Here is a 115,343-nt window from a genome sequence, read left to right as displayed (position 1 = left end):
AAACGATACGACTTCAGCCTTAAACTGCATCCGTTATCAAATTAATGATGAAGGGACTTTATCTGAAGAAAGTGTATATGATCCGGGAGAACTGCGAGTAATACAGACTACGGATGAAGACGGAAAGTCATTATACACATTCATAGACAAAGAAGACAGGACTATTCTGAATCGGGAAATGGATGGATCAAAACAGTATGATACGTATTATGTGTATGACATTAAAGGGAATCTATGTTATGTATTGCCTCCCATGTATCAGGAATCTCATGATTTGAGTTTGTATGCCTATCAATATAGTTATGACAACCGCAATCACTGTATCATGAAGAAAAAACCCGGAGACACCAACCGCTATGCTTATGACAAAGCTGACCGATTAATATTTCTCCAAAATCGACTTCAACAACGGCAATTTGAATGGATATTCTCCGTCCCCGACCAAAAGGGACGCGAGGTGATAAAGGGAATTGGCATTAGTTCGTCACTCAACGCCCCGGCAATCTCAAATGTATTAGTATATGCCGAACGACACCAAGGAGGAGGTGCCATGGACACCGGCTATATTATTCATGATCTGTTAGGAATGGTTTCTACTAACCCTAAAGAGGTGAACTATTATGATGATTATAGTTTTCTTGCAGACTTCGAAAGTCAGCCTACACGGTTATCCCTAGAATATAGCTTTAAGGATTTCCCATCATGGTTGAAGAATAAAGAAAAAGAGTTTTCTGTTCCTACTTTAAATCCTGTCGGATTACAGTCAGGGAAACGTTCCTATCTAGATAACAATAACTATCTATTAACAGCCCTCTATTATGATAAAAAAGGACGTATAATCCAGCAACGAGGAACAAACCATCTGGGAGGATATGATATCGATTTTTATTCTTATACTTTCTCGGGATCAACAAAAGGACACGTTCATCTACATCTCGATTCTGACAAAAACACTGTAATAACAGAGTATTACGACTATGTATATGACAATGGAGAACGGTTGAAACAAGTGATATATCGTCTGAATGGCGAACAAGACACCATATTATCAGAAAATGAATATGACAATCTGTGCCGGCTTAAAAGCGTGAAGCTGAATAATGGAACAACAGCTTTAACCTACGATTACAACATTCGTAATTGGATGATAAGTATTGACAGTCCGTTCTTCAAACAAAAGTTGCACTATACAGACGGGGCAGGAACCCCCTGTTATAATGGAAATGTCAGTAGTATGACTTGGCAGACTGCTTCGTCAGGAATATCCGGGTATAAATTTAGTTATGATGGTTTAAACCGAATGAAAGATGCAATATACGGAGAAGGGAATAATCTCAGCATGAATTTAAACCGTTTCAACGAACAAATAACCGGTTATGATAAAAATAGAAATATTCTGGGCTTGAAACGTTTCGGTCAAACATCACAGAATGATTATGGTTTAATAGATGATCTCTCACTGAGTTATAATGGCAACCGTTTGCTCTCTGTTAAAGACAATGCTGCAAATTCGGCATACGCAGGTAGCTTCGAATTTTCAAACGGTGCTGACAAATCTGTAGAATATTCCTATGACATCAGTGGCAATCTAAAAAGAGATTTAAACAAAAAAATTACTGATATCCAATATAATTACTTAAATTTGCCAAGCCTCATAAAGTTTGAGAACGGAAGTAACATTTCTTATCTCTATAGTCCGGAAGGAGCCAAACTTCGTACTACACATGTGACAGATAAGGATACACTTATTACAGACTATTGCGGCAACGTGATCTATGAAAATGGAATTCCTGTCAAACTGCTGACAGAGGTAGGATATGTAACCCTTGCGGATGCTGTTCATCACTATTTCTTGCAAGACCATCAAGGAAATAATCGGGTGGTTATAGACGAGAATAATAATGTAGATGAGGTTAATCATTATTATCCGTTCGGAGGAGTATTCGCTTCGACTTCATCTGTCCAACCTTTTAAGTATAATAGCAAAGAATTGGACAGAAAGAATGGATTGGATTGGTATGATTATGGGGCAAGAATGTATGATGCAGCGTTGGGAAGATGGCATGTAGCAGATCCGTCAAGTGAAAAGAATTATTCAAATACTCCTTATGGGTATTGCTTTAATAATCCAGTTACACATATAGATCCGGACGGCAAACAAGGAGTAGCGATCCCGACACCCTATGGTCCTCTCCCGTTCTATTACCCTTTGACGAGAACTCAAAGCTATAACTTGCCTTCAGATCAACAAATAATGAGGCATACATCAGACAAGTTCGCGGAGTTAGGGCAAATGATTACAGATGCGCCTAAGATGTCTTATACCTTTGGCTCTCTCTTGTATTATCAGGTAAAGAGCGCTGTCAGTCCTGAATACAATCATCAGAGGAAAAGAGACAGAAAAGCTAAAGAAAATTTAGACAAGAATCAGGCAAACGTAGCAAACAGTATAGATACCAACGTGTCAGGAATGATGCCTAATGGCGATCCGGCTCCTAAAAGGGATCCTAATGATAAAAGTAAAATAGGAAAAGCAGGAAAAAAAGTTTTAATAGGTTCAGGTATAGCCAGAACAGCTTTAGAATTAACAACTCCCGATCCTACTCAAGATGCATATGATGCTCATACTAATCAAGTTGTCGGAAAGGAAGAATATTCTACAAACTATATAAGAGATATTTTTGAATGGATAATAGAACAACTTAAAGATTAACACATTAAACAATATATGGGAAATATTTTTATAGAAATATTCAAGAAGATAACCATACTCAACAGCATTTTAATGATTATCTATTGTTTTTTTCATCCTGACTTAGGAGAATTTGAGTTTATGTTTATTATCATGATATTATTATTAATTTCATGGATAATATGGTTGATAGGTAAGATATTAAATTACTTTGAGAGGAATAAACATCCAAAGGGAAAGGAAGTAGAAACTAATGATATTATTCAAACAGCTTGTTTCAAGTTTCATCAAAACATTGATATGTTATATTATTACTGTGCAGCAGCATATATTATTTTCTTCGCTCGAAAATCCATATATATTGATTATTTAATGCTACTTTTACTAGGATTATTTCTTGGAAATCGAATAGCAATAAAAGCCAACTTATATATTTTAAATCGAGTTAGTAAAAAGAAAATAAATAAATAACTCTTATGCACTAGGATTTACCAGTCTCCTACCTTGATATGGGCAATTAGAACATAATTAACCCATATCAAGGTATATAAAATCACAAAAGAATGATGGAAATAATTTGTTTTAACGATTAATTTATAGTTATATGAGACATCTTTTTATAGCAATATATGAGAAACTTACTTCATGGTTTTGCGTCATAATAATTCCTTGCTTCATGTTTTCCTCTTTTTTTTATAAATATTACTACCTAAAGCATACTATTGTAATAGTAGTCATGCTTTGGGGAGCAATTATTGCAATAGGTGGAATGATGAGTTATCTGTTTCCATATATAAAGACACCTAAACAGCCTCTGAAAGAAAAAGGAATGATCCGGACATTATATTTGAACTCCGAAATAATAATACCGCAAATTTATTGCTGGTATTTTGTAATATATATAACCTTCAGTTTAGAGTTTAAGTCTATATTATACAATTATCTGATGTTACTTTTAACAGGATTATTCCTTGGATATAAAACAACAATGAAAGTAAACAAATATACATTAGAAGAAGCCTATCGGAAAAAGCAGGAACATAAAAAACAGAAAAGGAATAAATAGAAGATAAACAAAGAAGAGCAGACTCAACAAACGCAAGGGACTCACAATACATACGCATTTGCCGGTCTACTCTTCCTGTTACCTCCCGGACGTTCTCAATGAAACATCCGGAAGACTAGAACTCCCTTTTCAGATTCCGGAGCAGTTCTTCCTTCTTCGCTTTATATTTCTTGGAAAGAGGATTGTACGAATAAAGGTTAGTATGTTTCAAACGTATCTCGTCTGTCTGCTCCTTCCGGCGTTCTTCCCGCTCTTCCACATCATCCGGATCTTCGGACTTACGTCTTGCACCTCTCCTGCTAAACAACTGAAACTTGGATGTACCCCGAAGCTGACGAATCAGCATCTTGATAATCCGGACAATAATCTCTTGTTCCTGTTCGGAATAAGGCCTATTTACTGTCTCAGTATAAGAGAGATAATAAACTTTCAGTTCTTCTTCCAACTCTTGCAAAAAATGCATCCGCTCAACTCTGGAAAACTTCTTTCCACCAGTATGCAAATCTTTTAAAATCTTCATTTCGTCTATCTTTTTTAAGTCCGATAAAAGCGTGAGTCCTCTAATAAGTACAATTATGAGCCATGTGATACTTATACGAGAGTCCGATTATTTCAATATAGCAGAGAAGAAAAACTAATATCTTTAGCAAGAATCATTCCTTAAAAGTTATCCAAAACGGAAAACTTTCTGTATCAGCAAGAAAGAAAAGTTTCCCAAAAATTTAATGTTAAAAGCTACCCAAGCTATTGGATAATCTTCTATCTTTGTATCCGGTTTCGGAACTAAAAAGAGGTTTAGTCAATGAGGGAACGCTGTGCAAATCGGCGACAGTACCCGCTGCTGTAATTCTCGATGAATCCGCACACGATGCCACTGCATCAGCTAATGTGGGAAGGCGCTGCGAGGGAGAGATAAGTCAGAAGACCTGCCGGAATCAAATAAACATATTATTAATCACTTTCGGGAGTTAAAGTTATGAACTACGCGGAAATTTGTATCATCAAACGTGATGGTAAAAGAGAAGATTTCTCTATCAGTAAGATCAAGAATGCAATCAGCAAAGCATTCAGTGCAACAGGTATTCAGGACGAACAGCAATTGATTGCTGACGTCACGATGAGTGTGATCAGTCAGTTCAGCAACCCCACAATCACCGTGGAGGAAATTCAGGACTTAGTAGAAAAGGCATTGATGAAGGTTCGCCCCGAAGTGGCGAAGAAATACATCATCTACCGCGAATGGAGAAACACGGAAAGAGACAAGAAAACCCAGATGAAGCATGTGATGGACGGCATCGTCGCTATCGACAAGAACGATGTGAACCTGAGCAACGCCAATATGAGCAGCCACACGCCCGCCGGACAAATGATGACATTCGCCTCGGAAGTTACCAAAGATTATACCTATAAGTATCTGTTGCCGAAGCGTTTTGCCGAAGCACACCAGTTAGGCGACATCCATATCCATGACCTTGATTATTATCCAACAAAGACGACGACCTGCATCCAGTACGACATGGACGACCTCTTTGAACGCGGCTTCCGCACCAAAAACGGCAGTATCCGCACACCGCAGAGCATCCAAAGCTACGCTACGCTTGCAACAATCATCTTCCAGACCAACCAGAACGAGCAGCACGGCGGACAGGCAATCCCCGCCTTCGACTTCTTCATGGCAAAAGGAGTAGCTAAATCATTCCGCAAACATCTGGCTTCGTTCATCAACTTCTATGTGGCAATGGAGAACGGAACTCAGGCGGACGAAAAAGCGATCCGTACCTTGATAAAAGAACATCTGTCGTCTATCAAGTCAACAGAAGCAGAACGCGAAGCACTGCGCATCGCCTTGATAGCCCTGCAAATCATTATAGATAAGGAACACCTGACACGCATCGCAGAAAAGGCTTATCAGCAAACAAGAAAAGATACGCATCAGGCCATGGAAGGCTTTATCCACAACCTGAACACCATGCACTCACGCGGCGGCAACCAGGTAGTGTTCAGCTCCATCAACTACGGAACGGATACTTCTGCCGAAGGACGCCTCGTGATCGAAGAGCTGCTGAAAGCTACCATCGAAGGACTCGGAACACGTGGCGAAGTGCCCGTATTCCCCATTCAGATATTCAAGGTGAAGGATGGAGTTTCCTACTCGGAAAAGGACTTCGAGAAAGCGATGAAAATGGAAAAGATCGAAGACGCCATGAAGTCCACTTACGAGGCTCCGAACTTCGACCTGCTGCTACAGGCCTGCCAGACAACGGCAAAAGCTCTTTTCCCGAATTTCATGTTCCTCGACACTCCTTTCAACAAAAACGAGAAATGGAAAGCCAATGACCCGAAACGTTACATCTACGAACTGGCAACCATGGGATGCCGTACCCGCGTATTTGAAAATGTGGCAGGAGAAAAGTCTTCTTTGGGCCGCGGAAACCTTTCATTCACTACGCTGAATATGCCGCGTCTTGCCATCGAAGCCCGCATCAAAGCGGAAAATCTGATAGAGGACGAACGCAACAAGGATGCTATCGAGCAGAAAGCGAAAGAGATCTTCATGGAATCTGTGCACAATATGGCCACTCTTGTAGCCGACCAGCTTTACGAACGGTATCAGTATCAGCGTACTGCTCTGGCCCGCCAGTTCCCGTTCATGATGGGCAATGACGTATGGAAAGGCGGAGCCGCACTGAATCCGAACGAACAGGTAGGCGACGTACTGCGCAGCGGTACGCTGGGAATCGGTTTTATCGGTGGACACAATGCGATGGTCGCCCTCTACGGCGAAGGTCACGGACACAGCCAGAAGGCTTGGGACACGCTGTACGAAGCTGTAACGGAAATGAACAAAGTAGTGGCCGAATATAAAGCGAAATACAACCTGAATTATTCTGTGCTAGCCACCCCTGCTGAAGGACTTTCCGGACGTTTCACCAAAATGGACCGCAGAAAATACGGTAAAATTCCGGGAGTTACGGACCGTGATTACTACGTTAACTCATTCCACGTTGACGTGAAGGAACCAATTAGCATCGTGGAGAAAATCAGACGTGAAGCCCCGTTCCACGCTATCACCGGCGGCGGCCACATCACTTATGTGGAACTGGACGGAGAAGCCCAGAAGAATGTACGCGCCATCGCCAAAATTGTAAAGGTGATGCACGATGAGAACATAGGCTACGGCTCCATCAACCACCCGGTAGATACCTGCCACAACTGCGGATACAAAGGGGTTATCTTCGACAAGTGTCCGGTATGCCAAAGCGAAAATATTTTGCGTATGCGCCGCATCACCGGTTATCTGACAGGAGACCTCAGCTCCTGGAACTCTGCCAAACGGGCGGAAGAGAAGGACCGCGTAAAACACGGAGGAAACTAATGAGGAGAATTAAATAAGGAACAAAAAAACGGAGAAATGAAGAATGAAGAATTACTTTGCAGGGTAATGGTATTAAACTGTTTATCAAGGGGTATTCTTCATTCTTAATTTCTTAATTAATTTGTTCTCTTCATTCTTCGTTCCTAATTCTTCATTTCTTTGTGCGCTTCATTCTTAATTTTTCATTTTTAATTCTTCATTTTTTGAGGCTATGAATTTATTAGGGACTTATCCCGAAACAATCGTTGACGGTGAAGGCATTCGGTATTCTATTTACCTTGCCGGATGTTCCCATCACTGTTCCGGCTGCCACAACCCGGAAAGTTGGAATCCGGAGGCCGGGAAACCGCTGACGGAGGAACGGATTCAATCGATCATCCGGGAAATCAAAGCTAACCCGCTGCTGGACGGGGTGACTTTCTCCGGGGGAGATCCTTTTTATCATCCGGAAGCGTTCCTGCTTTTCGTCAAACGGGTGAAGGAGGAAACGGGAATGAATATCTGGTGCTATACGGGATATACCTATGAAGAGATCCAAGCCAATCCACGTTTGAATGCCAGTCTGCCATATATAGATGTACTGGTGGACGGGCGTTTCGAACAGGCGCTCTTCTCCCCTTATCTGGAGTTTCGGGGAAGCAGCAATCAGCGGATACTGAAACTGAACAAAGCCAGATAATTGAACAGCTACAACCGGACCTTCCGCGCTAAAAAAACTTATATTTCAAAGAAACTTGAAACACGTAGTTCGTTGTTTTGTTTACATTTACAGACAAAATCAAGTTCTACAAGAATAAGTTTTTTATGATACAAACAAATAATACCACTCCTATAGATGAAACCGATGGACTGCCAATGCCGAGACGTATCTGGGCAGTGGTCTCCATCGGCTTCGCTCTTTGTATGTCGGTGCTCGATGTCAATATTATTAATATTGTACTCCCCACGCTTTCGCACGATTTCGGGACCTCACCTGCCGTAACTACTTGGATTATCAATGGTTATCAGTTGGCCATCGTTGTTTCTTTGCTGTCTTTTTCTTCTTTGGGAGAGATTATCGGTTATCGGAAAGTGTTTCTGTCAGGCATCGGTCTGTTTTGTATCACTTCACTGATTTGTGCCTTGTCCGATTCATTCTGGACGCTGACAATCGCACGTATCTTCCAGGGATTCAGCGCATCGGCTATCACAAGTGTGAATACGGCGCAGCTACGTTACGTCTACCCCAAAAGCCAGATCGGACGGGGAATGGGAATCAATGCGATGGTAGTGGCGATCTCAGCGGCAGCAGGTCCGTCGGTGGCAAGCGGTATTCTTTCGATAGCCAGCTGGCACTGGCTGTTCGCCATTAACGTACCGCTGGGAATTACAGCATTACTGCTGGGCATCAAGCATTTGCCGAGACAGGAAGAGCGCACGAAGCGGAAGTTTGACTTCGTAAGTGCCATAGCCAATGCCATCACTTTCGGATTACTGATTTATACACTGGACGGATTCGCGCATCACGAAGAGATGGATTTTCTTGTCTTGCAGCTGATTATATTGGCCATCGTCGGAACGTTTTACGTACGGCGGCAGCTCACTCAAACCACTCCGTTACTGCCGCTGGACCTGTTGCGGATACCGATTTTCCGGTTGTCCATTCTGACATCCATCTGTTCGTTTATCGCTCAGATGGCAGCGATGGTGTCTCTTCCGTTCTTCCTTCAGAATACGCTGGGACATAGCGAAGTCATGACGGGATTGCTGCTGACTCCGTGGCCGCTGGCAACTCTTGTGACGGCTCCGCTGGCAGGTTATCTGGTAGAGCGCATCCATCCGGGGATATTGGGAAGCATCGGCATGGTATTATTTGCCGTCGGACTCTTCTCGCTCTCGGGGCTTACCGCCGAGTCGTCCGATATCAGTATTATTCTTCGTCTGATGCTTTGCGGAGCGGGCTTCGGACTGTTTCAGACTCCCAATAACAGCACGATCATCTCTTCCGCTCCGACACAGCGCTCGGGCGGTGCCAGCGGAATGCTGGGGATGGCACGATTGCTGGGGCAAACGTTCGGTACTACATTGGTAGCATTGCTTTTCAGTTTTGTCGTGCACGACCGGAGTACGGCTGTCTGCCTGATGGTTGGAAGCGGGTTTGCCGCTGTGGCGGCTGTTGTCAGTAGCCTGCGGCTGTCGCAACCATCTACGCTGAAGAGGGAAACGAATCGGCCATGACAAAAAAGATGTCATCCGTAGCGCAGCAAAGAATCTCCTCTCCCATACACACAGAGAGCAGACTCTTCACTACGTACTGAATGACAACTAATCTCTTATCGGATACGGATTAATATTCCGTATCACGAATCACTTCTACCAAGCGGCGGAAATCCTCCGGATGTACGTCGCCGATATTACCGATACGGAACGTATCTGCCTTCGATATCTTTCCCGGATAGATGACAAAGCCCTTGCTCTTCAATGCCAGATAGAATGCCTTGAAGTCAAAACCGTCGTGCGGATAGAGGAAAGAGGTAATAATGGGCGATTGCAGGCTGTCGTCAAGCAGCGTGACAAAGCCGAGAGAGCACATGCCTTCCACCAGAATACGGTGATTCTCGCAGTAACGCCGGTAACGGGCCTCTACCCCACCCTCTTCGATCAGCTCCGTCAGAGCCTGCTTGAAAGCACGAACGACGTGGGTCGGCGAGGTAAAGCGCCATTTGCCGTGTCCTTTCTCCATCGCCTCCCATTGGTCGTAGATATCCAGAGAAAGCGAGCGGGCAACACCTTTACAACGCATCAGTTCCGAACGACGGGCGATGATGAATCCGAAACCCGGCACACCCTGAATGCATTTATTGGAGCTGCTGATCAGAAAATCAATACCTAATTCGTTTACATCCAACGGGATACCGCCAAAGCTGCTCATACAGTCGACTATGAGTTTCTTGCCGTGCATCTTGACGATGTGTGACAGTTCTTTGATCGGATTCAGAATGCCGGTAGTCGTTTCACAATGTACGAAGGCAACGTGAGTCACATCTGAATTATTGCTCAGGTAATCGTCGACATACTCCACAGATACCTGCTCCGTCTCTTCAAAAGCCAACATGTCGTAGTCGAGATGATAGTACTCCGCAATGTTTCCCATGCGGTCGCCGTAAGCTCCGTTGCTGCAAATCAGCAGTTTATCTTTGGGAGTGATGGTTGCGCCCAGCACAGCTTCCACGCAGTAGGTACCGCTGCCTTGCAGAAGAACCGAGGTATAGTCTTCCGTCTTTTGAGTGGCGAGGGATACGAGTTCTTTGCGCAGTTCCTCCACAATGCCGAGATTGTAGTCTTCATCCCATGTACACCAGTCGGTCATCATAGCTTCTTTAACGGTGGTTGAGGTAGTAAGAGGTCCGGGAGTCAGTAATAAATATGGTTTCATAATGTGATGTTCTTTTTAAAATGAATAATGTTCTTTTCCTTATCTTCCGGCATTGATCTTGTCGATCAAAGCGGGCAGTTCCTCTATCGTGCGAATGACGTAAGAAGCACCTGCGGCAAGCATGCGCTCTTTCACTTCCGCTATGCGGGCCTCCAGTTCGCCGGCAGGCATCGACCGGGTTTCTTCTTCGGTAAGTGCCATCTCGTTACTGCCGAGAATCACGCCTACGCTCCACACTTTCGCGTTCACCCCTTCTTTGATATCGGCAATCGTATCTCCTACTTTCACTACGGCATCCAGACTGGGGACAGCCAGCTTCGTCAGATTCTCAAAAATCATGTAAGGAGCCGGACGACCGGAAGGAAGGAGGTTCGGAGTAGCGCAATAATCCACGCGATACCCTTTTGCCTGTGCAGCCGGAAGAACGACATCCATCATTTCACGGGTGTATCCGGTAGTGGAGCCGATTTTAAGACCTTCGGCACGCAGCTTTTCCAATGTCGGAATAACGCCCGGGATAGGGTCGGTATAGTTTTCGAGCGAGGCAAACAGGTGCTTTTCGAAAAGACGGTTCAGTTCCACCACGTCTTCTTCGGTCCATGCACGCTGATAGCGGGCCACAAATTGTCCGTTCACTTCGGGCATTGAAAGCAGCTCGCGGATATGCTGAATTTTCGGCAATCCCATAGGCTTACGGGTCTGTACGACGTCAATCACCAGCCCTTTTTCCGCAAAGGCTTCCATAAAGGCGGCAACAGGAGCAAAACATCCGTAATCGACAGCCGTACCCGCCCAATCCATAATAATACATTCAATTTTTTTCATTCTTGCTTTATATAATTTATTGATTCAATTTTCTTTCTGTTCTACTCGTCTCCTTCTTCGGGCCGGTAAATGCAGGTCCGGCAAGAGACTTTTCACTGTGCCCTGAGCGGCTGTATGGCAGGTTCGGCAACGGGAATCAAGCCCGGAGCCAGTTCTTTATCCATCACCTCTCCACGTTTTTCTTTCCGATAGCGTTGTATCAGATACAGCAGAGAAAGCGTAAATGCCGTACAGCAGACAACGCCGACCGTGCCCGCCATCGTATTATAAAACTCCAGCCAGTTTAAATCCGGGTTAAAGCATTCTTTGAAAAGTAATACCAACACCGTGCCTGTATATCCGATAGAATCGATCATGGCTATAAAGAAGCCTACATTTCCCCTGATACGGAAACAGGCAATAAACCGGTCGAAGAAGATCGTCTGAAAACTCAGATACGAGAAATAAAGGCAGAGACTCTGAATAAACAGCCACACCAGCGGAGAAAGCTGCAATGCATCATAATTGAACGCGACGAAGCTAAGAGTAAACGCCCCGGCAATGACCAGCGCCAACAGGATGGACAATACTTTCATATGACTCTTTATCAGTGCCAGCGAAGCAAAGACCGCCAGAATAATCAGCGTGACCACTCCGTCCACCTTGGCAAATATCCATGAGGAGAAACCTGCGGCATTCACATCGACAATCTTCACCAGAAAATCTTCCTTTACATCCTGAAGCACTGTCAGGAAAAGATTGGCAAAGAAAAGCATCGTCAGCACGGGGGCAAAGCTGCGAAAGAGGTTCCAGCGCTGTTGTTTGTCGAGCGTCACACGTTCCACGCGCAAAGCCTTGTCTTCGGCTGTCGGTCGGGGGAGCCGGTCGAGGAGATAGCCCAACGCGGCCAGCAGGGGCAATGCGACCGCACCAATCAACGCAGGCATCCAGAACTCACTCACGTTCAGCGTATTTACTACAAAGAGTCCGATTGACTTCGCCGTTCCGCTGCTCACTGCAATGCTCAGTCCGAAAAGGGAGGCGAGCAAGTCGGTCACCCGTCTTCCTTCGAGGAAACTGAAGATGACTCCCCACATGCATCCCAAAGACAGACCGTTGAAGAACAATGCCAGTACATTGAACGGACGGGGCAGGCATCCGAAAAGAACCAAAGAGAGCTCGGCAACCAAAATGGAGACAAGAATGAATTTCAGGCGGCCTTCTCTCTTCAGTTCTGAAATAAGTTTGATCCCGATAAACTTGGACACCATATATCCGAATATCTGGATGATGCTGGTCGCTATCTTATAGTCCATACCAAACAGTTCCATGCCGTCGAATGTGGCGGCAGTGAACGGCTTGCGGAGCGCATAGACCAATGAATAAGACAGCAGTGCCGCTCCTCCCGCATAGAGAATGAAAAGTAGATCGGAAAGTTTCTTTTGAGTCGAAGGCGACAGTTTTTCTTTGAAATTCATGATTCGTTATTTTTTGTTTCCGGTGCAAAAGTAGGACGTCCCGACGAGTGAAAAAATGAATTTCAATGAATCATATCGTATATATTCGCTTTCCGGCAGGGTGTAATATTAATGTAATATTCATGCAACATATTCATAATACATTAGTCATTCCTTTGCAACGAAATCAATTTTACAATCCACAAATCATGAACGAACTGACAGAAATATACAAGCGAATCGAATACTTGCGCAACAACGGAGTGAAGATGAAAGAAATAGCGGACCGGGTGGACATGGCGCCCAGCGTATTGTCTGCTTTGTACTCCAGCGTACTTCCCGCCTACATCGACCTGCTGAAAACCCGCACACCGGACGACGCACTGGACGAAGCGCTGGCACTGGTCAACAATGTCTCCAAAAAACGCTTATTAAATAATGTAGGCGCGATGAAACTGCTGCTGCTCGAAATGGAACCCGAACAGCAAAGCGAAGCGGAAAGCGGTAACCCGCTGGTAAAACTGCTGGGAAAGGAAATGAAGGACTCGGTACAGGATGTTTTCAACTACAGCGGACTGTATCTCAGTTACAGCCTCTCTTCTTCTACCGACAGCCTGAAAATAGAACCATATCTGATCAGCGCTTCCGAAAACAGCGAATATGTAAAGGTAGGAATGATAAATGCCTATAAATCGGTGCATTGGGGAGGCGGAATCATCAGCAACCATCAGAACTCTTATCTGATGTTCAACGAAAGGGATTTGCCGCAATTCGCCCTCGTCACCATTTACCTGCAACTTCCACATTATGAATATCCCGCGATGCTGAAAGGGCTGTATCTCTGTCTGGATTACAATCACAACCCGATAGCCCGGCGAATTGTGTTGGTGAAGCAGTCGGACAGTACGGATGTCAATGAGTTCCTGACGATGGAAGGCAGGCTGGTGCCGAAAGCGGAGTTGACACCGGAACTGGAAGTGTACTACAACTACACCTGTCAGGAAGGAGATTATATTAAAACCTGCACAGTGCCCTCCCCAAAACTGGATGCTACGGACTTGGAACGGGAAAAGAAAATGTTAATGATTTAACCTTTCTCTCCGCGCATACAGGATGTCAATTGGAGAAACGGCGCTTTCTCACCAGCAGGCTAAGGCACTTATCGCATATAGAAACGGCGCTTTAACGTTGTGTTAAAGCGCCGTTTCTATATAGGATAAATAGCACACTCTATTTTACTGTTTTTCAACAATATACATCACTTCACCGTTACTACTTCCCTGCTATCGGCAAGCGGTCCGGTTTGGGTGGAGTTGCTGTTTCGGCAACTTCGAAAAGCCGGGTTTTCGGACTGATCCCTTCTAAAGCCCGCCGGCATCTCCGCCAACGTCAGCCTCATCCTGCCGGTTGTCCCGGACGACACAGATCTCCTCCGCTTGCCTTCCCGCTTTAGAAGAAGAACCTCAATATGTCATTGAAGTTTGCCCAGATCAGCAAGCCGAACAAAAGAACCATACCGGTCATTTGAGCGTACTCCATAAACTTGTCGCTCGGTTTACGACGGGCAATCATCTCATAGAAGAGGAAGAGCACGTGTCCGCCATCCAATGCAGGGATCGGAAGGATGTTCATGAAAGCAAGGATAATGGAGAGGAAGGCAGTCATGTACCAGAATTGATGCCAGTCCCACGTTGCGGGGAAGATGCTTCCGATAGTACCGAAACCGCCCAACTGCTTCGCTCCTTCTTTCGAGAAGAGGTATTTCATGTTGCCGACGTATCCTTTCAATGTCTTCACACCCAGAGAAACACCTGCGGGGAAGGATTCAAAAAATGCGTACTCCTTCTTCACCATAGGCAGCAGGCGATCTGTTGTCACACAAGCAGTGACACCCATCAGGTAAGCAGAGTCCACACGCAGGGAGGTCGTATCCGTCACGCCGCCACGTACATACGTCAGGGTGATCAGACGGGGGTCGATGCTGTCTTTCAGCAGGGTTTCCGCGTTTTTCTTGCGTTCCGCCATCGTCTGCTTGAAATCAGAGAAAGAAATGGGGGCTCCGTTCAATGCGATGATACTGTCACCCGGCTGAATGCCCGCCTGTGCAGCAGGAGAATTAACCATCACGCTGTCAATCACATACGGGAAACGGAAAGAAGCAAAACGAACGCTGTCCGCCATCAGTCGCTGCATCATATCTTCGGGAATGTAGACAGAAGCCTTTTTACCTTCACGAAGCACACTTACTTCACGGGCATCGGCAATCTGGCTCAACATATCGCCGTCATAGCGCACAAAAGGCACATTATCGGCAGACAAAAGGATGTCGCCATCCTGAAAACCGACTGCTTTCGCCGTCTCATTGAAGTCCATACCGAGAGGAGCTTCCTGTACCTTTATATATTGGTCGCCCCAAGCAAAAAGAATCATTGAGTAGATGAAAAGCGCCAGCAGGAAGTTGAACAGCACACCGCCCACCATGATCAAAAGGCGCTGCCAAGCCGGTTTGGAACGAAACTCCCACGGCTGTTCGGGCTGTTTCATCTGTTCGGTATCCATCGACTCGTCTATCATGCCGGCAATCTTGACGTAACCGCCCAGCGGCAGCCATCCTACGGCATATTCCGTATCACTTCTCTTGGGTTTGAACTTGAACAATGTAAACCAGGGGTCAAAGAACAAGCAGAATTTTTCTACACGCACCTTGAACAACCGGGCAAAAAGGAAATGCCCGCCTTCATGAATGATGACAAGCAGCGAAAGGCTCATGATCAGTTGCAGGGCACGAATCAAAAATGTTTCCATACAGTTTATTTACAATTTAAAGCCTCATCCAAACCCTCTGCTCATCAGAGGAAACCGAGGCACTTTCTAATTTATATTACTTATTTATATTCATGAAATCAACTCCGCAGCTATTCTCCGCGCTTCGGCATCAGTAGCTACATAGTCGTCGTAAGCAGGAGCCGCCACAAACGCGACACGTTCCATCGTCTTCTCAATCACATCGCTCATGCCTAGGAAGCTGATGCCGTCTTTGAGGAAAGAGGCTACCACCACTTCGTTGGCGGCATTGACGATGCAAGGCATATTTCCGCCCCGGTACATCGCTTCGTAAGCCAAGGCAAGGTTGCGGAAACGTTTCGTGTCGGGTTGCTCGAATGTCAGGTTCGTACATTTCGTGAAGTCGAGCCTGTCGAACGAAGAGCAGATGCGGTCGGGATACGAGAAAGCATACTGGATGGGCAAGCGCATATCCGGCATGCCCAGTTGTGCTTTGACGGCACCGTCCTCAAACTGCACCATCGAGTGAATGACCGACTGCGGATGTACCACCACCTCGATCTGGCTCGGCTGCACACCAAACAGCCATTTGGCTTCGATCACCTCGAAGCCTTTATTCATCATGGATGCGGAATCAATGGTTATCTTGGCTCCCATCTCCCAGTTGGGATGTTTCAAAGCCTGTGCCTTGGTCACAGTTTTCAGTTGCTCCAGCGTGCAGGTACGAAACGGGCCGCCCGAAGCTGTCAGTATCACCTTCTCTATCGGATTGCCAACTTCTCCCGCTAAACACTGGAAGACTGCCGAGTGTTCGGAATCCACCGGCAAAATAGGGGTGCGGTATTGCTGTGCCAGCTGGTTGATCAGTTCTCCCGCCACCACGAGCGTCTCCTTATTGGCAAGCGCAATGGCTTTCTTCGCACGGATGGCATTGATGGTCGGCTTCAGTCCGGCATAACCTACCATTGCCGTAAGAACCATGTCCACCGGTCCGGCTTCCACGATCTGACAGACCGCATCGATTCCGGCATATACTTTGATCGGAAGGTCGCTCAGTGCTTCTTTCAGTTCGGCATACTTTTCTTCATTGGCTATCACTACCACTTCCGGCTGGAACTTGCGTGCCTGTGCAATCAGCAGTTCGACCCGGTTGTTGGCTGTCAGGGCATAAGCCTCGTACAGGTCGGGATGTTCTTCGATGACCTGCAGCGCCTGCGTCCCGATAGAGCCCGTAGAGCCTAAAATAGCTATTTGTTTTTTCTTCTTATTTTCTGAATCCATTATTTATCTAATTCCTCTGTCACTTATAATCGTATATCCCACTTCACATGATTACTTTTTTTAGAACACGATGTACTTCTCCGGATTGACTGGATGCCCTTTGTACCACAGTTCGAAGTGGAGGTGCGGTCCTGTACTGAGCGTTCCGCTGTTGCCAACCAAGGCGATGGCCTCGCCTCCCTTCACGCGGTCGCCTTCTTTCTTGAGCAGCGAGCCACAGTGCTTGTAGATCGAAACGAAATCCTGATTGTGCTGCACGCCTATCAAATAACCGGTTTCGGCTGTGTATGTGCTCAGAAAGACGGTGCCGTCCATCGTAGCCAGCACGCTTTCATTGGGATTGGCTGCAATATCTGTTCCAAAGTGTTTTTTATCGGCATTGAAATGGTCGGAGACCATTCCACGAGTCGGACGATACAAAATCAATCCGTTGACATCTGGCTGCGAGACAATCGTAGTCAGATTATATTTTTCATTTTCTTCGTATTGACGGCGAAACTCTTCTTCCCGTCTGGTACGCTCCATCAAGGTGTCTTCGCGAGCGACAGTCAGCGAGTCCAGTGTCTGCACGCTGTCTATCGGCACTTTTCCGCTGAAGATGTCCTGTATGTTCATGATGTAAAGGTTCTGCCGGTCGAGCAGTTCCTGCAGGGAATCCACACGGAGGGCGTTGTCCACAATCTGACTGCGGACTTCACTGTTCATATAGCCGGGAAGGTAGTTGCGCAAAGGGGTGAAGGCAATGATACAGGCAGCAATCAGAAAAAGCACCGCCAGCACGGACAACAGTACCGAAAGACCGTTCAGCTTGGATACACGAAGCCCTACGATTTCTTCAAGTGTATTCTCATTGATGATAGTGAGTTTATACTTGAACTTGAAATTGTTCCAGAAAGCTTTACTCCGTTTTCTTGCCATTATTCTGTTTATTAATTACTAAGTTACTATATCCAATTAAGTATCTTTTAGGCACGGATTACACGGATTTCACGGTTTTAAGAAATTGCGCAGCTAAAACCGTGAAATCCGTGTAATCCGTGCCTAAAGTATATTTTATCAATAAATTGTGATCCCATAAACGCTTACCAATCTGTTCATTCTTCCTCCAAATCTTCCAAATTCAACAATCCTTCGGGAAGCTCGACTGTGATGAGCTTCTTTTCCTGATTTATTTCCACGATAAATTCTTCCTGTGCAGGGACGAGCAGTTCTTCTCCGTCCGCCTGTTCGACAACAAAAAGCGTATTCACCGTAGCAGTATCCACTTCCACGACTTCTCCCAGATCACCGTGGCGGATATCCTTCATCCGGAAACCGACAAAGAAGTTCCACGACAACTCGCCGTCTTCCGCTTCCTCGGCATGTTTCACCGGAAAGTAGACTTCGACATTGGTGAACATACGTGCACGTTCCGCCGTATCAATTCCTTCGAGCTTCACCAAAGCGGTGGAGTCGGAACGGAAACGGTACTCTTCGATGAAAAACGGTACAAAAATGCCGTCGAGCAGGCATATCAGGTAATCGCAGTCCACACGGTCGAAAATATCGTCCGTAAAAGTAAACTGCAACTCGCCGTGAATGCCGTGCGGCTTATTGAATAGTCCGATCTTATATACTTCTTCTTTTTTTATCATATACGAGTGATTCTGGCGCCGATGGCGTTAAGTCGTCCTTCTATATTCTGGTAACCACGATCTATCTGTTCGATGTTGCTGATGGTGCTGGTTCCTTCAGCGCTCATGGCAGCAATCAGAAGGGCGATACCGGCACGGATATCCGGCGAAGTCAGTCGGGCACCGCGCAGCTTGAAGCCGTGATTGTGTCCGATTACTACGGCACGGTGAGGGTCGCAAAGGATGATCTGCGCACCCATGTCGATCAGTTTGTCCACAAAGAACAGGCGGCTCTCAAACATCTTCTGATGGATCAGTACGCTTCCTTTGGCTTGGGTGGCTACCACGAGCATCACACTCAGCAAGTCGGGTGTCAGTCCCGGCCAGGGAGCGTCGGCAATGGTCATGATGGAGCCGTCGATAAATGATTCTATTTCGTATGTTTCCTGTGCGGGAACGTAGATGTCGTCTCCCCTCTGTTCGAGTTTGATGCCCAGACGGCGGAAACTTTCGGGAATGATGCCGAGGTTCTCGTAAGAAACATTTTTGATGGTTATTTCGCTTTTGGTCATGGCAGCCATACCGATGAAGCTTCCGACTTCAATCATGTCGGGCAATACGGTGTGTTGCGTACCGTGCAGTTCCTCCACCCCTTCAATGGTGAGCAGGTTGGAAGCGATGCCGCTGATTTTTGCTCCCATCCGGTTGAGCATGCGGCAGAGTTGCTGCAAGTAGGGTTCGCAAGCGGCATTGTAGATAGTGGTGGTCCCTTTTGCCAGCACGGCAGCCATCAGAATATTGGCGGTTCCTGTCACGGACGCTTCATCGAGCAGCATATAGTTACCTTGAAGCCTGCCGGCAGTAATCTCATAAATTCCCCGCGCCTCGTCGTAGCGGAAATCGGCTCCCAGGTTTTGAATCCCCACAAAGTGGGTATCAAGACGACGGCGACCGATTTTATCTCCACCCGGCTTCGAGATCAACGCTTTCCCGAAACGCGCCACCATCGGACCGATCAGCATCACCGACCCCCGAAGACTGGAACACTTTTTCAGGAACTCATCGCTCTCCAGATAGGCTAGATCGACATTCTCTGCCTTAAAACTATAAGTATCAATGCCTTCCTTTGCAACTGTTACCCCCATCTCCCGCATGAGCTGAATCAGGTTATTGACATCCAGAATGTCAGGTATATTGTTCACAGTCACTTCTTCAGCAGTCAGCAACGTGGCACAGATAATCTGCAAAACTTCGTTTTTGGCTCCCTGCGGATGAATGTCCCCGCCCAGCCGATGTCCTCCTTCAATTACAAATGAAGCCATTTTTTTTAAGTATTAAGTAATAGGTAATAGGTATTAGGTATTAAGTATTAGACCGCAAGTGCAAAACCTCATGCAGCGAACAACATCGCCGCGCTAATACTTAATACCTAATACTTCAATATCTTCTCCGCGGATTACTGTTCCGGTTATTGTTGTAGTTCACTTTCGGGCGATAATTCTGGTTCAGACGTTCTGCCATCAGGCGGATGATGTCGTCTGTCAGCTGGAGTTTGCCGTCGGAAAGTTCATAGAGGTCTTCCGCTATTTTACGGTCGTCTACCGTATCTTTGTTCCATGCCATGTAGTCCTTCTTCATGTGGTTGCAGATCATGGCTACCAGATTCCTCTTTTCGTTTCCTTCGGGAAATTCGCAGGCTTTTCTGATCAACACTTCCAGCGTGTGGCCGTAGTGGCGGTAGCGCATACGGGTAGTGGAATATGGGATCGGTTCCGGCTTGGTCACCAGGTTGTCTTCACGGATGATTTCGTAGGGGTAATCAATATCCAACTCAAAACCGGACATGATTGCCAGGTGGTCCCAGAGTTTATGCTTAAAATCAGGAACATCACGCAAATGGGGAAACATATTCCCCATGATGTTGATAATCGTGTTAGCACAACGCTGACGTTCGGCACGGTCCTGAATGGTCAACGCATAATCTACCATGTTCTGTATGCTGCGACCGTATTCGGGGAGCGGCATTCTTTTCTGTTGGGTATTGTATTGCATTTTTTAAATTAAAAGTTTTGAAATTAAAAATTAAAAGTCGGAGGACGACGGTCACTCATAAGTCACAGCTTCTTGCTAAAAAGGATCACTCACAAAAAAGGATCACTCACTCAAGGGATCATCCACTCAAGGGATCATCCAAGAAGTGACTTCTTAGGCAACGAGGCTACAAATTCCTTCAGGTAGAAAGGTTCGAAGTAGGCCACGTCTTTATAATCTTCCCCGGCAACTGCTTTTTCTGCCAGCGGATACATCATCTTTGCCAGCGGATGGATATCATCGATAAAATGCGCGTTCGGATGGATGATCTTCTCACGGCATTTGGCAGCTCCATTTCCGTAGAAATAGACAGGGGCTTCATTCAGAAACTCCAGATAGGAATTTTCATCGACAATATCGGCGGCGATCGCGCGTTTCACGTTCAATGCACGGTCGTAGACGGCAGCATATACTTCCATACGGCGGGCATCGAGCATCGGACAGAGCAACGCATCTTCCGGCAAATCGTGATACAGCAATACGGGCACACTCAGCACTTCGAGCGTAGGAAGACCGATCAAGGGCACATTCCGTCCGTAACAAATGCCTTTCGCCATCGAAACACCGATCCGGAGTCCGGTGTAAGAACCCGGTCCGCAACTCACCGCAACTGCATCCAAAGGTATGGCATGACTATCAATGAACGATAACGCTTCATCTACAAACACTCCCAAAGACACAGCGTGTGAAGGGCCTTTCAAGTCTTCTTTCACAAAAATCGTCTGTCCGTCTTGACTGGCCGCTACCGAGCAAACAGTGGTAGAGGTTTCAATATTCAGTATACACGACATAAAAATCAGCTTATTAAATTGTCGCAAATTTACATGATTTGTCGGAAACTACCTAATATTTGCGTAGATATTCTCAGAAGGGGTATAAGAGCACTTCTAATCTATACAAAGTATCATATTTAGTCCAAAAGAACGGATTTTAAGAACCAAATTAAAGAACCGATTCAAAGAACAAGGTTATGACACATCAAGTCTTTATTAATGAAATTGTAAAAGCTAATTTTAACCTCCGTCAACCCAAAAGTGAGAGACCAACTAATATTTATTTGATAGTACGTATAAATCAGAAGCAGGCTAAATTGTCGACTGGAGTAAAAGTATATCCTGAACATTGGAATATCAAAAAACAAGAAGCGTATATAAGTTGTCGCCTAACAGAATCAGACAATATAAATAATACTATTACCAATAAAAAATTGTTAGAGTTAAGAAGTCAATTTGAAGAATTTAAGCGTTATCTTTGTGATAATCCAAGCGAACTAAAAAATTGCTGGGACTTATTAAGGAAATACATATACAAAAATAATATGCAAAGAACTAATAAGATAAACGCTATACATTGGCTACGAGATATTATTGCCAATGACAAAACTATCAAAACCTCAGGTGAACATAAGAGAGGATCGACAATGGAAACGTATTTAATTGTATTAAAAGATTTCCAAACCTTTCTAAAAGAAAAAGGTCAAGATACTATCAGTTTTGACGATATAAATCTGGCATTAATTAAAGAGTATGAAACATACCTATTCAATAAAAAAGTAAAAGGTGAACGAACAACTGCAACAAGTACTGTAGGCAATAAATGCGTTCAACTAATTGGTATTATTAAAAGAGCAGAACCTTATAACCTGATAGACATACACGAAGCTAAATTAGACAAATACTCCAAACCCAAAAGCAGACAAGGAGATGAAAATGAGATTTATTTAAATGAGGAAGAAATCAGTAAGATATATTCCCTTAAACTCCCTTATAAAGAGGGGGTTGCCAGAGATGTTTTTATCCTACAATGTTGGACGGGACAACGATTTAGTGATATAAAATCATTAAATGAAGGTATCGTAAAAGAAACCAGCAGCGGAAAAGTACTAGAAATTGTACAGCTTAAAAAGACCCGTAGAGTTACTATTCCATTATTCCCTATAGCTTTGGAAATACTGAAGAAATATGATTTCAATTTACCTGAAATCACAGAAAATACGATGTTGAGATATTTAAAGAAAATAGGATTAAAAGCCGGCCTTACAGAAGAACATATTGTAACAGAAGATAGAGGGGGCAAAGTTACTAATTCAATCAAACAACGTTGGGAACTAATAGGTACTCATACCGCACGGCGATCTTACATAAGCAATATGCTCAAACGTGGCTATGATAGTCACTTATTGATGAAAATCACTGGACATACTACTGAAGAGGCGTTCAAGAGATATATTAAAGTTCGTTCAGAAGATGTTGCATCATTTATACTTAAAACGGAAGCAGATCGAGCAAAAAATAAGATATCCCAAGAAACATCTCTCCAAAGTAATATTCCAATAAATAGTAATCAAGTACTCAAAGTGATAAAGAAAGGAATCGAAGAAGGCCTAAAACCATTAAATAAAGAACTATCTGATATAAAAGAAGTCATGCAGTATATAACCATTAATAAAAGAAGTATACGGCCTGTCAATGCTCGTAGACTCATTGCTATGGTGGTTTCTTTAGAAAAAGACAATACTCCCGCCCAAACGATCATCAACATGTTAGAGGCATCAGGTATCATAGGGTCAGTTAGTGTTACAATGACAGGCGGTCAATATTTCCCGATGCAAAATATGAATGAACGAGTGTTGGATGAATTAAAGACTTTAGCTGTGGAGGAAAAAGACCTCAATAACAAATAGTAATTTCTCCCTTTCTCACCCCCTCAAACTCTTATAGATGAGAATAAATTGAAGCGTAGAGATTGCACCGGTAGTAAATGGTGCACATAAGCTTCAAACAAGATTAAACAATTTCCGGGTTGACCCCAATACTTAGAAGATCATTGGGCGATTCAATTCGAAGGATAGCAGCGGTATCGGTAATTATCACAGCTACAGTCTGGGTAATGAAAGTATGATAGCCTATCAAAGAGCCAAGTCAGGACGAAGAGTCTTGATAACGGCTCTTTATTTTTTTCTTCTCCTTTTCTTTACACTTCTTCCTCCCCCTCTCTTCACCTTAAACCCTTATATATGACAAGAATAAGAAATAAGAATAAAAGACAAGAGAACAAGAACATATTATTAACCAACAACAAAAAGCAAGAGAAAAATGAAACATTTAATGAAAGGAATCAGAATCGCAGCATACATTGCTGAGATCATCGTGGCAGGTTCAACTATTGTGGAACTTGTAGAGAAGTATAGTGGTAGGAGCAAACGTAAATCCGCCGCAAGTAAAGTTGATACAGGCAATGTAGCAACTGAAAACCCATAGAAACGTCTAGTGAATGGATTATGATAATGCACAGGACGTAATTATAACTATCCTTGAGGTAACAACATCCATACTCAAGGGAATAAAGAAGCTAAGAGGAATATTTGTAAAAGCAAAGAAATAAACCTCTTGGCTTTTTCTTTTATCGGATTTTATTAACCAATTAAAAACTATAAAAATATGGAAACTACAAGAGAACTGTCTGTCGTTCCACAACAAGGAATGATGACAAAAATGGGCATAATCAACCCAACCTTTATCGAAGATGCAGTAATTGTATCGGAAAAGAAACAGGAGAAAGAACATCCCAATTTTATTGAATCAAACACTTCAGGCATTACACTTGAAGAACTGGAAACGAACTGTATTGTACCCAGCTTTGGAGACAACCAGCTTACAATCAGCCACCAGACTTTTATACACCGTATTGAGGAGGCGGCAAGCATATTTTTTGCAGGAGAAACTTTCGGTAATACGGAAATCAGAGTCTCACACAAGATTTTAGGCAGACATCCTTCCGCACTGACAAAAAGGAAGGAAGAACTCAAACCTGAAGACGAAACCATCTATTATCAGAGGATGGCATTCTGTTTTCATATCCGAACCATATGTCGGGAAATGAACGGTGAGGAAGTGCATCTTTGTATCGGCGGCGTAAGAAGCCTGAACGAAGAGAACCTGTACGGAAAAAAATCCCCTGAAAAATTTAAAATCTTTATCGGATGGAGAGTCAGGGTATGCAGCAATCTTATGCTGACATGTGACGGCTTGACAGGACGTCTGGAAGTGATGGGCGATACGGATATCTATATAGCCGCCCTAAAACTGTTCCGGGAATTCAACCCCGAACAAAATTTGAGACTTCTTGAGAATCTGGGAAGAACGATGATTTCACAGGAACAATTCTGCCAGATAATCGGACGTTTACGGCTTTACCAGGTTTTACCGGCATCACAGATGAAAGAATTGCCGAAAGTTATCTTAGGTGATTCAAACATCAATGCAGCCACCAAAGGCTATATTGACAACCCTAACTTCGGCTTACGCGGAAGAGCAAAAATTTCATGCTGGGACCTGATGCAACTTCTTAACGAGGCAGCCAAACAGTCCTATATTGACAAATTTCTCGAAAGGAATCAGAACGCCACAGACTTTGCAGTGGGCATTCAGAAAGCCTTGAGAGGAGAAGACACTGAAAATTACGGATGGTTCCTAGGATAGACAGGGACATCCCAAAATCCTATGAAGGGAGAAAGATCTAAAAATAACAAACAAGGTCTTTCTCCCTTTTTTTGTTGAATTAAAATCAGAAAGGAGAAAAACATATGAAAATAACATGCATACAGGACATATACAAATGTGACACTTGTAAATCAGCACTAGACGAGCACGGAAGGAATTGCAGGCATGGGATATTGTTCCCCCTGCTTCTTTTAATGGGAAACTTTAAAAAGTGCATGAATTATGAATTTGATGCGGAGAAGATGGAACTTCAGTTGCTAAGAAAAGAAAATGAACGGACAGGGCACACCGGTGAGTAAAACGGGAATGGTTCTGAATAAAATGGAAAGGAATAAAGTATGGCACATTACACTTTCGATATAATCAAATATACCTTAATTACCGAAGAGGGGGAAACGTACAAGGACTTCATAGAAATGATGCCCTCGCTGACGGTACAAGCAACAAATTATATTGCAGCCACTTTAAAAGCCGAAAAAGCGTATCTGTCAGATAAATATGTGCACCAGTTCATTGATACTGACGCGGAAAAATGGCCGGCCAATACAACTATATTTTAACTAAAAACAAATCAGAAAGAAATATGGAAAGATTTGAACTTGAAAACAGTAAAGAGTTCAAGGCGGCACAGGAACTGGAAGACGCCTTGAACAACATGTCATGGAACAGTGAAAAGTTTGCGGAGTCAGTGGGGTATTATCACAGGACACTCCAACAAAAGCTGTTCAGCACTATGGTAAAGGTCATAGAGATGATGGGAAAAGAGGACTATGGATATGACCTGAGAAATGAGGCTTCACACAGGATAGCCCGGAAAATAGTTGAATCAGGAGTACTTGACGAGACTATACCGATCATTTGAGAAACGGTTGAAACAGACCGGAATTATATCTGAGGAGGATATCACAATCAACGTGGTGTCCTCCTTTTTTTATTTACCTAAAATACAAAAGATTATGTTATACTATAAATTTCAAAATTACGAAGAATTCAAAAACATGTTTGGTATTATCAAGCATGGAAACGGAGTATGCAGCAGAAAGAACAAGATACTGCTGGCATATGTGAAAGACAAGAGATTATTACATGAGGCGGTAGAGAAAAACGATTATACGCTGCTTCATATCTCTTCAATGGCGGAACTGAAAAAGACCGTTACCCAAAGAATAATTATAAGCGGACACTCGGATAACTCCCTGCGTTATGTTCTGGAACTGGATGGAGACTTTTTTTACTCCAGAAACCTTGAAACGGACAGTCTGAAAGGGCTCTGTGAAGACGGGGACACTAAGGCAATCCGCTACATTAATCATGGGAACGGAGAAAAGGTGTTTAAAATGAAAGCGGGAAAACTCTATCGTTCCATCATACAGGAAACGGAATTTGGCAGAACCCTTCCTGAACAGGTAGTGACCTATCTATGTGAGGAATTTTCGGCAGACTGGCAGGTGTATACTCATAGCAGACTCCCGAAAAACACACTGCACGTTGATAAAGACTTTGAGAAGATATATTCATCAGACTGGTGCAAAGGGGATTTCTCTTCATGCATGACGGACAAGGATTATTACTATTTCTATATGGACTCCGTCAATGCAAGTGCAGCGTACCTGACCGATGAGGATGATATGGTGATTGCAAGATGTATTATCTATAATGAAGTCAAGGATCAGGATGGTAACAAATGGAGACTGGCTGAAAGACAATATGCCAGTGATGAAAATGATATCCTGAAGCGTGCCTTGATAGATGCCCTGATCAAAGGGGGATACATTGACGGTTACAAAAAAGTCGGTGCAGGCGCAGGTGATGCAAGAGAGTTCGTTGACCTTGAGGAGAATTCATTGTCAGACAGGAAATTCAGAATAGAATGTGACCTGGACTATGGCGATTCACTTAGTTATCAGGACTCATTCAAGTGGTATGATGAATACGATAGAGTAGCTGACAATTATGGACATGGAGACATTGGACTGGATGTTACTGACGGTTCTATAAATGATGAAGAAGAGGAGGAGGAATACGATGATTTTCATGGCTACCATTGTCATGAAACACGCCCCGTATATTGCCATGGATGCGAGTATTACTGTGACGTGGAGAACCTGGATGAATTCGTATGGATAGAAAAAAACGGGGAATACCATCATGAATCGGATGTTATGGAATGCCCTGAATGTACAAGGTATTTTCCGGAAAAGGATACATTCCATTCAGAAATAACAGAGGAAGACTATTGTTGTGAAGAATGCCGGAAGACAGCGGAACAGACATACAAAAAAGAAAACTGGCATTATTCCGACTATGATGAAGAATACTATGAGCATGCAGGAGACATAACCGTATACCGGGTATGGAACAATATTCTCTGTGAATATGAGGAGAAAAACATATCGGTTGAGTCCGGGAATAAACTCTTGGCGGGAGGAGAGCTTCATGAACTGGACGGTATACTCTATGACATAATAGATGAAGAAACCGGACTGCCTTATACATACGAGATGAATGAAATGACTGTTTAACCCACAAAAAATAAGAATTATGGAATTACTTAAGAAATTATATAAGATTTATAGCCCAAGCGGAAAAGAATGGACGATGACAAAGTTTATATGGGATTATGTAAAAAGAATCCCCGGTGTAAAACTTGAAATTGATAAAATCGGGAATCTGTATATAACAAAGGGAGACGCGGAATCATATCCCTGTATCGTAGCACATCTTGACCAGGTGCAGAGGTTACATTCAAAAGATTTCACGGCTATTGAGACGGAGGAAATTATATTCGGATACAGCTCCCGGAACAAGAGACAGGAAGGACTCGGAGCGGATGACAAGAATGGAATCTGGATAGCGCTCAAATGTCTGGAAAAGTACAAAATCCTGAAACTGGCCTTCTTTGTCAGTGAAGAGAAAGGATGTGTCGGTTCAGAGAACGCGGTGATTGACTTCTTTGCTAACTGCCGGTTTGTTATAGAACCGGACAGAAAAGGGTGTCAGGATATTATTACTGAAATTAACTGGACTTCCCTCTGTTCTCCTGACTTCCTGAAAGCTACCGGACATGAGAAGTTCGGATATAAGGAAACGGACGGGATGATGACTGATATTCTTGCATTGAAAGAAAAAGGGCTCGGGATTAGTTGCGTCAATCTCAGTTGCGGATATTACGAGCCACATACGGATCATGAAGTTACGGTGAAAGAAGATCTCATGGGGTGTCTGAGACTGGTGGAGCATATCATTGGGAATTGTACTGAAACTTATCCCCACCAACCTGAAATACAGGGAAGGCGAGAAGGCATCTATGATGAATTCGATGAAGCTGCAGACGAAATATTCGCCCTGCTCGATCAGGAAGATATATGGAATGTGGAAGACCTGTATTACATGTATCACTCCGTTTTTCCTGACCTGAACATGGAAGATTACCAGAGAATCTATACAGAATATTATAACCTGTACCCAATGGAGGAACATGAAGACGAGAAGATTCTGTCCTGAGTGTGGACGCATGATGAGTAAATCAAAAATAAAAGGTGACTCATTTCAATGCAGAAGTTGCGGTGAAAACTTTTACAGAATAGAGGTATTGACTAAAAAGCAACAGAATATCATTAACTTAAAAACAGAAGTATGTATGGAAAAGATAATCGAGAACTTTCTTGCACGTATAGAAAACGAGAAAGGAAAATATCATCTTACAACAGTTGAAGAGTGGGAATACATGTGTGACACCTTCCGGTATATCAAAAGCGGGGAGGCTGACATGAAAGAGAACTGGGTCGGGATCATAGGCCGGAACAGTACATACTACAACGGGCATGGCAATGGGCCCGTGATAGATACGAAATATGGCAGATTTTATATTTGTCCGGAAAAGAAACTTATGAGAGGCCTGACTTTTACTGAGTTTTATGAAGGACACAATGTGGATTAATATGGAAAGAAATAACAATTATGATCTAAAACTGGCAGGGTATATATGGAGTATCCTGAGAACCCGACCGATTGTCATGATGTCGTGGGGAATAGATACGAATACGGTCAGACCTGTAAATCTTGGCCTGGAATTTCATGTGCAGGGATTCAGGCATACAGGAATGGTACAGGTTATCCTCGATGAAGGGAAGGATTTGTTTGAGATTCATCTTATCCCCGACTCTGAAGGAGAAAGGAAAATAATAGAAGACGTTTACTTTGACATGCTTGTTTCTGTGATAGATGAGAATGTGGAGAAAACGGATGACTATGAGAAGAGGATTTCTGAAGAGTACGGGATTATAAGAGAATAACACTTCCCTGAAATAACAGAATCTGTAATAACTGGAATCCTGTGAGACAGTAGAGCATATGAAAACTCAAAAACTCACAGGATTTTTTTTATGTAATAATGTAACCGGTTCCATAGATTGGACGAACGTCTGGTCGGCGGAACCACTGTTAAAACTATTAAAAATCAGAATCAATGAACAACCAATATGTAGCTTATCTTCGGGTAAGCACACAGAAACAAGGATTTTCAGGACTGGGACTTGAAGCACAAAGGGAAATTATACAGAAATATCTTCGTGACAAAACTCCGGTTGCTGAATATGTTGAAATTGAATCAGGGCGAAAAAAAGACAGACCTAAACTCAAAGAAGCATTGAGTCTTTGCAGAAAAACGGAAGCGACACTGATCGTTGCCAAACTGGACCGGCTGGCCAGAAATGTTTCCTTCCTGTCAAATCTTCTGGAGAATGATGTGGAAATTGTATTCTGTGATTTCCCACAAGCCAATAAAATGATGCTGCACATACTGTCGGCGATATCACAATATGAAGCGGAACTGATAGCGGCAAGAACAAAATCCGCCCTGCAGGCAAAGAAGGCAATGGGATTCAGACTGGGCAATCCGGAACATTTGATGGACAAACATGAGCAGGCAATCCGAAGCAGTATCAGAACCTGCAGGGAGAAAGCAGACAACAATCCCAATAACAGGAGAGCTGTCGCCATGCTGCGTACATTGCTCAAAGAGGAACATACTCTGCAGGAGGTAGCGGATATTCTCAACAGGGAGGGATTCGTAACTTCCAGGGGATGTAGATTCTCCAAATCAACGGTTTACAAATTAATCAGAAGGTATAATCTGAAATGAGAAAGTTTATAATCTGTTATATGACAATCAATGGGATATGGAGTTTCAAGTAACAGAAAATCTTTATAAGAAGAGAGGCTAAGGAATGACCTGGCTTCTTTTTTTTTCTTTCTTCATCGGGTAAGTCAGAGACAGAGAGTATACGATAGTAGATACATAGTCGAAGGGTGGAATATTTTATTCTCCCCAAAACACTATTCTTTATACATTTTACCTCTATTTGCACACTTTTTTATTCCACTTTGCTTTTGTCTTTCAGTTATGTAATTATCATTCACTGCGTTCCTTTACTCTTTGCCTTCAGCTAACCTCAAGAAATAAGAAAGGGATTCCCTATTCTTAATCAGACAGAACCCCTTTCAACATAAATAAACTAGACTTAACTATTCTATTCACCGAGTTTAACCGAAGTTTTGATACCCGACATTCCGTCTGCTCCATTAAACAGGATGAAAGCGGTAAATTCGATTTCAAGATAGATGGGGTTTCACACGTGAACTGGTTTGGAAAGAAAATGCATGAGTTCAGAGAAGCCATCGGAATACCGAAGCAGAGACAGAATAGAGGTATAAAACTATAAATCAAAGGAACAGCCGTAATGATCTGCCTGTATTGTGTGGATTATCACGGCTTTTTTATACTTTTGTAAATGGATTGAGACAACTCTGTCCAAAGACATACGAAAAAAGAAGAAGCGTTATGCTTATCTTGTACTTGAAAACGTAGGAAATTTTCAATTAGATGCAAGGATAGCATAGTGGTTCTCACGCATATAGCGTGGGCTGCTATTGTTACATCTATGGTTTCCTACGACCTTCAAGTAAAGAATGTGGCATACAGTTCCACGCATTCTTTATAGATTAAAATCTTTTGGGGACTAGAGATTAAAATGTACAATGTATGAACACAATTAAAAAATGGTTATTAATTATTTGTACCATTCTATTAGTGAATGGATGTGCACCACTCCGAACGCCTATAATCGTAAGGAAAGCTCCTATTGAAATGTATAAATACGCATACATTTCCCCAACAAAGGAACTGACATCAAGTATAAGAGGTACATACGGAGGGCAGTACGGCATCTATGGCTCTTCAACCACCAAAAGTGTTAATCCAAGTGATGTAATAGCAGGAATACTAATAAAAGAGGGATATATTATATTACCCGAACTCAAACCCGAATTATCTAATGAAACTCTAATCGTCAATTATGGTGAGAGCGGTAGGCGTAATAGAGGTTTAGGTTATACAATAGAAGTAACTATACAGTTTAGCTCTGCAAAAACCAATGAAATGATATGTTCTTGTACAGCAGAGGGACAAGGCGAAACAGAAGCTGATGATATTCGTCAAGCCATTAGAAGAGCCTTAGCAAGTTTATTCCCTGAGAAATAACCCAATAATACGACAGATTATGAAAAAGCTTTTTGTATTACTTGCTTTTATGGTTATCGCTTCTACATCGTATGCTCAAATATATAAGATGTATAAGACTCAAAACTACCATAATCAACTTCGTTTAAACACGATGACAGGTGAAGTTCAACAAATTCAAGATGATGGTCAGTCTTGGGAAATTTGTAGTGCAAGAGAAGTTTTAGGAGATAGAGAAGGGCGATTTCGCCTTTATGAAACACAGAATATGTGGACTTTCATAATGCTTGATACATATATAGGTAAGAATTGGCAAGTTCAGTTTAGTGTCAAGGGTGAAGACTATATGTTTACTGCACCTATCAATATGTTTTCTCTTGCATATCCTGAAAAATCTTCAAATTGGGCTAATAGATTTCAGATGTTTGCTACTCAAAATATGTGGACATTTATATTGTTGGACTCATATAATGGGCGACTATGGCAAGTCCAATATAGCACACAAGATTTAGACAACCTATTTTGTATTCCTATCAATAAATACGAATTAGTAGAAAATAACGAAAGGTGTATATTCTCTATTCAGCCACTGACAAGTATGTATCAATACTATCTTATAAACGATAATACAGGTGATATGTGGAAATTTCAGTGGAGTACCAAAGGGGATGATTATAGATGGATTGAAAGATTCAGATAAATATTACTTCTTAATATGCAGCCATTGTTTATTTTGATAATTTGTATAATTGCTATTTCGGTTATTGTGATAGCAATGGTACGAACGCGCCTAAAAAACAAGTCCAAAGAACTTTCTGAAAAATTAAGCCATATATTTTCATATAAAGATAAATCAAATTATGAGCAAGCTAAAGAAAGATTGTCAGCACTCAATGATGCTGTATTTGTTGATATTCCGACTGACCTAAGCAATAAATTTCATGGCAAGATAATATCAGCAACGCAAGAAATAGACTTCACAAATCATTATAAATCATATTCTCAAGAAGCACATTCACTTGCCAAGAAACTTGAAGCATTCCATATTACCCCATCTGAAACAATTTCAAAACTAATCCGTGATTTTGGGAACATCAATAGGCTTGTCAAACTACATAATGAAACAGTTATAAATCATATACTTGATACACATAAAGAGTTTTTTGACCATTGTCTGAAATATCCATTAGATAAGCAACAAAGGCGTTCCATTGTTTCGGAAGAAGATAACTGTCTTGTTGTTAGTAGCGCAGGTAGCGGTAAGACTTCATCTATTGTGGGGAAAGTCAAATATCTTACGGAAATTAAAGGTATTGCCCCTCAAAGAATATTGCTTATCAGCTATACTAATAAAGCCGCTGCTGAACTAACTGAAAGAATGGAAACAAACGGATTAAAAGGTTATACCTTTCATAAATTAGCACTTGATATAATCGGAAAAGAGACTGGTATAAAACCATCTATTTGTGATAACACAGATGCCTTATTTGTCGAAATATATCATAACCTGTTAAAAGACGCCGCCTTTAAGAAAAGCGTTGTAGAATATTTCATAGACTACTCGACCAACGAAGCCGATTGGGAAAAACGTAAGAGTGAAAGACGAGAGCAATTATCAGAGTTAAAGAACGTACAACTGAAAGCGATGTTCCCTGACATGGACGGCAAAACAATATATGTTAGGAGTGAACAGGAGCAAAAGATATGTTTTGTACTGTCTTCGCTTGGTGTGAAATTCAGATATGAAGAAGCGTATGAACATCAATTGGCGGATGAAATGCACTCTCAATATCGTCCCGATTTTTCGATATACTTTGACAAAGAGGGAGAGACTAAACGCATCTACTTGGAACATTTTGGAATTGATGACCATAGTCTTGTTCCTGCTTGGTTTGCAAAAGATAAAAATATCACATACGAAGAAGCCAATCAAAAATATAATGACGGGATAACTTGGAAAAAAGCAGCTCACGAGAAATTTGGAACACAGCTATTAGTAACATCAAGTGCAAATTTCCATTATTCAGATATAAGGGATAAACTTAGAACGCTATTAAGTAATGCAGGCGTACCCATTAAAGAAAAAACAGATGAAGAGTTATATGATTTAGTCCTACCCAAAGGCAGCAAACAAGAAAAAGCATTCATAAGGCTTGTTGTTACTTTCGCCACATTGGTCAAGTCAAGCTGTAAATCTTTTAATGAGGTTTTAAAACAAGTATACAATGCCAATGATGAACGAAGTGCTTTTATTATAAAGAATATATTTCAACCTGTTTACGAGCGTTATATACAAAAGCTAAGTGAGAGTAAACAAATAGATTTTACAGATGCTATTCTTCAAGCCACAGAAATATGTCGTACTTCACACCCTATTGAATATGACTATATTATTGTGGATGAGTTTCAGGATATATCAGTTGACCGTTATAATTTCTTAAAAGTATTACGAGAGGGAAATCATCCTGCAAAGCTGTATTGCGTAGGTGATGATTGGCAATCCATATATCGTTTTTCGGGAAGTGATATGGCACTTTTTAATCAATTTCCCGAATACTTTGGTGCAACTGAGATAAACAAAATTGAGACTACATACAGATTTGGAGAGCCTTTGGTTGCCTTATCATCTCAGTTTATACAACGCAATAAAGCCCAAATACAAAAGAATATTCGTTCTTTCAATTCTGAAATGAAAACTGAATTAGAGTTCCATCCATACGAAAGACGTGATTATTGCAACACAATAAGACAACTGATAGCTTCTATTCCATCAGACAAATCCGTGTTCTTATTGGGACGCTATTCTTTTGATGATTATTATCTATCATTTATGTATCAATCCATTAAAGAGGGTAATAGGTTCTATTATGTGATAGGAGGACGAAAAATCGAATTCTTGACAGTACACAAATCTAAAGGGCTTGAAGCAGATTATGTGATTTTGCTGCAATGCAATAAAGACACTTACGGTTTCCCCTCACTTGTAAGCGATGACCCGGTACTCAGCTATGTACTTACTAAAAGTGACCAATTCCCATTCGGAGAAGAACGTAGATTATTCTACGTTGCAATAACAAGGGCTAAAATGAAAACACTTGTATTATATGACAGGCGTTTTCCCTCTGTATTTGTAGATGAGTTTTTACATCCCGAAAAAATCTCAGAGGAAAGCTATGAAAAACATCCTAACGCCAATAAGCGATGGACGAGAAAAGCAGACCAATTTCTATTGAAATTACATAGTGAGGGCAAAAGCATTAAGTACATTGCAACCAAAATGGGCAGAAGCCAAACTTCAATCATAATGCGATTAAACAAATTAAATCAATAGTCATATTTTTCCTTTGACACGCATTGTAGGTATTGGATTATTTTTGCTAACTTTGCGACTGAAAAGATTTGCTTGAAAAGCAAATCAGGGCAAAACGTTGCAGATGGCACAGTTGCCAAGTCATTACCTCAAAAACGGGTAATTCTCCCAAAGTCCTTTGTATAAGACATTAAGAAAAGTCTTCCAGAATTACTTCAAATAATTGATTGGGAACTATTTTATTCAGAATTTTCTAGAGAATCCATACATATCACAGAAAAATAAAAGCGACAAGAATCCGCCGACTCCCATCGCTTCACAACAACACAGACTTCTTCTTTTCACAAAGAAATCGGTCTTATCAAAAACCTTCATATAAGATATAAAAGTACGCTTCCGGTCATACGGGAAAGAGAAAGACTATGCCCCCATATGCCACAGAACGACATACAAATGTAAAAAACATATTTTTAGTAAACAAGAAATACGGAGAACAAAAACATCGGTTCACATCAATCATCAGCAACACTTTGAAATATGACAAGTAATCATTTGCATATTATCAGGAGATTGTGTAATTTCGGGGTGTAATCTTTAATCACTCACCTTTGCATAATAAATAAAGCGATGAAAGTTCTTCAGGGAAAACTCACACCGCTTTGACATTTAAAGTACTAGTCTAATAATTATAATTGCCTTTTCACAAAGACTTGAATACGACATATGTTTAAACAAATAAATAATGGTACAATAGTATTGCAAAAATACGAAACTCTTTGGATTAAGAGAATACAAAAACGAAAAATTAAAGTGGGACGAAAAAAGGACTTCATAACCCTCCTCTGAGGCAGAAGCCCTTCAAGTTTTCTAAACTATTCTATTTACTTGGAGAGAGTTTCACAACTCCTAAAAAATCAAACTATACAAAATTAAACAGAAAATCATTAACCGTCAAATTCATAACCAAGATTTTTGAGAAATTTTGTTTGTATGATTGAAATGTATGTGGGACAGCATTAAGTGGGACAGCATTAAGTGGGACAAAGAAAAAATCTCATCTATGTCACCTGATAAAAACAAAAAAATATTTTTTTGTATTCTCCATCAAAATAACTCTGGTGGGACGGGACAACAGCTTCATTACACAATTGACTATTTGAATTATTGAGGGATTATACCGGCAAATTCTTATTATTCTACCACCCCATAAATATAAAAAGGACCTCCATACTCCGCTAAGATAGAAGTCCTTTCTTAACAAAACAAAATTTGACATGTTACTATTTCGGAATTTCGCAACTCTAATTATAGAATGAAAAACTTCCCAAAGTTACGCAGAAAATAAATAATCGGCAACTTCAAGCTAGAGATTTTATTTATCTGAAGATTCCTAAGTTTTCCTTGAGTTATTCACTGTCCCTTTGTCCCAGAACTAACAATCCCACTGTCCCGGATATCACATTTTTCAGTATTTTAGGCATGAAATTTATATAAAATACCCTCCAAAATTATGTTTTTTATCATTTGCGAATAAGCGTAATTACAGACATGATATAGTAAGTATTTGTATAGTTACAAACATTATCAATAGATTACATACAAATATCTATTTCGTATTATTTACATCACATAGATAAAATCCCAAAATATACATATTTTCTGGGACACCTTCCCGGGACAGACGGATAAAAAGAGATTCAGGGTTAGCCTGACCATTTCTTTTCCTTCAAAAAAATATCTGTTTTGCCGTTCAAATCCCTCGAAAGCTTGATATATGTATGAAACCAAATATAATATTGTCAGATAAGAACGATAGCTCTATGCTCGACCGTCAGGTTACGAACTGCCCTGATGTTAACGAAAAAACAGTTCCACAGAGAATCCCTAGAAGATACAGGGAGGATATCAAAAGGTTACAGGAGAAATATGATCTACATGAAGGCTTGGTCATTAATGTGTCTCTAAAAGAATTCAGAGGAATATGTGAAAGGGATTATCCAAAGATTGAAGCCTACCTGGGATTAAAGAAATACCTGTTGCGTACTTTCGGAGTAACCCTGAATATCTACTCGCAAAAGACTAAGGGTGGTTCGGATAAAACGACAGATAAACCATAAATTTTGTATAACCGGAGTTAGCTGGAGGCTAAGAGTAAAGGAACGTAGTGAAGTGACATACATAACTCCCCGGAGGGAGATAAAGTGTTATAAAAAAGTTTGCAAATCGTGTACATTTTATAATAGAAGTACATTTTTTGTAGTATATTTTATAACATCTACATTATCCTACCGGTTATGTATTACATACTCTCTACTATCGTATGCTCTCTGTCTCTGACTTACCCCATTAATCTTAAAATAACGATTATGCATAAAATCACATTAAAAAGATATTCTTGCCTTCAATGATAAACTGGGCGGATACATAACACTAAAATAATAGATACACAAATGGATACAATAGTTATTAAGAAATCGGAACTCATAGAACAGATCAGAGAGGATTTCAAACTTTGGGAAGAAATGTCACCGGATATTGACGAAGGCTATTTTGATGAAGAAGACGTACTGTCTTATCTGAATTTCCTGATAGAAAGATATCATGACGAATGGATTGTCATAGATGATATACAGGAAGGAGGTGATGTATGAAAGAGCTTTTTAATATAACCCCACATATCACTGGTGATGGATTTAGGATGCAACTCAGTACGGGCGTAATCGATGTCCCGGATGATAACGGAGGCTATATCATTTCCTCAGGTTGTGGTAGCGGTAAAACAGAGTCAATCAAGAGCCTGATCCGCCAGAAATATAACTCGGGGATTCTGTATTGTGTCGATACCCGTGACGAACTGGGTAAGATGTATGACTGGATTCTGGCTAACCTGGTGAACAGGGAATTGGGGTATGGTGATATATTGAGAGAAAGTGATGTTATGATCATATCCAGTGATAAGGAACGTTCATCCTTTCTGAATCAATACAGAGACAATCCCGAGATCCTTATGGAGAAAAAGATCATCCTGATCACACATGTACGTTTCTGGACTGACCTGATCAATTATTTCCTCATTTACCGTCCAAAGTCACCCGTAGATTCATTTGACGGAGATTTCAGGAAACTAATGATACGACCGGATCTTAGACGGTATATCCTGTTTGACGAGACTCCCACCTTTATCAGACCTTTCGTGGAATTCGATAAAACAATCCTGGGAGTATTCAGTAAAACCGATGATACGGGCAATATCATTTGTATGTCACCGGAAGAAATCGAAATTTATTACGACCATTTCATCAGGAATACCAGGAATGATCTTTTCAGCCAGTCTTACCGGATTAACCGTATTAAGCGTGACGTGGCATTAAACCTGATTCCGAAGTATTATGATTCATGGATGCTCTCCGACAGTGACAAGGCAGGCATCACATTCTATCCCGTTGACCTGTGTCCTCCGGGAGTGTACATAAATACGCATGTACTGATCTTCGAAGGTGCAGGTGATCTTTTGTTCAAGGACTCCAGGAACTTCAGGCTTCTTGATGTGGACCGGAAATATAATTGTGTGACTGAATTCCGGAAAATAGACTTCGGACTGTTCAGAAGGAATCTCAATCCCCGACGTTTTGACAAGTTTACCAGCCGTATCGCCATGCTTATAAACAAACCTACTCTGGTCGTATGCTGGAAGGATATCAACGGGGGTGATGACGGTCCGGGTAAATCAGAATATGCAGAACAGATCAGTGAGGCTTTACTGCTTAAGGGTGTCCCCAAGGAACTGTTCACTGTTACCTATTATGGTTCTTCGGATAACAAGAGTACCAATAATTACCGGGATATAGACCAGATTGTGATGTGCGGTGACTGGACCTTGCCCAATATAGAATCAGCCAGAATACGTCGGGCTTATGGAACCACTACCGATACACAGAATCAGAAAGACTGGTTCTTCAGTCAGCTAATCACAAGAATAGGCATAAGAAAACACGACGGTGGTACTTATACGGTATATTATACGGATGACTTCAAGTATGATTTCATAGGTAGGATGTATGCGTACTTCAATGAGAACAGGGTAATCAGTTCGTCATACAGCCGGGAATTATGTGACTGGAAAAACAGGCTAGATAACATGAATATCCGCAGTAATCTTAAAAATGAGATTGTACTATTGGCAATGGATGATGAGGATATGAGAAATGCTATCGGTATGGATCGGGAATACACTAAAGAAGTCAGTTTTGATTATCTGGAGGCTTTGGGGATAAAGAGATGCGTAAGAGCAAGAAGCAGATATAAAAATCTAACCGATATCCTGGCTAAAATAAAGATATTCGTAACGATAAAATAGGAAGGTTGCCAAGTTTGTCACTTATTTGTATTGTAACCTGATATAAACAGTAAATGGGCTACTTACTTTTTTTCGATGGGCTAGTTAAATTATATAAGGAGTAAAAAAAAGTAAGTAGATGGTTGATAAATAAAAATGATAGATAGAAATGAATAACATTATAAGTTACCCCCTATTTTTCAATGGGCTAGTTAAATTATATAAGGATCAAAAAAAAGTAAGTAGATAGTTGGTAAATAGAAATGGTAGATAGAAATGAATAACATTGTAAGTTACCCCCTATTTTTCGATAAACTAGTTAAATTATATAAGAAGTAAAAAAAAAGGGGGTAGATAAATAATGATAGAATAAGTGAATGATATAGTATAAAGAGAGAAGACATGCTACGCTGTCTCTCCGAGTGATACAGAGAAAAACTTAAAACATTTTATCTCTCCCTTCTCTATCACTAAGGAAAGAGCACGAAGTGGTCTCTCTCTTGTTTATTCAATTATTTATCCACATTACTTTTATTCCAGTCTATTACCATAAATACTGAACATAGCACCTCCAATGAAAAAGAGTGGTTATGTGTAGAGAGAATGACAACAATAAAAATCCAAAATATGATGATTAACAAAACAGTCAGTTACTACAATAATGCAGATGATTCCAAGAGTAAAAGATTCTATAACCTTGATTATGTCCTGGGGATGATTAGAGACGATCAGGAACTGTTCCAGCAAACGGTAAGACTTAGATCTATGCCGACAGAAGAAGAATACAAGCAGGCGAAGAAGTTGTTACCAATGATTGCTCCCTCGGGTGTATTTGATTACCGAAATGATGATCCGGAAAATCTCAAGGAGTATTCCAATGTGTTGGTTCTGGATTTTGACCATTTCCAAAGCCACTTTGATGCCGAGGATTTCAAAAGAAACCTAATTGATAATGCAGACCGTCTTTATATCTATGCACTTTGGTTTTCACCGAGTGGATCAGGAGTAAAAGTGGTAATGCTCCATGATAACACAACCCCTATGTATCATAATGAACTCTTCAGATGTATTAGAGAACAACTCTATGCAGGAGTAGTGCAGTTTGATGATAAATGCGGTAATCTTAGCCGGACATTTTTCTTAAGTTCGGATCCGGAGATCTATATCAATCCGCAACGGGATTCTCTTACCCCTTATCATTTTGAGCATTCTCCGTCAGTGAGAGTAACTCCCATGAAAAGCTATAATCAGGGTTATACAAGTGGAAACTTTACTCATACCTCGGCAGAAATAATCCAGAATAATTGTTTTCAGGCACAATGGAAGGACAAGACACTGATCAATTACATAGATAAAAAGTGGCGCCTGGAATATCCTGAATCTTATGAGGACGGTCACAGGCATCAGTCTATCCTGGCCAGAGCTAAAAGGTTATGCAGGTATGGTGTGCTCTATGAAAATGCATTGGCATATCTCACCGGAACATTTGGCTTGCACGGGATTGATAAAGCTGATATAAAAGGAATGGTTATCAATAACTATAACGCCAACAGGGGAGACTTCGGTAAGGACAGAATGAGGTTGTACCTGAAAAAAGAATCTGGCAGGAATTATAGGAATCAAAAGTTGAAAGGGGAATAAAAATAAAAAATAAGGAACCGTTTTCTCCGTTTTAATACCATTTTACGTGTATCTTTACGCCTCGAAAGACCTAATTCTCTTATGTATGAAGAAAGAATACTCATATAAGAGCGTTACATTGAACAAAAATACGTATATTTGCAAAAGCTGACCGGAGAAATGGTCAGAGATATAGAAAGCGTTTTTTGCTTTATCCTAAAATCGAAATCGCCAATTTCAAAAGTAGGAGGATAGAGACAATGTAACGCTCATTCTGTTTTGTATATGTACCTGATACAGTCAATGTTGTATCTATACATAACATCATAGCGTGAGTATTGTTTCTTCATATTCATTCCTACTAAGCGTTTGGCGATGCTTGATTTTGATGAATAGCAGGACAAGTCCTCACGCTTTTCTTGTATAGTCAAATTAAGGCTGACTTCGAAGGACTTATAGGTGTATAGGAGATCAGAATTATGAGAACAAATGAAGTTACTACGGAAAAACGTAAATCAAATCGTTCATTTCTATTCGTGGCATTAGCTGTATTGTGTATAGTGGTACAAATCATAATGTGTACAATCCTAGGTCCAATCAAATCAGAAGGTCTACAAATCTTTCAATTAATTATCCTATCTGTTGTAAACCCAATAGCGGGACTGATATACACTTTGATTACAATAATAATGCATTTTATTTAAAAATCAAAATCATAGAAAATCGCCTCTCGAAATTCAGAAATTAGAAACTTGAAGAAGTACAAGAGGTGATTCAATCTTTAAAATCAACGAATATGCCAATAATTAAATCTATTCATTGGGAACAAGACAACCCAGAGGAACTAGTCTACAAATTTCCTTTTAATAATATTACCCTAGGTAGTATATTGACTGTTAATGAAAGTCAGGAGGCATTTTTCTTTAAAAATGGAACTCTTTGTGACTCATTTGTTTCCGGTAGACATACCTTATCTTCTGCCAATTTACCCGTATTACAAAAACTTGTAAATTTAGCCAGTGGAGGTGAAACCACTTTCATGGCAGAAGTTTGGTTTATTAGCAAATTAGAAAAAAGAAACATGTTTTGGGGAACTGGTGGATTACGTATTATTGATCCATATTTCCAAATACCAATCAAGTTATCTTCTAGGGGACAATATGGGATTAGAATCTCTGATGGAGGAGTATTCCTTAAGAAGCTTATTGGAACTATAGGATTCGGGGATACATCATTGATAGAAGACCAATTCCGTATAGATGTGGTAGAATCCGTTAAGGTTTCCATTGCAAAGTACATGAAAGAAAACGAAGTTAATATCAATGAACTAGGATCGGAATATAGAGGATTGGCAAAGGAAACGGCAAAGAACCTACAACTTGCTTTTGACGAATACGGAGTTGAATTACTTAATTTCAATATCGAAGATATATCGTTTGACGAGAATGACAAAGGGTATCAGACTGTAATGGAAGGAATAGCAGAACAAGCCAGATTAAGCAAACTTGGAGTCAGCTATTTGCAGCAGAAACAACTTGATATTGCCCAGACAGCAGCTGGAAATGAAGGAGCTGGAAATTTCATGGGAATAGGCATGGGATTAGGAGTCGGTAACAATCTTGGAGAAGTAGTCGGAAATTCAATCAAACAAAGCGGTCTGACTTCACCACTAACAGGAGGGATACCACAATTACCTTCTTATTATGTAGCAAAAGGCGGACAAACGACAGGACCATATAGTATTGACATTATCCAAAGCATGATACAACAGAAAGAAATTACAGCCACAACCTATGTTTATAAAGTCGGTGGACAAGCATGGATACTGGCGAGTGAAGAGCCTGACATATCGAAGATCCTATCTCTAATGATGCCACCTCCCCCACCACCAGCATTATAAATAGAAAACAGAAACACCAATTAAAAATGAATACTTGTGTTTTCTCAGCTGATGAAGAGGGCTGATTAGGAGCATTTTCAATGGTTATGAAAAATGCAAAGCAATTTTTAGCCTTTCATAATTTGAAATAAGCTGAAGTAAAAACATTTACGAGAGTTAAATTAAATATTAGAAAAGTATGAAGAATATTACAGTTATAACTATAATTATTATGGCATTTTTTGTTTCTTGCAACAATAGGACAAAACAAGCTGATGTTAATGCCAACACAAAAGATACATTGTTCTCTTATGAAGAAGATAGTACTGATCAAGATTATCTAAGTGAAAATGGAAAACCTAAATGGATTTATCTAGGAAAATTTGGTGATACTAAAAATTTCTTACCTGAAGTTCGGTGGATTTATAGAGATATTGGTGGAATTGATTATAGTATTCTTTTCTCTAAGGATGGAAAAAGAGTCGTAAGAATCAAGACAACTAGTATAATGTATCCTTGGTTGATAGACAATAAACAAGTAACAACAGGAGAATATCTATATTGGCCTAATCATTTTAAGACTCCTTTGGATGTAGTTGTTAATTGGAATCCATTATTCACTAATCTTAAAGTTAGATTAACACCGCTTGCTCAAATAGAACTTGATAAATTAAAGAAAATAGTGAGTACTGATTATAAGAAGCTGGATGACATTCTTGATAAAGATTTTAGATCTACAATAAATAATAAAAAACTAGCAATCAGATCTGGGATGGTAGATGAGAACGGAAATATTACTTCTCTAAAGAAATCATTGATCGAACTTCAAAGAGATTCGATGCAAATAGCTCCTACTAAGTATAGCAAAAAAGAATAGATGAATAACACTGTCTATCGTATTGCATGATACAATAGGAAGGAGAATAGTTACAACATGCTTATAAAGTCGGTGGAGTAGGAATTAAAACTAATTATTAAAAGCTATAATATAGCCGGAGTTTGTCATTAATATTCCTAACGCCAATATTACAAAAGATAACAGAAATATTAATTAAAGAATACATATTATGAAAAATAAAGTCATACTCATTATTACAATGTTACTGGTAATTGTATGTACCATTATTATATACACATTGCTATTTGAGGAACAAAACAAACTCTTTTATATCAATGTAGGAATAGCTTGTTTAGCAGAAATAATCTTATTGGCTAATATTCCGATATTATCAAACGAGAAATTATTAACCATAAAGAATGTTTCATTATCCGTATCTCTAAATTTATTTGCTATTGTGATATTTCTATGGACGGCTGGATGTAGTTTGTTAATGGATCAGGATAGTAATCTGAAAACTCTATATATCGGCTTGCTAGTAATTACTATTATATTCTTTATTATCAATGGAGCAACTGTAATAATGGCTGGTGGAGTTACAGAGAAAAAAGCATTAGACATCCAAAGTACTATAGAAAATAAAAAGATGTTTTCTGCATCAATTGATAATTATTGGATTGGAACTAAAAATGAACTGGAAAATATAAACTCTGACTGGAAAGACAAGACATTGCAATCCTTCAAGATAGTACTTGATAAAATATCCATGATCCCAGCCTATAAACTTGACAGGCATTCGGAGATTGTAAATGAACTGACTGAAAAGTTGAATGAAATCCATGAATTATTTCAGAAAGTAGCAGGCTCACCAGAACAAGGTGAATTGCAATCACATACTACTTTAAAGATAAATCAGCTAAGGAACTACGTACAAACAATTAAATCAACATTATAACTATGCAGGAAGAAATCAAATGCCCCCAATGTGGAGGAAATAAATTTAGTGATCGTGGAAATAATACATATAAATGTATGTATTGTGGAACCACATTTAATGTGAAAAAGCCAGATGAACCGAAACATACCAATTATTCGGAACTAGAGTCAGCAGCACCAAAGGTCACAGTTAATGTTAATGTCGGTCCTAATCCGCAACAACCTGTTCAGCAACAATCCGTTCAACAAGGATATTATCCCCAACATATATCTTCAAAAAGTAAAGCGACAGCTGCGATATTAGCGATATTTTTAGGTGGATTAGGTGTACATCATTTTTATTTAGGAAAGACGGGGTTAGGTATATTATATCTTATTTTCTGTTGGACATGGATACCTGCAATGATAGGATTAATTGAAGGAATCATGTATTTATGTATGAGTGATGAAAGCTTTAACCAAAAATATCATTAATACCATATGCCATGAATTACTTAATCATATTATTGCAAGCACCTCCTACGACAGACTCCAGTATAAACTATAGTGGGATTATTTTTATTGTCATGCGATTATTAATTTATATGATAAAAAAAGAATAAAACGATAGACACTATAAAACATCTATTAAGAGAATAAAGGAACTGTTTGATTATCATGAAAAAGAATTTATGGAGTTTTTCTTTATTTCATGTTGTCAACAGTTCTTTTTTTTATGTGGTAAATGTAAAAATAAAAAAAGAGCTTTACAATCAATTTTATGACAGACGATTTATATAATAAAGCAATATCCTTTTATAATAAAGGTGAGTATGAGGAAGCTTTAGATGCAATACGTAGTTCTTCTATGGCTACCTCCAAAGAAAGTCTTAGCTTGATCCGTGAATGTGAAAAGCTTATATTAGAACAGCATGTCTATCTAATCAATGAGTATATCGAACAGCGAGATTATCTTAACGCACTGAGAAAGAAAGAAGAATATAGGACAAAATATGGTTTAAATCCCAAAATAGAGAACATCATTATTCCATATGCATCAGTAGTGGTGGACCAGAAGGAATGTTCAGAACATCAAACATCAAACAATCAGTCTCAACAAAGTGTCAAAAGAAAGCTTCCTTTATATAGGAAACTTTTTTGTATGAAACGAATGGGGCTTATCATTATTGCTATAATTGCATTGAGTCTAATAAGTTTATTAGGATATCGGAGCTATAAATCAACTGCTATCGAAGAGGAATATCAAAGACAGATGGCAATTGATACATATTCCGGAGCAACACCGGAATATGCAATTGAAAAAGAACAAGAAGAATTTGGTTTAGAAGTTTCTAATGATGTCCCTAACCCTACAGTTGGATCAACTATTATTGGATTTGAATATTACGGGATGATCAATGAAAAGTACCCAATAGTGATGAATCTTGCTTGGAGAGAGCCAAGTGAAATAGTTGGCAGTTATTATTATGTAAAAAACGGCAGTAATAATACACTGGAATTATCTGGTTCAAAGAATTCTAATGATTACATGGTACTAAAAGAATACAATTCGGCAGGGGAGAATACAGGAACATTTGAAGGTAAATGGAGTTTGAATAGTTATTCCGGCACTTTTACGAATTATAAAGGGGTAAAGATGCCATTTAAATTATATAGTGAAACTACAGCAACAAATGATTCAGATATAATATTTAATAGTTATCAGAAGTCAAATACATCTTCTATCTCAAATAGTTTATCCTCCTTTTTTAGTAAGAATGTGGGCAAATATCCATCTGATATAAATTTATTAGAATTTCCATTATTAAAAACACGTTTAATAGCATTAGTTGGAAATAATAATTATAATTTTATTAAAACATATTTTCAGGTTGTAACACCTATAAAACTAGGCTTCAATAAGAACCCAAATCTGTACGAAGTTTCAGGTGGTGAGGAACATAATTGCATGTCCAATAATACCACTATAGTCTACAACCAGCAATTGGACAATTTGACAGTGCAACTTATAAAAGAAGGAAGTGATCCATTTATATTTCAAGAGAAAAAAGATGATTCTCCATTCGAATAGTTATATTATGGATTGATTAAAGATTAACGAGGTATCATTAATTTGGTATCTCGTTTTTTTATTTCCTCCTACCCTAAAAAATGCCGAAACTCTACTACGAAGCCTTGAAATTCCTAACTATGAATTAAACACTTAAATTTATGACAGATACATCCCAATTATGGTATTCGCTCAACAAGGATTGTAGTGACATATCAAAAACTCCGGTAGAATCATACTCCGATTCGAAAGAGACAACGAATAAATTCTCCGATGATATAAAGGCTTTAGGAGAATATTTCCCTCAACTGGCTTCTCTATTGAATAAAAAGGATAGTACGGGTTATAACTTAACATTAGAAATAAGCCTTAAAGAAATATTTGTTCTATGTCCACGTGGAAGATGTAGAGCAGACAGATATGGAAAACTCCAGGAATATCTGAAAGAGAATTACAACACAACCTTAATTATTAAATCACAAAAAACTAAGAAGTATGAAAGTAAAAAGATTTTCAACAGCAAGAGATAAAGAATTGAAATGTACTGATCCCGAAAGCTATATTGATGAGAACGGTATCTTATACCCCCGACTAGCAAAGATGCCAATACAGGACTTGTCTTTGATAGCCAATTTTAGAGTGGAAATGATGAAGCGTTATTATACAGGAGATATACGGGAAGTAGATTACCCCATAGTCGAGCTTCTAATGGACGGGCTCTCTGATATTCCGGTAAGACACAGAATCAGTTGTTTTGAGAATGCAGTATTCATCCAGATAAAATATCCCCCTAAGTTATATGCGACTGATGATACTAATTACATCTCTATAGAACTGGCTGCTCATATATTCTGTTTGACTACCTCTGATATGACAGATATAGCGGATGAAGACGGGGAATTATATGAAGACGAAGATGGGCATTCATTGGTTAGCCTAGAATGGCTGATAGATACATATGAGGATCGGTTATGCCAACTTGTTAATTACGAGAAACTAAGTTTCAAAACTGACGGACAAGGAGAAATATCAATAATAATAGAAAGAAAACTAGAATAATATGAAAAAGAAAATATTCGTTATGGGCAAGGTGTATGATTTGGGTACACAAGGAGTCAATGAGGTTGAAAAACTAGTTCAGGCGGATCTGGATAAGATTTTTAATTCCGGTGGAGTCAAAATTAAGCTTAGAGAAGTATCTGGGAAAACATTGGAGCTAACATTTCTCCGTAAGTACAGAGAGGGGGGAATAGACTGGCTGAATTATGATTCGAAGCAGATCTATAATATTGATGCCAACATTATTACCGGGCATAGTTTTAATGGCTTTAGAGTTCCAGATTATTGGGGAGGAGTTCCGTATGGTTACCCTTTTTTCATGCCGAAGAGAGAATTCATGAAGTGTTACAGGAATTCGGCTGTAATGCTTGGGGCGGATCAGGTAGAGAGAGTTAAGATCACAGCGCAACCGGAGAAAGTAGTAATGAGATTGACATTTTAAAGCAAGAGAGAAGATAGTTAGAGGCTATCTTCTCTACTTTTTGGTTTTATAGAAATACTAGAAATTACAAGATTGATTCTCTTCATGGGCATCCATATCTCACCTTCTCCTATTCAACAACAAAAATTCCCCTGTAAAGTCTATTTCAAATTATCTATGAAAATATATATCAACGATCTTCACAGACAGTTGATATATGGGGTAAAAAAAGCATATCGGAAATCAAACCGATATGAAAGTGCCGGTTAAGATACACCGCTGTGCCCTTCTTAACCAACGAAAGATGTAGGGTTCTTCATCCTGTAGCATGAAGTTAGGGACCTACATATAGCAATTCAATATAAAATGTAACATATAATACTAATATTCAAATCAATATGCTATTTAAGAAGATAGTTTCTCATATAACATAACTGCTTTTATCAACCGTAGATTCTCCCTGCAAAACCAAGGAAAGTCAACACAACGGAAATCAACACGATATTCATCAAGCAGATCGTAAAAGCGAATATCCTGTATCAACTCACGAACTGAAATGAACAGAAGCAAATACTTCTTCCTTTTACAATAAAACAATGCTTTCTGCAGTTCTGCATAGGCAATATTTTCTCCTGTTTTACATTCTGAGGTTTCTTCATCACAAAAAGACAATTGAATCTTTAACGAATTATTCCGTTCCAAATATTCTGTCAATCGTTCTTGTACTACAGGAGAAGAAGTATTACCATATAATACAACATCTTTATATTCCATATCCGATATTTCCCCAGAAGGAGTGCTTTTCAAGTCAGAACACAACATATTATATTCTTTAAAGAGGCTTTGTTTCGTAGGTCTTCGTAATTTTTCAACAGAATAGAAAGCATACCTGAATACAAAATGTGTCCCCCGCTTCTCTATTGTTTCCTGTTCTGAGAAAAAAGCATGTAAACGCCTTTTATTGGTTTGAAGAGATTGCTTGGGAATATCTTCAAGCGTATTGGTGATATATTCGACTACCGTCTTTTTCATATATCACAGATTTATCTGTCACTTTTCTCCATATCCATAGCCGTAGCCATAACGTTTACCATAACCGTAGTACTTACCGTACTTGCCGTAGCCGTAGTAATAACCGTATTTTCTCTTTTTCAAGTCCACACCGTTGATTACGGTACAAAGCTTAGACAACTTCTTCTCAATAGCCAACTCATTGATCAATGTATATTCGGCTTTATGAGTATAGTCGGCACGACATACGTATACTGACAAATCAGCCACACGACCTATCAATAAGGTATCGGTTACCATACCGATAGGGGCAGTATCCATTATCACATAGTCGAAGTTCTGCTTCAAGATTTCTATGGCTTTATCCAGACCGTTACGAGCTAACAACTCCGTTGGATTAGGAGGCACAGAACCACCCGGAAGAATAAACAGATTCTTATTGATATCAAAAGGTTGAACAAATTCCATTAGATCCGTTTCAGGATTAGAAAGATACTGAGTAATGCCTTTCTCTTTATTGGAGAGATGGAATACTTTATTCAGTCCCGGCTTGCGAATATCGAGTCCGACAATCACGACCTTCTTTCCCAAAAGAGAAAGACTGATAGCCAGGTTTGCCGAAACAAACGATTTACCTTCTCCACTGACGGTTGAGGTTACAAGGATAACCTTCTGATCATTATCGAGCATAAACTGAAGATTGGTACGAATATTACGGAAGGTTTCACTCATCAGATTATTCTTGTTCTCGAAGACAGCAATAGAACCATTCTTATCATTCTTTTCGTCAGTCAATGGAATATCACCTATAATAGGAACACTCGTCAGTTTTTCTACGTCGACACGACCTTCTATCTTGAATTTCGTCAGTTCAATCAGGTAAATGATGCCAACAGGAATCCCAACACCCAACACCAATGCAATTAAATAAATCATAGAGCGTTTGGGAGATACCGGAGTATCATCAGCTATCGCTTCATCAATAATCTTCGCATTATTTGCAGTAGCAGCTAACGCAATTGCATTCTCTTCACGTTTCTGCAACAACATCAGATATAACCCTGCTTTAATTTCTTGCTGGCGGGCAATGCTTACATAAGCACGTTCCTGTCCCGGAGCGTTACTGATACGACGAGAGTAGCGGCTTGCCTCACGGTCCAGATTTGACTTGGTTATCATCAACCCCTGCAAAGTTCCTTCAAGGGTAGCCTGCACATTGGCTTTCATCGCACGGATACTCGTATCCAGATTCACAATAGCCGGGTTATTCTCTGTTGATGTACGTAGCAGACGTTTACGTTCCACCAACATTTCATTATAACGTTCAATCGCACCAATCAAGGCAGCATCCTGTAAACCAACATTACTTGGTAATACTTCATATTCATTACCTCTCAAGTATTTACGCAAGTCATTCACCAGACTGATTTGAGTACGGTTCTCCACACTCTTCTTTTCATATTCAGCATTACCGGCTAAGGCTATCTGAGCTTCACTCGTCAAGTCCGTGATACCTGCGTCACGCTTAAAAGACTCTAAATCCGCTTCTGTACTTCCCAGTTCTTTTGAGATAATGCCAATACGTTCATCAATAAACTCTGCTGTTTTCTGAGCAATTTCGTTTTTATCATTATTCGTATTGCGATTATACATCTCCAGTAATTGGTTGATAAAATCCTGCCCACGTTGCAAACTAGAATTTTTTAACGAAATCACGGCCACAGAAGTAGTTTTAGAAGTCGGAGCAATAGTCAGGCTGTTACAATAACCTTTTGCCACTCTCATTGGTTTGTTGATAGTCGCAGTTATATGACGCACGTCCTTCTCTATACGAGGTACTTTCGTCCCATCCTGCAAAGCTACCGAATCAACTTCCTGAAAAAAAGCCAACGTACCCTCATCAGTCGGAAAGATAGCAGGTAGTTTCTCAAAATGCTTCTGATATCCCTTCTCACCTACAGTCACGTTCACATCCATACTACCTTTAGGCTGTAGTGTCATTTCCACTACCATCGGAGAGCTTAGTTTCTCAGCTTCCTGAGGTGTCAAACTCACTTGTACCGGAGACGTCTTATACAAACCTTTAGCAGGAAATTCATCCTCATCTGCATAAGTTATATACAGCCCCAATTGATTAACCACCTCTTTAACGAGCGTTTTCGAACGCAAAACTTCCAACTCATTATCAATATTCTTGGAAGAAGTCATCAGGCCGCTTAATCCCATATCCTCCAATTCCGAAGAAAGCCCTGCACCTCCACCCTTCTTCTCATCTTTTATCAAGACAGTAGCTGAAATATTATAGATAGGTGTAGCCCAATGCAGATAAAACCACGCACCAACAAGGCATAGTAATACTGCCCCTACAAACCAAGGCCAATGAATAATATATTTAAAAAGCAATGTCCGGAAATCTATTTGTTCTTCAGCCATTTGGCGTTCCTTCCCGTTTTGATTTTCTTCTTTCATGACTCTTTCTTTTTATTTCAAGATGTTAAACAACAAGCTGGCAATAGAAACAAGGATAGAAGTAGCAGAAAACCATAAGCTTGTACTAGTTCCGATATCTGAGTTTCGTGCTTTCGCCTTATTCGGAGTAACGTATATGATATCATTCTGCTGCAGATAGTAATAAGGGGAAAGGATTGTTTCAGCTTTATTCAGATCCAATGGTATTATTTCCTGCTTGCCATTGGCATTCTCCCGTATTAGTTTTACATCATCACGCAGACCATATACAGTCATATCACCTGCCATAGCCAAAGCTTCCAAGATGTTCACTTTTTCATTGGAAATAGTAAATGTACCGGGACGGGCTACCTCTCCAATCACAGAAATCTTATAATTTACCATACGGACCGTTACAATAGGAGTTTCCGTAATATAAGGTTTCAGTTTTTCAACGATCATTTGTTCGGTTGCCTTCTTGGTCAGACCACCAACATGAAGTTCACCTAATACGGGAAAATTAATATTACCGTCGTTATCAACCAAGTACTGTTGCAATACAGGCTGGATGGTGGTAGTGCTTACACTGACATTGCTCTGTGTGGCTACCGTCAGATTAAAGGGGGCGGCCAGTTCGGGACTCGTACACGACACCACGATCGTAAGCAGGTCCTTAGGCATGATCTTGGCATCATAAAGCTCCGCATCCTGGGTATTATACAATACAACTTCGGCATCCTGAAGGTAAGGTACTTTTTTGTAGGACTGGCAGCCGGTAAACATTAATGTCAACAATGCACAATAGAATAATTCTTTCAATCGTTTCATAGATTTCTTTACTTGCTGGGGTTATACAATTCTCCGCAAGACCAGGTACCCCATTTAACACGGTCATTACGGTATATGATTGAATTTCTCGGGTAAGGTATTTTTCTTTTATATCGTAATTGGATAAACAGCGGGCAAAGCACCTTTACTCTTCCTCCTGTACCTTCTTCTTTCACCCTCCGGTATGCCCCTCCATATCCCGCATCTCCGCTATGTCAAGGAACATCTTCAGTTTCCACTCTTCAAGCGTACCCTGATTGATCTTACAGCGGACAAATTTTATCTTGTTCAAAAGACGGGTATGCTTGTTCGGGAAGTGACGATTTTCTAGGACATACGCCCTTAACTCGTCACAGAAGGCGATAAAGTTCTGATCATTCTTTCCTGCCATTCATTCACTGTTAATGGTCATACCTCGTATTATCCGTTTTCTGAGGCAGAAAAAGAATGTACACAACCGGCACATTCCTCCCGCTATTTTCTTGAATTTTTCTATCATCACCTGACAATAGCCTCTTTTATGCAATCTACGATATAGTGTACGTCATCATCAGTGACATATGGTCCTGCTGGCAGACAAAAACCAACCTTGAAGATTTCTTCTGATACACCATTGATATAGGCTACTGCATCAGCATAAACAGGCTGCTTGTGCATCGGCTTCCATACAGGACGGCACTCAACCTTCTTATTTAGCATAAAAACACGAAGAGCCTCCACGTTATCATTCGGCTGACAGTCAGTGGTAGCACAATCAACTGCCTTGATGACACCGGCTGCACCACCTACAGCTGTCTTGATGGCTTCCTTATAGGCATTCTCCTGACCCTGGATCTTGACCTCCGGATCAAGAGTTGCGGCACAGAGCCAGAAGTTCGCATCGTAACGGGAATCCGACGGCTGTTTGTGAATATGTACTTCAGAAACATCCTCCAACAATTCCTCATAAAGTGCCTGAACATGTTTATGATGAGCGATATGTGCATCCAGAACAGTCATCTGACCACGTCCGATACCTGCACATACGTTTGACATACGGTAGTTGTAACCAATCTCTGTATGCTGGTAGTAGGGATAAGCATCACGGGCCTGAGTTGCATGCCACATCACGTTGTTGGCATCTTCCCCGTTCTGGCAGATGAGAGCACCACCACCAGAAGTAGTAATCATCTTATTGCCATTAAATGAAAGGACACCAAAGCGTCCAAAGGTACCGAGAACCCGGCCGTTGAAGCGAGAGCCCATGCCTTCGGCTGCATCCTCAATGACTGGGATATTGTATTTATTGGCAATTGCCATAATTTTTTCGCAATCATATGGCATACCGTAAAGAGCTACTGGGATAATTGCTTTCGGATATTTGCCGGTCTTCTCCTTACGGTCAAGAATCGCCTTCTCCAAGAGTTCCGGATCCATGTTCCATGTTTCACATTCCGAGTCGATGAACACTGGCCTGGCACCAAGATAAGTGATAGGATGGGATGATGCACAGAAGGTGAAACTCTGTACACATACCTCATCTCCCGATTTTACGCCACAGGCTATCAGAGCAAGGTGCACCGCAGCAGTACCGGCACTCAGGCAAACCACCCTATGATCCAACTTACTTCCATCAGAATTGGTATTGGCAAAATCTGACAGGGACTGCTCGAAGGCATTCACATTAGGGCCCATCGGAACCACCCAATTGGTATCGAATGCTTCCTTTACATATTTTTGTTCCAAACCAGCCTCACTCATGTGAGCAAGACAGAGGTAGATAGTATTTCTTTCTTCAACCATAATTTTATATATTAATTATTCGTTAATATCCTATCAAATCGTATTTCATCTTGGTATGCAGTTCAAAGCCTCTGGCCTCATCCCTTGGTTTTCCAAAAATCTCTCTCTTCAGTTCACTAACCGTTCCAATGCCCAATCGCTCTAATTCTAATAATTTATCATCATCGAAATCCTGTTTACATTTCAATAATTGGTAAGCTACAGATGTTTGGCTGTCATATCTCTGTTCCAAGGCAAGTGTGCTTTCATTTACAATCATAGATCCAATCGGATTAATCTTTATCTTACAGTCTGCTTCAGACAAATCATCTATGTTTATCCCAACTGGAATATCTGGGCAAAGATTCGTCAAGTTCTCAATATCCGGGTTATATGGATTGGCTGCAACAGGATTTGTCATTTTTAGTTGATTACATGGCTTGCAACTTGGTATCAAGTTGTAAAAACACATCGCTAATCCTGGATAATCTTCATCTCCTTTTGGATAGAAGTGATCAAATTCTACAGTTCTCTTTGTTTGCATGCCATGATTTACAGAGACCACATCCAAAAATTCATGCTCACAATAGGGACATACCCTAATGTTCATTTTCTTAAAGAGAGTATAGGCATTATATGTCGCCTCTTTATCGACATAATCAACCGGACTTTTGGAAAACCGGTTGAGATACAAACGTTTCATATAATCGAATTTCAACTTGTCAGCATGATACTCCACCCAAGAGACAAGAGTTTCACAATCTGCCAACAAAAAATGTTTCAGCCAATCGTATGTATCCCCTTCTTCATCATAATCCCTTTCATATGCTTCAAATCCCGCCAATTCAATTACTTTGTAATAAAAGCCCTTACGTTTTTTTGCATGCATGGTCTCACTGACATAGCTTTTGACCGCCTCATAATGCATCCGCTTTAATTCTTCCACATTGGGAAATGACAACCTTACCATATCATTGCAATTTTTCTATGATAGAAACAATACTATGACGAATAAGCTCGTCACCGATATTGGGCAGCAGTTTTTTCATTTGGGCGACTTCTTCCCTGTCTGTTTCCGACAAACGTTCCCGACGTGTCACATATCTTTAAAGAGTCCTAATTTTTCCGTAAGGCATAGTCTAGCCTGTTCCCCTATCGTATATTTCAAGAAAAAACAGTCAGCCATAATGCTGTGAATATTTGCAGCAAAACTTGGTTTTTCTGCATTAGCGATGACACACATTCCCCTATCATCATAATCCATCTTGATTATTTGGTTAGCAAGCACGTCTGAAAGCATAAAAGGTGAATGTGTACTGAGTATAACTTGAAACTCCGATCCGAAAAAGCGTTGTTTCAAAAGTTCATTCAAGTTGTGAATAAAAGTCCTGCACATCTCTGGGTACATATAGTTCTCCGGTTCATCAAGCAACAATATAAAATTGGGTTGCACTGCTTCTGAAAATATTTCACCTTCCTTCAACACCTTGGCCCTTACACCATATCCTTCTAATATGCCCCAGACCTTGGCGTACTGGTACTCACCAGAACTTACGCATGTCCAATGATAGGGCAGCAAACTTTTCGTAAATATACCTATCCGGTCAGGTCTGTACTACTCCATACGTTCAAACACATCCCGCATTGCTGCCCCCTCTGACATATCTATATCCATTACTGGTATGGAAAACTCCTCATCGGTAAAGTATTTATCATCCATCTTATTCAACAGATGGAACAAATCTTTAATGTCATCGCCAATCTGCCAAAGCAATCCTCGATTAGCACACATCTCATCTGTATGATAATCAATATATTGACAGAGCCAATCAATTCTCTTCAAAATAGACATGTTCTTTCCATCTGGAAGAACTCTAGGATTATCAATGCCCAAATCTGCTACATATCCAGCCCAATCAATATATTTTTCTGGATAATTTTCATCCACACACTCTGTGCACTTTCTCAAATATATGGCAAAGTCTGTCATCAGATCATGGAGGAATCTACTTTTGGGTGTGGAGTCCTTGGGATATTCTATAGGGGGATCATAGGGCTTCCCATACTTGGAATTATGTTCTCTTTGTTTCTCCGCCTTTTCTTTATATGTCCAATATTCTCGTTTTATCAGACGTTCATCCAAGTCAAACTCATGTCTGTTCTGCCAGTTATTCCATCAAATGACAAGGGCGGCATTTCTCTTTAGGCTATTTTGTGGCATTCTACCAAGACACTCCTTCAAATAATCACATTCCATAGAAACACTCGCATTCCCGAATTGGGTTATTATCCGGCCTACAAAACTGTCATGACTGACAATACCTTCTTGCCTTTCATCTTCGTACGGGCAATTTGCGAAGGCATTTCTATCAAAAGCATTGATGATATATGTATTTTCGGTATCATCATAATTTACAAACCTTACATCTATTACTCGATGACTGTCAAAATTATAGACTATTTTATAGACTTCCTCTGAAGTGCGGTAATAAGTTCGCTTGGACGCACAGAGCTTTTCTAAATCAGGTATAGAAATACCTACCAATTCTATAAAGAACTCGTTGGGAGCATCCATTTTATATAGCATAAATAGGCATCGCTCTTTGCAGAATCCATGCGTCTCCATGAGTCCATTCCTATCATCTGTAGGAAATTGGTCTTTCCTGAACCTGTTTTGCCAACAAGAATTCTGAGATTACGCATAAAGTCATTCTCATAGACATAATTTGCTATGGAATTTTCTTCCAACTGCTCTATCTGCATTTTGCCATCCTTGTACTGACATTGGAACTTATCAGACAACAACACTTCCTGATTGTGAATATTCCGAAAATTTTCTATATAGCAATAAATGAGTTTCATCCCAATTCTGTTTCTATGGTTATAGTATGTTGGCGCAAATTACTTATACCTCCTCTCCCGCAAACCTTACCTTAAAGCCCAGTACCGTCGCAAATATCATTTCTATATCTTTATAGAAAGAGTAGTGACGATAGTAGTAGCAGTTCAAACGTACCTTATCAGGATAAATTACATTATCATTATATTCTGTGGCAATCTCTTGCATTGATCGTGTGTCACCCTCTGCTTGTCTCTTTACCACGTATTCAGCAATCATTTCATCTTCCAGGCGATACTTTAGCGTGGCAGGGCCTGTAATCCCCGGACGCAATTTCAATACATCACGTTCATCACCCTCCAACCTGTCAGCATACCCCGGAACATCTGGACGAGGTCCCACAAAAGACATATTCCCAATCAATACATCCCACAGTCCAGGAAGCTCATCCAACTTGTAATGACGGAGAGTAGCGCCAAAGAGAGTTATACGAGAGTCCCCTGCAACAGATACAGTTGAACCATTATGATTCACGGTCATCGTACGGAATTTATGACAAAGGAACAACTTGCCATCCTTGCCTACACGCTTTTGTACGAAGAATACAGGACCTCCTGGCATCTTTACCTTTACCATGATGACAACGACCAAAAGTACTGGCCATAAACACAAGAGACCGAAAAGTGCTACCACTCGATCAAAAATCCATTTAAGTATCATATAATATGTGAATATTTATATCTTCAATAGTTTCTATACAACAATTTCCAACCACCACATTTTCAATTTTATAGATAGATTTTTCTGGTCTTGATAGCGGGTAAAGATACTTGAACACCTTGAGAACATTTCCTGTAAGCACTTGCTTTTCTGATAGGTCGTATAATGTTTACCATTCTTCTTTTGAAGAACTATCAATCAATTGATCACAAACTCCTATCAAAACGAATGAGAAAATAGAATAACTGGTTATTTTTTGTCATCAAATATCACTTATTTAGAAATCTTCTTTACGTAGAACAACTTTTTGTAAACGCCACATACAAGATTCGTGCAGGTCCAAAACAAAGAAGCAAGAAAATTTTTACCCATTGCTTTGTGCCATAATTTGTAGTGCCATTTTACCATAGTGCTATATCCATGCGTTGAGATGCTCCCTACCCGACCTCGACGATATTTTGCTAATACCTCATCAAGAAGATAGCAATCTGCCTTTTGACATATCTTCAACCACATAGTATAATCGTTATTCTTCTTGATGTCAGCAATCTGTATCAAGCCCACCACCTCACGATCGTACATTACCGTTAGGCACCCTGGCCAACAAAACGCAAACATCCCGAGCTTCGACACATGCTTCGGGCCACGGATCACCACACCAGTTTCCCGCCCATCATTATCCATCTCCTGATAAGCAGTATATGAAAACTTATATCCGTTCTCCACCATAAACCTGAGCTGCTTCTCCAACTTCTTGGGCTCCCAAAGGTCATCCGAGTCCAGAAACGCAATCCAGCGTCCTTTCGCCTCTCTAAGGGCGTAGTTTCTGCTCAAAGCAGCTCCAAAATTCTTGTCATTTTTAAGGAATCGGATACGTCCATCTTCAGCCATATAAGATTCAACTACCTTATTTGAGTTATCAGTCGAACAGTCGTCAACTATGATAATCTCCCAATTTGGGTATGTTTGCGCTTTGACACTTCTTATTGTTTCTAAAATCAAATTCGCACAATTCCAGTTGGGAGTAATTATCGATACTAATCCGTAGTCTTGCATATTTTGTTAACCTGTTATCTCGCAATTTGGTTATTTTTTTAATTTCTATTTTTTCCTCATTATCATATCCAGTAAATACTTACCGTACTCGTCATTCAACTGAACTCTATCCCACCATGAGTTCAGTGCATTGAAGTTCATTACACCAATATGAGAAACAGGCTTGTTGCGAGTCTCCGCTTATTGATCGGCAACACCAATCACATACATTCCCACCTTCACCCATTCTTCATTTGCCAAAAGAGGAGTGAACACCTCTGTCTCCACATACCATTTCCAACATTTATTGCCTTAATCATACTGAGATTTACTCGTCACCTTATAGGCTCCAATTATCTTTCTTCCACCTACTGCATAAGCAATCAAGATACCACCTATTCAAATTGCATTCGACTACTTTTTCGAAAAATACTGCTAGATATCGTTCGAGAAATCACCGTTATAGATAGGATTGTCCAACACTCTAATTGACTTGATGAAAATCCTTGTATCCTTCTCAACAACATATACAATAGTCATCAATATCCACAGTGACAAGTGTAGCTTGAGAGTACCATCAAGTAATCACAGAATGCTACACTTGTGCGTACGGATGCAAATTGTTAAACATTCTTCTCCAACGGTCTAGTCGGCACTCCTACTACCGTAGCTCCTGCCGCTACAAACTTGTTCACCAAAAACATTGCGCCTACCACAGCCTTCTCACAATTTCGATGTATGCCCCATCCTTAATTACTATCTTATTGTGTCCTTGCTTGCGAGCATGGCACGCACCATACGAGATAGTCACATTGTTGCCTATCTCTATCAGGTTGTAACACATATCATCCAAATAGCAACGCATTCCAATGAAAGTATTCTTACCAATCTTATATCCACACCAACGGTAACATTGTATTCGCAGGTTAGAAAAAGGAATAATAGGTATTACCACTGCAGAAAACCATTTGCAGGCTAGTTTTATCATGATTACCGAGGGAGAGCAGCAATAGTAATACATTGGATACAAGTATTTACCTGCAAACCAAACAATACAAACGGCTCAATAACGTCTCATGATGCTTATTTTCCATATAATATTCAGTTCTTTATTAAGTTCTTCACCATTTCATTCTTATAGTTAAGTCCTTTGGGTGTCTTCCATCGTTTGATGCGATACTTCACACCCTTCTTAGTCTTAATATCTATGTTTGAGATCTGACACTTCACGCCCTTTGAAAGCTTAGTGTCTCGAATATCAATTGATGTCACATACCCAATAGTTTCATCAAGAGTCTTGTTTCCAACACGATACACATACCACTCTTTCATGTCATCGGAAAACTCAAACGAGCAGTTGCAAACCTTTACATTCGGCAAGCACTTCTCCTTGAGTTCTGGACGAGAGTTGATGTCTGTTGGCATCTTCATCAGATACACCAGTTCGTTCTTCGTAGGAGTCATCTTGAAAATGCAATCCTCAAAGCTGATATCAAATCCAGTATAAGCATTATACGATGATTCTATCAAACAAGGTCTTTGATCTTCAAACACACAACGTTTATGCGAAATAGTACCGAACACTGATGAATACTGATTGTAGAGACCTTTAAAATAGCAGTTTTCCATCAAGATGTCACGTCCATAGCAATGAATATCAAAGCGGTTAATTTGGCAGTTACGAAGTGTACAAAGGTTCACATTGTTTGTTCCAAATACTCCCCACTTTGTTTCCGACAGCATATTCTCTACCATGGTGTTCCATACATTGTTTAGCGAAATACCATAGCCGTATTTGTTCGTTAAAGAATAAGCTCCCCAAATACCTATGCCGTTAAGTTTCGTATTGGTACAATCGCTAATAGAAATTGCAGCATCACCATACTGGTCCGCTTCAGGCGTATGGACACTTACGTTCTCTATCGCATAAGCATTCTGACCACTCACCTGCAAAGGATAAGTCTTGAACGTACTCTCTTCCGTACGATAGAAATCGAGATTACTAATATAACCTCCATTCTTCTCCACTTTGCAGTATTTGAACTTTGGTTGAGATACTTCTGTATTATAAGACGCCACCGGACCGTTTTTCGCCCTTCCATCCACAATCAGGATCACATCCTTTCTTATAGCACCATACGAATATCCCAAACGGTTCTCCACCCATGGAGTGCCATCCTCTATAATCAGCAAACATGATCCGCTTCGAAATTCATCCCTTTTCAGATAAGCACCAGAATAAAACTCTTCCTTTGTGATGTCCATCTTCTTCTGTCCCTTCACACGAGTAAACATATACAGATTCTTCGTGCGGTTGGTCACATACAGTTTCAGTCCCTTGAAGTCAGTCTCCTTACATAGCGGAATAGGCTTTGCTCCTTGTGGTAGCTCTATGTGTAATTCCCCAATGCCGAAGTAGTCAACATTCGAACCAGTTTTCAATGCCTCTTGATGAGTTTTGAGAAGTACAAGATAACGGTCCACGTCAGATTGAGCGTCTGACAACCCAAACTCAAGAGGCGATATAGTATTAGCCTTTAGAGTAATAGGGATAATTGAAAAGAGAAGTATTATAAGCCCTTTCATATTTATTCACTCCAATTCCACTCAAACCTCTCAATATCCTCCTCTACGAGTGGATTACCACTCTGAACTTCAATGAAGACAAGAGGAGTGATAGCTGTGATAGCATGGAGGTGCTCTACAGGGATAACGACTGTATCTCCAGCTTTCACTTTCTGTTCTACGCCATCAAGGACAAAAATACCTTTGCCTTGTACGAAAGTCCAAACCTCTGAACGGTAGTGATGAATCGGTAGGAAATGTTCTTGCCTGAGTTGAGAGTAATACTCTTAGTGAACGAGTGCTGACCGCCTTCGTAAGTGGAGTCATCAAGCACACGATATATTCCCCAACGACGCTCTCCACACATTGGACGAGAGATGAGATTCTCTACAGCTTTCTTTATCTCCTCTAAATGCGTTTTGCTACACACAAGTATACCATCTGGACAAGCTGCCACAAGCACATCCTTCAAGCCATTCACATAGATAGGATTCTGGAACTCATTGATGACATAAGTGTTCTCACAATGAGCACCCATTACAGCATTGCCAAAAACAGATTTGTGGAGCTCATTGGTAAGGGTATTCCATGTGCCAAGATCTTTCCATTCTCCTGCAAAAGGAACAACGGCAACTGATTCTGCTTTTTCTGCTACTTCATAATCGAAGGAGATCTTTGGTAACTCAGAATAACGATTACGAGTATCTTCAAATGAATTTAATGCAATGTACTTCTTCACGATGTTCATCATGTAGCCCAAGCGGAATGCGAATACTCCTCCGTTCCAGTATGCGTTTTCGGCAAGGAGCTCTTTGGCACGCTCTACAGTTGGTTTCTCAGTAAAATATGAAACCATCTTATACTCGTTATCACTAGCAATGGGCATCACATATCCATACTTCTCAGAAGGATAAGTAGGTGTAATCCCCATGAGTACGAGTTCTGCGACATCCCGCTTCACGCACTCGACCATCTTACCGATAGTCTCGAAATAATCAGCTTCAGTATAGGGATCACAAGGCATGATGACAATAACTTCATCGTCTGCACAACACTTTGCAAAATGCAAGTAACTTGCTGCAAGAGCGATAGCAGGAAAGGTATCTCGGCACTCTGGTTCGGTGACTACCGAAACGGTATCGCCCAATTGGTTAGTGATAATATCAAGTTGGCTTGTATTGGTAGCAAGAGTGATGGCGTTAGTCAGTCCTGCAGCCTTTGCTTGACGCACTACCCTCTGCACCATCGATTCTATTGTTCCGTCTTCTTTCTCAAGAAGAGGAAGAAACTGTTTACTTCTTACATTGTTTGAAAGCGGGCACAGACGCTTGCCTGAGCCACCGGATAATAGTACTAATTGCATATAGTCGTAATTTTCTGATATACATTTAGGGTAGCTTTAGCCGCACTTTTCCAAGAATAGAGTTTCTTCAGATGTTGAACTCTTTCCCGTATAGCATTCTCATCAATAGTTTGATCTATGTAACGGACTAACAAATCCCTTAACGAGACAGAATCCTCATTTTTGAAGAATAAACAACCGTCCAATTCATTACCATCCTCACCTCTCATCGTCTCCATAAACGATGGAAGATCGGAGCAGATTATCAACTTGCCAAAATTGATTGATAACAGAAGAACTCCACTCTGTGAAATGGCACGATATGGAAGCACAACAATGTCCGAATCATTGATTTCCTGATGAAGTTCTTCATCATCCAAGAAATAAGCCTTCCACTTGATTATTGAATCTTTGTCTTTAGTTTTAAACTCTTCCAATAAACTTTGACTGATACCACCTACAATACGAGTTTCTATCTTTGCCTTTCGTTCCTCATCAAGGCCACAAACCGCATCAACCAAAACATCTGTTCCTTTGTAGTAAGATTGACCACCGAATTGAAGAATATGTAACTTCCCGTCTTTTCTATTTCCAAAACTCATTGTTACACCCTCCGGTTCAAATACACCATGGCAGCAGACACAGACAGTGTTGGGATTTAATCCAAATTCTCGAACCACATCCTCCTTGCTAATCTTCGTATGAACGATAAAAGCATCTATCTGCAAACAAGCCTCACGAAACCTTGAATTATATGCTTTTTTGTCCTCCGCACTCATATTATGTGGATAGACATTGTGGATTGTCAATACAAGTTGTGTTTTGCGCGATAGTTTCTTGAAACATTTCAGAATGGGGATTTCCCATCCATTAACTTCCATAAATGGAAGCCATTGAAGATGAAGAACTTCTGGCTTTTTACAGGCAACCATTACCAAAGTATAAACATAATTCAGAAGACCTTCTGCAGCCTTAGTAAACCTCTTGAAAACATTCTCCGAGTTCTTATATTTCCTTGGAACCAATGACAAAAGCCCTTTACCTGGTCTTAGCATTTTAACTGATTCCCTTGAAACCAATTGTTGTATCGCACTAACCAAAGCTTCATCATATCTCTCTACTCTGCCCGAGAGGTCTTCAATATAGTATCGCATAAGCTAATAGGCTTTATATAAAGCTAGATAAGATTTTGTGGTATTTACTATGTCGTAGTTCTCGAAAGAGCGTTTACAATTTCGTCTTATCTGCTCATATTCATTCTCTGATTTTGATAAATATTCACACATCGTATTATAATAATCATACTCTGATGAAGATTTTGATAAAAAGCCATTCATCCCCGACTCAATCACATCTGGAATGCCACCAACATTTGAACATATTGGTATGCACCCTACAGATAAAGCTTCGAGCAATGTCACAGGCAGACCTTCCCAAATAGAAGGAAGACACATAGCATCACAATGAGCCATAATTTGAGGTATATCATTTCTTTCCCCAAGATACTTAATCCTATCGCAGAGGTAGGGTTCTAAGGAGGTAAAAATTTCCTTCTTTTGCTTAGATCCCGCAATTAGCAGAACAATATCGTGCCCTTCCTGGATAAGTCGATTAAATACCTTACACAATACAAGTTGATTCTTTGGCGTATCTATTCTTCCTGCATGTATGAACAACTTAGTTTTGTCTGTAAGCCGAAACTCAGCAACTGGATTCTCACTGGATATTACGGGGCGTGGCACTCCGTTATATACTAAATCATTATGGCAATTATACAGATCGTCGAATGACTTTTGTGAAGTATTTGAAATTGTCACAGGATGAATATGTGCTTTTCTGAAACAATACTTTTTCCATGGAAAGAACTTTTCATCCCATCCTAAATTTTCCATTTTTGCATCAGAATGAACAGTATAAAAAAACTTTGTTTTCCGATGTAAGAACAACACAGATAATGCATAGTAGTAGAATTTACTATGTACATGAACAACATTATATTTGTTATTTCGTATTGTAGAAAGAATCAAGAATAACTCTTTTAAGGAAAACCCTTCTTTACTTTTCCCCAAAGTGATTTTCTTTATTCTGGGATCGAGTTTATACCAAAACACATCTGTTGGTTTAGGTTCAAAGATACTACAGACTGTAACATCTTCGGTCTTTATCATCTCGTTTGCCAATCCGCAGACCATTGACTCAACGCCCCCTCCGGCCAAGGAATGGTGTATCTGAAGTATTTTCATTTCGCAAAAAATAAATATTTTGACTAGAATTATTAGAGCTGATAATCTTAGCTGGAACGCCTCCAACAGTACAGCCGTTTTCACAAATAATATCATTGACTACCACTGCATTGGCAGCAACTGCAACATTAGACGAAATTGTTACATCACCAATGATCTTTGCACCACTCCCAATAAACACATTGTCACCAATCGTAGCAGCCCTTGAAGATCCATTTGTTGCGCCAATGGTTACACCTTCATGAATTCTGCAATTTGCACCAATTGTTGCACCTTTTGCAACTACTATAGTACCATAATGAACTATTGCCAACCCTGGTCCAAATGTATTAATAGGAATTGAAAATCCTAATTTCATAGACAAATTATGAAAACGTAACTTTTCTATCACTTTCATTATAAAATTCTTTCTTCCACCTACATTTGTATAATACTCTAGCCAACGAAGACTTCTCTGATATCTCCATATTTCGTCCGTAAACATACGAGGACGCTTATAGTTGATACCTAATGCTTTTTTATCACATTCAAGATAATATTTAAGTTCTTGCTTACTTGTTATCATATTCAAGTTGATTTAAAACCAAGCTATTATAATATGCATCTGAATGTGTCGCAACAAGTATGAAAAATGCAATCAGCCACAAATCAATATAGAATACATAAAATAATTGATCAAATGCAAATATTACTCCAAAAACGAGGAAAACTATAAATTTACGATCTAATGTTGAGCGAAATCTTATCCACTGCTGCTTGATAAAATAGTATAGTAAATAACAATATAGAAACAAGCCGACTATTCCATTGTTTGCAAATAACTCCGCATAAGAACAATGTGAAAAGTGTTTATTAATAGAATAATCAATGTAATTACCAGCTCCAACACCGAAAGGGAAATAATTAAATCCGACTTCTATTGCATCCCACATGAGATACCATCTAGAATCTTCCTTTAACTCTTTTTGGGATCTTATTGCCAAGTAACTATTATCATAGATATCCAACGCCATAGGAAGAATAGCAACTGTAGCAACAACAGCGCACAACAGGAATAACATTCTAGTACGAGAGGATGATTCTTTGAAATATCTCTCATATATTAAAAAACAGATTAAAGGAATTTGAATTATTAAGACCTGCCTTGATGCAGTCACGATAGCGACAAAAAAACTTATAGGAATCATTGCAAGAAAAAGAATCTTAAATAGTTTCCTATAATTAATTGACTGAACCATATCAGACAACAAAAAAGCCGCCATCGTTGCATAAAATGTATAATACGCCATAGTGTTCGCATTGAGCTTAGCATCGTTCAAACGGTCTGCATCACTTGACATTTCCATAACAACCAATGCGTTATTATACGAATAATACCAAGCCCCTAAATACAATACGAAGAACGTTAAATAAAGATACTTACGTACCTGAAAGTATTTTCCATTTGATGCCATTATGTAAGTCAACAAAAAGGCACCAAGTATTCTATGCAGCTCTCTACTTGCAGAGGCAGGGTAATCAGCCCATAATGCAGAAAAACAATCCCAAACATAAATTACTATCAAGATTGCTTCATATTTGTTTGGAGCAACCTTGCCTGAGCGGATGTAACTTAATAAAAAAGCTAATGGAATCGCAATATATAATGCTACTGTATTTAAAGCATCAGAATTAACCGAAACAGCGGCTGCAAAAAAGAGACTTGCAATTATTATAAAATCCCTTAACGATTTCATTTTTGATTAATTATTCTAGACCGAATCAACTTCGACGGATTGCCACCAATGACTGAATACTCTGGAAAATTTTTGCATAATACACATCCTGCTGCTACTATACTACCACGCTTGATTGTGCGTCCTGGTGTTATCAGTACATCTCGTCCTATCCATACATCATCTTCGACAACAGTAGGAAGTATTGGCGTGTGACCTTGATGACACATAGGGATGTCTGTCCTTATAAAAACATGGTTGTCTTGTAAAATAAAACAATTTGGTCCCATCATAACATACCTACCAATTATCGTTTTACTAGGAATCGTGCAATTTATACCCAAAGCAGACTCGTCACCTAATTCTATATCAAGACCGCACCCGAAATTTGCTTTCCTTTCAATATTCACATTCTTACCACAATACTTAAAGATGTGACGGCATAAGAAGTATCGAATCTTTCTACTTACCCCCCAAGTATTACATTATAACTACCTGGTAACCAATAGGCTATTCCATAATATAAAGCCAAATAAAAAAAAACTGTGATTTTAATATTCCTTCCTCGTATTTTCATAATTCGTTAATGTTGCTTATTATTTCACACGACCTTTCTTTCTCGGATAAAGGTGCATTGTAGCCAAAATAACTCTTATCTTTTTTGATAAACTAACGTGTTTCGAAAGCAATACTTTAATGTTGATTCCTCCAAATAGGTTACGCCACAGATTGTAATACTCCTTTTCATGAATTAGAGGATATAACACCGATCTAACAAAATCCTGAAAGATAATTTTTCCTACATCATACTCTCCTTCATTTTTGTGATTATCAATCACTCTGAGTAATATTTCAGAATTATCAATCAATTGCTTTGACCTAATTATACAAGATTCTCTGTTTAATGTCTTTGTAATGGATGTTGGATTGAAGTAGTACTTGTAGAATGGGCAATCGATGTAAGATAGAGTCTTACAATTGAATAAAGACTGAATACAAATTACCATATCTTCTCCCAATGCACCTTGGGGAAATTCAATATTATAATAAGACATTCTGCTAAACATTTTATTGCAAAGAGACCATGGATCTATTTGCAATAGACAGTTCTCTACAAGTTGTCTTGGAGAATTTGCATGGCACGCATTGACTCGTTTGCATTCTTTATTGCCATCAGTTATTTCATAATCACATACTACAACATCAGCATTATTAGTTATCGCCTTATTATACATTGCCTCATACATCCTCACATCTATCCAATCATCCGAGTCACAATGAGTAACATACTTGCCTGTAGCATTGAGCATCCCCCATCTACGAACAATAGCTTGACCAGAATTTTGATCCATACGATGAATAACGACCTGATTTTTGCGATTTGGATATTCTTCAAGTATGTTTTTTAGAACATCAATAGATTTGTCTGGTGTACAATCGTCAATAAATAAATATTCTAAGTCATCAAGCGTCTGCTCAAAGAGGCTTCGAGAGCATCGCTCTATATATTTTTCGACTCCATAGACAGGGATGATTATACTTACTTTTGGCATATTATTTCAGTTGATTCAACAACAATGTCTTACATTCATTTCGCTTTTCTTCAAGTATAGTATTCACACCTATCCAATTGATAGGTTTTGAAAAATCCACACCATCAAGATGCTCCATATCCAGAAGACGATCTTCAAGGTGAAATACCTTAAGTAACGATGTGAAACGGCTCATTCCTCTATTGGCATTACCAATTACCCAAAAAGGCTTATTGAAAATGATTGAGAACACCATTCCATGAAAGCTATCTACTATAACCATATCTGCATCCATAAACGCACGAAGCCAAGTTGTAACACCAGGAAATACACAATCTTCAATACGAGTCTTAACATCCTTACGAGTACGGTTTTCTGCCTGACATTTAGGCAAAACTTGAAAAGGCTTCAGACCTTTCGCTTCTGCAACTTTCAGGATGTATGATGTTTTCTTTGGATCAGGATCAAGGATATAATTAAAAAGAGTTCCGGAAGATTTTGGTTCTTTTTCTACATTAATCAAACTAATGTAGTCTTCCTTCCTAAGAAGCATCGTTGGATCAAGAACATGAATAGCCATTACACCAAGATGCTCATTACAAAGTGACACACCAGAATCCTCTCTAACAGTAACAAGATCAAACTTCTGTAGAAGAGTGGCACATACATCTGTCTGCTGTGGAGTGAACTCCCATTTATCTGTTCCGAAACTTGCAGCGTACGACAAACGCTTTACATTCTTTCTTTCTGTAAAGTCTAAAAACATAGAACTAAGAAATGAGTTGTAGCATGGTCGCCAGCACTGATCACTACCCACGACATACGCATCATACTTTCCCTTTTGTGCACAAAACAGAAATTCACGATAAGAATGTACTGGCTTTGTATGGGTAATATAAGTATCAATAAAATGATTGGTGTTTCGCCATATCACAGACAGTTCTTTCTTTGAGGGTTGATATCTTGCAATTGGATTCTTTTCAGGAAACCAAGTTGATAGGAACTGTACCTTCATTCTATAAAGTCTTTCATGCAAACCCTTTGGTGCCCCCCAGTCTATAGTTTCAACCTCATGACCTGCACGAATAAGCGTCTGCTGCAAAGCGTAGTTTTGCAACAGTCCTCCATAATTAGCATGAAGCGGTTGGGTTAGTATTCCGATTTTCATATTTTAACTTTCCTTTAACCCCAGGCTTCTACCACCATCAACGGCTATGTTCTGACCTGTTACAAATGATGCCTCCTCTTTACAAAGGAAGTTTACTACAGCAGAAATATCCTCTGGCTTACCAAATGTTCTCATCCAATTTGTATTTCCGAGACGTTCCATGGCATCCATTGTTACTTCTCCTCTCTGTACTATACCTGGAGCAACACCATTGACCGTAATGCCATATCGTCCCAATTCTTGTGCAAGAGATTTGACGAAAGCTATGCTTCCGCCTTTACTAGCAGCATACTCACTGAAACCTGCTTTTCCTTGAAGTCCAATAACGGAGGTAATGTTGATTATTCGACCATATTTGTTAGCTATCATAAAATTTGCAGCCTCTTTCGCGCATATCATAGCTCCACGAAGGTTGATGTTAAGTATCTCATCAAACACATCCACATCCTGTTCCACAACATTATTGGCTTTACCTCTAGCACTTCCTCCTGCAGAATTCACCAGAATATCAATATGGCCTTCATTTTCATTTGCAATATTCTTGAAAGTCTCTTCGATAGATATTGCATCAAGGACATTCAACTGAATAGCAACAGCTTTTTTCCCAGCAGCAATAATCTCATCAACTACAGGCTGTGCACTTGTAGGACGTGAACCACACACATATACCTTTGCGCCCTCAGCTGCCAAACGGAAAGCACACGCACGCCCAATTGCTCCTGATCCACCAGTGATAACAGCAACCTTACCATCTAGTTCAGTATGCTCATCAACCTTGATTATATATGGACGAGTTACTTGAAAAGAAGAATAACGCGAACGAAGAAATTTGCCAATCCGCCCGCGAAGGTTGATTCTGTTACGAATTCTCTTGGTTATATTCATAAGCTACTTTTTGAATATTCTACTTAATTTTCCACTAACTTTCTCACTGAAAGAACGTTGATCCTGACTTTTCACATAATCGCTGATGCAGTATCTATCTTCAGAAAGATTGGTGAAAACCTCCAATAATACAGGCATATCAATACTACCATCAAGCAGAACCTTTACTCCAGCATCTACTTCCTCTTTATTTGTAGCAGTCAAATACTTAAAGCCAAGAGATTCTGCCCAGCCCTTAGCGATCTTGTTTTCTCCAGCTGCAAGATAGATTGGAAGGTCTGCAGTTGCAGTTCCTCTTGGTCTATCATACATAACGGCACCGCCTTGATTATTGATAAGAAGGATTCGAGTTTTCTTAGACAGATGACGAATACAAAGGCTATTCATGTCATAAAAGAAAGACAACTCGCCTGTGATATAAAACAAAGGTTTGTCACTATCAGCACCAAAACCTACGGCTGTTGACATGCTACCATCAATACCGTTAACACCACGATTGCAATTGACACGAATACTATCCTTTATAGGAATATAGTGTGCCATGCGAATAGTCTGGCTATTGGCAAGTTGGAGATCACAACTAGCGGGTAACTGACTCATCAGTTTGGTTATAGCATAAAGTTCGCAATACTGCATGTCTGGAAGTGTAGGAATATCCGCAATTGCCTTCCATTCGGCAAAATATGAACCTTTAGTTTTGCTCTCACAATTCTCAACAAGCATTTCAAAGAAACAAGCTTCAGGCATCTCAAATATATCCGTCAAAGTATGGAACGGATCACACACCTTATCTTCCATTCCTACTTGCCAATGCTCAGCATGTCCATTTTTAAGATAAGATTTAATCTCGTTGTTAAAAATATAATTTGCACCTACAGAAATGACTACATCGGGCTGCAATGCAGGAGCTTGTTGCTCTTTCATAATGCTCATTGTAATCGTTGTGTTGATAATAGCATTATTAGCATGGCAGTTGGACATTTTATCAGTCAAAACCGCTGCATCATATTTCTCTGCAAATACATTCTCTGAAGCCTCTACATCCTTGAGTGGAACAACAGCTTGTCCCCAGATGATCATCACCTTCTTGCCTTTGAGTCGTGAAGATACAGACTTCCAGTCGACTGACTTCATTGGTAGTTGATGGAGTGTTATCTTGCGGACATCAGGGAGAGATTCAACATCATATGCAGTTCCATGATGGGCGGCAAATGGAATATTGATATGAACTGGACCTCTTCCGTGATGAGTCAGTTCAATCAATGCCTCATTGATAAGGCGGTTGCAATACCATTCATCTCTTGGAGTATCAATAACAGGAAGTTGACAATGATATTTCGTACAACCAATGAAAGTACTAGCCTGATCATACATCTGATCCTCACATTGGTTGAGTAACTCAGGAACACGATCACTCGATAGTACAAGCAAAGGAAGACGCTGGTAAAATGCCTCTACAATCGCACTTCCATAATTCATGCAAGCAGTACCAGAAGAACAGGTAACGGCCACAGGATCACCACACTCCTGAATTAAGCCTAAAGCGAAAAATGCTGCACTTCGTTCATCGACTACTAAGTACAACTTAAACGAACCATCGGCTTGTAACGTATTTATTAGCTTATTATGACGGCTTCCTGGAGAAACTACAACCTTCTTAATCCCAAACTTCTTCAGCAAAGCAACAAGCTGAAGTACCATTTTGTCATTAACGTACATAGTATATTACTTATTTTTTGATTTTCAATAGAATAGGCTTCATTATTGCGTTTCGTTCTTGAGTTGTCATACCAAAAAACAAGGTTGATATTACTACTCCTATCACACTAACAGATCCCACTGCCAAAGTCGTAAGAATTGATGGGATAAGCAAAATATGCATCATGATAGGTATCGCAGATGATATAACAAGAACAATAATACACCTAACCAACACTTCTCTTACGTAGCGAATGATATTAAGATTTACACTACGACAAACGAACCATATCCGTAATGATTGAAGCACAATAACAATTGCAAGATACACATACATTGAGTACTCTGGACCTCCTCCAAGTTCGAATGCAATCCAAGCAAACGGTATGTGTAAAGCTCCGATAAGTGTAAGTGTTATCTGGTAGTTCTTGATGTTGCCAGTAGCGCCTTTTGATACTGCCAACAGGCTACTAAATGAATTTATCAAAGAAATAAATAATACAAGACGCATGAAAATAATAGCATAATCAGGAACAATCCCTAACCATACCTGTAATACCGTAGGAGCCTCAAGAACAAGCGGGATAACAAAGAATGCCATCAAGCAAAAAGCCATCTTACAGCCTCTAATTATCAAATTATGCATTTGAATATACTCGCCCGCTGCATATGTCTTTACAACCTGTGGATTCAGTGCTACAAGGAAATTGCTTGCAAATTGAGTTACAATACCATTGACTTGATTTGCGATACCTTGTGCAGCATTGACAGCAACAGTAAAAAACATATTGACTACAATTGCTATTCCTTGCGTATGCAAAATATAACCAAGATTTCCAAATACTGTCCATCCTGAGAAAGATAGCATCTGCTTCATCATCAATTTGTTGCGTTTAAGAGTAAAATGCCTGCATTCTTCAAAATTCTTAATGCCGTAATTTACGTACACCACGCAGTTAATCATACTTACTAGCATAATCAATGCTGCATAAATAATCAGTTTGTCATATGGAGCCCAAATGATGGCAAAGGCAACAAGCAATTTCAGTACCGCTTCAACAATGCTAATGTATGCAAATGCCGACATTTTTTCATGCGATATGATTGTGGCGTTATATGGAACAGTAAATACTCCGAAGATTGCAGATATGATCGAAAATTGATATACCCAATTAGCAGCTCCTAATCTACCTTCTGGAATGTTCATATAATTATTCAAGAACCAAAGCCCTACCGTTTCTGCAATAATAAACATGCAAAAGGACACTCCAAAATGGATTTGTTGACTTGTTGCAAAAACCTTGTTAACTGCTTTCTGATTATTTTTGCCCATCTCAACATTTAAGAATCGTTGAGTTCCAGATGCCATTGCTTGATTAAGAAATGAGAGGATTACAATAATGCCACCTACTACATTGTATACACCATAATCATCTACTCCAAGCTCTCGCAGGATAACTCTACTGGTATAAAGGCTGATTACAAGTAGTAGAACCATCCTAAAATAAAGCATCAGGGTGTTCTTCGCTATTCGTTTGTTATTTGCTGACGTATCTAGCATTTAATAAGTTATCTTTTGAATATATTATTTTGTGGAATACATGGAGTATTTGATCATTTAGCTACCTGTACATGCTCTCTGTTTACCGTTAATCACGACGAAAAATGTCTCGTGTATATACCTTGTATTCTACATCTATAAGACAATCATCAAAACGATTTGCAATGATAGCATTAGACAATGCTTTGAACTTTGCAAGGTCATTAACCACCAATGAGCCAAAGAATCTTTCACCATCAGCAAGGGTTGGCTCGTAAATAATAACCTCTGCACCTTTCGCCTTGATACGCTTCATAATTCCCTGAATGGCACTTTGACGAAAATTATCAGAATTGGACTTCATGGTCAGACGATATACCCCGATCACTATATTTTGTTCTTTGTGGACATCCCATTGACTGGACGCAGTGTAACAACCAGCCTTAGCCAGAACCTGATCTGCTATAAAATCTTTTCTTGTACGGTTACTTTCTACAATAGCACTCATCATGTTTTGAGGTACATCCTGATAGTTAGCCAAGAGTTGTTTCGTATCTTTCGGTAAACAATAACCACCATAACCAAAACTAGGATTATTATAGTGCGTACCAATACGAGGATCTAGACCAACACCCTGTATGATTGACTGAGAATCCAGACCTTTCATCTCCGCATAAGTATCCAATTCATTAAAATAACTGACACGCAAAGCGAGATAGGTATTCGCAAACAATTTAACAGCCTCTGCCTCCTTGATACCCATAAAAAGAATAGGAATATCTTCCTTGATTGCACCTTCCTGAAGCAATGCAGCAAAAGTATGCGCAGCCTTCTCCAGGCCAGGAATATCCGCAATAGACTTAATCGCTTCGTTTTCCTCGTCGAACTGCTCGCTATCAATCAAATTTGGATAACCGACAATAATACGACTTGGATACAAGTTATCATAAAGGGCCATACTCTCACGAAGAAACTCAGGAGAAAAAAGCAAGTTAAGCTTCTTGACTCCCTTTCGGGCATACTTCAAATAAAGTCCACGACAATATCCTACTGGAATAGTAGACTTGATTACCATCACAGCATCAGGATTGACACTTAAAACCAGATCTATGACATCCTCTATATGATGAGTGTCAAAATAGTTCTTCACCGGATCATAGTTAGTAGGAGCTGCTATAACCACAAAATCAGCATCACTGTAGGCTTTGGCACCGTCAAGCGTAGCGGTTAGGTTCAATGCCTTTTCGGACAAATATTTCTCTATATACTCATCCTGAATAGGCGATTGTTTACGGTTAAGCATATCTACTTTCTCAGGAATCACATCGACTGCCGTCACCTGATGATGTTGCGACAAAAGCGTTGCTATGCTAAGACCAACATAGCCGGTACCTGCAACAGCAATCTTTAAATCTTTCATATCCATTGTTGATTTATGTTAGTGTTATAGATTATTCTGATTATTTATCTAGAACCTCAAACCGAGGTGAATTCTTGGATTTAAACTCCGGTACCACTTTCTTCATCAACCTCACTGTATCCATGATCTTTACTGTACGCGACAACTTCTCAAACTCCGCATAAGTGTCAAGAATATCAGCATATTCATAATGACGTACCTTAGCTATCATAATTTTCTTATTTTCAGTAGGAATCGTATTCTCCTTATCACTCAGGACTTCCTCATAAAGTTTCTCACCCGGACGTAATCCCGTAAACTTTATTTCAATATCTTCACCCGGACGATAACCGGCCAGTTCGATCATACGGGTAGCCAAGTCAACAATCTTCACAGCCTTGCCCATCTCAAAGACAAAAATCTCATTACCCTCACCCATAGTAGCGGCCTCCATTACCAGCCGACAAGCTTCGGGAATAGTCATAAAGAAACGGATGATATCGGGATGAGTCACTGTGACAGGACCACCATTCTCGATTTGTTCCTTAAAACGGGGAATTACAGAGCCGTTACTACCCAAGACATTTCCAAAGCGGGTAGTGATAAATTTGGTATGACCTTTCACTTTTCCCTCACGAATAGCACATCCCAGACTCTGTACATAGATTTCTGCCAGACGTTTCGAGCATCCCATTACATTGGTCGGATTCACCGCCTTATCGGTAGAAACCATGATCATTTTCTCAGCTCCGTATTCTACAGCCATATCAGCAACCTGACGCGAACCGACCACATTGACCAGCACAGCTTCACAGGGATTTTCCTCCATTAACGGAACATGCTTATAAGCAGCAGCATGGAAGATTACCTGAGGGTGATAGATATCGAACACCATACGAAGACGCTCTTTCACGCGGACATCTCCAATGACAGGAACAAAATCAAGACCGGGATAATTCTTCTCAAATTCCAGACGGACATTATGCAGAGGTGACTCGGCAGAGTCAAACATGATCAGTTTCTTGATATTCATCTGAGCCAATTGCCGGCAAAGCTCGCTACCAATACTACCGGCAGCTCCTGTCACCAACACAACCTTGCCACAAAACTCTGTCATCACCTCCTCCATATTAATATGAATTTCTGAGCGACCCAGCAAATCCTCAATCTTGATAGGACGTACCCACTGGTGGAAACTTCCGTTTTCGTCAGCCTCACTAATACTCGGAGCTATCAGTGTTTTCAACCCGTTTCTTTTACAATACTGAAGCAAACGTCCTTCCTCTTCACGGGTATTCTCATAGCGGGCAAACAAGATGCCTCCGATACATTTCTTATGAATCAGTTTATTGAAACAATCTTCATCTTTAAAAGAATAAACAGGAAGATCAGCCACACGCCGAATAGAATTACCTGTTCCGTAAATACAAAAGCCTACAACTTTATAATGAGAACTGTTCAGTAACCGGACTTTCAATGCCACACTCTTATCATCAATACCATAAATCAGAATACGCATATTCTTTTTATTCAGTACATTCAGCAAGAATTCATAAACAATAATCAACTGTATACGAAACCCAACCATAACAATAAAAGTAAGCATAGCGTCAAACAGTACAAAAATTATTTTCTGACTGTTATGTAATCCCGTCTGTGGCAGAAGAAACCAAATGACAATGGCTATGCAGACAGCCTTTATGAGCACACTTCCCGCCAACCTCCATAATTCCTTCAACTGGGAAAAACGGATCGTATTACGATAAGTATGAAATAGAGTAGCCCCCAAAACACTCGATATAACTGAAACCGCCAAGATATGGAAAAGCGAAACTATTTCTTTGGAAGTTTCCGTAATATAATGAATGCCAATAAATGACACCCAAGTACACAGTAAAGCTATGAATGTATCGATTCCCAATACAACCCAATAGCTAAAGTAGTTTTTCTGTAAATAATGAATAAAACGGTCAAATGCGTGTTTCATAATTTAAATCCCCCAATTAATTATCATATATTCTTACAACGCTGATTATAAACAACTAGAATAATAGTATATAATCGTACATAATTATATTATTTCTATCAAATCAGGATTTACTTCTACACCCACCGAAAAGAAATTAGGCAGTTCGACAAGAAGACGTTTGACTTTAGAACCACGAGTAGTAAGCAGACGGCCTTCATAACCTTCAAAAGGACCTCCAATAATACGGATCATACGACCATACATTGTATCGCTTATCTCTTCAGGTAAATAATATTTAGGATTTTCCGAACCTCTGACAGCACGTATAAAACGCTCCATATCCAAATCGGCAACCATCATAGGCTGACAATAACCGCCACCTTTCTGATAACGATATTGAAGGGTCGGTATTTTACGAACAAACATATCTAGAACTTCTCTTGTATCGTGGATAAAAAGCAGGTCCTGCATAAACGGTACTTCTTCACGGATTCGTTTACCATTTTTCAACTTTAACCGCCATTGCATAGGAGTAAATACTTCTAGATGTTCATCACTGAGCTGCTTATAAGCAGGTAACTTGGCGTTAGGGCGTTTGAGGTCACGCATCACATACCAATGCATCCGTTGTTCATCTTTCAGGAGCGCCATAAAACCTCAAGCCAATAGTTCTAATCCTACCTGATTACATACAACGCTATATATCAAGTAGTTATCATCATATTTCACAAAAGTTAGAGATCTCTCCCCACTATTATTAAACTTTTTCATCTTCACCATACAAGATGCATTCAAGGTCTATTTACAACCTTACTTTTTATTTCTCTCTATAAGATAAATAAAAAGATGTAATATTTAATTCAATAGTTTAAATATCAGATAGTTATAATCATTATATAATTGATAATGATTAAACATCTGTTAAGTAAATCCTTCTCTAGAAGAAGCAATTACCCAAGATTATATATGTTTTATGCTATTATTTCCAATAAATTACGTACCTTTGTGCCCGTTAGTATTTCTCTTATAGAGAGAACCATATTTTGCTAAACATATTTAGCTTATATCAATATTATCCCTTCTTGTAGTTTCTCTTTAATAGCTAGTGCGATATCATTAATGACTATTAAACCGTTCCGAATTCCCGTTTTACTTTGTTATACCCTTGCTTTAGGAAAGTTTTAATATGCAAAAAAAATAACAGTAAACCATACATATCCTTTGATACATATTGCCGATTTACAGTTTCATGGCTATATTGTAGATTATCTCATCTCTACAATGACTTAAGAATAAGACTGTTCGCCTTGTCTACCAAAGAAGCATCCAATGAGGCTAGATAAATGCGAGTAGTGTTCTCCGAGTCATGTCCCATAGCTTCACTGATAACAGACAAGGAGATATTTTTACTTTTGGCAATACTAGCCCAGGCGTGGCGGGCAACATATGTAGTTAAAGGTATGGATAATCCTAACTGCATCCCAAGTCTCTTCAGTTTTAGATTCACCAAATGGGCAGTTTTTTTATACTGTTTCCTTCCGTCCACTTCCATATCTCGTATAATAGGTAGTAGGTAAGGGCTCCCCTGAGTATCATACTTGTTAATTATTTCTTGCATTGGCTTCTCCCATTTGATGAACAACTGTTGCCCTGTCTTCTGTCGGCGATAAGACAAAATACCATTCTGCAAGTCTTTCTTTCTCAAAAAAGCCATATCAATGAATGACATACCACGCGTGTAAAAAGAAAACATAAATATATCCCTTGCATAAGCCAGAGAAGGACTCTTTGTTAAATCAAGCTCCCTCAAACGGCGAATCTCCTCTAACGGAATAGCACGTTTAACCGTCTTGTCTATCCCTGTATATACATATTTAAAAGGACTTCGCTGAACCGTCAAGTCCTTCTCCACAGCACGATTATAAATAGCCCGAAGATTCCGCATATAATAAGAGGTGGTATTCGGACAAATACCAGTAGATTTTAAAAAGCTCTCATATTTCATCATCAAACTGGAATCAACTTCTTCCAACAGGACATCTTTCCCTTTACGGAAACGTATGAAGCTGTTTAATGTAGTCATATAAGTTTCAGCAGTACGGTGTTTCCCGACTTGATTTAACTCTTTGATAAGATTTAGAGTAAAGGATACAAAACCATTATTCTCTGTGGATGCACAATAAAGCTCCACCAGACTATCCGAAGTATAAGCAATGCCTGAACGTTCAAGACGAGTAATAATATTCTTCAGTCTTATACTATCCTCCATCAGAGAATTCTTCAAAGAAAGCAAGTAATCTCTTCGACTTTCACTGGTTGCTGAAGGTAGAATAACCTCCGAATGTATCGCATCCCATTCTGCAGGAAACAACTTGTATCCGGTATGTATTTGTCTTACTATACGTTTATGAATCACTTGATAGAAAAGTGTACCTTCTTTCGTAGCAACGGAAGATGCACGGAATTTTACTTTTACTGTTGCCATACAAAATTATTTCTCTAAATAAATTATAATCAAACGTAAACTTATAGATATTGAATGATCTGAATAAAACGTTTTATCTGAATTTAACAATAATCACTCTCCATAATTCACATTTCATTATTTCTTCACTACAGAACATACAATAATCGAAATAACTTGTTGCTTTACCTTATTTTAATAACTAATTCTTGTTTTTTATACTCCCAAAGCTTTCCATACAACAGATTTCCGATTCACTGAACTTTCCTAAGATTTCTTTTTTCAGTATAAAAAATCCGTCACATATCTATCTCATCCAACACAAAGCATTCGCCTTAACCTCAATTTGGTAGATTTCTCCAATTTTGCTTTCAACATCCTTAGCTCATTTGCTATCGGCTCGGGGAGAGCAATGTCGTATCGTGAGTTACGACCAATATTCTCCTGCTGGGGTGAACACATTCTGACGGGACATTAGCTGCCCATTCATCCGTACTGCTGCCTACAAAGATAAAGTTGCCTTCACCCAGATTCACTTTCAATTCCTTCAGCTCCAGATGCAAGGGAGGCAGGAAAAGTTTACGTCTCATAAAACAATACGCACAGGAGTGTTCACATTCACCTTTCAACGGGTTATATGTATGTGAAACGAAAGCATACATATTCCCTGTACTTTTATTCAGTGCCATACTAGTTATTTTTTAAAAGTTCGTCGTTAATAATTTATTTAATACTTGATACACAGTTCCAGTCCTACGACCGACTAATCTTGTCATATCAACTAATAGCCAGTTTATAATTCCCGACAGTCCAACAGAATCATATTTTTCACGGCTCTCCGGAAAATAGTTGTCTTCTCATCCATAAGACATGTTTTTTATAACTGGCATTAATGTAGAGGTTTCATTAAGGGATTGGGATGATTCGGATTCTCCTGAATGGTCAACCGGTCCATATCTTCCTTTTTCTGCCACATATAAGCCTGATACTCCGGACTGTCCTCTTCCGCCCATTCAAGATTGAAGGAGTTGTAATTCAGGTAATCCTGATCCTTATGCAGTACCCGCGGCCTGCTCATCAGAGAGTTATCACCGGCTACAAATTCGGCTTCCGCCATAAGAGCATCAACACGCGCACGTCTCTCGTCAATAGAACCATAACGGTTCTTACGATAATAGCATACGTAAGGATCCACAGAAACCAGCCGATCCGTATCGCTGTCACCGATTACCGTGACTACAAACAGTTTTTTCCTTTTATCAAGTATGGTACCATCCGACCGTACCACCAGTCCGTTATCCAGCTTTCTTTCCTTGTCGATCGGAGAATACTTCGGGACCTGTTTCCATGTAAGATTCAAGGCATGACAATTGCCCGGATTATTATCCTTATGAACCGGTACATATTTCCTGCCATCCCGGGGCATAGGACTGAAACAGATGGCTACAGCTTCATCAAGAGGTATTTCTCCATGGCTTTTCGTATCCAGATATTTACTTCCGTCCGGGCGGGTATGGATTTGCAAGGCATGGTTCCAGGCTGGGTCTTTATATTCCCTATAGGCATATGTACCTTCACGGTTTACCCAGATATTATATATTCCACAATATCTCATTTTTCTGCCGTCGATCTCTTTTTCGAACGGCTGTTTTTTATTGTTTTTATTCATAATTTTCTTTTAATTTTATATAATTATTCATACTAGTATTCGGACGATTAAAAAGATATCTCCCGAATTGGTTTTCTGTTGTTTCTACAAATATTTCATATTGCGCATTCCCCTCCTGTATAGCGTCCACCGGTACCTGTTTCAATAACCTGTCCGGATTTCCATACTTTTCGTAAATAAGCCATAGGTGGGCTGGACAGATCAGTTCTTAACAACCATTCAATGCAGAGCCCGGTTGCTCATAATACAAAAGGGAGTTGATGAAAATGGAACCTCAGTGAGTATCGGGAGAAATTAGTTTCGATAGTTATCTTAGGTGTTTTCAAAGTGCCATTGATAATATACTAAAAATCGGTTAGTACACCTTAATATACACCTGAGCAAGGACCTTTAGTGCTGTTTCGAAACAAGTAAAGATATATAAGTTTATTATTGAACTACACTAGTGTGGAAATCAGATTAAGAAGACTTTACTCGACAAAAGACAAACTCTATTTTGACTACTAGATTAAGAGCGTATGAGTTATTGTCATCATGTCCATTATCATATTTAGGGTGTAGCGTTTTACACCCTATAAGGATAGATAGTCTTTTCATTTATAAGTAATTGATGTACAATGCTATTCGTTATAATATGCTGAATTAATAAAATACTCATACATTCAGCATTTACACCCCTATGAAACGGCATTTACACCCCTAAAAAAGAAAAAAGGAGAACACCATTCGGTTATGTCCTCCTTATCCGTATTAACTTAATCCGATTTCTCTCTCATACTTTCTAAAAGCATTTCTCACATCATTCTTACTCACTCCAATCAGTTTGGCTATCCTTCCATAACCCAGCTGATTACCATTTTCATCGAGAGTTTTCCACAAAGGATACCAGCAGTCAATTTCCTCGTCTGTTAATCTTCGTCCCGGCCGTGATTCGGTTGGCATACCCATCTTCGGGTACACTCCCTTGTAATACTGGCAGAGAAAACGTTCCATGCAGTGGTTGGCAAGATATTCGGTCAACTTACAAATCGCCCTACATGTCTTCGGAACGTCTTTCCCGGGTTCACCGGCGAGCATATGCAGCACTATGGCACCATGGAAGGCGACAGTGGCCATGCGAAGGGAAACTTCTTTTCTTGTCTCGTCACCCATCTCCTTCTGTTTCTCGATCCAATGCTTCAGAGTACCGAATACATAAGAGAGATCTGTCCGGTGTTCGTTGGCAGGAATATCAATACCCTCTTTTGTTCTTCTGAAGCAATACTGTTCACGCCACTTGTCAATCCGGTCACGTATTTTCTCCAGTTCTTCACCCTCCGGTAAGTCAAACTCCGGAATTGAATGACCCAGTTCGGGAATTGCACAAAAACAAACACGTGAGGCGGTTCCATCTTCATACTCCTCCTCTTTAAAGAAACGTCTGACAGCCTTGGGAGTCCCGGTGAAGGTGTAATTGAAATACACGAGAAATGTACCGCGACATTCATTACGGGTATGCTTGTTGTCCAAAGAAATACTCTCGTTGGAGAATGCTTTACGTAACAAGTCACTGGAAAGTCCGCCACCTTTGGCGAAAGATTGACGTACGGTATCGATCTCCGTCTCCATCGAATAGAAGTATACATCATGATTACCAGCTACAAGCTCCAATAATCTTGCTTTTGAGATCTCGCTGCCTATCGTTTGGATAATCTGGTCAGGCTTGTTACTCCTGGCCTTCTCTCGGTCCTCCATAACCACTCGATGAAAGAGATCCTGTTCATACACATTTTTAAAGATACTCTTTCCCGAACCCTGCGCTCCTACAATCACAACCTGCAAACTGGGAGAATGAGACCGTCCGTCCATATATTGCGCACGCACATTCGAGAAACAGAGTGCACCATAAGTTCCAAGCAGATGTAGAAGCATGGCAGGCCTGAAGCCACTAGGACAACCGTTCAGAATAGTGCTGATGTGAGGAATAGCGGAGTAACCCGGCATGGGGAACTGAGTATCGAACCATTGTAACCACTCACCAAGAGCAGGTTCTTTATCTATCGTTTGTTCGCCAACCGTTTTTTTTCCCATAAGACCAAAATCCTGACGAATCGTAATAACCCTAGATATCTCATCAGTCTTTACCTGACTGATCTCCTTCGCTTTTTTGATATCCAGATCACACTGATGATCTTTTTCTTCCATTTTAAGTCTGCTCGCTTCCCTTGCCTTGTCATTTTCAAGTTCGTTTTTCTTTTTCTCTTCGTCAATCTTAACCTGTCCAAGCTTTTTCTTAATTTCGGGTAAAGCGTATATTCCAATTACACCTATACCAATAACAAGACAACCACCAATTTTCCAAAGAGTTGAAGCAGCACCTTTGTAGCGTCCACTAACTCCCCCTAGTCCAACTTTACCTCCTACATCGATTATAGAGTGGGACATTGCCTTTACTTTATTACTCATAACTCATGTTTATTAATTAATAATCTGTTATTTTTAACTTCACTGTTAATCATCTGGACTGTGGAATAGGCCTTATCGGTTTTGGCGGTCTTCTTTCTACCTGACCTGGCCAAATACCTGTCTACACTAACCAATGATACACCATACTCGGCGGCAATCTGTTTATGGGACGTTCCCTTTTTAGCCATCATATTCCATTTTCTGATCATACCGGACGTAATCCTAGTTCTCGTACGTTTTTGAGAAATAGCCGTTTGTAACAGTATAGCTGTTTCCATATCATTCACCACATCATCAAATACGATAGACATCTTTTTTGTCTGCTTACGTCTCTTGACAAATCGGTCACAGACCCATACACTAATAAAACCTGCGGCTGTTATGCCAAGTACTGATGCGATTGTTGTTGTATAGTTCATAACTGATTCCTTTTAAAAGTAGTTCTAATCTTATTAATTCGGCTCACAACCCGGACCTTCTTCGGTAAGTGGAAACCTCCGGTCGTTAGTTGAAAGATTCTCCAAGAATATCTTAAATCTGTTACTACCTCTAGGCTTCCCCTATTCCGTTTTATACAGTTATCGCTCTTTATATTCTGCCAGTTTGTACCTGTTGACATCCGCTTACGCTCTTCCTGCATACGATGAATGTGAAATTGTTCGTTCTCTTGCATTTTACATAAAGAAGCAATTTCAATCTCCCTCTGCTTGTTTGCGAATACATCATTCTGCTCCTTTATCCTACCGTGGGATTTAATCGCCGTTATAAGATAACAAACAGAACCTAAAGCAACCAATGCGAAACCTGTCCCTATAAAAAGGTATTCGGTTGTCTTCTTAACTCCCGGTATCTCGATGATTCGAGCAATGTTGTTTGAATCAGGTATTAATCTCATTTTTGTAATTTACTTTTATTTATTAGACTATTTATATGAACATTATTAAGTTTCAACTTGATTTGAAGTGCCGCATTGTTCGCGTAAACCTCCTCATCTAGTTCAATTTGCTTCTTGTACCTATGATGAAGGCAACAAAGGCCAAAGCCAGCAACACTTAGAATTAAGTATCTACTACCCAATTTTAGGATACTAGGGAACGAGGGTAAACCTTTGCATTTGCCTCCAGTATCATAGAGTTTCTTGATGTCTATATTATTCAACATATAATTTAATTTTATGGAGTGCTCATGTACTACCAGCAATCACTCCGGGTTAATTATAAGATTCTTTTTGTTCAGCCTCCTTATCAGCTTTTGGAAACTCTACTAAGGCGTTCTTATCATTTTGAAGTGCTGCGCCATTTACAGATTCCAATTTCTGTCCATCTTCTAAGATTTTAGTGGTTGCTTTCTAAATTTTCGAGAGCAAATATAAACAATAAGACAAAGGGGTAATCCTTTTGAAATCAAGCTATTACACAAAGATACACCTGATAGTAGGTTATCTTATACATCCATAGATTTGTACCTATTAAACTACGTATGAACTTCATTGAAGGTCAATTGACTTTTCATAGATTCTTTCTTGATTTATGAACAGACAGCTCCACTGTTGAAAACAGCCGGCGTATTTTCCAGCGAAACTGTCTATTCCGGTTAATTACCTGAGACTACTTGCGCCCCCATTTTTTATTTGACACTCTCAATATGTCCAAAGCCCGCTCAACATCAATTACAACGACCTTACCGTTTTGGGAAATAGCTGCATCAATGACACCGCTACTCTTTATGCGTTGAGCTGTCGAAACCGAACACCCCAGAACGAAGACAAGTCCGAACGTGCCGTATACCAATCCTTTATTACTTAAAGAAGTCGCTACCGGCCTGACTTCTCCGCTACCACTCTTCTGCATCCTGAATTTAAGACCTTCCAAAAAATCAGAGAGTGTAGTCTGGAATAAAGACATACCAAGGATATCTAAAATACTTTTTTCCATTCTCATATTTATTATATTTAATAATGTAATCAAGCTTGAAAACGGGGCAAATATAGACATTGTCTTTGATGTAGCAAGCTAATATTCAGATATATAAAAGCTAAAACAGAGCTATACAGAATAGCTGAAATATAGCAAGAAAATAGCTGGAATAATTTACAAGGAAACAAAAACTCCCCTTGTCTGGGAAGGGACAAGAGGAGTGGATAAAGCAATACAGAATGATGGTTTCAGAAGAGTTCATAAAGAAACACAAGAAGGAATTTCAAGTCCTTATCTTTCTCTCTTACAAAATAGTTATTCTTTTTTAGTGCAGGAGAAACCCTGTTATCATCCACTAAACCCAGTTCGGTCATTCTAGAGAAATCACATGAGGGATTCTTATTTATACGCCCGGTAAAGAGAGATTTGCCCATTTTCCATTTGTTGTGATATGGAGCACATACAATGCCAATGAACAGTGAGAAACTCCTGGGAGAGGCAATCCATTCAATGGATATGGTACCCTCAGACTTCTCACCCCTGCCAGTCAACACATAAGTCAACAATTCTAGAGATGTCTTTTCATGAAAATACTTACCCCGCATTCCATTAAACAATTTACCAATAATCTCATTGCTCAGAGGAAGGCAAAAAGTGGAATTAGAAAAGACAGGATAAGAAATAACAACTTCACTGGTTCGCTGTCCATCAGCCGCATTTTCTTTAGGAAGGGGAGACATTGTTTCAAGATGCTGGGTGCAAGAAAACAAGTCATGCTCTTTAGGCACTTCTCCGGCAAATAAATCAGAAGCACCAACGGTCTGCTCTGCCGAAGACTTATGCAACGGCTCAATATTGTTACCTTTTGAAAAGCGTCCGTTATCCTCAGGAACAGATAGCCTGATATGAACTGTAGTACAATTGTTTATTTTATATATATTCCCTGCATGCTTCCAACTTTTATGAGAAAGATTATCCAAAATGAATGTCTTGGAAATCTTAGGATCAACTACCATAAGGGTAAGCAATTTTTCTCTTATCTCCTTACCTTTGATAACACAATAAGTGACACCCGCTCCCGCAACTGCACCAGCAACAAAACAACTAACTTTCCCCCATATGGCAGAAGAAAGATGTCTACCTGTGGAGGATAACATGGAGGTATATGCATTTCCTACGATACATCCAATTGCGTTTTCCATATAATTATTTTTTAAATTAATAAAAATGGTACCCTATTTTCCGAGAACCGCCCCAAATATAAGAAAAAAATATAATTACACCATATTATCTACGTACTGAAAAAAAGCACTTATTTAGTAAACTATTCTTTATCATTAACGTCATCTTTATATTTACTCCTAATAAGCTACGTATAAACTTCATTGGAGATATCAATTTCATTATAGAATTTTGCCCTCACATTCACCAGTGAAACTGTTGTCTTTGAAGTTGCATCACTCTTTCCAATCTGCTTAACCGAATCATTAAAAGTAGGCATTTCCCAATATTCTTCTCCTTTTTATTATATTTATGAATAGAGACTGCTTCACTGCCAATATTAGCTAACACTATTTCCAGCGCAACAATCTAGTCCAATTCATTATTTGGATTACTTACGCTCTCTATTTCTATTTGGCCCCAAATAGATCAGAGCTTACATTTCATCAACCTAATACTTCTTGCATTATTTTTTTGCAATCAAAGTCTTTTATTACAACTATTATTTAAATGTATCATTGAAAATAGCTATATTTGCGACTAGTTTATTAGGACAGATATGAACCAACTTTAAGAACAGTACGCATAAGTCTCTGATAATCAGATATACATACAAATTTACATGATTATTTCCAATTCTTAAAATATTCATGTACTTTTGCACAAAACTTTAAGTTTATGATACAGTCGATGACAGGATACGGCAAAGCTACGGCCGAACTTCCAGATAAAAAGATAAACGTAGAAATCAAGTCGCTCAACAGCAAAGCAATGGATCTTTCCACTCGCATCGCTCCGGCTTATCGTGAAAAAGAGATAGAAATCCGCAACGAGATCTCCAAAGTACTGGAGCGCGGAAAGGTGGATTTCAGCCTCTGGATCGAAAAAAAAGAGAGTGCGGAGAGCGCAACTCCGATCAACCAGGTGTTGGTGGAAGGCTATTACAAGCAAATTCAGGCTATCTCGGAAAACCTCGGTATCCCCGTACCGACCGACTGGTTTCAGACGCTGCTCCGCATGCCGGATGTCATGTCTAAAACTGAAATTCAGGAGCTTTCGGAAGAAGAATGGCAAATGGTACGCGCCACCGTTCTCGAAGCAATCGGACATCTGGTGGACTTCCGCAAACAGGAAGGCGCTGCACTGGAAAAGAAATTCCGTGAGAAAATCGCCAACATCTCCCAACTGCTCGAAAAGATAACTCCTTACGAAAAAGAACGGGTGGAGAAAGTCAAAGAACGTATCACGGATGCGCTCGAAAAGACTTTGAACATGGATTACGATAAAAACAGGCTGGAACAGGAACTGATCTACTACATCGAAAAGCTGGATGTCAACGAGGAAAAACAACGTCTTACCAATCACCTGAAATACTTTATCAGCACATTGGAAAGCGGTAACGGACAGGGCAAAAAGCTCGGATTCATCGCTCAGGAAATGGGACGTGAAATCAATACGCTTGGCAGCAAGTCCAACCACGCCGAAATGCAAAAAATCGTCGTGCAGATGAAAGATGAGCTGGAACAGATCAAGGAACAAGTGCTGAACGTGATGTAAAAAAAATCTTCATTCTTCATTCAACATGACTGGTAAGTTAATTATTTTTTCTGCCCCTTCTGGTTCGGGCAAATCTACCATTATCAACTATCTGTTGACGCAGGATTTAAATCTCGTATTCTCTATTTCTGCAACCAGCCGTCCTCCACGCGGAACGGAAAAACACGGAGTTGAATATTTCTTCCTCACTCCCGAAGAGTTTCGTTGCCGTATTGAGAACAACGAGTTTCTGGAATACGAAGAAGTGTACAAGGACCGTTATTACGGAACACTGAAAGAGCAAGTGGAAAAGCAACTGGAGAAAGGCCAGAATGTGGTATTCGACTTGGATGTAGTGGGCGGATGTAACATCAAAAAGTATTACGGTGAACGTGCCTTGTCTATTTTTGTACAACCGCCTTCCATAGAAGAACTTCGCTGCCGGCTAACAGGCCGGGGCACGGATGATCCCGAAGTAATCGAATGCCGTATCGCAAAAGCGGAATATGAAATGACTTTTGCTCCCCAGTTTGACCGGGTGATTGTCAATGATGATCTGGAGACAGCAAAGGCTGAAACGCTGAAAGTGATCCGGGAATTTCTGGAGAAGGAATGAAAGAGCCTCTGAAAAAGCGAATAGAAAGCATAGAAAAGCAAGAAGGTGCGACTGAAAAGTTTATGTATCTGTGCGGTATTATCGGCATTGTCGATATAGTATTCGGTATTCTTTCGCTTTATCTGCATTTTTGGATAGCCGCTGGCATCTTTTTCTTAATTGCTGTCAGACAAGCAATCGTTTTCCCAAAATGGAGAAAGAAGCTAAAGATGGAAAAGGAAGCCAAAAGATTGAAGTAAGAAGTCAAGGCTGAATAACCTGAAGCAAAGAAGGAAGAGTAAAAAGGAGATAAAACGAGCATCAGAAAGAAGGAAAGGCAAGAATGGCAGAAAGCAGCAAACTAAAAACCGGAATATTCAGCGGATCGTTCAATCCGATTCATATCGGACATCTGGCTCTGGCCAACTACCTCTGTGAGTATGAAGGTCTGGATGAAATCTGGTTTATGACCAGCCCGCAAAATCCACTGAAAGCAGGAACGGAGCTATGGCCGGATGAGCTGCGTCTCCGGTTGGTGGAGCTTGCAACAGAAGGATACCCCCATTTCCATGCCTCGGACTTTGAGTTTCATCTGCCACGCCCTTCATACAGCGTACATACGTTGGAAAAGCTACACGAAGCCTATCCGGAACGAGAATTTTATTTAATTATCGGCTCGGATAATTGGACACGTTTCGACCGCTGGTATCAATCAGAACGCATTGTCAAAGAAAACCGGATTCTTGTCTATCCCCGCCCCGGATTTCCGGTAAATGAAAACGGACTGCCTGAGACAGTCCGCTTAGTTCATTCGCCTACCTTTGAGATAAGTTCTACCTTTATTCGTCAGGCACTCGACGAGAAGAAAGATATAAGATATTTTTTACATCCGAAAGTTTGGGAGTACATCACAGAATATATCCGGCAAAAAGGAATAAACGAAAGTTCATCTACTCCTTCAGGCGATGAAGGGTAATCATTATTATTTCTGCCGGAGCACCGATACGGACAGGCATTTGAGAAGTACCGATTCCGTTTGTGACAATCAATGGCATTTTTGTTGAATTATACGCCAGCCCGGTCAGAAAGCGAGTGCCGTAATGAGAGTTTTGTATCGGGGCGTAACCGAATACACGGACTTGTCCGCCATGAGTATGCCCTGCCAGAGCAATGTCCGTGTTAGCTACTGAAACATCTTCCACATAGTCCGGAGTATGAACCAATAAGATGACAAAATCGTTGGGTGAAAGCGCCAGCGTAGGCGACACGCCATTTTGTTTCAGATCGAAAGGGTTGCATACACCGGCAACAATAATCTGCTGGCCGTCTTTGCGCAACGTATCGACCTCGTGCTCCAACGGGCGCATTCCGTAATGCTTCATCGTACGGATGATTTCATCATGACAGCGTTCATAATCGTTATTTCCCATCACTCCGAAAGTCCCCATCGGTGTTTTCACACGGGCCAATGCGGCAAACAACGGTTCCACATATTCACAGCCTTCCTGATAATCCCCTCCCATCAGCAAAACATCCGGCTTCTGATCGTTCAAAAGACGGACAAGGTTATTTAAGCCTTTCTCTTTCAGCAGGCTTTTGTAATGCAAGTCGGAAATAAAAGCGATACGGAAACCTTCGAAGGCTTCGGGAACATCACGGTGCGTGAAATCATATTCTACCACACGGTCGATGCCGCTATAAGCGGAAGAAGCACTCACGGTGGAGGACGTGATCTTCGTTCCGCGAAGAACTAAGTTACGTTCTTCCTGTTCGGAGACGGTTTCTTTCTTTACTGTTTTCTTCTGCTGTTTCGTCGAAACTTTCAGATCAGCAAGCTGCGAATGATCCGGAGTAAACAGACCGTCAATAATGGCAGAGCTGTCAGGACGGACAGAATCGACATTGAGAACAGGACGAGGCAAAGTCGATACGACATTCTTCTTCGATTTACAAGAAACGAACAGGAACAATACGAATACTATGAACAGGATATTTGTTTTCTTCATTTTCTTTTATTTTTCACTTCTTCTTTCGTTAGTTTATTGGCTACATTCCGAATGCCAGACCGGCTCATACATTATAAACTGATATTACAAACTGATGGCGAACGAATACCAATAACACATTCCCCCACTATTTGAGGCGCAAAGATAGGAAAAATCATGTATCTTTGTCCGCCAAAACTTATTATTATATATTAAATCATGGAAGAAGCAAAACGTAACTCACTGTATGCGTGGATATTATCAGCACGTCCTAAAACTCTGACAGGAGCTATCACGCCAGTCATGATCGGTAGTGCACTTGCCTATATGGATGGACATTTTCAATGGTTGCCTGCTCTGATCTGTTGCCTGTTCGCCAGCCTGATGCAAATAGCCGCCAATTTTATCAACGACCTCTTCGACTACCTCAAAGGAACCGACCGCGAAGACCGGCTGGGACCGGAACGAGCTTGTGCACAAGGCTGGATTTCACCGAAAGCCATGCGAAACGGAATCATCATCACCGTACTATTTGCCTGTCTGATCGGCTCTTCGCTGTTGTTCTATGCCGGATGGGAGCTAATCATAGTAGGACTTCTCTGCGTGCTATTCGCTTTCCTTTATACCACAGGGCCTTATCCATTGTCCTACAACGGTTGGGGAGATATTCTGGTCATCGTCTTTTTCGGATTCGTCCCCGTAGGCGGAACGTACTACGTACAAGCCTTGACATGGACGACAGACACCACAATCGCTTCTTTAATATGTGGGCTGCTGATTGATACCTTACTGGTAGTCAACAATTACCGTGACCGGGAAGCGGACGCGCGAAGCGGAAAGCGAACGGTCATCGTCCGTTTTGGCGAGAAGTTCGGAAGTTATCTTTATTTGATGCTGGGGATGACAGCAAGCCTTCTGTGCTTTTGGTTTCTCTTCGAAGGACACTTATACGCCGCCCTCCTTCCATTACTCTATCTGATTCCTCACTTCCTCACATGGAAACGAATGGTCCGGATACACAGTGGCAAAAAACTAAACAGCATATTAGGCGAAACTTCACGTAATATGCTGTTAATGGGTATTTTGCTATCGATAGGATTCTTTTTAAATTAAGAATGAGGAATGAACTAAATGAAGAATGAAGAATGAAGAATTGGCTGCGCTATTATACTGCATAATAATTCTTAATTCTTCATTCTTAATTCTTCATTTAAATCATTTTCCGTACATCTTTTCGTAATATCCTTGGTAGTCTCCGCTGGTCACTTCTTCTACCCAGTCTTGATTTTCCAGATACCACACGATTGTTTTCACGATGCCATCTTCAAATTTTGTTTCGGGGTACCAGCCCAAAGCGTTGGTGATCTTTGTAGGATCAATCGCATAGCGTTGGTCGTGTCCCAGACGGTCTTTGACAAAAGTAATCAGGTCGTTGTTGATCCAGTCGATAGATATTTCTCCGTCTTCGCCTTTCACTTTCTTCTTGAGGATCTGACGATATTCCGGTTTCTCGGTCATTAGTTTACGGATGGTGGCAATGGTCAGTTTCACAATCTCAAGATTGGTTTCTTCGTTGTGGCCGCCTACGTTGTACACTTCGCCTTCTTTGCCTTCACGCACTACCAGGTCGATAGCTTTGCAGTGGTCTTCTACATAAAGCCAGTCGCGTACATTGCTTCCATCACCGTAGACAGGCAGATGTTTGCCTTCGAGTATATTCTTGATAATCAACGGAATCAGTTTTTCCGGGAAATGATAGGGACCGTAGTTATTGGAACAACGGGTAATCGTTACCGGCATTTTGTAGGTGTCGTGATAAGCCATGACAACCATGTCCGCACTTGTCTTGGAAGCGCTGTACGGGCTGTGCGGACAAAGCGGAGTTTCTTCCGTAAAGTAGCCCTCGGCTCCGAGTGAACCGTACACTTCGTCGGTAGATACCTGATGGTAGCGAACTCCTTTTCTCCAAGTAGGATATCCTTGTTCGTCCTTACCCATTACCCAGGCACGACGGGCACAATCCAACAAGTTCTGCGTTCCAAGAATGTTTGTAATCAGAAACAGTTGCGGGTTCTCGATGCTGCGGTCTACATGGCTTTCGGCAGCGAAATTCACCACATAGTCGAAACGGTATTCGGCAAAGAGGCTGTCTACCACATCGCGGCTGCAAATGTCTCCTTTGATAAAAAAACAACGTTCGTTATCAATATCTTTGGCAATAGTTCCCAGATTACCTGCATACGTCAGGGCGTCAAGAACTACCACTTTTACGTCGCTGTGCTTGGCCAAGATATACTTAATATAATTGGCGCCAATAAATCCTGCGGCACCGGTCACCAGATAAGTTTTCATATATGATTATTTATGTTTATTTCAAGGGTTGTTTTGAGAGTTCTATCAGGTATTTACCGTATTCGGTCTTTTCGAGCTTCTGTCCGAGCAGCAGCAATTGTCCGGACGAAATCCATCCTTGCCGCCAAGCTATTTCTTCGATACAGCTGACGTAGAAGCCTTGCCGGTTCTGAATGGTGGCCACGAAGTTGGAAGCCTCGAGCAGACTGTCGCAATTGCCGGTATCCAGCCAAGCGAATCCGCGTCCGAACAGTTCCACGTTCAGCGTGCCTTCTTCGAGATACAGGCGGTTCAAGTCCGTTATCTCATATTCTCCACGAGCCGAAGGCTGGAGAGAAGCGGCTTTTTCCGTTACGGTAGCGTCGTAGAAGTAAAGTCCGGGAACGGCATAATTACTCTTTGGCACCAATGGCTTTTCTTCCAGAGAAACGACTTTTCCCTGCCCGTTAAATTCTACTACGCCGTAAGCCCGAGGGTCTTTCACGTAATAGCCGAAAATGCAGGCTCCCTTTTCCACACTGGCAGCGCGCCGGAGCATGGCGGAAAACCCCTGTCCATAAAACATATTGTCCCCAAGAATCAGACAACCTGCCTCACCATTCAGGAAATCAGCTCCCAGCACGAAGGCTTGCGCCAGTCCGTTAGGTTGTTCCTGTATTTTGTAAGAGAAAGACATTCCGAGCTCCTCACCTGAGCCCAATAAGTCCTGAAACATCGGCAAATCACGCGGAGTAGAGATGACCAGCACCTCCCGTATTCCTGCCAGCATAAGCGTTGACAGCGGATAATAAATCATCGGCTTGTCGTATACGGGCATGATTTGTTTGGAAATCGCTTTGGAAAGCGGATAAAGACGAGTGGCGCTTCCACCGGCTAGAATAATTCCTTTCATTGTCGTCTGAGTTATTCATTTACTGCGTGCAAAGGTCGGAAAGAAATCTGACGTGACAAAATGAATTGTAAGAAATCTACCCTGCCAGTTCAATTACTTCCAAGTCCTTAAACGTTCCGTTGTCGATGACAAAGCGCACCATTGTCCGCACTTTATGGAATCCGGACATGCCAGCGGCACCGGGATTGATGTGCAACATGTCCAACGTTTTATCGTATTTCACCTTTAATATATGAGAGTGTCCGCTGATAAAAAGTTTCGGCGGACGAGCCATGAGGCTGCCGATGACGGAAGGGTCGTACTTGCCCGGATAACCGCCGATATGCTTGATCAAGACCTCGGCTCCATCTACCGTGAAACGGTTTACCTGCGGAAACATCTTCCGTATTTCCTGCCCGTCTATGTTTCCGTAAACCGCCCGGAGCGGACGGAAAGCCGCCAACTTCTCGGCCACTTCTACCGAACCGATATCTCCGGCATGCCAGATTTCGTCGCATGACTCAAAATATTCGAGATACTTTTCGTCCCAATAAGCGTGGGTATCGGACAATAATCCAATTCTTGTCATAATTTTCTTTGTTTAGTCCTGCAAAGATACTATATTTGGGAAAATCTTAAAGCACATGGAAAGCAAATATAATTATTTTAAACGTGATATCAGCTGGCTCTCATTCAATTATCGGGTGTTGCTCGAAGCATTGGACGAGCGTCTGCCGCTATACGAGCGCATCAACTTCATCTCCATCTATTCTTCCAACCTGGAAGAGTTTTACAAAATTCGGGTGGCAGACCACAAGGCCGTTGCATCCGGTGCCACCGAAAGCGATGAAGAAACCGTACAATCGGCCCGTGAACTCGTAGAAGAAATCAATCATGAAGTAAACCGTCAACTGGACGACCGTGTACGCATTTATGAAGAAAAGATACTGCCCGCCCTGCGCAAAAACCATATCATATTCTACCAAGACAGACATGTAGAACCTTTCCATCAGCAGTTTATCAAGGACTTTTTCCGGGAAGAAATCTTCCCTTACCTGCAACCCGTGCCCGTATCGAAGGACAAAATTGTCTCTTTCCTCCGGGATAACCGGCTCTACCTCGCTATCCGTCTTTATCTGAAAGATGAAAAGAACGCCACCAACCGGAAGCCATCTTATTTCGTCATGAAACAGCCGTACGCCAAAGTGCCCCGTTTCATCGAACTTCCGTCCCATGACAACCACTTTTATATCATGTTCACCGAAGACATCATCAAAGCGAACCTCAACCTCATTTTTCCCGGCTACGACGTCGACTCCAGCTACTGCATCAAAATCTCCCGCGATGCCGATATCCTGATAGACGACACCGCCAGCAGCGCCGACCTCGTGGCACAACTGAAAAAGAAAGTAAAAAAGCGCAAAATAGGCGACGTCTGCCGCTTCGTCTACGACCGAGCCATGCCGGAGGACTTCCTCGACTTTCTGATCGACGCCTTCCGCATCCACCGTGACGAACTTGTCCCCGGTGACAAACATCTGAATCTGGAGGACCTGCGTCATCTGCCCAACCCGAACAAGTCTCTCCACCGCATCGAAAAGCCGCAACCGATGAAGCTGACCATCCTCGACGAAAAGGAATCCATCTTCAACTACGTCGCGAAAAAAGACCTGCTGTTATATTATCCGTACCACTCCTTCGAGCACTTCACGCACTTCCTCTACGAAGCAGTGCACAACCCGGAAACACGTGAAATAATGGTCACCCAATACCGGGTAGCCGAAAACTCCGCTGTTATCAACACCTTGATAGCCGCTGCCCAAAACGGCAAGAAGGTCACTGTATTTGTCGAACTCAAAGCCCGTTTCGACGAAGAGAACAACCTCGCCACCGCCGAAATGATGCAAGCTGCCGGCATCAAAATCATTTATAGCATCCCCGGCCTGAAAGTACACGCCAAAGTAGCCCTCGTTCGTCGTCGTGGGCTGAACGGCGAGAAAATCCCCAGCTACGCCTACATCAGCACGGGCAACTTCAACGAGAAGACCGCCACCCTCTATGCCGACTGCGGACTTTTCACCTGCCGCAAGGAAATAGTGAACGACCTCTACAACCTCTTCCGCACCCTGCAAGGCAAGGAAGATCCGAAATTCACCACCCTCCTTGTCGCCCGCTTCAACCTCATACCGGAACTGAACCGCCTCATCGACCGGGAAATTTCCCTTGCCGACCAAGGCAAAGGCGGACGTATCATCCTCAAGATGAACGCCCTCCAAGACCCAACAATGATCAACCGACTCTACGAGGCTTCCGAGCACGGCGTACAAATCGACCTCATCGTCCGCGGTATCTGCTGCCTCATCCCGGGACAGTCATACAGCCGTAACATCCGTGTTACCCGCATTGTCGACAGTTTTCTGGAACACGCCCGCATCTGGTACTTCGGCAACGAAGGCCGCCCCAAAGTGTATATGGGCTCACCCGACTGGATGCGCCGCAACCTCTACCGCCGCATCGAAGCCGTCACTCCCATCCTCGATCCCGACCTGCGCACCAGCCTGATCGAAATGCTGAATATCCAGCTCGCCGACAATCAAAAAGCCTGCCTGGTAGACGAAAACCTGCAAAACGTATTCAAGAAAAAAACACCCGGCACACCCAACGTCCGTGCCCAATACGATTTCTACAAATGGCTGTTTGGAAATGAAGAATGAAGAATTGCTTTGCAGCGTAATAGCGCAACCAATTCTTCATTCAAAACGAATCGGAAAAGAATATATTTAGGCACGGATTACACGGATTAACACGGTTTTAGTGCTATGATTACGTAAAACAACCGTGTTAATCCGTGTAATCCGTGCCTAATCCTCAATTTATAATTTAGTTTATTTCTGTACGGATTTGAGCTAAATGAGAAGCTAGCAGTATCTTTATTGGGGCCGAATAAAAAGTCGGTAGTATCTCAAATCTCCTCCTTCGGGAAAGAGGGGAAGCCATGCGGATAGTCAGTTCAAATCCATGCAGACAGCTAGCTCAAATCCGTACATAAATAAGTGACCAGTTACAATAGCAAACCAACTCAACGATTCAAACTCCCCCTAAAAATAAACGACAATACAATCCATTAAAAAAGAAGTTTCTTTCCCACATCTTTTTTCTAACTAACAAGCCATCAGCAACAAACGCCCTACAACCACACAAGCAATATAGCAAAAAACAACCCCACCGCACCACATCCCCCTATCATCTTACATACTCCCCTCTCAAACATCCCCCCGCATGCATCCCACCCTGCATGGTTCCCCCGGCCTACTTTTTTCTCCGTCAAGCGAGCGCCCGTAACGAAGCGTTAAGAAGGGCAGACTGTTTGAGCGTAGCGAGTTTCTGCCCTTTAGCGCAGTGAAGGAAGCGAGTAGGAGAAAAAAGTAAGCCTTGAATTTTTCTTTGGTTCTTTCTTTTGTTTCAAGACAAAAGAAAGAACGCTGTAACACAAATGTAACATGTATGACATCCCCCTGCAACCTCAAATCCCGTCCTTTGCACCCGAAAAAAATAACATACACAACTTTCTTTATGGAGACAATTTACTTATGCATTATCATTTTCCTGTTCGTCCTCGCCGTCTTCGACTTGATAGTCGGTGTCAGTAACGATGCAGTCAACTTTCTGAATTCGGCGGTAGGAGCCAAGGCCGCCTCGTTCAAAACCATCCTTTTCATTGCCGGTATCGGTATTTTCATCGGTGCCTCCCTGTCCAATGGTATGATGGACATTGCCCGGCACGGCATCTACCAGCCCGAGCATTTCTACTTTGCCGAAATCATGTGTATCCTGCTCGCCGTCATGCTGACCGATGTCGTCCTGCTGGACGTATTCAATTCGATGGGGATGCCCACCTCCACCACCGTTTCGCTGGTATTCGAGTTGCTCGGAGGCACCTTCGCCCTCTCCCTGATCAAAGTAAACAATGACGCCACTCTCGCCATGGGCGACCTGATCAATACCGACAAAGCCCTTTCCGTCATCATGGCCATCTTTGTGTCCGTAGCCATTGCCTTCTTTTTTGGTATGTTAGTACAGTGGCTCGCCCGCATCATCTTCACGTTCAACTACACGAAAAACATCAAATACAGCATCGGTCTGTTCGGTGGCATAGCCGCTACTTCCATCATCTACTTCATGCTGATCAAAGGGCTGAAAGACAGCTCCTTCATGACTCCCGAAAACAAACAGTGGATACAAGACAACACCCTCTTGCTGATCGGCAGCTTCTTCGTCTTCTTCACAATACTGATGCAAGTGCTCCACTGGTTCAAAGTCAACGTATTCAAAGTAGTGGTACTGATGGGAACCTTCGCCCTCGCCCTCGCCTTCGCCGGTAACGACCTTGTCAACTTCATCGGAGTTCCTCTCGCAGGCTACTCCTCCTTCATAGATTACACCACCAACGGAACAGGAACAAGCCCGGACAGCTTCCTGATGACTTCGCTGCTGGGTCCTGCCAAAACCCCTTGGTACTTCCTGATCGGAGCGGGCACCATCATGGTCTTCGCCCTCTGTACCTCTAAAAAGGCACATGCCGTTATCAAAACCTCGGTAGACCTTTCCCGACAGGACGAAGGAGAAGAAAACTTCGGCAGCACACCGATGGCACGCACACTGGTCCGTTTCAGCATGGCTCTTGCCAACGGAACCTCCCGCATCATGCCCGAAGGCGCAAAACAATGGATCAACTCCCGTTTCCGTAAAAATGAAGCCATCATAGCCGACGGAGCCGCTTTCGACCTCGTCCGTGCCTCTGTCAACCTCGTTCTCGCCGGACTGCTCATCGCCTTGGGAACATCACTGAAACTGCCCCTCTCCACTACCTACGTCACTTTCATGGTAGCGATGGGTACCTCGCTCGCTGACCGTGCATGGGGACGTGATTCTGCCGTTTATCGTATCACAGGCGTTCTGAGCGTCATCGGTGGCTGGTTCATCACTGCCGGAGCCGCCTTCACCATCTGTTTCTTCGTAGCTCTCGTGCTGCACTACGGTGGCAACATCTCCATCATCGCACTGATCGGAATCGCCATCTTCATCCTGATCCGCAGCCAAGTGATGTACAAAAAACGCAAAGCGAAAGAGCAAGGCAACGAAACGCTGAAACAACTGATGCAAACTTCCGACAGCGAAGAGGCCCTGCAACTGATGCGTAAACATACCCGGGAGGAACTCGCCAAAGTACTGGAATACGCCGAAACGAATTTCGAACTGACCGTCACCTCCTTCATTCACGAAAACCTGCGCGGACTGCGCCGTGCCATGGGCTCTACGAAATTCGAAAAGCAACTCATCAAACAGATGAAACGCACCGGAACCGTAGCCATGTGCCGTCTCGACAACAACACCGTGCTCGAAAAAGGGCTTTACTACTACCAGGGCAACGACTTCGCCAGCGAACTGGTATACAGCATCTCGCGCCTCTGCGAGCCTTGCCTCGAACACATCGACAATAACTTCAACCCTCTTGACGCCATTCAAAAAGGTGAATTCAGCGATGTAGCCGAAGACATCACCTACTTGATTCAGCAATGCCGCAAGAAGCTGGAAAACAACGATTATCAGAATATGGAAGAAGAAATCCGTCGTGCCAACGACCTCAACGGACAACTCTCGCAACTGAAACGCAAAGAATTGCAACGCATCCAGAGTCAAGCGGGCAGCATCCGGGTAAGTATGGTTTATCTGACTATGGTGCAGGAAGCGCAAAATGTAGTGACTTACATCATTAATCTGATGAAAGTAAGCCGTAAATTCCAAATGGAAACAGAAATGCCGTAAGGCTGCTCATCCCCAAAGCACACAACAAAAGGGTTTATCTTCAAAAAGTCTATCCAAATGAATCAAAGTATGCATTAGAGATAAACCGGAAAAAGCAAGAAGGGCTGCTCCCAAATAGAAATGAGGCAGCCCTTCTTATATTATAATAAGGTAGAACCTAAGCATCCGTCGTCTTGAAAACGAGCGAAGCCCTGCCCGAAAAAGAACACTGATATCGAAAAAGAGGAAGATAAAGTTGCGATTACAGTAAGGGAGTCGTGAAACCTAGTTGCGGAAGCAGTATTTATAGTCTGATTTACAATAAGATAAGGCAGAAAAAGAGAAAAAAGAGGGACTTTAAAATATTAATAAGTCTTAGAAGAACTTGGTACATTCGTAATTGTAAACTTACCATCAATATCCGTGATAGTACCAAGAGTAGTACCATTCACCAATACGGAGGCACCCACAACAGGCAGGCCATCTTCCTCGGCGGTTACCACACCGGTAACTCGGGATGTCTGCGCTGTCACCAGACCTATACCCACAAAAAGGAAGGTCATAAAGAACATCAATTTTCTTTTCATAAATTCTCTCTTAAATTTAACCTATAAATAAACTTCTAGTCTCTAACAGGCTGCAAAGATAACACTATTTATATCAAAATTAAAAAAGTGTTACGTTTTTAACTATAAAGTAGCATATTGAAAGAATTTATCAAAGAAACAGATACAACAAGAAGGTTCTATTATTAATTTTGAGATATTTGAGCAACATTGTGCGACATAAAGAAAGTGTTAAAACCGGCATTATCATAAAAAAAACATCAGGAAATCATTCAAAATGGTATCTTTTTATCATTTTATGCTTAAATAGCCTCAACAACACTTAACGCTTCCGGAAAAGAGAATCCCCCATTATACCAAGTTCTTCTAAAACTTTGCGCGTTTCCTATGTAGGAATGGTTCCGCAAACTGTAACGATCAAACAAGGAGTTATCAACGTAGTATTAAAAAGTGACGCCAAAGCACTGGATGAAGTAGTAGTAACGGCAATGGGTATCTCACGCGAAAAGAAAGCATTGGGATATGCCGTTCAGGATGTAAAATCCGAACAACTGACGCAAGCTTCCAACTCCAGTCTGGCAGGAGCGCTGCAAGGAAAAGTATCCGGTTTGGATATCAAACCTTCGAGTGGTATGCCGGGGGCATCTTCGCAGATTACGATCCGTGGTGCACGTTCTTTCTCCGGAGACAACACTCCTCTATATGTGATTGACGGAATGGCGGTAACAAGTACCCCAGACGTGGATACACAGATACAGAACAACGGTAGTGTGAGCGGTGTGGACTTTGCCAACCGTGCGGTAGACATCGACCCGAACGACATTGAAAGCATCAACATCCTCAAAGGACAGGCAGCTTCGGCACTTTACGGTATCCGTGCTTCCAATGGTGTGATCATCATCACCACCAAAAGCGGTAAGGGACTGGAGAAAGGCAAACCACAGGTCAGCTTCTCATCCAATGTCAGCTTTGACGTGATTGGCCGTCTGCCCGAATTCCAGAAAACGTATGCGCAAGGGTCCGGTGGCAATTACAGCCCTACTTCGGGGCTATCCTGGGGACCTAAAATCTCCGAACTGCCCAACGACTCCAACTACGGCGGTAACACCGACAATGAATTCACCCAAAAGCACGGCAAGCAATCCGGCAAATATTATGTGCCGCAGCGCGCCTCAGCAGGTCTCGACCCTTGGGCTGCTCCACAGGCTTACGACAACGCAAAAGATTTCTTCGAGACAGGCGTGACTTGGAGCAACTCACTGAACGTAGCGCAAACACTGGAAAAAAGCTCTTACTCCGTATCGCTGGGAAATACGCATCAGGATGGTATCATCCCCAAAACAGGTATGGACAGATATAACGTGAAAGTGAGCGCAGAAACAAAGCTGACCAATAATTTCACGACAGGTTTCGCCGGAAACTACATCACAACTTCCATCGACAAAGCGGTAACTTCCGGAAACGGTCTGCTGAGAACCGTTTACGCATCTCCCGCAAGCTACGACCTGGCAGGTATTCCCAGCCATGTGGACGGTGACATCTATAAGCAAAATTCTTTCCGCGGCAGTTTTGACAACGCTTACTGGGCGATAGACAACAACAAATATACGGAAGACACCAACCGTTTCTTCGGAAATATATACGCCAACTATCAAACAGATTTCGGCACCGCCAACCATAAGCTGAATGCGAAATACATGGTGGGTGTTGACGCCTACACCACGCACTACTCCGACAGCTACGGATACGGAAGCAACACCGGAGGCGGTCGCGGCCAGATAGAAAACTACGGCTGGACAAACGCTACCTACAACTCATTGCTGACCATCAATTACGACTGGCACATCAATGACGACTGGGGCCTGAATGCTGTAGTCGGTAACGAGTTTATCCAAAGCAACAGAAAGAAATACTACGAATACGGATCAAACTACAACTTCGCAGGGTGGAACCACATTAACAATGCCACCACTCAGCAAACGGAAGAGGAAAGATGGAAAAACCGTACAGTCGGTTTCTTCGCCAACGTATCGGCTGCGTACAGAAACATGCTTTATCTGACAGTAACCGGACGTCAAGATTATGTATCCAACATGCCGCGTGACAACCGTTCGTTCTTCTATCCTTCCGTGTCAGCAGGGTTCATCCTGACAGAACTCGAGGAACTGAAAAACGACGTGGTCAATTACGCCAAACTGAGAGTTTCTTATGCAGAAGTAGGACAGGCAGGGGATTTCCTTGAAAATTATTACTCGACTCCAACGTACGGAGGAGGTTTTTACTCGCTGAACCCCATTATGTACCCGATCAAAGGTACCACTGCGTACACCCCTTATTACACCATATTCGACCCGAATCTGAAACCTCAGAATACACGTTCTTACGAAATCGGTGCTGACGTGAATTTCTTCAACAACCTGATCACGTTGAACTACACTTATTCGCGCCAAAACGTTACAGACCAAATATTCTCAGTTCCCTTGGCTTCTTCTACCGGCGCCAGCAAACTGTTGACCAACGGTGGTAAAATTCATACCGACACGCATGAAATCACATTGGGCTTCAACCCGATCCGCACTAAGAATATCGACTGGGATTTCGCTTTCAACTGGACAAAGATTGACAACTATGTAGACGAACTGGCTCCGGGCGTAGAAAACATCTCACTAGGAGGTTACGTCACTCCACAGGTTCGCGCATCGGCAGGAGAAAAATTCCCTGTCATCTACGGCGTAGGTTACAAGAGAGACGCTGACGGCAACCGACTGGTTGACGAAAACGGTCTGCCCATCGCCGGCGAAGCGCAAGTGATCGGAAAAGTTTCTCCGGATTTCGTAATGGGCTTCAACACTTCATTACGCCTGTGGAAATGTACCATCAGCGCCGTTCTCGACTGGAAACAAGGCGGTCAGATGTACAGCAGAACCACCGGTCTGTCCGACTATTACGGTGTAAGCAAAAGAACAGAGAACCGTGAAGGAACAATCATCTTTGACGGTTACAAACAGGATGGAACCAAAAACGACATCGCCATCACAGGAGCCAATGCACAGCAAGTGTACTACAGCCGTCTGAACGATATTGATGAATCTTCCGTATATGACAATTCTTTCATCAAACTTCGCGAAGTTGCAGTGAGCTACAAAGTACTCCAGAAAAAATGGATGGAACTTTCTGTGAACGCGTTCGCCAGAAACATTTTGGTTTGGGCGCAAATGCCTGACCTCGACCCGGAAGCCAGCCAAGGAAACAACAACATGTCCGGAGCTTTCGAAGACTATTCAATGCCGCAAACAGCTAGCTTTGGTTTCGGCTTTAATATTAAATTTTAATCTGCAAGACAATGAAAAAATATAAATCAATAGGAAAATTGCTGGCAGTTTCTTTCTTTACTGCTGTCATTGCTTCTGCTTGTACGGAAGATGCAATGGACAAAGTCAACAAGAATCCCAATAATCCGCAGGATGCCCCGGCGAAATTTTTGATAACCGACTTGGGAGTCAGCACTGCATTCAGTACAGTAGGGGGAGATTTTTCACTCTATTCGTCCGTTTATATGGAACACGAAGCGGGCATCGGCAACCAGCTCTACCGCGCAGAAGTCCGCAGCGGTGAACCGACCACTGCCACCACTTACAATAATGCGTGGATCAGCGTTTACGCCAATATTAAGAATGCAAAAATTGTGATCAATAAATGCCAGGAAGATCCCTCGGAAAAAGGAAATGTGGTAACTGAAGCGATAGCCAGAATCCTCCTGGCTTACAACGGCGCGGTAGTAGCCGATGTGTTCGGAGACACTCCTTTCAGCGAAACAGGAATCTTGAATCCGGACGGTACGCCGATGTATATGCAGCCTAAAATAGATTCACAAGAATCTATCTACAAGGAAGTTATGCAGAACTTGGATGACGCCATCACGCTCTTGAAAGATGGAACAGCCGAAGACGAAGGTCTGTCCGGTGCAGTTGGATCTAAAGACCTCATCTATGGGTCGGACCCGGATGCACAAGCCGGCCTGTGGCTCAAGACGGCTTATGCCCTGAAAGCACGCTATACAATGCGCTTGCTCAACAAAAGCGCCAACCAGACAACTGACCTCCGGAATATCCTGACCTATGTAAGCAAATCATTTACAGATGCAAGTGAAGAGTGCAAACTGGATATTTATGACGGCGACTCTCAGTTAAATCCTCTCTGGGCTTTCAGTTATAGCCGCAACAGTCTTGCTGCCAGCGAAAGCCTTATCGAGAAATTTGCAGAAAGAAATGACCCGAGAGCCCCACGGTCATTTACTCAACCTGATCCGAGCGGAAATGTCGCTTACGGAGGTGGTGCAAAGCAAGCCACTACAATCGATGCTATCAAAGTGGCTCCTAACGGCACCCCTCAGGAATTACAGAATAATTACGGCATGTCTATGGCCTCATGGGCTATGACTGCGCCTACACAACTGATCAGCTATCATGAAGTTAAATTCCTTGAAGCAGAAGCACTGTGCCGCCTTGGAGGCAGAACTGATGATGCCAAAGCAGCTTTGAAAGATGCAGTTGTCGCCGCATTCTCCAATCTGGAAAATACAGTTGCCGACGCTGCCAGAAACTGGTTAGGTGGAAAAGCCGACTTTTTGGGTAATGCCGTTGCTGAAGCTTATTTTGACAACGAAGTAGCTCCTCTCTTTGCCGCTAACCCATTAAAAGAAACAATGATACAAAAATATCTGGCATTCTTCGGAGCATCCGGCGAATCTCTGGAAGCTTACAACGATTATCGTCGTATGAAAGGCGCAAACGAGAATTTAGTGGAGCTGAAAAATCCGCTGAACTCAAACAGATTCCCGCTGCGTTTTGGTTACGGAGCAGATGACGTATTGGCCAATGTAGCCATTAAAGAAGCCTTCGGTGACGGGCAATACGTATATTCCGAACCCGTTTGGTGGGCAGGCGGAAGCCGATAAAAATTGCTCTTAAATCTCTCAAAGGAGAGCTTTACATAGAGTCGTTTCTGAACTCTAACAAATTAACGGAAACGAACAGAAATAGGCTGACCGTGAGGTTCGCCTATTTTACTTTTAAAGGCTTTTCCCGCCAAAGGGGCAAGCCACTCCAACGTCCGGGTTACAGGATCAATCTGAAAACCCGGTTTACACTGAAACGTCCGGACATAGTTGACGGGGACAATGTGGATTTTCATATATAAGAATCCATATAATCCCCGTCAGCCATTTGTTAATATCACAAATACAAAACAGGAAAAAACGCCTGCGTTGTTATACCTTATTTCTACTCTTCAATACCGTTTTGCCGAATAAAGATCGTTTTTACCGAAGCAAAGGACTATTTACCGGGAAAAAACGGCTTACCAGACAAGTTCGGGAAAATACTTCGTCAGCGTACCGCGAAGAATCGACAACGTAATCGGCTTCACCAGCACTTCACTGGCTCCCGCATTCATCGCATTCTCCTTGTCAGAGCTGAAAGCATAGGCAGTCTGCATGATGATAGGAATTTCCTTGTTTTCCTCGCGAATAATCTTTGTAGCATCCAGTCCGTTCATCACAGGCATTTTGATGTCCATCAGGATCGCTTTGGCCTCTTTGCCGTATTCCTTGAACAGTGCCACGATTTCTTCACCGTTTTTCGCCCACTGTATATCACATTTCTTTCCGATGATTGCTTTGATCAGTTTGAAGTTGCTGTCGTCGTCTTCAGCCACTAGGATAAGAGGTCTGAATTCATTTGTTTGTCCGCCTTCCATATCGTTTCTATATTATTTTTAAATTTATTCTTTTTAATTACTTTTTAGTCAACATATTTCAGTTAATAATGCTTTTCAGCCCGCAAGTTATAAAAAAGATTGATATATTTCGCTATCTTTGCGCCTCAAATTATAAAGAATTGTATGATTTCCATAGACGGACTAGCCGTAGAGTTTAGCGGCACTACCCTATTTAGTGATATTTCTTTCGTTATCAATGAAAAAGACCGCATCGCCCTGATGGGAAAAAACGGAGCGGGGAAAAGTACGTTACTCAAGATTCTGGCAGGGGTCAGACAGCCTACCCGTGGTAAGGTATCGGCCCCAAAAGACTGCGTGGTAGCCTATCTTCCACAGCATTTGATGACGGAAGACGGCAGAACGGTGTTTGCCGAAACAGCACAGGCTTTCGCACATCTGCACGAGATGGAAGCACGGATCGACGCACTGAACAAGGAGTTGGAAACGAGAACAGACTACGAAAGCGACAGTTATATGGCGCTCATAGAGGAAGTATCCGCCCTGAGCGAAAAATTTTACTCCATCGACGCCACCAACTACGAAGAGGATGTAGAAAAATCATTACTTGGTCTCGGTTTTACCCGCGAAGATTTCCAGCGGCAGACAAGCGACTTCAGCGGTGGCTGGCGCATGCGTATCGAACTCGCCAAACTGTTGCTGCAAAAACCGGACGTACTCCTGCTCGACGAGCCGACCAACCATCTGGACATCGAATCGATCCAGTGGCTGGAAGATTTCCTGATAAATAACGGCAAAGCGGTCATCGTGATCAGCCACGACCGTAAATTCGTGGACAACATCACCACCCGCACCATCGAAGTTACGATGGGACGTATCTACGACTACAAAGTTAACTACTCCCAATATCTGCAACTGCGCAAGGAACGTCGCGAACAGCAACAGAAGGCTTATGACGAACAGCAGAAATTCATCGCCGAGACGGAAGCATTCATCGAACGTTTCAAGGGGACGTATTCGAAGACTTTACAGGTGCAGAGCCGTGTCAAGATGCTGGAGAAACTGGAGCTGCTGGAAGTAGACGAAGAAGATACCTCGGCACTACGGCTGAAGTTCCCTCCTTCGCCCCGTTCGGGCAGCTATCCTGTCACGATGGAAGGCGTAGGAAAGACATACGGAGACCATGTCGTATTCCGCAATGCCAATCTGACGATTGAACGTGGCGATAAAGTGGCTTTTGTAGGCAAGAACGGTGAGGGAAAATCGACGCTTGTCAAATGTATCATGAACGAGATCGACCATGACGGCACACTGACACTGGGACATAATGTACAAATCGGATATTTCGCCCAGAACCAGGCCTCGCTGATGGATGAAAACCTGACAGTGTTCCAGACAATTGACGATGTGGCCAAAGGAGAAATACGCAACAAGATACGTGATTTGCTCGGTGCATTCATGTTTGGCGGACCGGAGGAGTCTATGAAAAAAGTCAAAGTGCTTTCGGGAGGGGAACGTACCCGTCTGGCAATGATCAAGCTCTTGCTGGAACCGGTCAACCTACTGATTCTGGATGAGCCGACCAACCACCTCGACATGAAAACCAAAGATATCCTCAAACAAGCGCTGATGGATTTTGACGGTACGCTGATTGTCGTTTCGCACGACCGTGACTTCCTTGACGGACTGGTGACGAAAGTTTACGAATTCGGCAATAAGAAGGTGACAGAGCATCTTTGCGGCATCTACGAATTCCTCGAAAAGAAGAAAATGGACTCGTTGCAGGAACTGGAAAAGAAATAATAAACAATAAAAAGACATGATCTGCTTTAGGTGAAAAGAAAAGTATTTGTATATTTGTCACATTATATCTGAAACAGATAATTTGAAATGGATGAAACAAGGCAATTATATATTATAAGCGGATGCAATGGAGCTGGAAAAACAACAGCTTCTTACACTGTATTGCCTGAAATATTATTGTGCAAAGAATTTGTCAATGCTGATGAGATTGCAAAAGGGTTATCACCGTTCAATCCGGAAAGTATGGCTATAGAAGCCGGACGTTTAATGTTGAAACGTATTGACGAGCTATTGGCAGCAAGAATTAGTTTCTCCATTGAAACGACATTAGCGACTCGCTCGTATACACGACTCATTACGAGAGCACAAAATGCCGGATATAAAGTAAGCCTGATCTATTTTTGGCTGAATTCTCCGGAATTAGCAGTCAACCGTGTATTACAACGGGTCAACGAAGGAGGGCACAATGTGCCTATAGATACAATCTACCGCCGCTATCAGGCAGGCATAAACAACCTGTTCCGAATATATGCGTCACGTGTAGATTATTGGTTATTAGCAGATAACAGTGTCTCTCCCCGAGTAATCGTAGCCGAAGGCTGCCAACAAGGTGAGGACCGGATATACGAACTTGAACTTTTTAATCGCATCAAAAGTTATGTCAAATAATGAAATGCAAGAATTGAGTGATAAACTGCGGCGTGGGCTTCAACTGGCCGAACAACGGCTACTGGAAAAAAATGCCCGCCACGGTAAACTCCTTAGCCAAGGCACGCCCGATGGAAAAGTGATTTACGTTTCCGCCACAGAATTGCTCGAACGCTTGCAGGAACAAGAGAAAGAGAAAAGGATAGGGTCGGAAAAGAAATAATGAAGTTTTACAATTAAAGATATATTGGAAGTTTCACTAAATTTGAAAGCATTTTTGTAAAATAAAGGATGAAAGGGAAGAAACGATTTATAGTAACGATGCTGTTCATTATCAACATTATTATGTTGGTAGCCGCCGTTATTCCCCATCATCACCACCCCAACGGGATGATCTGCATGAAGCAGGACCAACCGGTTGAGCAGCAATGCCCCAACCACCATCATCACCCCGCCAGCGACTCATGCTGCAGCAGCGAATGCATGACACGCTTCCATTCTCCTATCCCCTCCGTACACACTGACAGCGGTCCGAACTACGTATTCATCGCCACCCTGTTTACGGATGTGATCATCGAACATTTATTACGACCGCAGGAAAGACGAGTCAAGAACTACTACATCTATCGTGAATCCCTGCATGGTACGAAAATTCCTCGTACCTCCTCCCTTCGCGCCCCTCCCTACTCTGTTTTTGCGTAAAGACGTAAATGCAAGCAAGTTGCATCTGCGTTACTCTATCTTTGCAGCGTAAAATAAACAGTAAAACTTAGTAGGGAAATTACATTTATGAAGAAACTTATCTTTATAGGAGTGCTGGGCTTATTCGCCCTTGGCTCTTGCAATAGTAAAAAGACCGGTCATGAAGGACATGACCACGAAACCGTCACACACAATCATGATGAGCACGAAGGACATGATCACGAAACAGAAGGACATGACCACGAAGCCGAAGGTGCCGACCATTCACACGAAGGTGAATGCAGCGGAGGCCACGACCACGACAAGGATGCCGGAAAGAGCAGTAAGGCTGCCGGCGAACACAGTGAACCAGCCGGAGAACACAGCGACGAAATCATTCTCCCGAAAGCGAAAGCCGACGCAGCCGGTGTGAAGGTCAGCACCATCACACCGGCCCCCTTCCAGCAAGTCATCAAAACAAGCGGACAGGTATTAGCTGCCCAAGGAGACGAATCGGTTGCCGTAGCTACGGTAGCCGGAGTCGTTTCTTTCCGTGGAAAAGTGACGGAAGGAATGAGCGTTGGCCGCGGCACTCCTCTGATTACCATTTCTTCGCACAACATCGCCGACGGTGATCCGGTACAACGTGCCCGAATCGCTTATGAGGTGTCTAAAAAGGAATACGAGCGAATGAAGTCACTTGTCAAAAACAAGATTGTGTCTGACAAAGATTTCGCACAAGCGGAGCAGAACTACGAGAATGCGCGTCTCAGCTACGAAGCACTTGCCAAAAATCATTCTGCCATAGGCCAGAATATCACCGCGCCCATTGCCGGATACGTGAAAAGCATTCTGGTCAACGAGGGAGACTACGTCACCATCGGTCAGCCACTGGTCAGCGTGACGCAGAACCGCCGGCTTTTCCTCCGCGCTGAAGTATCGGAAAAATACTATCCATACCTGCGCACTATCAGTTCCGCCAATTTCCAGACTCCTTATAATAATAAGGTGTACGAACTGAAAGAACTGAGCGGCAAACTGCTTTCCTTCGGAAAAACGTCCGGAGACAACTCATTCTATGTGCCCGTCACTTTCGAATTTGACAATAAAGGCGAAGTGATTCCGGGATCATTTGTCGAAGTTTACCTGCTTTCCTCTGAACTGGAAAACGTGATCTCTTTACCTCGCACCGCCTTAACGGAAGAGCAAGGTATCTTCTTCGTATACCTGCAACTGGATGAAGAAGGCTATAAAAAGCAGGAAGTAACTCTCGGTGCCGACAATGGCAAAAGCGTACAAATACTGACCGGAGTCAAGGCCGGAGACCGCGTAGTGACCGAAGGGGCTTATCAGGTTCGTCTGGCAAGTGCAAGCAACGCCATACCTGCGCACAGCCACGAACATTAGCGGCAGCAGCAAGGTGCCGTAAGCGGATTTCCTTGTAGTGCACACAGAATTAGTTATAATTACGCAAGTTTACCCCCTGCACAGCTTCTTCAAAAGTGAACGGGGGAACCAAACTTAATCAATGAAATATCATGCTAAATAAAATCATACATTACTCCCTGCACAACCGACTGGTTGTGCTCTGCGCGGCCATTCTCCTGCTCATCGGGGGAACTTACACCGCCATGCATACGGAAGTAGACGTGTTCCCCGACCTGAACGCCCCGACAGTGGTCATCATGACCGAAGCCAACGGTATGGCAGCCGAGGAAGTGGAACAGCTCGTCACCTTCCCCGTCGAAACAGCCGTAAACGGGGCTACCGGCGTGCGCCGTGTCCGTTCTTCGTCGACCAACGGTTTCTCCGTTGTCTGGGTAGAATTCGACTGGGGCACAGATATATACCTCGCCCGTCAAATCGTCAGCGAAAAACTGGCGGTAGTCAGCGAGTCACTTCCTGTCAACGTAGGCAAACCCACGCTGGGCCCCCAGTCATCCATCCTGGGCGAAATGCTGATTGTCGGTCTGACCGCCGACTCCACCTCTATGCTCGATCTCCGGACGATTGCCGACTGGACCATCCGCCCGCGCCTGCTCTCCACCGGAGGGGTGGCACAAGTAGCAGTGCTCGGAGGTGATATCAAGGAATACCAGATTCAGCTGGACCCCGAACGGATGCGCCACTATGGGGTGTCGATGGGCGAAGTAATGGCTGTCACCCAAGATATGAATCTGAACGCCAACGGAGGCGTACTTTATGAATTCGGAAATGAATACATCGTGCGCGGAGTACTTTCCACCCAAAAAGTGGAAGAACTCGGCAAAGCGGTAGTGAAGACGGTGAACAGCTTTCCGGTGACACTGGAAGATATCGCCGACGTAAAAGTTGGGCCGAAAGCCCCGAAACTGGGTACTGCCTCGGAACGTGGCAAACCCGCGGTATTAATGACCGTCACCAAACAGCCCGCCACCAGTACACTGGAATTGACGGACAAACTGGAAGCTTCCCTGCAAGACCTTCAGAAGAATCTGCCTGCGGACGTAAAAGTTTCTACAGACATTTTCCGCCAGAGCCGCTTTATCGAAAGCTCTATCGGCAACGTGAAGAAGTCCCTTTTCGAAGGAGGTATCTTCGTCGTCATCGTACTTTTCCTGTTTTTGGCCAATGTGCGCACCACACTGATTTCACTGGTGACACTGCCTCTCTCACTGCTCGTCTCTATCCTCACGCTTCACTACATGGGGCTGACAATCAACACGATGAGTCTGGGAGGTATGGCGATTGCCATCGGTTCGCTGGTGGACGACGCCATTGTCGATGTGGAAAATGTATATAAGCGGCTGCGGGAAAACCGTCAGAAAGCGGAAGCTGAACGACTCAGCACACTGGAAGTGGTATTCAACGCTTCGAAGGAAGTGCGAATGCCGATTCTTAACTCAACGCTGATCATCGTTGTCAGCTTCATCCCTTTGTTCTTCCTGAGCGGAATGGAAGGACGCATGCTGGTGCCGCTGGGCATTGCATTCATCGTGGCGCTGTTCGCTTCTACGGTGGTTGCCCTGACACTGACTCCGGTACTCTGCTCGTATCTGCTGGGCAGCAACAAGACCAATAAAGAACTGAAAGAATCGTTCGTAGCCCGCTGGATGAAAGGCATTTACGAGAAAGCGCTGACATGGGTGCTGGCACACAAACGTGCGACGCTGGGAGGTACAATCGCCCTCTTTCTCGTTGCTCTGGGGGTATTCTTCACACTCGGACGCAGCTTCCTGCCTTCGTTCAATGAGGGCTCGTTTACCATCAATATCAGTTCGCTGCCGGGTATTTCGCTGGAAGAGAGCAACAAAATGGGACACCGTGCCGAAGAACTGCTGCTCACCATCCCCGAAATACAAACCGTAGCCCGCAAAACGGGACGTGCCGAACTGGATGAACATGCGCTCGGAGTAAACGTTTCGGAAATAGAGGCCCCGTTCGAACTGAAAGACCGCCCGCGCAGCGAACTCGTTGCCGAGGTACGCGAAAAGCTCGGAACGATCACAGGAGCGAACATCGAAATTGGTCAGCCCATCAGCCACCGTATCGACGCGATGTTGTCCGGTACGAAAGCAAATATCGCCATCAAACTATTCGGAGATGACCTGAACAAGATGTTCTCACTGGGAAATCAGATCAAGGGAGCCATCAGTGACATTCCGGGAATTGCCGACCTGAACGTGGAACAGCAAATCGAACGCCCGCAGCTGAAAATACAGCCCAAACGGGAAATGCTGGCGAAATTCGGCATCACCTTGCCGGAATTCTCCGAATACGTGAACGTGGCGCTGGCAGGAAAAGTCATCTCGCAAGTGTACGAGCAGGGCAAAAGCTTCGACCTCATCGTGAAGGTGAAGGACGACGCACGCGACGAAATGGAGAAAATACGTAACTTAATGGTGGATACCAACGACGGACGCAAAGTTCCGCTGAACTACGTAGCGGAAGTCGTTTCCTCGATGGGACCGAACACGATCAACCGCGAAAACGTAAAACGGAAAATCGTCATCTCCGCGAATGTAGCCGACCGTGACCTCCGCAGTGTTGTCAACGATATTCAGAAGCAGGTTGATGCCTCCATTCAGTTGCCCGAAGGCTACCACATCGAATATGGCGGCCAGTTTGAAAGCGAACAGGCAGCCAGCCGCACCTTGGCGTTGACCTCTTTTATGAGCATCGTCATTATCTTCCTGCTGCTCTACCACGAATTCCGCAGTGTCAAAGAATCGGGTGTGATTTTGCTGAACCTGCCGCTGGCGTTGATCGGCGGTGTCTTTGCTCTCGTCATCACGACCGGAGAAGTGAGTATTCCGGCAATTATCGGTTTCATCTCTCTGTTCGGCATAGCGACCCGTAACGGTATGCTGCTCATCAGCCACTACAACCATCTGCAACAGGTAGAGGGATTGAACGTGTACGACAGTGTGATACAAGGCTCTCTCGACCGTCTGAACCCGATTCTGATGACGGCTCTCTCCTCTGCCCTGGCACTGATTCCGTTGGCTTTGGGCGGTGATTTGCCGGGCAACGAGATCCAGAGCCCGATGGCGAAGGTAATTTTGGGCGGACTTTTAACATCGACTTTCCTGAACGGTTTCATCGTTCCGATTGTTTATCTGATGATGCACCGGAAAAAAGAAGGTGAAGTCGCTGAAATTCAGGGAGGAACGATAGAGGCTGCAACAGAAACCGTGTAGCCGGCTACGGAGGATAAATAGAAACGAATAAAGAAAAAAGTATGAAACGAATCATCATTATAGGCTCTTTGATAAGTTGCGCACTTCTCGCCCCGACGGGCGAAGTGCGCGCCCAAAGCGGTATCGAACAGGTTTTGAAGAATATTGAAACCAACAATAAGGAGTTGCAGGCAAATGCCCAGCTGATCGCTTCGCAAAAGCTGGAAGCCAAAACGGACAACAACCTGCCTGATCCGACATTGTCTTATGCTCACCTTTGGGGCGCGAAAGATAAAAACGAAACGATTGGCGAACTTGTTGTCTCGCAAAGCTTCGATTTTCCGAGTTTATACGCCACCCGCAACAAACTGAATCGGCTGAAGGCAGGTGCTTTTGACAGTCAGGCGATCGTTTTCCGGCAGGAAAAGTTACTGCTGGCGAAAGAGGTGTGCCTGGACATTATTATGCTCCGCCAGCAAAAGCACATTCTGGAGGAACGGCTGCGCAATGCGGAAGAACTCGCCAAAATGTACGCTAAACGCCTGCAAACCGGAGATGCGAACGCACTGGAAACGAATAAAATCAATCTGGAACTGCTGAATGTCAAAACGGAAACTTCGCTCAATGAGACCGCCCTGCGTAATAAACTGCAGGAACTGAACACATTGAACGGCAACATCCCCGTAGTTTTCGAAGAAAGCGCGTATCCCGCAACGCCTTTCCCCGCCGACTATCAGATGCTGAAATCGGAAGTGCTTTCTGCCGACCGCACCCTGATGGCGTTCAACAACGAAAGCCTCGTTGCCCGCAAGCAGATCGCCGTCAACAAATCGCAATGGCTCCCGAAGCTGGAACTCGGCTATCGCCGGAACACGGAAACCGGAACTCCATTCAACGGAGTAGTAGTCGGCTTCTCCTTCCCGCTTTTCGAGAACCGTAACAAAGTGAAGATAGCCAAAGCACAAGCGCTGAACATCGACTTGCAAAAAGACAACGCCGCCCTGCAAGTGGAATCTGAACTGGCGCAGCTTTATCGGGAAGCCAAGACACTGCATACTTCGATGGAGGAATACCGGAAAACCTTTCAGGCGCAACAAGACCTCGCCCTGCTGAAACAAGCTCTGACAGGGGGACAAATCAGTATGATCGAGTATTTTGTGGAAGTATCCGTCATTTATCAAAGTCATCAGAATTATCTCCAATTGGAGAATCAATATCAAAAGGCGATGGCACGGATTTATAAAAGCAAGTTATAAATTCTTCTTTATTTCGTCTTTATGATTGAATAAATAAAAAGAATGCATTACATTTGGGGAGTATAAAAACACTAAACTATTATGAAAACTAGAACCCTCTCTTACTCCTCCATTTTGTTTTGCATTCTTCTTTTATGGAGTGCCTGCAAAGAGGATGCCGACGCTCCTCTCCGGTTTTATGACAGCAAATACGAGGTGCCCATGGGTGGAAGACGCTACCTGGGAATTGAAAGCGGAAACGGAGATTACTCACTGGAAATTGGAAATGCTCACATCGCAAGCGCCGGAACAGAAATCGGCTGGAGCGGAGTTCCTGCCGGATGCCAGATTTACGTAACCGGTATTCTCACCGGAAGCACTTACCTGAAAGTGACGGACAATGCCACAC

General features: G+C 41.7%; 101 protein-coding genes, 1 pseudogene and 1 riboswitch (2 of these 103 running past the window's edge). Of the genes and pseudogenes, 49 read left to right on the top strand and 53 right to left on the bottom strand.

What is annotated here, in order from left to right; all coding sequences use genetic code 11:
* A protein-coding gene (locus tag BLW31_RS03135; RefSeq protein ID WP_010539174.1) for a DUF6443 domain-containing protein crosses the window boundary here: on the top strand, positions 1 to 2,713 show its 3' portion. The gene continues 482 nt to the left of window position 1, outside the view; only the last 2,713 of its 3,195 coding nucleotides appear in the window; its start codon lies beyond the left edge, outside the window; it ends in the stop codon at positions 2,711 to 2,713.
* 15 nt (positions 2,714 to 2,728) lie between these two features.
* Positions 2,729 to 3,163 (top strand): hypothetical protein, encoded by a 435-nt coding sequence (locus BLW31_RS03130; protein ID WP_010539175.1) that lies wholly within the window; start codon positions 2,729 to 2,731, stop codon positions 3,161 to 3,163.
* A 710-nt stretch (positions 3,164 to 3,873) separates the two neighbouring features.
* On the opposite strand, the gene BLW31_RS03120 is transcribed toward BLW31_RS03130, so the two are convergent.
* Positions 3,874 to 4,278 carry a hypothetical protein gene (locus tag BLW31_RS03120; protein WP_010539177.1) on the bottom strand — a complete coding sequence of 135 codons (405 nt, stop codon included), beginning with the start codon at positions 4,276 to 4,278 and terminating at the stop codon, positions 3,874 to 3,876.
* 241 nt (positions 4,279 to 4,519) lie between these two features.
* Positions 4,520 to 4,706: riboswitch (cobalamin riboswitch) on the top strand.
* Positions 4,707 to 4,734: 28 nt separating this feature from the next.
* On the opposite strand from BLW31_RS03120, the gene BLW31_RS03115 reads away from it, so the two are divergent.
* From BLW31_RS03115 to BLW31_RS03105, 3 genes are all read left to right on the top strand, one after another.
* Entirely contained in the window at positions 4,735 to 7,134 is a 2,400-nt protein-coding gene (locus BLW31_RS03115; RefSeq protein ID WP_010539178.1) for an anaerobic ribonucleoside triphosphate reductase, read from the top strand.
* Between the two features lie 211 nt (positions 7,135 to 7,345).
* On the top strand, positions 7,346 to 7,813 hold the full coding sequence (gene nrdG, locus BLW31_RS03110; protein WP_010539179.1) for an anaerobic ribonucleoside-triphosphate reductase activating protein: 468 nt from the start codon (positions 7,346 to 7,348) through the stop codon (positions 7,811 to 7,813).
* Positions 7,814 to 7,938: 125 nt separating this feature from the next.
* Positions 7,939 to 9,351: an MFS transporter gene (locus BLW31_RS03105; RefSeq protein ID WP_022301360.1), complete on the top strand. Its 1,413-nt coding sequence runs from the start codon at positions 7,939 to 7,941 to the stop codon at positions 9,349 to 9,351.
* Positions 9,352 to 9,460: 109 nt separating this feature from the next.
* On the opposite strand, the gene BLW31_RS03100 is transcribed toward BLW31_RS03105, so the two are convergent.
* The 3 genes from BLW31_RS03100 to BLW31_RS03090 form a co-directional block, all read right to left on the bottom strand.
* Complete coding sequence (locus BLW31_RS03100) at positions 9,461 to 10,549, bottom strand: 2-aminoethylphosphonate--pyruvate transaminase (protein ID WP_010539181.1); 1,089 nt, start codon at positions 10,547 to 10,549, stop codon at positions 9,461 to 9,463.
* Between the two features lie 39 nt (positions 10,550 to 10,588).
* Positions 10,589 to 11,374 carry a phosphonoacetaldehyde hydrolase gene (phnX, locus tag BLW31_RS03095; protein ID WP_010539182.1) on the bottom strand — a complete coding sequence of 262 codons (786 nt, stop codon included), beginning with the start codon at positions 11,372 to 11,374 and terminating at the stop codon, positions 10,589 to 10,591.
* A gap of 92 nt (positions 11,375 to 11,466) precedes the next feature.
* A complete protein-coding gene (locus BLW31_RS03090) occupies positions 11,467 to 12,831 on the bottom strand; it encodes a DUF5690 family protein (RefSeq protein WP_010539183.1) in 1,365 nt (454 codons plus the stop codon).
* 188 nt (positions 12,832 to 13,019) lie between these two features.
* Between BLW31_RS03090 and BLW31_RS03085 the strand changes: the two genes are divergently transcribed.
* Positions 13,020 to 13,901 (top strand): hypothetical protein, encoded by an 882-nt coding sequence (locus BLW31_RS03085; RefSeq protein ID WP_029425689.1) that lies wholly within the window; start codon positions 13,020 to 13,022, stop codon positions 13,899 to 13,901.
* 358 nt (positions 13,902 to 14,259) lie between these two features.
* On the opposite strand, the gene rseP is transcribed toward BLW31_RS03085, so the two are convergent.
* The 7 genes from rseP to tsaB all read right to left on the bottom strand — a co-directional run bounded on the left by rseP (position 14,260) and on the right by tsaB (position 21,370).
* Entirely contained in the window at positions 14,260 to 15,615 is a 1,356-nt protein-coding gene (gene rseP / locus BLW31_RS03080; RefSeq protein WP_010539185.1) for an RIP metalloprotease RseP, read from the bottom strand.
* Positions 15,616 to 15,705: 90 nt separating this feature from the next.
* A complete protein-coding gene (locus tag BLW31_RS03075) occupies positions 15,706 to 16,875 on the bottom strand; it encodes a 1-deoxy-D-xylulose-5-phosphate reductoisomerase (RefSeq protein WP_010539186.1) in 1,170 nt (389 codons plus the stop codon).
* A 60-nt stretch (positions 16,876 to 16,935) separates the two neighbouring features.
* A complete protein-coding gene (locus BLW31_RS03070; protein WP_162097096.1) occupies positions 16,936 to 17,796 on the bottom strand; it encodes a M23 family metallopeptidase in 861 nt (286 codons plus the stop codon).
* Positions 17,797 to 17,969: 173 nt separating this feature from the next.
* Complete coding sequence (rimM, locus tag BLW31_RS03065; RefSeq protein ID WP_010539188.1) at positions 17,970 to 18,509, bottom strand: ribosome maturation factor RimM; 540 nt, start codon at positions 18,507 to 18,509, stop codon at positions 17,970 to 17,972.
* The gene (gene murA / locus BLW31_RS03060) at positions 18,506 to 19,810 is read right to left on the bottom strand and encodes a UDP-N-acetylglucosamine 1-carboxyvinyltransferase (protein ID WP_010539189.1); all 1,305 of its coding nucleotides are present in this window, start codon (positions 19,808 to 19,810) and stop codon (positions 18,506 to 18,508) included. Before murA ends, rimM begins: the two co-directional genes overlap by 4 nt.
* Before the next feature lie 115 nt (positions 19,811 to 19,925).
* A complete protein-coding gene (locus BLW31_RS03055) occupies positions 19,926 to 20,540 on the bottom strand; it encodes a DUF4290 domain-containing protein (RefSeq protein WP_029425690.1) in 615 nt (204 codons plus the stop codon).
* Between the two features lie 134 nt (positions 20,541 to 20,674).
* On the bottom strand, positions 20,675 to 21,370 hold the full coding sequence (gene tsaB / locus BLW31_RS03050; protein ID WP_010539191.1) for a tRNA (adenosine(37)-N6)-threonylcarbamoyltransferase complex dimerization subunit type 1 TsaB: 696 nt from the start codon (positions 21,368 to 21,370) through the stop codon (positions 20,675 to 20,677).
* A 179-nt stretch (positions 21,371 to 21,549) separates the two neighbouring features.
* Here tsaB and BLW31_RS03045 point away from each other — a divergent pair, with 179 nt between their 5' ends.
* The 26 genes and pseudogenes from BLW31_RS03045 to BLW31_RS02915 all read left to right on the top strand — a co-directional run bounded on the left by BLW31_RS03045 (position 21,550) and on the right by BLW31_RS02915 (position 48,071).
* Positions 21,550 to 23,262, top strand: a complete 1,713-nt coding sequence (locus tag BLW31_RS03045; protein WP_010539192.1) for a site-specific integrase — start codon at positions 21,550 to 21,552, stop codon at positions 23,260 to 23,262.
* Positions 23,263 to 23,674: 412 nt separating this feature from the next.
* On the top strand, positions 23,675 to 23,839 hold the full coding sequence (locus BLW31_RS24315; protein WP_008766378.1) for a hypothetical protein: 165 nt from the start codon (positions 23,675 to 23,677) through the stop codon (positions 23,837 to 23,839).
* Positions 23,840 to 24,019: 180 nt separating this feature from the next.
* On the top strand, positions 24,020 to 25,060 hold the full coding sequence (locus BLW31_RS03040; RefSeq protein ID WP_010539193.1) for a DUF3871 family protein: 1,041 nt from the start codon (positions 24,020 to 24,022) through the stop codon (positions 25,058 to 25,060).
* Between the two features lie 359 nt (positions 25,061 to 25,419).
* Complete coding sequence (locus BLW31_RS03030; RefSeq protein WP_010539195.1) at positions 25,420 to 25,641, top strand: hypothetical protein; 222 nt, start codon at positions 25,420 to 25,422, stop codon at positions 25,639 to 25,641.
* A gap of 23 nt (positions 25,642 to 25,664) precedes the next feature.
* Positions 25,665 to 25,943, top strand: coding sequence for a hypothetical protein (locus BLW31_RS03025; protein ID WP_010539196.1), 279 nt, complete (start codon positions 25,665 to 25,667; stop codon positions 25,941 to 25,943).
* A gap of 94 nt (positions 25,944 to 26,037) precedes the next feature.
* The gene (locus tag BLW31_RS03020; RefSeq protein WP_010539197.1) at positions 26,038 to 27,603 is read left to right on the top strand and encodes a hypothetical protein; all 1,566 of its coding nucleotides are present in this window, start codon (positions 26,038 to 26,040) and stop codon (positions 27,601 to 27,603) included.
* A 19-nt stretch (positions 27,604 to 27,622) separates the two neighbouring features.
* Positions 27,623 to 28,585 carry a hypothetical protein gene (locus BLW31_RS03015; protein WP_010539198.1) on the top strand — a complete coding sequence of 321 codons (963 nt, stop codon included), beginning with the start codon at positions 27,623 to 27,625 and terminating at the stop codon, positions 28,583 to 28,585.
* Positions 28,586 to 28,721: 136 nt separating this feature from the next.
* The gene (locus BLW31_RS24310) at positions 28,722 to 29,021 is read left to right on the top strand and encodes a hypothetical protein (protein ID WP_157998594.1); all 300 of its coding nucleotides are present in this window, start codon (positions 28,722 to 28,724) and stop codon (positions 29,019 to 29,021) included.
* Between the two features lies 1 nt (position 29,022).
* Positions 29,023 to 29,376, top strand: coding sequence for a hypothetical protein (locus BLW31_RS03005; RefSeq protein WP_029425692.1), 354 nt, complete (start codon positions 29,023 to 29,025; stop codon positions 29,374 to 29,376).
* 173 nt (positions 29,377 to 29,549) lie between these two features.
* On the top strand, positions 29,550 to 30,224 hold the full coding sequence (locus tag BLW31_RS03000; RefSeq protein ID WP_010539201.1) for a recombinase family protein: 675 nt from the start codon (positions 29,550 to 29,552) through the stop codon (positions 30,222 to 30,224).
* Between the two features lie 394 nt (positions 30,225 to 30,618).
* Positions 30,619 to 30,804 (top strand): annotated as a pseudogene (locus BLW31_RS25025) (MobV family relaxase); the annotation flags it as partial.
* Between the two features lie 320 nt (positions 30,805 to 31,124).
* Positions 31,125 to 31,622 carry a hypothetical protein gene (locus BLW31_RS02985; RefSeq protein ID WP_010539203.1) on the top strand — a complete coding sequence of 166 codons (498 nt, stop codon included), beginning with the start codon at positions 31,125 to 31,127 and terminating at the stop codon, positions 31,620 to 31,622.
* Positions 31,623 to 31,641: 19 nt separating this feature from the next.
* Positions 31,642 to 32,301: a hypothetical protein gene (locus BLW31_RS02980; RefSeq protein WP_010539204.1), complete on the top strand. Its 660-nt coding sequence runs from the start codon at positions 31,642 to 31,644 to the stop codon at positions 32,299 to 32,301.
* A 15-nt stretch (positions 32,302 to 32,316) separates the two neighbouring features.
* On the top strand, positions 32,317 to 34,932 hold the full coding sequence (locus BLW31_RS02975) for a UvrD-helicase domain-containing protein (protein ID WP_010539205.1): 2,616 nt from the start codon (positions 32,317 to 32,319) through the stop codon (positions 34,930 to 34,932).
* Between the two features lie 1,757 nt (positions 34,933 to 36,689).
* A complete protein-coding gene (locus tag BLW31_RS02970; RefSeq protein ID WP_010539206.1) occupies positions 36,690 to 37,028 on the top strand; it encodes a hypothetical protein in 339 nt (112 codons plus the stop codon).
* Between the two features lie 333 nt (positions 37,029 to 37,361).
* Entirely contained in the window at positions 37,362 to 37,562 is a 201-nt protein-coding gene (locus BLW31_RS02965) for a hypothetical protein (RefSeq protein ID WP_010539207.1), read from the top strand.
* A complete protein-coding gene (locus tag BLW31_RS02960) occupies positions 37,559 to 39,268 on the top strand; it encodes a hypothetical protein (protein ID WP_010539208.1) in 1,710 nt (569 codons plus the stop codon). The genes BLW31_RS02965 and BLW31_RS02960 overlap by 4 nt, the downstream gene beginning before the upstream one ends.
* Before the next feature lie 606 nt (positions 39,269 to 39,874).
* A complete protein-coding gene (locus BLW31_RS02955) occupies positions 39,875 to 40,888 on the top strand; it encodes a BT4734/BF3469 family protein (RefSeq protein ID WP_227034473.1) in 1,014 nt (337 codons plus the stop codon).
* Positions 40,889 to 41,663: 775 nt separating this feature from the next.
* Positions 41,664 to 42,767, top strand: a complete 1,104-nt coding sequence (locus BLW31_RS02950) for an SPFH domain-containing protein (protein WP_010539210.1) — start codon at positions 41,664 to 41,666, stop codon at positions 42,765 to 42,767.
* Between the two features lie 178 nt (positions 42,768 to 42,945).
* Complete coding sequence (locus BLW31_RS02945) at positions 42,946 to 43,623, top strand: hypothetical protein (RefSeq protein WP_010539211.1); 678 nt, start codon at positions 42,946 to 42,948, stop codon at positions 43,621 to 43,623.
* A gap of 190 nt (positions 43,624 to 43,813) precedes the next feature.
* A complete protein-coding gene (locus BLW31_RS02940) occupies positions 43,814 to 44,539 on the top strand; it encodes a hypothetical protein (RefSeq protein ID WP_010539212.1) in 726 nt (241 codons plus the stop codon).
* A gap of 2 nt (positions 44,540 to 44,541) precedes the next feature.
* Positions 44,542 to 44,994: a TM2 domain-containing protein gene (locus BLW31_RS02935; RefSeq protein ID WP_010539213.1), complete on the top strand. Its 453-nt coding sequence runs from the start codon at positions 44,542 to 44,544 to the stop codon at positions 44,992 to 44,994.
* A 286-nt stretch (positions 44,995 to 45,280) separates the two neighbouring features.
* The gene (locus BLW31_RS02930) at positions 45,281 to 46,591 is read left to right on the top strand and encodes a hypothetical protein (RefSeq protein ID WP_010539214.1); all 1,311 of its coding nucleotides are present in this window, start codon (positions 45,281 to 45,283) and stop codon (positions 46,589 to 46,591) included.
* Positions 46,592 to 46,731: 140 nt separating this feature from the next.
* Entirely contained in the window at positions 46,732 to 47,100 is a 369-nt protein-coding gene (locus BLW31_RS02925; RefSeq protein WP_010539215.1) for a hypothetical protein, read from the top strand.
* Positions 47,066 to 47,629 (top strand): hypothetical protein, encoded by a 564-nt coding sequence (locus tag BLW31_RS02920; RefSeq protein ID WP_010539216.1) that lies wholly within the window; start codon positions 47,066 to 47,068, stop codon positions 47,627 to 47,629. The genes BLW31_RS02925 and BLW31_RS02920 overlap by 35 nt, the downstream gene beginning before the upstream one ends.
* Before the next feature lies 1 nt (position 47,630).
* Positions 47,631 to 48,071, top strand: coding sequence for a hypothetical protein (locus BLW31_RS02915; RefSeq protein ID WP_010539217.1), 441 nt, complete (start codon positions 47,631 to 47,633; stop codon positions 48,069 to 48,071).
* Positions 48,072 to 48,455: 384 nt separating this feature from the next.
* Here the strand turns inward: BLW31_RS02915 and BLW31_RS02910 are convergent, their stop codons facing one another.
* The 35 genes from BLW31_RS02910 to BLW31_RS02735 all read right to left on the bottom strand — a co-directional run bounded on the left by BLW31_RS02910 (position 48,456) and on the right by BLW31_RS02735 (position 86,444).
* The gene (locus BLW31_RS02910; protein WP_010539218.1) at positions 48,456 to 49,082 is read right to left on the bottom strand and encodes a hypothetical protein; all 627 of its coding nucleotides are present in this window, start codon (positions 49,080 to 49,082) and stop codon (positions 48,456 to 48,458) included.
* 18 nt (positions 49,083 to 49,100) lie between these two features.
* The gene (locus BLW31_RS02905; protein ID WP_010539219.1) at positions 49,101 to 51,530 is read right to left on the bottom strand and encodes a GumC family protein; all 2,430 of its coding nucleotides are present in this window, start codon (positions 51,528 to 51,530) and stop codon (positions 49,101 to 49,103) included.
* Between the two features lie 12 nt (positions 51,531 to 51,542).
* On the bottom strand, positions 51,543 to 52,337 hold the full coding sequence (locus BLW31_RS02900) for a polysaccharide biosynthesis/export family protein (protein WP_010539220.1): 795 nt from the start codon (positions 52,335 to 52,337) through the stop codon (positions 51,543 to 51,545).
* A gap of 172 nt (positions 52,338 to 52,509) precedes the next feature.
* Positions 52,510 to 52,728, bottom strand: a complete 219-nt coding sequence (locus tag BLW31_RS02895) for a hypothetical protein (protein ID WP_010539221.1) — start codon at positions 52,726 to 52,728, stop codon at positions 52,510 to 52,512.
* Positions 52,729 to 52,835: 107 nt separating this feature from the next.
* A complete protein-coding gene (locus tag BLW31_RS02890; protein ID WP_010539222.1) occupies positions 52,836 to 54,119 on the bottom strand; it encodes a DegT/DnrJ/EryC1/StrS family aminotransferase in 1,284 nt (427 codons plus the stop codon).
* Positions 54,120 to 54,141: 22 nt separating this feature from the next.
* Complete coding sequence (locus BLW31_RS02885) at positions 54,142 to 55,068, bottom strand: hypothetical protein (protein WP_010539223.1); 927 nt, start codon at positions 55,066 to 55,068, stop codon at positions 54,142 to 54,144.
* Positions 55,069 to 55,194: 126 nt separating this feature from the next.
* Complete coding sequence (locus tag BLW31_RS02880; RefSeq protein WP_181989001.1) at positions 55,195 to 55,581, bottom strand: AAA family ATPase; 387 nt, start codon at positions 55,579 to 55,581, stop codon at positions 55,195 to 55,197.
* A 132-nt stretch (positions 55,582 to 55,713) separates the two neighbouring features.
* Positions 55,714 to 56,241 (bottom strand): hypothetical protein, encoded by a 528-nt coding sequence (locus tag BLW31_RS02875; RefSeq protein ID WP_010539225.1) that lies wholly within the window; start codon positions 56,239 to 56,241, stop codon positions 55,714 to 55,716.
* A 33-nt stretch (positions 56,242 to 56,274) separates the two neighbouring features.
* Positions 56,275 to 56,673 (bottom strand): hypothetical protein, encoded by a 399-nt coding sequence (locus BLW31_RS02870; RefSeq protein ID WP_029425695.1) that lies wholly within the window; start codon positions 56,671 to 56,673, stop codon positions 56,275 to 56,277.
* Positions 56,646 to 56,960, bottom strand: coding sequence for a hypothetical protein (locus tag BLW31_RS02865; protein ID WP_010539227.1), 315 nt, complete (start codon positions 56,958 to 56,960; stop codon positions 56,646 to 56,648). The genes BLW31_RS02870 and BLW31_RS02865 overlap by 28 nt, the downstream gene beginning before the upstream one ends.
* Positions 56,961 to 57,003: 43 nt before the next feature.
* Entirely contained in the window at positions 57,004 to 57,657 is a 654-nt protein-coding gene (locus BLW31_RS02860; protein WP_010539228.1) for a sugar transferase, read from the bottom strand.
* Positions 57,658 to 57,930: 273 nt separating this feature from the next.
* Entirely contained in the window at positions 57,931 to 58,713 is a 783-nt protein-coding gene (locus BLW31_RS02855) for a glycosyltransferase family 2 protein (protein ID WP_010539229.1), read from the bottom strand.
* 688 nt (positions 58,714 to 59,401) lie between these two features.
* Entirely contained in the window at positions 59,402 to 59,647 is a 246-nt protein-coding gene (locus tag BLW31_RS23725) for an LbetaH domain-containing protein (protein WP_227034459.1), read from the bottom strand.
* Between the two features lie 146 nt (positions 59,648 to 59,793).
* Positions 59,794 to 61,278 (bottom strand): hypothetical protein, encoded by a 1,485-nt coding sequence (locus tag BLW31_RS02850; protein ID WP_010539231.1) that lies wholly within the window; start codon positions 61,276 to 61,278, stop codon positions 59,794 to 59,796.
* 2 nt (positions 61,279 to 61,280) lie between these two features.
* Positions 61,281 to 61,505 (bottom strand): cupin domain-containing protein, encoded by a 225-nt coding sequence (locus BLW31_RS24655; RefSeq protein WP_227034474.1) that lies wholly within the window; start codon positions 61,503 to 61,505, stop codon positions 61,281 to 61,283.
* Positions 61,436 to 62,620 (bottom strand): sugar phosphate nucleotidyltransferase, encoded by a 1,185-nt coding sequence (locus BLW31_RS02845; RefSeq protein ID WP_227034457.1) that lies wholly within the window; start codon positions 62,618 to 62,620, stop codon positions 61,436 to 61,438. Before BLW31_RS02845 ends, BLW31_RS24655 begins: the two co-directional genes overlap by 70 nt.
* On the bottom strand, positions 62,611 to 63,753 hold the full coding sequence (locus tag BLW31_RS02840) for a glycosyltransferase (protein WP_010539232.1): 1,143 nt from the start codon (positions 63,751 to 63,753) through the stop codon (positions 62,611 to 62,613). Before BLW31_RS02840 ends, BLW31_RS02845 begins: the two co-directional genes overlap by 10 nt.
* Positions 63,754 to 63,756: 3 nt before the next feature.
* On the bottom strand, positions 63,757 to 64,767 hold the full coding sequence (locus tag BLW31_RS02835) for a glycosyltransferase family 4 protein (protein WP_171033283.1): 1,011 nt from the start codon (positions 64,765 to 64,767) through the stop codon (positions 63,757 to 63,759).
* A gap of 28 nt (positions 64,768 to 64,795) precedes the next feature.
* The gene (locus tag BLW31_RS02830; protein WP_010539234.1) at positions 64,796 to 65,407 is read right to left on the bottom strand and encodes a serine O-acetyltransferase; all 612 of its coding nucleotides are present in this window, start codon (positions 65,405 to 65,407) and stop codon (positions 64,796 to 64,798) included.
* Positions 65,394 to 66,578 carry an O-antigen ligase family protein gene (locus BLW31_RS02825; RefSeq protein ID WP_010539235.1) on the bottom strand — a complete coding sequence of 395 codons (1,185 nt, stop codon included), beginning with the start codon at positions 66,576 to 66,578 and terminating at the stop codon, positions 65,394 to 65,396. Before BLW31_RS02825 ends, BLW31_RS02830 begins: the two co-directional genes overlap by 14 nt.
* Positions 66,579 to 67,153: 575 nt before the next feature.
* Positions 67,154 to 68,110, bottom strand: a complete 957-nt coding sequence (locus tag BLW31_RS02815; RefSeq protein WP_010539237.1) for a glycosyltransferase family 2 protein — start codon at positions 68,108 to 68,110, stop codon at positions 67,154 to 67,156.
* Position 68,111: 1 nt separating this feature from the next.
* Complete coding sequence (locus BLW31_RS02810) at positions 68,112 to 69,257, bottom strand: polysaccharide pyruvyl transferase family protein (RefSeq protein ID WP_010539238.1); 1,146 nt, start codon at positions 69,255 to 69,257, stop codon at positions 68,112 to 68,114.
* Between the two features lie 3 nt (positions 69,258 to 69,260).
* Complete coding sequence (locus BLW31_RS02805; RefSeq protein ID WP_010539239.1) at positions 69,261 to 70,142, bottom strand: SDR family NAD(P)-dependent oxidoreductase; 882 nt, start codon at positions 70,140 to 70,142, stop codon at positions 69,261 to 69,263.
* 3 nt (positions 70,143 to 70,145) lie between these two features.
* On the bottom strand, positions 70,146 to 71,861 hold the full coding sequence (gene menD / locus BLW31_RS02800; RefSeq protein ID WP_010539240.1) for a 2-succinyl-5-enolpyruvyl-6-hydroxy-3-cyclohexene-1-carboxylic-acid synthase: 1,716 nt from the start codon (positions 71,859 to 71,861) through the stop codon (positions 70,146 to 70,148).
* A 10-nt stretch (positions 71,862 to 71,871) separates the two neighbouring features.
* Positions 71,872 to 73,401, bottom strand: a complete 1,530-nt coding sequence (locus tag BLW31_RS02795) for an MATE family efflux transporter (protein WP_010539241.1) — start codon at positions 73,399 to 73,401, stop codon at positions 71,872 to 71,874.
* Between the two features lie 88 nt (positions 73,402 to 73,489).
* Positions 73,490 to 74,806, bottom strand: a complete 1,317-nt coding sequence (locus tag BLW31_RS02790; RefSeq protein WP_010539242.1) for a UDP binding domain-containing protein — start codon at positions 74,804 to 74,806, stop codon at positions 73,490 to 73,492.
* A 34-nt stretch (positions 74,807 to 74,840) separates the two neighbouring features.
* Positions 74,841 to 76,766 carry a polysaccharide biosynthesis protein gene (locus tag BLW31_RS02785; protein ID WP_010539243.1) on the bottom strand — a complete coding sequence of 642 codons (1,926 nt, stop codon included), beginning with the start codon at positions 76,764 to 76,766 and terminating at the stop codon, positions 74,841 to 74,843.
* Between the two features lie 84 nt (positions 76,767 to 76,850).
* Complete coding sequence (locus BLW31_RS02780; RefSeq protein ID WP_010539244.1) at positions 76,851 to 77,399, bottom strand: UpxY family transcription antiterminator; 549 nt, start codon at positions 77,397 to 77,399, stop codon at positions 76,851 to 76,853.
* 625 nt (positions 77,400 to 78,024) lie between these two features.
* Positions 78,025 to 79,233 carry a tyrosine-type recombinase/integrase gene (locus tag BLW31_RS02775; protein ID WP_010539245.1) on the bottom strand — a complete coding sequence of 403 codons (1,209 nt, stop codon included), beginning with the start codon at positions 79,231 to 79,233 and terminating at the stop codon, positions 78,025 to 78,027.
* 371 nt (positions 79,234 to 79,604) lie between these two features.
* Entirely contained in the window at positions 79,605 to 79,901 is a 297-nt protein-coding gene (locus tag BLW31_RS02770; protein ID WP_010539246.1) for a radical SAM family protein, read from the bottom strand.
* A 200-nt stretch (positions 79,902 to 80,101) separates the two neighbouring features.
* Positions 80,102 to 80,881, bottom strand: coding sequence for a hypothetical protein (locus BLW31_RS02765; protein ID WP_010539247.1), 780 nt, complete (start codon positions 80,879 to 80,881; stop codon positions 80,102 to 80,104).
* Positions 80,882 to 81,631: 750 nt separating this feature from the next.
* Positions 81,632 to 83,326, bottom strand: coding sequence for a DUF3987 domain-containing protein (locus BLW31_RS02760; protein WP_010539248.1), 1,695 nt, complete (start codon positions 83,324 to 83,326; stop codon positions 81,632 to 81,634).
* The gene (locus BLW31_RS02755; protein ID WP_010539249.1) at positions 83,323 to 83,745 is read right to left on the bottom strand and encodes a sigma-70 family RNA polymerase sigma factor; all 423 of its coding nucleotides are present in this window, start codon (positions 83,743 to 83,745) and stop codon (positions 83,323 to 83,325) included. Before BLW31_RS02755 ends, BLW31_RS02760 begins: the two co-directional genes overlap by 4 nt.
* A gap of 1,188 nt (positions 83,746 to 84,933) precedes the next feature.
* On the bottom strand, positions 84,934 to 85,260 hold the full coding sequence (locus tag BLW31_RS02740; protein WP_029425697.1) for a DUF3853 family protein: 327 nt from the start codon (positions 85,258 to 85,260) through the stop codon (positions 84,934 to 84,936).
* A 230-nt stretch (positions 85,261 to 85,490) separates the two neighbouring features.
* Positions 85,491 to 86,444 carry a hypothetical protein gene (locus BLW31_RS02735; protein ID WP_010539253.1) on the bottom strand — a complete coding sequence of 318 codons (954 nt, stop codon included), beginning with the start codon at positions 86,442 to 86,444 and terminating at the stop codon, positions 85,491 to 85,493.
* A 697-nt stretch (positions 86,445 to 87,141) separates the two neighbouring features.
* Here BLW31_RS02735 and BLW31_RS02730 point away from each other — a divergent pair.
* The 4 genes from BLW31_RS02730 (at position 87,142) to nadD (ending at position 89,570) form a co-directional block, all read left to right on the top strand.
* Positions 87,142 to 88,020 (top strand): YicC/YloC family endoribonuclease, encoded by an 879-nt coding sequence (locus BLW31_RS02730; RefSeq protein WP_010539254.1) that lies wholly within the window; start codon positions 87,142 to 87,144, stop codon positions 88,018 to 88,020.
* Positions 88,021 to 88,045: 25 nt separating this feature from the next.
* Complete coding sequence (gene gmk, locus BLW31_RS02725) at positions 88,046 to 88,615, top strand: guanylate kinase (protein WP_010539255.1); 570 nt, start codon at positions 88,046 to 88,048, stop codon at positions 88,613 to 88,615.
* Positions 88,612 to 88,854, top strand: coding sequence for a hypothetical protein (locus tag BLW31_RS02720; RefSeq protein ID WP_010539256.1), 243 nt, complete (start codon positions 88,612 to 88,614; stop codon positions 88,852 to 88,854). The genes gmk and BLW31_RS02720 overlap by 4 nt, the downstream gene beginning before the upstream one ends.
* A gap of 83 nt (positions 88,855 to 88,937) precedes the next feature.
* Positions 88,938 to 89,570 carry a nicotinate (nicotinamide) nucleotide adenylyltransferase gene (gene nadD, locus BLW31_RS02715; protein ID WP_010539257.1) on the top strand — a complete coding sequence of 211 codons (633 nt, stop codon included), beginning with the start codon at positions 88,938 to 88,940 and terminating at the stop codon, positions 89,568 to 89,570.
* Here nadD and BLW31_RS02710 read toward each other — a convergent pair.
* Positions 89,545 to 90,600 (bottom strand): metallophosphoesterase, encoded by a 1,056-nt coding sequence (locus tag BLW31_RS02710; protein WP_010539258.1) that lies wholly within the window; start codon positions 90,598 to 90,600, stop codon positions 89,545 to 89,547. The genes nadD and BLW31_RS02710 overlap by 26 nt on opposite strands.
* A 198-nt stretch (positions 90,601 to 90,798) precedes the next feature.
* Between BLW31_RS02710 and BLW31_RS02705 the strand changes: the two genes are divergently transcribed.
* Positions 90,799 to 91,692, top strand: coding sequence for a 1,4-dihydroxy-2-naphthoate polyprenyltransferase (locus BLW31_RS02705; protein WP_010539259.1), 894 nt, complete (start codon positions 90,799 to 90,801; stop codon positions 91,690 to 91,692).
* Between the two features lie 102 nt (positions 91,693 to 91,794).
* Here the strand turns inward: BLW31_RS02705 and rfbB are convergent, their stop codons facing one another.
* From rfbB to BLW31_RS02690, 3 genes are all read right to left on the bottom strand, one after another.
* Positions 91,795 to 92,931: a dTDP-glucose 4,6-dehydratase gene (rfbB, locus tag BLW31_RS02700; RefSeq protein WP_010539260.1), complete on the bottom strand. Its 1,137-nt coding sequence runs from the start codon at positions 92,929 to 92,931 to the stop codon at positions 91,795 to 91,797.
* 16 nt (positions 92,932 to 92,947) lie between these two features.
* Positions 92,948 to 93,823 (bottom strand): glucose-1-phosphate thymidylyltransferase RfbA, encoded by an 876-nt coding sequence (gene rfbA, locus BLW31_RS02695; protein WP_010539261.1) that lies wholly within the window; start codon positions 93,821 to 93,823, stop codon positions 92,948 to 92,950.
* Positions 93,824 to 93,899: 76 nt separating this feature from the next.
* Positions 93,900 to 94,391 (bottom strand): metallophosphoesterase family protein, encoded by a 492-nt coding sequence (locus tag BLW31_RS02690; RefSeq protein ID WP_008766431.1) that lies wholly within the window; start codon positions 94,389 to 94,391, stop codon positions 93,900 to 93,902.
* Between the two features lie 55 nt (positions 94,392 to 94,446).
* On the opposite strand from BLW31_RS02690, the gene BLW31_RS02685 reads away from it, so the two are divergent.
* Complete coding sequence (locus BLW31_RS02685; RefSeq protein WP_010539262.1) at positions 94,447 to 96,516, top strand: RNA degradosome polyphosphate kinase; 2,070 nt, start codon at positions 94,447 to 94,449, stop codon at positions 96,514 to 96,516.
* An 859-nt stretch (positions 96,517 to 97,375) separates the two neighbouring features.
* On the top strand, positions 97,376 to 99,628 hold the full coding sequence (locus BLW31_RS02680; RefSeq protein WP_010539263.1) for an inorganic phosphate transporter: 2,253 nt from the start codon (positions 97,376 to 97,378) through the stop codon (positions 99,626 to 99,628).
* Positions 99,629 to 99,972: 344 nt separating this feature from the next.
* Here the strand turns inward: BLW31_RS02680 and BLW31_RS02675 are convergent, their stop codons facing one another.
* Positions 99,973 to 100,194 carry a carboxypeptidase-like regulatory domain-containing protein gene (locus tag BLW31_RS02675; protein ID WP_008766446.1) on the bottom strand — a complete coding sequence of 74 codons (222 nt, stop codon included), beginning with the start codon at positions 100,192 to 100,194 and terminating at the stop codon, positions 99,973 to 99,975.
* 329 nt (positions 100,195 to 100,523) lie between these two features.
* On the opposite strand from BLW31_RS02675, the gene BLW31_RS02670 reads away from it, so the two are divergent.
* Both BLW31_RS02670 and BLW31_RS02665 read left to right on the top strand, forming a co-directional pair.
* On the top strand, positions 100,524 to 103,505 hold the full coding sequence (locus tag BLW31_RS02670) for a SusC/RagA family TonB-linked outer membrane protein (protein ID WP_256207788.1): 2,982 nt from the start codon (positions 100,524 to 100,526) through the stop codon (positions 103,503 to 103,505).
* Between the two features lie 11 nt (positions 103,506 to 103,516).
* Entirely contained in the window at positions 103,517 to 105,130 is a 1,614-nt protein-coding gene (locus BLW31_RS02665) for a SusD/RagB family nutrient-binding outer membrane lipoprotein (protein WP_010539266.1), read from the top strand.
* Between the two features lie 62 nt (positions 105,131 to 105,192).
* Here BLW31_RS02665 and BLW31_RS24305 read toward each other — a convergent pair whose 3' ends face one another.
* Both BLW31_RS24305 and BLW31_RS02660 read right to left on the bottom strand, forming a co-directional pair.
* A complete protein-coding gene (locus tag BLW31_RS24305) occupies positions 105,193 to 105,366 on the bottom strand; it encodes a hypothetical protein (RefSeq protein ID WP_153880789.1) in 174 nt (57 codons plus the stop codon).
* A 165-nt stretch (positions 105,367 to 105,531) separates the two neighbouring features.
* Positions 105,532 to 105,930: a response regulator gene (locus tag BLW31_RS02660; RefSeq protein ID WP_010539267.1), complete on the bottom strand. Its 399-nt coding sequence runs from the start codon at positions 105,928 to 105,930 to the stop codon at positions 105,532 to 105,534.
* Between the two features lie 144 nt (positions 105,931 to 106,074).
* Here BLW31_RS02660 and BLW31_RS02655 point away from each other — a divergent pair, with 144 nt between their 5' ends.
* The 8 genes from BLW31_RS02655 to BLW31_RS02620 form a co-directional block, all read left to right on the top strand.
* Positions 106,075 to 107,712: an ABC-F family ATP-binding cassette domain-containing protein gene (locus BLW31_RS02655; RefSeq protein ID WP_008761073.1), complete on the top strand. Its 1,638-nt coding sequence runs from the start codon at positions 106,075 to 106,077 to the stop codon at positions 107,710 to 107,712.
* Positions 107,713 to 107,799: 87 nt separating this feature from the next.
* Positions 107,800 to 108,381: an ATPase gene (locus tag BLW31_RS02650; RefSeq protein ID WP_010539268.1), complete on the top strand. Its 582-nt coding sequence runs from the start codon at positions 107,800 to 107,802 to the stop codon at positions 108,379 to 108,381.
* Positions 108,371 to 108,583, top strand: a complete 213-nt coding sequence (locus BLW31_RS02645) for a DUF8506 family protein (RefSeq protein WP_010539269.1) — start codon at positions 108,371 to 108,373, stop codon at positions 108,581 to 108,583. Before BLW31_RS02650 ends, BLW31_RS02645 begins: the two co-directional genes overlap by 11 nt.
* Before the next feature lie 68 nt (positions 108,584 to 108,651).
* On the top strand, positions 108,652 to 109,062 hold the full coding sequence (locus BLW31_RS02640; protein ID WP_010539270.1) for a DUF6769 family protein: 411 nt from the start codon (positions 108,652 to 108,654) through the stop codon (positions 109,060 to 109,062).
* 87 nt (positions 109,063 to 109,149) lie between these two features.
* Positions 109,150 to 110,448: an efflux RND transporter periplasmic adaptor subunit gene (locus tag BLW31_RS02635; protein WP_010539271.1), complete on the top strand. Its 1,299-nt coding sequence runs from the start codon at positions 109,150 to 109,152 to the stop codon at positions 110,446 to 110,448.
* Between the two features lie 131 nt (positions 110,449 to 110,579).
* On the top strand, positions 110,580 to 113,720 hold the full coding sequence (locus BLW31_RS02630; protein WP_010539272.1) for an efflux RND transporter permease subunit: 3,141 nt from the start codon (positions 110,580 to 110,582) through the stop codon (positions 113,718 to 113,720).
* A gap of 41 nt (positions 113,721 to 113,761) precedes the next feature.
* A complete protein-coding gene (locus BLW31_RS02625; RefSeq protein WP_010539273.1) occupies positions 113,762 to 114,955 on the top strand; it encodes a TolC family protein in 1,194 nt (397 codons plus the stop codon).
* A gap of 81 nt (positions 114,956 to 115,036) precedes the next feature.
* A protein-coding gene (locus BLW31_RS02620) for a hypothetical protein (RefSeq protein ID WP_010539274.1) crosses the window boundary here: on the top strand, positions 115,037 to 115,343 show its 5' portion. It continues 512 nt past the right edge of the window; only the first 307 of its 819 coding nucleotides appear in the window; its start codon is at positions 115,037 to 115,039; the stop codon falls past the right edge of the window.

The organism is Bacteroides faecis MAJ27 (assembly GCF_900106755.1).
In the GTDB taxonomy this organism is placed as follows: Bacteria; Bacteroidota; Bacteroidia; order Bacteroidales; family Bacteroidaceae; genus Bacteroides; species Bacteroides faecis.
Note: the sequence above shows the minus strand (reverse complement) of the source record. Positions and strands in the feature narration are given on the sequence as shown.

Coding starts and splice junctions, on each gene's coding strand:
- BLW31_RS03030 (WP_010539195.1), top strand. CDS start 25,420: ATGGCACATTACACTTTCGATATAATCAAATATACCTTAATTACCGAA.
- BLW31_RS02775 (WP_010539245.1), bottom strand. CDS start 79,233: ATGGCAACAGTAAAAGTAAAATTCCGTGCATCTTCCGTTGCTACGAAA.
- BLW31_RS02895 (WP_010539221.1), bottom strand. CDS start 52,728: ATGGCAGGAAAGAATGATCAGAACTTTATCGCCTTCTGTGACGAGTTA.
- BLW31_RS02920 (WP_010539216.1), top strand. CDS start 47,066: ATGAAAGTAAAAAGATTTTCAACAGCAAGAGATAAAGAATTGAAATGT.
- nadD (WP_010539257.1), top strand. CDS start 88,938: ATGGCAGAAAGCAGCAAACTAAAAACCGGAATATTCAGCGGATCGTTC.
- BLW31_RS02925 (WP_010539215.1), top strand. CDS start 46,732: ATGACAGATACATCCCAATTATGGTATTCGCTCAACAAGGATTGTAGT.
- BLW31_RS02945 (WP_010539211.1), top strand. CDS start 42,946: ATGAAGAATATTACAGTTATAACTATAATTATTATGGCATTTTTTGTT.
- BLW31_RS02735 (WP_010539253.1), bottom strand. CDS start 86,444: ATGGAAAACGCAATTGGATGTATCGTAGGAAATGCATATACCTCCATG.
- BLW31_RS02860 (WP_010539228.1), bottom strand. CDS start 57,657: ATGATACTTAAATGGATTTTTGATCGAGTGGTAGCACTTTTCGGTCTC.
- BLW31_RS02960 (WP_010539208.1), top strand. CDS start 37,559: ATGAAAGAGCTTTTTAATATAACCCCACATATCACTGGTGATGGATTT.
- BLW31_RS02815 (WP_010539237.1), bottom strand. CDS start 68,110: ATGCCAAAAGTAAGTATAATCATCCCTGTCTATGGAGTCGAAAAATAT.
- BLW31_RS03045 (WP_010539192.1), top strand. CDS start 21,550: ATGACACATCAAGTCTTTATTAATGAAATTGTAAAAGCTAATTTTAAC.
- nrdG (WP_010539179.1), top strand. CDS start 7,346: ATGAATTTATTAGGGACTTATCCCGAAACAATCGTTGACGGTGAAGGC.
- BLW31_RS03005 (WP_029425692.1), top strand. CDS start 29,023: ATGGAAAGAAATAACAATTATGATCTAAAACTGGCAGGGTATATATGG.
- BLW31_RS02825 (WP_010539235.1), bottom strand. CDS start 66,578: ATGAAATCGTTAAGGGATTTTATAATAATTGCAAGTCTCTTTTTTGCA.
- rseP (WP_010539185.1), bottom strand. CDS start 15,615: ATGGAAACATTTTTGATTCGTGCCCTGCAACTGATCATGAGCCTTTCG.
- BLW31_RS03100 (WP_010539181.1), bottom strand. CDS start 10,549: ATGAAACCATATTTATTACTGACTCCCGGACCTCTTACTACCTCAACC.
- BLW31_RS02850 (WP_010539231.1), bottom strand. CDS start 61,278: ATGAAAGGGCTTATAATACTTCTCTTTTCAATTATCCCTATTACTCTA.
- BLW31_RS02780 (WP_010539244.1), bottom strand. CDS start 77,399: ATGGCGCTCCTGAAAGATGAACAACGGATGCATTGGTATGTGATGCGT.
- BLW31_RS02680 (WP_010539263.1), top strand. CDS start 97,376: ATGGAGACAATTTACTTATGCATTATCATTTTCCTGTTCGTCCTCGCC.
- BLW31_RS02840 (WP_010539232.1), bottom strand. CDS start 63,753: ATGCGATACTATATTGAAGACCTCTCGGGCAGAGTAGAGAGATATGAT.
- BLW31_RS03075 (WP_010539186.1), bottom strand. CDS start 16,875: ATGGATTCAGAAAATAAGAAGAAAAAACAAATAGCTATTTTAGGCTCT.
- BLW31_RS02710 (WP_010539258.1), bottom strand. CDS start 90,600: ATGAAGAAAACAAATATCCTGTTCATAGTATTCGTATTGTTCCTGTTC.
- BLW31_RS02765 (WP_010539247.1), bottom strand. CDS start 80,881: ATGAATAAAAACAATAAAAAACAGCCGTTCGAAAAAGAGATCGACGGC.
- tsaB (WP_010539191.1), bottom strand. CDS start 21,370: ATGTCGTGTATACTGAATATTGAAACCTCTACCACTGTTTGCTCGGTA.
- BLW31_RS02935 (WP_010539213.1), top strand. CDS start 44,542: ATGCAGGAAGAAATCAAATGCCCCCAATGTGGAGGAAATAAATTTAGT.
- BLW31_RS02955 (WP_227034473.1), top strand. CDS start 39,875: ATGATGATTAACAAAACAGTCAGTTACTACAATAATGCAGATGATTCC.
- BLW31_RS03090 (WP_010539183.1), bottom strand. CDS start 12,831: ATGAATTTCAAAGAAAAACTGTCGCCTTCGACTCAAAAGAAACTTTCC.
- phnX (WP_010539182.1), bottom strand. CDS start 11,374: ATGAAAAAAATTGAATGTATTATTATGGATTGGGCGGGTACGGCTGTC.
- BLW31_RS02675 (WP_008766446.1), bottom strand. CDS start 100,194: ATGAAAAGAAAATTGATGTTCTTTATGACCTTCCTTTTTGTGGGTATA.
- BLW31_RS02730 (WP_010539254.1), top strand. CDS start 87,142: ATGATACAGTCGATGACAGGATACGGCAAAGCTACGGCCGAACTTCCA.
- BLW31_RS02940 (WP_010539212.1), top strand. CDS start 43,814: ATGAAAAATAAAGTCATACTCATTATTACAATGTTACTGGTAATTGTA.
- BLW31_RS02740 (WP_029425697.1), bottom strand. CDS start 85,260: ATGGAAAAAAGTATTTTAGATATCCTTGGTATGTCTTTATTCCAGACT.
- BLW31_RS02650 (WP_010539268.1), top strand. CDS start 107,800: ATGGATGAAACAAGGCAATTATATATTATAAGCGGATGCAATGGAGCT.
- BLW31_RS03020 (WP_010539197.1), top strand. CDS start 26,038: ATGTTATACTATAAATTTCAAAATTACGAAGAATTCAAAAACATGTTT.
- murA (WP_010539189.1), bottom strand. CDS start 19,810: ATGGCTTCATTTGTAATTGAAGGAGGACATCGGCTGGGCGGGGACATT.
- BLW31_RS03085 (WP_029425689.1), top strand. CDS start 13,020: ATGAACGAACTGACAGAAATATACAAGCGAATCGAATACTTGCGCAAC.
- BLW31_RS02980 (WP_010539204.1), top strand. CDS start 31,642: ATGAAAAAGCTTTTTGTATTACTTGCTTTTATGGTTATCGCTTCTACA.
- BLW31_RS02665 (WP_010539266.1), top strand. CDS start 103,517: ATGAAAAAATATAAATCAATAGGAAAATTGCTGGCAGTTTCTTTCTTT.
- BLW31_RS02900 (WP_010539220.1), bottom strand. CDS start 52,337: ATGAAACGATTGAAAGAATTATTCTATTGTGCATTGTTGACATTAATG.
- BLW31_RS03105 (WP_022301360.1), top strand. CDS start 7,939: ATGATACAAACAAATAATACCACTCCTATAGATGAAACCGATGGACTG.
- BLW31_RS02795 (WP_010539241.1), bottom strand. CDS start 73,401: ATGCTAGATACGTCAGCAAATAACAAACGAATAGCGAAGAACACCCTG.
- BLW31_RS03000 (WP_010539201.1), top strand. CDS start 29,550: ATGAACAACCAATATGTAGCTTATCTTCGGGTAAGCACACAGAAACAA.
- BLW31_RS02915 (WP_010539217.1), top strand. CDS start 47,631: ATGAAAAAGAAAATATTCGTTATGGGCAAGGTGTATGATTTGGGTACA.
- BLW31_RS24310 (WP_157998594.1), top strand. CDS start 28,722: ATGGAAAAGATAATCGAGAACTTTCTTGCACGTATAGAAAACGAGAAA.
- BLW31_RS02640 (WP_010539270.1), top strand. CDS start 108,652: ATGAAAGGGAAGAAACGATTTATAGTAACGATGCTGTTCATTATCAAC.
- BLW31_RS02905 (WP_010539219.1), bottom strand. CDS start 51,530: ATGAAAGAAGAAAATCAAAACGGGAAGGAACGCCAAATGGCTGAAGAA.
- BLW31_RS24305 (WP_153880789.1), bottom strand. CDS start 105,366: ATGAAAATCCACATTGTCCCCGTCAACTATGTCCGGACGTTTCAGTGT.
- BLW31_RS02655 (WP_008761073.1), top strand. CDS start 106,075: ATGATTTCCATAGACGGACTAGCCGTAGAGTTTAGCGGCACTACCCTA.
- BLW31_RS03115 (WP_010539178.1), top strand. CDS start 4,735: ATGAACTACGCGGAAATTTGTATCATCAAACGTGATGGTAAAAGAGAA.
- BLW31_RS03015 (WP_010539198.1), top strand. CDS start 27,623: ATGGAATTACTTAAGAAATTATATAAGATTTATAGCCCAAGCGGAAAA.
- BLW31_RS03130 (WP_010539175.1), top strand. CDS start 2,729: ATGGGAAATATTTTTATAGAAATATTCAAGAAGATAACCATACTCAAC.
- BLW31_RS03040 (WP_010539193.1), top strand. CDS start 24,020: ATGGAAACTACAAGAGAACTGTCTGTCGTTCCACAACAAGGAATGATG.
- BLW31_RS02985 (WP_010539203.1), top strand. CDS start 31,125: ATGAACACAATTAAAAAATGGTTATTAATTATTTGTACCATTCTATTA.
- BLW31_RS02625 (WP_010539273.1), top strand. CDS start 113,762: ATGAAACGAATCATCATTATAGGCTCTTTGATAAGTTGCGCACTTCTC.
- BLW31_RS02975 (WP_010539205.1), top strand. CDS start 32,317: ATGCAGCCATTGTTTATTTTGATAATTTGTATAATTGCTATTTCGGTT.
- rfbA (WP_010539261.1), bottom strand. CDS start 93,823: ATGAAAGGAATTATTCTAGCCGGTGGAAGCGCCACTCGTCTTTATCCG.
- BLW31_RS02870 (WP_029425695.1), bottom strand. CDS start 56,673: ATGGATGCTCCCAACGAGTTCTTTATAGAATTGGTAGGTATTTCTATA.
- BLW31_RS02885 (WP_010539223.1), bottom strand. CDS start 55,068: ATGGTAAGGTTGTCATTTCCCAATGTGGAAGAATTAAAGCGGATGCAT.
- BLW31_RS02760 (WP_010539248.1), bottom strand. CDS start 83,326: ATGAGTAATAAAGTAAAGGCAATGTCCCACTCTATAATCGATGTAGGA.
- BLW31_RS02645 (WP_010539269.1), top strand. CDS start 108,371: ATGTCAAATAATGAAATGCAAGAATTGAGTGATAAACTGCGGCGTGGG.
- BLW31_RS02685 (WP_010539262.1), top strand. CDS start 94,447: ATGGAAAGCAAATATAATTATTTTAAACGTGATATCAGCTGGCTCTCA.
- BLW31_RS02830 (WP_010539234.1), bottom strand. CDS start 65,407: ATGATAACAAGTAAGCAAGAACTTAAATATTATCTTGAATGTGATAAA.
- BLW31_RS02630 (WP_010539272.1), top strand. CDS start 110,580: ATGCTAAATAAAATCATACATTACTCCCTGCACAACCGACTGGTTGTG.
- rfbB (WP_010539260.1), bottom strand. CDS start 92,931: ATGAAAACTTATCTGGTGACCGGTGCCGCAGGATTTATTGGCGCCAAT.
- BLW31_RS24315 (WP_008766378.1), top strand. CDS start 23,675: ATGAAACATTTAATGAAAGGAATCAGAATCGCAGCATACATTGCTGAG.
- BLW31_RS02720 (WP_010539256.1), top strand. CDS start 88,612: ATGAAAGAGCCTCTGAAAAAGCGAATAGAAAGCATAGAAAAGCAAGAA.
- BLW31_RS02855 (WP_010539229.1), bottom strand. CDS start 58,713: ATGCAAGACTACGGATTAGTATCGATAATTACTCCCAACTGGAATTGT.
- BLW31_RS02635 (WP_010539271.1), top strand. CDS start 109,150: ATGAAGAAACTTATCTTTATAGGAGTGCTGGGCTTATTCGCCCTTGGC.
- gmk (WP_010539255.1), top strand. CDS start 88,046: ATGACTGGTAAGTTAATTATTTTTTCTGCCCCTTCTGGTTCGGGCAAA.
- BLW31_RS02810 (WP_010539238.1), bottom strand. CDS start 69,257: ATGAAAATCGGAATACTAACCCAACCGCTTCATGCTAATTATGGAGGA.
- rimM (WP_010539188.1), bottom strand. CDS start 18,509: ATGATAAAAAAAGAAGAAGTATATAAGATCGGACTATTCAATAAGCCG.
- BLW31_RS02705 (WP_010539259.1), top strand. CDS start 90,799: ATGGAAGAAGCAAAACGTAACTCACTGTATGCGTGGATATTATCAGCA.
- BLW31_RS02660 (WP_010539267.1), bottom strand. CDS start 105,930: ATGGAAGGCGGACAAACAAATGAATTCAGACCTCTTATCCTAGTGGCT.
- BLW31_RS02965 (WP_010539207.1), top strand. CDS start 37,362: ATGGATACAATAGTTATTAAGAAATCGGAACTCATAGAACAGATCAGA.
- BLW31_RS02910 (WP_010539218.1), bottom strand. CDS start 49,082: ATGAAAAAGACGGTAGTCGAATATATCACCAATACGCTTGAAGATATT.
- BLW31_RS03025 (WP_010539196.1), top strand. CDS start 25,665: ATGGAAAGATTTGAACTTGAAAACAGTAAAGAGTTCAAGGCGGCACAG.
- menD (WP_010539240.1), bottom strand. CDS start 71,861: ATGTACGTTAATGACAAAATGGTACTTCAGCTTGTTGCTTTGCTGAAG.
- BLW31_RS02890 (WP_010539222.1), bottom strand. CDS start 54,119: ATGGTTGAAGAAAGAAATACTATCTACCTCTGTCTTGCTCACATGAGT.
- BLW31_RS03120 (WP_010539177.1), bottom strand. CDS start 4,278: ATGAAGATTTTAAAAGATTTGCATACTGGTGGAAAGAAGTTTTCCAGA.
- BLW31_RS02755 (WP_010539249.1), bottom strand. CDS start 83,745: ATGAACTATACAACAACAATCGCATCAGTACTTGGCATAACAGCCGCA.
- BLW31_RS02790 (WP_010539242.1), bottom strand. CDS start 74,806: ATGGATATGAAAGATTTAAAGATTGCTGTTGCAGGTACCGGCTATGTT.
- BLW31_RS02690 (WP_008766431.1), bottom strand. CDS start 94,391: ATGACAAGAATTGGATTATTGTCCGATACCCACGCTTATTGGGACGAA.
- BLW31_RS02950 (WP_010539210.1), top strand. CDS start 41,664: ATGCCAATAATTAAATCTATTCATTGGGAACAAGACAACCCAGAGGAA.
- BLW31_RS03055 (WP_029425690.1), bottom strand. CDS start 20,540: ATGCAATACAATACCCAACAGAAAAGAATGCCGCTCCCCGAATACGGT.
- BLW31_RS02785 (WP_010539243.1), bottom strand. CDS start 76,766: ATGAAACACGCATTTGACCGTTTTATTCATTATTTACAGAAAAACTAC.
- BLW31_RS02770 (WP_010539246.1), bottom strand. CDS start 79,901: ATGGCACTGAATAAAAGTACAGGGAATATGTATGCTTTCGTTTCACAT.
- BLW31_RS02805 (WP_010539239.1), bottom strand. CDS start 70,142: ATGAATATAACCAAGAGAATTCGTAACAGAATCAACCTTCGCGGGCGG.
- BLW31_RS02835 (WP_171033283.1), bottom strand. CDS start 64,767: ATGATAAAGACCGAAGATGTTACAGTCTGTAGTATCTTTGAACCTAAA.
- BLW31_RS02845 (WP_227034457.1), bottom strand. CDS start 62,620: ATGCAATTAGTACTATTATCCGGTGGCTCAGGCAAGCGTCTGTGCCCG.
- BLW31_RS02930 (WP_010539214.1), top strand. CDS start 45,281: ATGACAGACGATTTATATAATAAAGCAATATCCTTTTATAATAAAGGT.
- BLW31_RS02970 (WP_010539206.1), top strand. CDS start 36,690: ATGAAACCAAATATAATATTGTCAGATAAGAACGATAGCTCTATGCTC.
- BLW31_RS02865 (WP_010539227.1), bottom strand. CDS start 56,960: ATGAAACTCATTTATTGCTATATAGAAAATTTTCGGAATATTCACAAT.